This window comes from Rhizobium sp. BK049, from assembly GCF_014193135.1.
Classification (GTDB): domain Bacteria; phylum Pseudomonadota; class Alphaproteobacteria; order Rhizobiales; family Rhizobiaceae; genus Rhizobium.
The window spans coordinates 114,582-228,951 of the sequence record NZ_JACHYV010000004.1 but is presented as its reverse complement, the minus strand read 5'-3'; the positions used below and the strand labels follow the sequence as shown (position 1 = coordinate 228,951).

The window sequence follows — 114,370 nt, the reverse complement described above, 5'->3', positions numbered from 1 at the left end:
GACTGCACGCCGGTGCGCACCTGCGTCACCGTTCCCGGCGCGGACTCCGCCAGTTCGCTCCACAGGGTCTGGATTGAATCGATGATGACGAGATCGGGGCGTTTACCCTCGGCAAGCGTTGCCAGAATATCCTCGACATTGGTTTCGGCCGCCAGCATCACGTCGGTATCGGCGGCGGCAAGCCGCTGCGCTCGCAGGCGGACCTGCGCCACCGCCTCCTCGCCGGAGACATAGATGATCTTATGGCCGCGCCGGGCAAGGGCGGCGGCGGCCTGCATCAGCAGCGTCGATTTGCCGATGCCGGGATCGCCGCCGATCAGAACCGCCGAGCCGCGCACGAAACCGCCGCCAAGCGCGCGGTCGAGTTCCGACATGCCGGTATGGATGCGCGGCGCCTCCTCGATCTCACCCGACAGCGCCGTCAGAGCCACCGGCCGGCCCTTCTTCGGCGTCTTGCCGGGACCGGAGCCGATGCCGCCCATCGGGTCTTCCTCGACGATCGTATTCCACTCGCCGCAATTATCGCATTTGCCGGCCCAGCGGTTGTGAACCGCGCCGCAATTCTGGCAGATGAACTGTGTCCTCGCCTTCGCCATCAATCTTTCTTTCAGTCGCGTTCCACAAATGAAGCCGTCGAAAGCTTCACCGAATCATTGTCGTGTCCGAGATAATGGCTATCGCAATGGATCAAAACTAATGATTTCCCCATCAGCCCTAGCGGTGCCTATGCTTTTCGCCTCTGATCATCAGGAACGGTGAAGATGTTCGACTACTCGCTCGCGCACTGGCTTGCATTTCTGTCGGCGGCGATTTTGCTCAACCTCTCGCCAGGCCCGGACATCGCCTTCATCCTCGGCCATACGATGAGAGGCGGGAAACGCGCCGGTTTTTCCGCATTGTTCGGCGTCTGGTCAGGCGCCTGCCTGCACGTTCTGATGGCGGCACTGGGTCTTTCCGCCGTGCTCGCCGCCTCTGCCCTGGCGTTCTCTGCGGTCAAATGGCTCGGTGCTGCCTATCTCGTCTGGCTGGGCATTCAGGCTCTGCGCGGCTGCGACAACGGCCCGATGAACGCGACTGGTGAGGAAATGCCGGGGGCAAGGATCTATCGGCAAGGGATACTGGTGTCGCTGCTCAATCCGAAAGTGGCGATATTCTTCCTGGCATTCCTGCCGCAATTCGTCGTCGAGGGTGCAGGGCCGGCATGGGCGCAGCTGATGCTTCATGGCGGGCTCATCATCGCCGTCGCCGCCTTTATCGAGCCGCCGCTTGTATTTCTCGGAGGGCGCCTTGCCGATGCGCTAAGGCGCAACCAGAAAATCGGGCGATGGCTCGATCGCGGCCTGGGCGCGCTTTTCGTCGGGCTTGGTGTACGCCTAGCCCTGAGCGGCCGGTGATAGCCGGGCCTATTCCTCGGCCACATAGCGCCGTTCGTGGCGCAGCCCCATGCTGGTGAGGATCTCGTAGCCAATCGTGCCCGCCGCCCGCGCCACGTCGTCGAGGGGCATGTTCGTTCCGAACAGCTCGATATAATCGCCGGCGCGCACGGCGTTCTCGGGCAGGTCGGTGATATCGAAGATCGTCAGGTCCATAGTGATCCGGCCGGCAACCGGCACCTTGTGTCCGGCGATGAAGCCTTGCCCGCCCTGCGGCAGAGCCTGGCGCAGCGGCACGCCGGCGCTCGATAGGCTGCGCATGTAACCGTCCGCATAACCGGCAGACGCGATTGCCAGCCGGCTTCTGCGGCAAAGCTGCAGTGCCCTGCCGTAGCTGACGGTCTCGCCGGCCTCGACAGTGCGCACCTGGATGATGCGTGCTTCCGCGGTCGCGACCGGCCGCATCGGGTTCGCCATGCCACTGACCGCCTCGCCGCCATAGAGCGCGATGCCCGGCCGGGTCAGGTCGAAATGATAATCGTCGCCGAGAAAGATGCCGGCCGAGGCGGCAAGACTTGAATCGATGCCTTCATAGACGGCCGTAACCTTACGGAATGATTCGAGTTGCTGTCGGTTCATCGCATGGGTGGGATCGTCGCCGCAGGCGAGATGGCTCATGACCAGCACCGGCGCGAAGCTCGCAGGCCGCGAGACGTCGTCGGCAAGCGCGATAGCGTCGTCGATGTGCAGCCCGAGCCGATTGAAGCCGGTATCGACATGCAGGGCGCAGGGGTAATCGCCGTAATCGGCAAGCACCGCCATCCAGAAGGCGAACTGCTCGTCGGAGGAAATCACCGGTACGAGATCATTGTCGAAGAACCGCCGTTCCGTGCCCGGCCATATGCCCGAGAGCACGAAGATGCGTGCCTCCGGCGCATAGAGGCGAAGGGTGACGCCCTCATCGACGGTCGCGACGAAGAAATCCCGGGCGCCTGCGAGATAGAGCGCTTCGCCGACGTCCTCGATGCCCGTGCCGTAGGCGTCCGCCTTGACGACGGCTGCGGCGCGCGCTGCACCCGAGCGGCGCGCCATGTCGCGCCAGTTTTCCGTGAGCGCACTGAGATCAACGGTCAGCCGCAGGCCTGCGGAAGTGAAAAGATCATCATCATCGGAGGGGATAGGAAAATCTGTCATGAATCGCCGTGAGGAAATGGAAGGAACCGTCCCGCTCAGTCTAGAGAGCATTGTGGCCAAGGAAAAGCGCAGGCGGTCACATATCACCCTTTGCTTCTTGTACGATCACTTTTGTTCAAGACGCATGCAGGCTTTCGCGCTAATTCTATTGGATGCAGAATGTATCGCAGAAAGAGGCGGCGGAAGCCATGCCGCTGGCCAATGTGGAATCGGCCCGCTTCTGGCGGGATAGCCGCTTCCGTGACATGGAATGCCTGAGCGCCACTTTTCTCACCCATGAATATGCGCCGCATGCGCATGATACGTTCAGCATCGGCGCGATAGAAAGCGGCACCCAGATCGCCACCCTCAGCGGCAGGCGGGAGGAAACCGGGCCTGGCGACCTTTATTTGATCGACCCCGGTGTCATCCATGACGGCGCTCCGGGCGGTAACGGCTACCGCTACCGCATGATCTATCCCGACACGAAGCTGTTCGTCGATATTCTGGAGGATGTCACCGGCAAGGCCTTCCATGCGACGCCCTCTTTTTCCGGCGCGCTTCCACGCGATCCCGAGCTCGCCAATGCCTTTCATGCCGCTCACCGAACGCTGGAGAGCGGCGCAGGCGCTCTCGAGTCAGATGAAGGAATGTTCTCGGTGCTGGCGGCGATCTTTGCGCGTCACGGCAGCACGATTGTCGTGCCTGTCGATACCAAGGAGCGAAGCGCCGTCGCCCGCGCTCGCGAATACCTGATCGAGAATTTCGACCTCGATGTTGGCCTCAAGGAACTGGCCGAAGTGGCGGGATTGAGCCGGGCTCATCTCATCCGCGCCTTCCGCAAGGAATATCACATCACACCGCACGCCTTCCTGACGGATCGGCGGGTGCAGGTGGCCCGGCGGCTGCTGCGGCAGGGTCGCATGCCAGCCGACATTGCGCTGGAATGCGGTTTTGCCGATCAGGCGCACTTTACTCGGCACTTCAAGGCACGCACTGGCGTGACGCCCGGCCAGTTCCGCCTGGGCTGATCACTTTCGTTCAATACAGCCGTGGCGGCCTGGGCTAACCCTCCGCGATCTTAATCAGGAGGTTGCCATGATGCAGCACGGCCGGCCATCCGGCGAATTTTGTCTTGGCGAATTTCTCGCCGGAATGCGTGCCATCTTTCCGCTCGTCGTCGCCGTTTTGCCGATCGGTCTTGTCTTCGGCGCGGTCGCGGCCACTAAGGGCCTTTCCCCGTTGGAAACGACGCTGATGAGCGCACTTGTCTTTGCAGGCGGCTCGCAATTCGTGGCGATGGACATCTGGACACATCCGGCAAGCTGGATCGGCATTGGCTTCGCAGCCCTGCTGGTCAACATCCGCCACGTGCTGATGAGCGCGTCGATCGGCACGAAGATGCAGTCCTTCTCGGGCATCAAACGCTATATCGCCATGCTCTTTCTTGCCGATGAGCTCTGGGCCATGGCGGAATTCCGCGCTGGAAGCACGCGGCTGAGGCCCGCCTGGTATGCCGGTATCGTCATGCCCTTTTACCTCACCTGGGTCATTTCCTCGCTGACAGGCGCACTGCTCGGCGCGTTTCTCGGCAATCCGGCCGTCATCGGCCTCGACTTCGCCTTTCCGGCTGTCTTCGTCGTGCTGGTCATGGGCTTCTGGAAGGGGCCGGAAACCGGCGCCGTGCTTGCCGCAAGCGGTGCCGCTTCCGTTGCTGTCCACCATTTCGTGCCAGGGGTCTGGTATATCGCCGCCGGGGCGCTGGCTGGGCTGGCAATGGCCCTCTGGCAGGGCAGGGCGCGGGAGCAGGCGGCATGACGCTGCATTTCGATATCCTCATCGCCATCCTCGCGATGGCAGCCGCAACCGTCTTTACCCGCATCAGCGGTCTCGTCCTGATCCGGCATGTCGAGATCGATGAGCGCCGGAGAACGGCAATCGAAGCCATTCCGCCGGCCGTGCTGATGGCCGTCATCGCCCCGACAGCCTTTGCGACCGGCTGGGCGGAGACGCTGGCATGCGCAGCAACCGCGATCGCCGCGCGCCGCCTACCGATGCTTGCAAGCGTCGTGGTCGGCGTCGCAACGGTCGCACTGCTGCGGGCGGCAGGACTCTGAAGAAATCAACGCGGGGAAACCGCGTCAATGTTCCTCATACTGGATGAAGGAAGGATCTGCGAGATCGGCAAAGCGGGTGAATTCCGCCTGGAAGGCGAGCTTCACCGTGCCTGTCGGCCCGTGGCGCTGCTTGGCGATGATGACGTCGGCCGTACCCTTCACCTTGTCGAACAGCGCTTCCCATTCCGGATATTTCGGGTCGTGAGGATCGCGCGGCTCCTGGTTCTTGACGTAATACTCCTCGCGGAACACGAAGAGCACGACGTCGGCATCCTGTTCGATCGAACCAGATTCGCGAAGGTCGGAGAGCTGCGGACGCTTGTCGTCGCGGCTTTCGACCTGACGCGAGAGCTGCGACAGCGCGATGATCGGAACATTGAGTTCCTTGCCGAGCGCCTTGAGGCCGGTGGTGATCTGGGTGATTTCCTGGACGCGGTTGTCGCTTGATTTGCCCGAGCCGGTCATCAGCTGCACGTAGTCGACCACGAGCACGTCGAGGCCGCGCTGGCGCTTGAGGCGGCGCGCCCGCGCTGAAAGCTGAGCGATGGAGATGCCGCCGGTCTGGTCGATATAGAGCGGCACCTTCTGCATCATCATCGAGCAGGCGACGAGCTTTTCGAAATCAGCATCGTTGATGTCGCCGCGGCGGATCTTTGAGGAGGAGACTTCCGTCTGCTCCGAGATGATACGGGTGGCGAGCTGTTCGGACGACATTTCGAGCGAGTAGAACCCGACGACGCCGCCGTTCTTTGCCTTCATGCTGCCGTCCGGCTGCACCTCGCCCTCATAAGCGGCAGCGATATTATAGGCAATGTTGGTCGCAAGCGAGGTCTTGCCCATGCCCGGGCGTCCGGCGAGAATGATCAAGTCCGAACGCTGCAGGCCGCCCATCTTCGCATCGAGCGAATGGATGCCGGTAGAAATACCGGAAAGGCCGCCGTCGCGTTCCTTGGCGACCGCCGCCATGTCGATGGCGAGCGCGACGGCGTCGTTGAAGGACTGGAAGCCGCCGTCGTAGCGGCCGTTTTCGGCGAGCTCGAACAGCCGGCGCTCGGTATCCTCGATCTGCGACTGCGGCGGCATGTCAAGCGGCGCGTCGTAGGCGATGTTGACGACATCCTCGCCGATTGTGATCAGCGCCCGGCGCAGGGCGAGATCATAGATCGCCCGGCCGTAATCCTCGGCATTGATGACAGTGACGGCATTGCTGACGAGGCTTGCCAGATATTGCGCAACCGTCATGTCGCCGACTTTCTCGTCGGCCTTCAGGAAGGTCTTGATCGTCACCGGATTGGCGATCTTGCCCATGCGGATGATGTCGCCGGCGACTTCGAAGATCTTCCTGTGCAGCGGTTCGTAAAGATGGATCGGCTTCAGAAAGTCCGACACCCGGTAATAGGCGTCGTTGTTCATCAGGATGGCGCCGAGAAGCGCCTGCTCGGCTTCGATATTGTTGGGTGCTTCGCGGTAGTGCTGCTCCGACGGAGCAACGGCTGCAATCTTTCGAGCGGCGTCGTTCATCATCATCCGTTCTGTCTTTTTCCAACTCCGGATTTGCAATTCCGGATGGAGAAAATCAAGGGGCTGCCAAAGGAGCGGGGCTCGTCTCGCCTAAATCCTGAACGCTGTGCCCATTGTTCGACTTCTCCACAGTCCCGGGCGCCACAGATGCGAAATACTGGCAGTGTCACCTGCAGGACACGGTACGGAGCCGACTCAGCTCATCCGTTCCGGAGAAGGATATGTTAGCCCGATGACATCGGGAACGCAGCAAAAACATCCGGGTAATCCCCCGCTAAAAAGGCGACCCGAGGGCTGCGCGGACCCGAAACGTACGAAAAGAAAAAGCCCGGCACGGTGGCCGGGCTCTCCCTATCGAGGAATATCCGTCGAGAATTATGCTTCGTCTTCGTCGAGGCCGTCGGCTTCCGGATCGAAGAAATCTTCCGGACGCAGTGCGTCTTCGTCGACGCCGTAGATTGCGTCGACCGAGGTGAGCTCTTCGCCCTTGGCCTGACGCTCTGCCTCTTCGGCCGAACGGGCAACGTTCAGCTCGATGTTGATTTCGACTTCGGCATGCAGCTGCAGCTCGACCTTGTGCAGGCCGATCGCCTTGATCGGCGTGTTGAGGTGAACCTGGTTGCGGCCGATGTTGAAGCCTTCCGCGGCGAGAACTTCGACAACGTCACGGGCAGCGACCGAGCCGTAGAGCTGGCCGGTTTCGCCGGCGGAGCGTACGACGATGAAGGACTTGCCGTCGAGGACGTCGGCGACCTTCTGGGCTTCCGACTTGCGCTCGAGGTTACGGGCTTCGAGCGTTGCACGCTCGGATTCGAAGCGGGCCTTGTTGGCGGCGTTGGCGCGCAGTGCCTTGCCGAGCGGCAGCAGGTAGTTGCGGGCAAAGCCGTCGCGAACCTTTACGGTTTCGCCCATCTGGCCGAGCTTGGAGATGCGTTCGAGAAGGATGACTTCCATTTTCTTGTTCCTTTCTTGTGTCTCAGATTTTCGTGTCGGGTTGTTTGGAGGTATCAGCATCTTTCGTCGGGGTCAGAGCGATCGCTTTGCGCGTATCGCTAAGACCCACGACCAGAATGAGGAGAGCTGGCAGCAGCATAAGCATCGAAGCCAGGTAGCAGAGGATGAGGGCCGGTATCCGCCAGTCCTTGCCGCGTGTGCGGAAATGCAGCGAGGCGAAGCCGGAGAGCATGAAACCGGCGCCGAAGGTGCCGATCACGGTCGCGCCGACGAGCGCCGGAACGCCGCCGAAGAAGCAGGCGCCAAGCCCGGCCAGGAAGATGAAAATCGAATTGCGGTTCATGCGCAGCGACGAAGGAATATCCTCGCGCGGCCGAAGGCCGCGGCCGGATGCGGCGACGATGCGCACGGCGAAATAATAGGCGGCAAACAGCATGCTGACCCACATGCAGCCCTGGACGGCCGGCAGCATCAGCAGGATCAGCGATTTGGTCTGCGCGGTTGCCGCCGGATCGGGCATGAATTCCGGCTGCTGCTGCTTGACCGAGGTGATCAGCAGATCGACGATCGGGTCGGTGATATCAGGCCCATAGCCGATCATCACGCCGATGACGATAACGGCAAGCGTCACCAGGCCGCACAGATGCAGCAGGATATCGGAGAGCGGATACCAGGCAAGCAGATGGTCTGGGCCGCCGAGTTCGGAGGCGGGACGCGCGAGATTGGCGAGATGGCTAAGCCAGCCGGCCGGCAGCAGCGTCACCAGCGTCATGACGAGCGCGAAAGACGGGGAGATGAGGATAGCACCAAGCGCCGCTCCCGTGACGACGGCTGAAATTGCAGCGGCATTGCCCCAGCCAAGCCCGACGAGCAGGATCGGCAGCGCCGAGGCCGTATATAGAAGCGCGCTGAAAAACGACGGCTGCATGCTCGCGCCCAGCACCAGCAAGGCGGCGGTCAATCCGGCGAGTGCGCCGATCAGCAGCGTTTTAAGATCAGGTCGTTTCAAGGTCGCTGTCCTGCTTCATCAAGCAGTTAGAGGCCGTTGCTGAATCGAATTCAGAAACATCTCAACATGGGTTTTAAGAATTCCGATCCGCGCCCATCGCGGAAGGGAGTAGGAAGGCACGAATGCCTTCCCCTAAATGTCATCACATCGGCCGATTAAGCGACGACGTAAGGCAGCAGGCCGAGGAAACGGGCGCGCTTGATCGCCTGGGCGAGTTCGCGCTGCTTCTTCTGGGAAACGGCCGTGATGCGGGACGGAACGATCTTGCCGCGCTCGGAAATGTAGCGCTGCAACAGACGTACGTCCTTGTAGTCGATCCGCGGAGCGTTTGCGCCGGAGAACGGGCAGGTCTTGCGGCGGCGATGGAACGGACGGCGGACCGGAGCGGAGGAAGCTTCAGACATTCTTATATCTCCTTATGCACGGTCTTCGCGGGGAGCGCGGTCCGGACGAGGGGCGCGCTGGAACTCGCCGTCACGGCGCGGCGGACGGTCGCCGAATTCGCGGCGCGGGCCGCGGTCGCCGCCTTCGCGCGGGCCGCGGTCGTCGCGGTCACGCTTCTGCAGCATCGCAGATGGGCCTTCTTCGTGCTTTTCGACGGCGATGGTCATGTAGCGAAGAACGTCTTCGCTGATGCGCATCTGACGTTCCATTTCCTGGATCGCTGCTGCCGGTGCATCGATGTCCATCAGGGCGTAATGCGCCTTGCGGTTCTTCTTGATGCGATAGGTGAGGGACTTGAGGCCCCAGTTTTCGATGCGCCCGACCTTGCCGCCGTTAGCTTCGATCACACCCTTGTACTGTTCTACGAGGGCATCGACCTGCTGAGCGGAAATATCCTGCCGGGCAAGGAATACATGTTCATAAAGAGCCATGACAGCTTTGCCTTTCTTGCGTTTGGTTCAACCCGATATTCGGCGGCTAAGCCTCAACGACTGCTCCTGATTGGGCGGACCCAGGCAAGAAAAGCGTTTCCGAGACGGTCGAGAGCGGAGACACGGGAGGCTGGAACGCTTCCGTTCCGAACGATTTCCAGACAGGAAACCGGCCCTCCGTTCAGCCACCAGCCAGAAGACCGGGTTAACGAACAGCGCGGCTTATACGGATTTTCGCGCGAAACGCAAGGGGCAGTCAGCATTGTTCTCGCGGCGAGTTCAACAAAGATAGTCCTGCTTTGCGTAAACCGTCGACGAAATGGTCGTAGTGGTTGGCGGCGACATATGGTGTCAGGAACTTCCAGTAGTGTTCGAGGTCCATCGGTGCGTGCGCTAGAATTTCCGGTATTAGTCGCCGTGCTTCATCGTGGCGATCGAGCTGTCCTAGACTCGCGAGGAGCACGAGTCGGTTGAAATAAGCGCGACGGAGCGACAGTCCGCGTTCGGAATAGTGAACGGCCTCATCGTAATTGCCGAGATGGTAGTGAGACAAAGCCAGTCGGTCGAAAAAGAGAAAGGTAAAGGGGTCATGCGGACTGAGCCGCAGGGCCATGTGGAGCGGGTCGCGGGCTTCGGCGAAATGGCCGGTGAAAATGCGAGCCCATCCGAGCGCCATATGCGCTAGTGCAAAATTGGGGTTGAGATCGATCGCCTGCTGGGACGCCTCGACCGCGGCTGGAGCGTTATGGGCCGCAAAATGGCTGAGGCACATAACGTAATGAGAGTAGGGATCGCGCGGGTCGAGCGCGACAGCACGTTCTGCCTCGACGCGAAGTTCAGTACTGTCCCTGTCGACGTCGTCGCTGAAGCCACGAAGACAGCGGGCGTAGAGCGAGCGGGCCAACATCATGTGGGCGCGCGCAAAGCTGGGATCGAGTTCGATGGCTCGCCGATGCCAGTTGATGGCCTCGATGAAATGTTCGGCCGTATCCTGTGCGTTGTGCAGCCAGGTTCCGCGCATGTGGCTCTCGTAGGCGTCGAGGTTGTCAGTGGTTCGCAGCAGCGCACGGCGGCTCTCGCCGATAAGGATTTCAGGCTCTATGGCACCGACGACGTTTTGGGTGAGTTCGTCCTGAATGGCGAAGATATCGGCGATCTCACGGTCGTAGCGTTGTGCCCAGAGGTGCACGCCGCTTTCCGCCTCGATCAGCTGGCCTGTGACGCGAACCCGCATCCCGGCCCTGCGCACGCTGCCTTCTACGATGTAGCGCACGCCGAGATCGCGCCCGATTTGCTTCACATCAACCGCGCGCCCCTTAAACACAAAGGAAGAGTTCTGAGCGATGACGAAAAACCAGCGATAAAGCGAGAGCGCCGTTATAATGTCTTCGGTCAAGCCATCGGCGAAGTACTCCTGCTCCGGGTCATCGGACATGTTGACGAAGGGTAATACGGCGATCGAGGGTTTGTCAGGCAGTCTGAGTGGCCCGCCGAGCACCCCCGCCTCGATAGGGTCCTCGCGGCTCCAGTCAACCCGATGCACGGGCACCGGACGGGGAATGTTTTTCAGTGTGCGATCGCCCATCGACACGAGCGGAAAGTCCAGCTTGCCCTCGATCTGCTCCCGCAAAGCGCCGGAAATGCAGATACCTGAAGGCAGCGCCACTTCTTGAAGACGGGCGGCGACGTTCACGCCGTCGCCAAGCAAGTTGTCTCCGGAGACGACGACATCGCCAAGGTTGAGCCCAAGGCGGAACTCCATGCGTCGATCCACAGGCAGGTCAGCATTTCGGCGATGGAGGGCGCGCTGGATCGCGACGGCTGCACGGACGCCCTGTACTGCGCTGTGGAATTCGGCGATCATGCTATCTCCGGCGCTGCCGAAAATCCGCCCACCATGCTCGCGCACCAGATCACCGATGGTGGCGCCATAGACACTGAGTGTCGCAAGGGCGTCTTCCTCGTTGGCTGCAACAAGGCGACTGTAACCGGCAACGTCGCCGGCAAGTATCACTGCGAGCTTCCGTTCCACGGGGGTGAGCGCTCCTGCGGCGCTGCCAGAGCTATACAAATCTAGCTGAAATGCCGAGAACGGAGAAGCGAAATTGCCTCCGGAGCGTAAACTCGTCGTTGCAGTTCGTGGTGCGAGGCCAGGCGATGTACGCTCGACCGCGATTGAATCCGACTGCGAATGGCCTCATCGATTGCGGGCTGTCCGTTTGCCTCACATCGGCATCGGGTACTGGCGGTGAACCTTTTCGATTTCAGCCAAAACCTCGATCGACAGATTGAGATTGACGGAACTCAGGTCAGTATCGAGCTGCTCCATCGACGTCGCGCCGATGATGACCGACGTCATGAAGGGCCTCGATCGGCAGAAGGCGAGCGCCATGACTGCCGGATTGAGGCCGTACCGAGCCGCGAGCGCGAGATAGGCCTTGGTCGCCGGCTCCTGCAGCGGCTGCAGCCGGCCACCGATATCGGGATTGATCGACGCGCGCGAACCCTTCGGCCTCAGACCATCGACATATTTGCCGGTCAGGATGCCGCCGGCGAGCGGCGAATAGGCAAGCAGCCCGACATCCTCGTGATGCGAGAGTTCGGCAAGGTCAAGGTCGAAATGGCGGTAGAGCAGATTGTACTCGTTCTGGACGCTGGCAACGCGCGGCAGGCCCTTCTGTTCTGAGAGCGTCAGATATTTCTGGATGCCCCAGGTAGTCTCGTTGGAAAGGCCGATCGCCCGGATCTTGCCTTCCTTCACCAGCGCGCCCAGTGTTTCCAGGATTTCGAGCATATTGGCGACGGCCTGGTCTCGATCCTGGGTGAAGGGATTGTAGCTCCAGTTCTGGCGGAAGTGGAAATGGCCGCGGTTCGGCCAGTGGACCTGATAGAGGTCGATGTAATCGGTCCTCAGCCGCTTCAGGCTGGCCTCGAGCGCCAGGCGGATGTTCTTTGCGTCCGCGCCTTCGCCGCCGCGCAGATAATCGCGGCCGCGGCCGGCGACCTTGGTCGCAAGCACGATATTTCGGCGCTTGCCGGACTTGCTGAACCAGCTACCGATATAGTTTTCAGTCCAGCCCTGTGTTTCGGGCGAAACCGGCGTGGTCGGGTAGAGTTCGGCGGTATCGAAGAAATTGACGCCCTTCTCGACGGCGTAGTCCATCTGCGCATGAGCGTCGGCTTCGCTGTTCTGCGAGCCCCAGGTCATGGTGCCAAGGCAGATTTCTGAAACGGAAATGTCAGTTCGGCCTAGGGAATTGTACTTCATGGAAAAACCTTGGGAGAGAGGGAAGCCTTGGAAGGGTCTGGGTGAATCTAGGCTGGATTTGACGGAGCGCAAGAGCAAAATCCGGGCTTTTGCGGGGGCGCGAAAGGCTTTGCGGAGAATGGAGCGCCACTTGACTCTGCCGGAAAGAATGTCAATTGGAGGCAAAACAGCCTTGAGGGGCATAGTCAGGGACATGAACATGACCATCGCTTTCACTTTTCCCGGCCAGGGCAGCCAGACCGTCGGCATGGGCAAGGATCTCGCCGAGAATTTCGCCGAAGCCCGCGCCGTTTTCGAAGAGGTTGATGAGGCACTTGGTGAAAAGCTTTCCGACGTCATGTTCAACGGTCCCGAGGACACGTTGACCTTGACGGCGAACGCCCAACCGGCGCTGATGGCGGTATCGATAGCCGTCGTCCGTGTTCTTCAGGCCAAGGGGGTGGATCTTAAGTCCAAGGTCGCCTATGTCGCCGGCCACTCGCTTGGCGAATATTCGGCACTCTGCGCCGCCGGCACCTTTTCGCTCCCGGATACGGCGCGGCTGCTGCGCATTCGCGGCAATGCCATGCAGGCGGCCGTCCCCGTCGGCGTCGGCGCCATGGCCGCGATCATCGGCCTCGAACATGCCGACGTCGTTGCCGTCTGCGAGGAGGCCGCCGCTACCGGCGCCTGCCAGATCGCCAACGACAATGGCGGCGGCCAGATCGTCATCTCGGGCGAGAAGGCAGCCGTCGAAAAGGCCGCCGGCCTTGCGACCGACAAGGGCGCCAAGCGCGCCATCCTGCTGCCGGTCTCCGCTCCTTTCCATTCCAAGCTGATGGCGCCTGCGGCCGAGGCCATGCGCGCGGCGCTGGCAACGGTTGCCAAGTCCGATCCCGCCGTGCCCCTGATCGCAAATGTCCGCGCGGCGCCAGTGACCGGCGCCGACGAGATCGCCAGCCTCCTGGTCGAGCAGGTGACAGGTCAGGTCCGTTGGCGCGAGACTGTGGAATGGTTTGCGGCAAACGGCGTCACGACGCTTTACGAGCTCGGTTCCGGCAAAGTGCTGACCGGCCTTGCCCGCCGCATCGACAAGACAATCAACGGCGTCTCGGTCAATGGTCCTTCGGATATCGACGCGACCGTCGCCGCCCTCATGGCCTGATTGATATCTCCAGATATAAGGAACCTTTCCATGCTCGATCTTTCCGGCCGCAAGGCTCTCGTCACCGGCGCATCGGGTGGTATCGGCGAGGAAATCGCCCGCCTTCTTCATAAGCAGGGCGCCATCGTCGGTCTGCACGGCACCCGTGTCGAGAAGCTGGAAACGCTGGCGGCCGAGCTCGGCGAGCGCGTCAAGATCTTTCCGGCCAACTTGTCGGACCGTGACGAGGTCAAGGCGCTCGGCCAGAAGGCCGAGGCCGATCTCGAGGGTGTCGATATTCTCGTCAACAATGCCGGCATCACCAAGGACGGCCTGTTCGTGCGCATGAGCGACGAGGACTGGGATGCGGTCCTCGAAGTCAATCTGACGGCGACCTTCTGCCTGACGCGCGAGTTGACGCATCCGATGATGCGCCGCCGCTATGGCCGTATCATCAACATCACCTCCGTCGTCGGCGTCACCGGCAATCCGGGGCAGGCCAATTACTGCGCCTCCAAGGCCGGCATGATCGGCTTCACCAAGTCCTTGGCGCAGGAAATTGCCACCCGTAACGTGACGGTCAACTGCGTCGCGCCCGGCTTCATCGAAAGCGCCATGACCGGCAAGCTGAACGACAAGCAGAAGGAAGCGATCATGGGGGCGATCCCGATGAAGCGCATGGGCACGGGCGGCGAGGTCGCTTCGGCTGTTGCTTACCTTGCATCCTCCGAAGCCGCCTACATGACCGGCCAGACGCTGCACGTAAACGGCGGCATGGCGATGATCTGAAACGACAAACTGTCGGCACGCAGATATTTCCCGCAATAGCATGTTGAGCAATCACGAAGCGTTGATTTTCTGGCTTTGCGGCAGACTTAAACCATGTTAAGCGGGCCAATGACTGTGAACAGTCGTCCCGAGAAAGCAGACGGACCGGCGGGCTTTTCGCAAGCCTGGGACATCTCTGAAGCCGGGTAAACGAGTTTGCCGAGGATGTCTGAAAACATCGCAGGCTGAAACAGGGTAAGGGTGCCGCAACGGCACTCCGATCAGGACATAAGGTCGAGGAAACCGACATGAGCGATATCGCAGAACGCGTAAAGAAAATTGTTATTGATCATCTTGGCGTCGATGCCGACAAGGTCGTCGAGAGCGCCAGCTTTATCGACGATCTGGGCGCTGACTCGCTCGACACGGTCGAACTTGTCATGGCTTTCGAAGAAGAATTCGGCGTTGAAATCCCCGATGACGCTGCCGACTCGATCCTGACGGTCGGCGATGCGGTGAAATTTATTGAGAAGGCTCAGGCCTGATCCTATATATTTGAGAAAGGGCGGGCCTGGAGTCCGCCCTTTTCTTTTCGGCATATTTCTCCATAGAACATAAGAGACGGGGGAAAGCACGCGATGAGACGTGTCGTCATCACCGGTACCGGCATGGTATCACCCTTGGGATGCGGAACTGAGGTGACGTGGTCGCGGCTGCTTGCCGGCCAGAACGGCGCCCGCCTGGTCACCGAATTCGAAGTCGACGACCTTCCCGCCAAGATCGCCTGCCGTATCCCGATCGGTGACGGTACCGACGGCACCTTCAATGCCGATCAGTGGATGGAGCCGAAAGAACAGCGCAAGGTCGATCCCTTCATCATCTTCGGCATGGCCGCCGCCGATATGGCGCTTGCCGATGCCGCCTGGCATCCCGAGACGGATGAGGATCAGATTGCCACCGGCGTGTTGATCGGCTCCGGCATCGGCGGCATCGAAGGCATCGTCGAGGCAGGTTACACCCTGCGCGACAAGGGCCCGCGCCGCATCTCCCCCTTCTTCATTCCCGGCCGCCTGATCAATCTCGTCTCCGGCCAGGTTTCGATCCGCCACAAGCTGCGCGGACCCAATCATTCGGTCGTCACCGCCTGCTCGACAGGTGCGCATGCGATCGGCGATGCCGCGCGGCTGATCGCGCTTGGTGACGCCGATGTCATGGTCGCCGGCGGCACGGAATCTCCCGTCAGCCGTATTTCGCTGGCAGGATTTGCCGCCTGCAAGGCGCTGTCGACCCAGCACAATGACGATCCGCAGAAGGCTTCGCGTCCCTATGACCGTGATCGTGACGGATTCGTCATGGGCGAGGGTGCCGGCATTGTCGTGCTCGAAGAGCTGGAGCATGCCAAGGCGCGCGGCGCCAAGATCTACGCCGAGATCGTCGGCTATGGCCTGTCGGGCGACGCCTACCATATTACCGCGCCCTCTGAAGACGGCGAGGGTGCCGGCCGCTGCATGGCGATGGCGCTGAAGCGCGCCGGATTGACGCCGGCCGATATCGATTACATCAACGCCCACGGGACTTCGACTATGGCCGACACGATCGAGCTCGGGGCGGTCGAGCGCCTGGTCGGCAACGCGGCGTCGAAGATCTCCATGTCCTCGACCAAGTCGGCGACGGGACACCTCCTCGGTGCTGCCGGCGCGATCGAGGCGATCTTCGCGACACTTGCAATCCGTGACAATATCGCGCCGCCGACGCTCAATCTCGACAATCCCGAACGCGAGACAGCGATCGATCTTGTTCCGCACAAGGCTCGTGAGCGAGAAATCGATGTGGCGCTGTCCAACTCGTTCGGATTCGGCGGTACGAACGCATCGCTCGTGCTGCGCCGCTACGCACAGTAAGGGTCCCGTCGTAGCAGGCCGTGTGAAAGCACAGGGACCGGCAGCGGCTTCGTTGAACGGTGGCAGAACCTGCTTTTTGCCGCATTGCTTCGCGAAATAGCGAAATGACGGCCGAGTTATAGAGGATTGCCGGTGAGCGATACGACGAACCAGAGCAACGATACCCAGGCGCAGAAGGGACCGATCATCCCGAAGTCGCCGAGCGAAGCCCTGCGTCCGGAACGGGTTCCCGAGCCGCCGAAACGCTCCAAGAACGCTCGCAGCCAGATCGTCCTTTTCCTGAACTTCATCATGACGATGACTGTGCTGGTCTGCGTCCTCGCCGTCATCGGCTTCTACTACGCGACCTCGACCTATCAGAGCCCGGGCCCGCTGCAGACCAACACCAATTTCATCGTCCGCAACGGTGCGGGTCTCGCCGAAATCGCCTCGAACCTCGAGCGCAACGCGATCATCTCCGATGCCCGCATCTTTCGATATCTGACGGCGACTCATCTTTCCGCCGGCGAGAGCTTGAAGGCCGGCGAATATGAGATTAAGGCGAGAGCTTCCATGAGCGATATCATGGAGCTGCTGAAATCGGGCAAGTCCATTCTCTATTCGGTGTCCTTTCCTGAAGGCCTGACGGTCCGCCAAATGTTCGACCGCATGCTGCAGGATCCAGTGCTGGAAGGCGATCTGCCGGCCGCATTGCCGGCCGAAGGCAGCCTGCGTCCGGACACCTACAAATTCTCGCGCGGCACCAAGCGCTCGGAAATCATCGAACAGATGGCGGCTGCACAGCAGAAGCTGGTCGATCAGATCTGGGATAAGCGCGACGCTTCGTTGCCGCTCCGATCCAAAGAAGAATTTGTGACGCTCGCTTCAATCGTCGAAAAGGAGACCGGCATTCCCGACGAACGTGCCCATGTCGCTTCCGTGTTCCTGAACCGGCTCGGCAAGGGCATGCGCCTGCAGTCCGATCCGACGATCATCTACGGGCTGTTCGGTGGCGAGGGAAAACCGGCGGACCGGCCGATCTACCAATCGGATCTGAAACGGGACACGCCTTACAATACCTATGTCATCAAGGGCCTGCCGCCGACGCCGATCGCCAATCCCGGCAAGGATGCGCTGGAAGCCGTCGCCAACCCTTGGAAAACCCAGGATCTCTATTTCGTCGCCGACGGCACCGGCGGCCACGTCTTTGCCGCTACGCTCGAGGAGCACAATGCCAACGTCAAGCGTTGGCGCAAGCTCGAGGCCGACAAGGGTTCGGACCCGAACATCGCAGTCGACGGCCAGCCGGAAGAGCAGCCGGGCGAAAACGGCGCGACCGTCGTGCCGCCGAAGAAAAAGAAGATCAACTGACAGTTTCGGGAGGCTCGCATGGCTTTGCAGTCCATGACCGGTTTTGCGCGGCGCGAGGGAACGAGCGGCCGCTGGCGGTGGGCGTGGGAACTGCGCTCGGTCAACGGCAAGGGTTTCGACCTGCGCCTGCGCCTGCCGCCCGGTCTCGAACGCATGGAGACAGAGGTCCGCCGCCTTGCCGGCGAAACCTTCAGCCGCGGCAACCTGCAGGCATCGCTCTCGGTCACCGCCGACGAGAACCGTTTCGAGGCAGTTCTGAACAAAGAGGCGCTCGCTGCCGTGCTCGCCATGCGCGAGCAACTGGTTGACGTGATTGATCCGGCGCCTTTGAAGCTCGATACGCTGCTTCTCGTGCGCGGCATCGTGGAGTTCCGTGAAGGCGAGGATGGCGAGGAGGCGCTTGCCGCCCGTGATGCAGATATCGTCGCCGGCCTGCTCACCGCGCTTGCCGATCTCAAGGCAATGCGCGCACAGGAAGGGGCGGTGCTTTCCCGCATCCTTCTCGATCATGTCGCGACGATTGAGAGCCTGACGCGGACGATCGAGATGGATCCCTCACGTTCGCCGGCGGAGATCGCGGCCCGGCTTGCGGCACAGGTTGCCTTGCTGATGGACGGCATGGCCGCCCTCGACCGTGACAGGCTGCACGCGGAGGCCGCTTTGTTGGCGACCAAGGCGGATCTGCGCGAAGAAATCGATCGTCTGAAGGCGCATATCGCCGCCGCGCGCGATCTCCTGGCGAAAGGCGGGCCTGCCGGGCGCCGGCTGGACTTCCTTGCACAGGAATTTAACCGCGAATCGAATACCATCTGCTCGAAGTCGAATGCCTCGGCGGTCACCGCCGCCGGCATCGAGCTGAAAGTCGTGATCGACCAGTTCCGCGAGCAGGTCCAGAATTTGGAGTAGGACATGAAACCGGCGAAATCCTCGCCCGTGCAGATCGCCCGCCGCGGTCTGATGCTTGTCATTTCGTCGCCGTCGGGCGCCGGCAAGTCCACCATTGCGCGCACGCTTCTGGAGACCGACAAGCATATCGGCCTCTCCGTCAGCGTCACCACGCGCCAGCGCCGCCCGAGCGAAGTCGAAGGCGTGCATTACCACTTCAAGAGTGTGCGCGAGTTCGAGCGGTTGCGCGATAGCGACGCGCTGCTCGAATGGGCCGAAGTGCATGGCAATTTCTACGGCACGCCGCGCGAGCCGGTCGAGCACGCCATGGCCGAAGGCCGCGACATGCTCTTCGATATCGATTGGCAGGGCGCCCAGCAGTTGCAGGAGAAGATGTCGGCTGACGTCGTCTCGATCTTTGTGCTGCCGCCGACCATGACGGAGCTCCAGTCGCGGCTGCATCGCCGTGCCGAGGATTCCGAGGAGGTGATTCAGACGCGTCTGGCCAACAGCCGCGCCGAGATCGCCCACTGGCGCGAATATGATTATGTCATCGTCAATGACGATCTCAACACCGCCTTCGACGCCGTCCAGTCGATCGTCAAGGCCGAACGCCTGCGCCGCGACCGCCGCCATGGCATGTTCGATTTCGTCCGAGAGCTGCTGGAAGAGACACCGTCGCTCTGAGGCGCGTCCTCTGTGCCTCCATAAGGAAATGTGGCGCTAAAGGCTATTTGCGAGAAGGCAGAATTCTTCGACTGAGAGGGTCTCCGCCCGCCGCGCCGGATCGATTCCCGCCTTGATGAGCAGGCTTTCGCCGCCGAGTGGCTTCAGGCTCTGGCGCAGCATCTTGCGGCGCTGGCCGAAGGCGGCCTGCGTTACTTTTTCCAGATTGGCGATGGCGCAGGGGATGGGATTTGCCCTCGGGACAAGATGCACTACCGTCGAAGTCACCTTCGGCGGCGGCGTGAAGGCTTGCGGCGACACGTCGAAGGCCATGCGTGCCTCAGTCCGCCAGCCACAGAGCACGCCGAGACGGCCGTAATGGTCGTCGTCCTCGCCGGCAACGATCCGGGCGCCGACTTCCTTCTGGAACATCAGCGTGAGCGATTGCCAGAATGGCGGCCAGGCCCTTGGCAGCAGCCAGTTGACCAGCAGCTGCGTACCGACATTGTAGGGCAGGTTGGCGATGATCTTGACCGGTCCTTCCGGCGCCAGTGCTTCGAAATCCGTCTTCAGCGCATCGCCTTCGATCACCTCCAGTCGGCCGGGATAGTGGTCGGCGATCTCGGCAAGCGCCGGCAGGCAGCGCGCGTCCCGCTCGATGGCGATGACCTTCTTGGCGCCGAGCGCCAGAATCGCCCGGGTCAGCCCGCCGGGGCCGGGGCCGACCTCGAAAACGGTGGTCTCTTCGAGCGCGCCTGCGGTGCGGGCGACCTTCTGGGTGAGGTTGAGGTCGAGCAGGAAGTTCTGCCCGAGCGCCTTGCGCGCATCGAGGCCGTGACGCTGAATGACGTCGCGAAGCGGCGGCAGGCCATCGAGTGCTGCCATCAGCGGCGGCCTTCGGCGGTGCGGCCGAGCTGGGCGGCAAGCTTCAGTGCCGCAACCAGGCTCTGCTCGCGCGCCAGTCCCTTGCCGGCAATGCCGAAAGCGGTGCCGTGGTCCGGCGAGGTTCGCACGAAGGGAAGTCCGAGGGTCACGTTGACGCTGTCGTCGAAACCGAGTGCCTTGGCGGGGATCAGCGCTTGGTCGTGGTACATGCAGATGGCGACATCATATCGCGCCCGCGCCTCGTCATGGAACATCGTATCGGCGGGCAGGGGGCCGATCGCGTCGATACCCTCGTCACGCAGTTGCTCGATCGATGGGCGGATGATGTCCTCATCCTCCGCGCCGATCGCTCCGCCTTCACCAGCATGCGGGTTGAGGCCGGCGACGGCAAGGCGCGGCGCGTCGATACCGAAGCGCTGCCTGAGATCCGCATCGGCGATCCGGCAGGTTTCGATGATCAGTTCGCCGGTCAGTGCTTGCGGCACATCGCGGACAGGAATGTGGATGGTAACTGGAATGGCCCGGAGTTTCGGTCCCGACAACATCATGACCGGCGTCACCGGCCTGCCGGTCGCCCTGGCGGCAAGGTCGGCGAGAAATTCGGTATGGCCGGGAAACCGGAAACCCGCCTCGTAGAGCACGCCCTTGGCGATCGGATTGGTGACGACTGCGAGTGCCTCGCCGCCGATGACAAGCGAGACTGCTTTCTCGATCGCCGCGATCGTGCCCTTCGCCGTTACCGCATGCGGCTCGCCGGCCACCACCTCAATGCCGGCCGGCACGCTCATGACGGGCAGAGCATCGGCAAATATGCCGGTGGCCTCGCCGGCCCTGTCGATCTCACGTATGGAAACCGCCAGATTGAGCTGGCGGGCCCGTAGAGCCAAAACATCCGGATCGCCGATCAGGAAAAAAGGCGGAAGCCCGAGTTCACGCCGCTGGAGCCAGGCCGTCAGGGTGATATCCGGTCCGATGCCGGCGGGATCGCCCTGGCTCAACGCAAGCGGTCGTGAGAAGGGTATCGCCATCGTCGGTCAGCGATAGGCGATCTGCGCCTTCTTGCGCAGTTCGTCCAGGAATTTCTTGCTGTTTTCGTTTTCCGGTGGGCCGCTCTTGCCGGCCTTGGACTTGTCGAGATCCTCCTGGCGGAAGACCATTTCGGCGGCCTGGTCGTCGGAGACCTGGCGCTGGCTGCAGATCGCCAGATATTCGACGCCCTTCTCGGTAACGCGGGTGCCTGTCGTGTTGCCCTTGGCCTGCTCGACCAGAGGTTTCCAATCCGGCGGGATCTCGGGAGCAAGCATGCGGCCGAGATCGCGCACGGAAACATCGCGCATCGTTGCGGCAAAGGTCTTTGCCTGATCGCAGCCGGGGAATTTCGAGCGCGATGCCTCGGCCTCGCCCTTGCGCTTACCGGTGATGGCGCCGCGCTTGGCCTCAGGAATGACGAAGATGATCTGCTGCAGCATATATTCCGTCGTCACCGGCTTTTGCTTGTTGTTCTGCATCATGCGCGAGACGAGATCATAATTCGACAGCCGCGAGGTCGAGCCGTAGCGCGCATTGACGACGCGCGGCCAGCTCATCTGCACGGCGATGAAGCCTTTGAAATGGTCGACGCCGACGCCGGCGCGATCGAGGATCTGCGACATCTGTTCGACGGAAAGTTTGTTGCCGGCCGAAAAGCGTGCGAAAGACGCATCGACGTCCTGCTGCGAAACCGACATATGGACGCGGGCGACCTCCTGGCGCTTGAGCGTCTCGTCGATCAATTGCTCCGTGGCGGTCTTGGCGTCGGCCTTGGTATGCTGCAGGCGCAGGAAGGCCTGACGCTTGGCGACGTCGCCGCTGGTGATGGCTGTGCCGTTCACCACGGCCTGGACTCCGCTTGCCGCAAGCGCCGGGCCGGCAAGGCCCGTCAGCAAAGCGATCGCTGCGCCGGCGAGAAAGGCGGTTATGGCTTTTTTCGCGTCAATCATCTGTTGACCTCCCAATAGCGCCGCGAGACTTTGATCGCGGCGTCCTTACCACAGTGCGAGACACGCGGAAATCGCTTCCATCGCGGCGCGAAACTCCTATGCCTCGGATATCGACTGGCGGCAATGTCCTGCACAGGCTTACGGCGAAAGAATGACTTGAGGCCATGTTTGCGCCGTCCGCCCGTTAATTGGAGAGGGTGTCTGTGCCGATCTTGATGTCGCCGAGCGTACGGAACGTCAGCCGCGCGCCGATCGTCCAGTCGCTTGCCGACTCGTCGTCGGAATCCCTGCTATCCGTATAGGCGATCGTGAAGATCGTGCATTCGTCCTCATAGGAAAGCCCGAGGGTCCGGCGGCTGATCACATCATTGTTGAGATCCCATGCGATGCCGCCGAAGATCGACCAGTAGTCCTTGAATTTGACCCTGCTGCTGGTCTGGATCTCGTCATTGTCCTCGGCGAAGCCATAGGCCGGCTGGGCGCTGAGATGCGTGTAAGTCACCTGCGTCTGGAAGGTGTCGTTCTGGTAGGCTGTCGTCAGGTCGCCACGGCGAAACTCGAAATCCTTCTCGTCGAGCCGGTAGGAGGCCGCAACGGAAACACCGTACGGCGTTTCGACGCCGCCGAGGCCGACATAATCGGAGCGGTCGGTTTCGAGGCCAGAATCCGCGCCGACATTGACGAGGTCATCCGTCGCGAACGAGTTCTGGCCGGCGATCTGATAAGACTGGCCGAAAATGCCGTGCAGCTTGTAACCGCTGTCGAACGTCCCGGTATACTGGAAGCCGACATTGGCGCGGGTGCCGCCTTCGACGCGGTCGTAACCAGAGAATTTATCGCGGTCGAAGAGCGAGGTGGCATCGAAAACGAAACTCTGTGCATCCTCGTTCGGCAGCCGGCCGGCGAGCTGCTCGTCGGGGCGCGCATAGATCTGGACGATCGGCTCCAGAATATGCGTGCTGTTATCAGTCGTCATCAGGATCGGATATCGCATCTCCAGCCCGGCGGTGAACATCGAGCGAGTGGCGGATTCGTCGTCAAGATAATTGCCGGCGTAACCGGTCGGGTCGTTCATGTTCAACGCGAAAGCGTCGCCGCGCGCGGCCAGAAGCGGCGTGATCACCAGACCGGTCGGCGTGACATAGGTGCGTTTCCATTGAAGTTCGGCCGTCAGACGCGAAGTCTGGCCCTTCAGGCCACGGAACCGGTCGAATCCGTCGACGGTATAGAAGTCGTCGTGTGTGCGTGAAATATTCGTCAGGTTGACGTCCGCAGAAAGTTCACCGCCTGCAAGCGGCTGAGGCGCGACATAGTGATAATCAAGCGCGGGATAGACGATGGCCTGCTGCTTTTCGGCCGTGTTCGTCCGATCGGCATCCTGGACGTCGAAATAAAACGCCCGCATGTCGAAATAATTCCGTTTCCCGAGCCCCGTCAGGTAGATCTGGTTCGTGCGATCGGTGCTGCTCAAGCCGCGCAGCTTGTAGGTTTTCGAGAAATTGTTGTCGCTCTGCACCATGACGTCCCAGCCGAACGTCCAGCGCGGATTGATGCGGAACTCCGCCTTTGACGCCACCATGCCGCGCTGCTCGGCTTCGGCATCGCTGGTGCCCGAGCTGAAATTGTCCGGCTTTGCCTGGTCGATGCCGGCGACGCGCAGGATATGCGTGCCGTTTTCGAATCGCTGACGAAATTCGCCTTCGACCAGGAAGCCCTGGGCCGTGTAGCCGGTCGCCGTGACCGTCGCATCCATGCTCGGCGAGATCACGTAATAATAAGGAATGGAAAGGCCGAAGCCGAGGTTCTGCGACAGGCTCATCGTCGGGAACAGGAAGCCGGACTTGCGCTTCACCGTATTGTCGGGAACCTCGATGAACGGCACGAAGGCAATCGGGTAACCAAGCAGCTCGAAGCGCGCCCGCTCCAGGCGGATCGTATGGGTTTCGCCATTCTGGATCACGCGCTTGGCCTTGACCTGCCAGAACGGTGCGCGCTTCGGATCTTCGGCGCAGGGAAGGCAGGCGGTATAGACGCCCTTGTTGAGAATCATCTTCGTGCCGCCGACCCGCTCGCCGCTTTCGGCGACGATACGCGTATTGTCGGAAGTTTCGATGCGCAGCGAGTTCAGGAACCCGTCGGCGAAATTGTCGGTCACGTCTAGGTTGTCGGCATAGATGCGGTTGCCGTCCGGACTGACGAGCTCGACATTGCCGAGCGCCATCATCCGGCCCGTCTTCTGGTTGTACTCGACCTTCTGCGCGACCATTTTGTAGCCGCCATAGTTGATCTGCACGCCGCCGATCGCCGACACGAGTTCGGCGTCACGGTTATAGACGAGTTCATTGGCCGAAAGCAGAAGCTTGGCCCCTTCGGGAATCTTATTCTCGATATTTTGTTCAGGCGTGTTGGCCTGGCCATAGGAGGCCGGGGCGCTGCCGAAATAGGAACATAGAGCCGCACCGACAAGCAGGGCAACCAACTGTTTACTAAAATACTTGCGGTCGCCTACCGCCACTAGCCGTCCTCCTGATGAAGCAAAATAGTCGCGCCCAAGGCCAACGCGACGACAACCGGTATCCAGGTCGCCACGAAGGGAGGCACGACTCCACTGCTTCCGAATGCTTTAACAAGCACGGTGACGACATAAAGCATGAAGCCTGACAGGATTCCACCCAGAATCACGGAGCGGGATTGGTTGAACCGGCTAAATTTTAGGGACACTGTTGCAGCAATGAGAGTCATGGCCACCAGCAGCAAAGGCTGAGACAACAGGGAGTTGAATTGCGTCTCCAAGGCCTTGGTCGAGATGCCGAAGGATTTGGCCGCCGCAATGCGATTGGAAAGGTCAAAGAAACCAATTGTTTCCGGCGCTGTCAGCCGCTCCTGAACGAAATCCTGTTTCAGATTGGTGCGAAGTTGGACCGAAGCTTTGCGCAGTGGGATTTCGCCAGGCTTGCGCTCGACGACGCCGTTAAGCTGCCAGTAACCATCTTCCAACTTTGCCGTGGCGGCATCCTGTCTCAGAATGACTCGGCCGCTTGAATCGAAATGGATCAATACGGCGTCGATCAGCTTGGTTCCGTTCTCCTGGACCGTCTGGGCGCCTATGATGACATCGTCGCGGCCGCTGATCTGGCGCAGCCACGGAATCTGCGGCGCCTTGCGCAGAACCGCGTTTTCGCCACGCCAGTCGGACTCGACCAGCAGCGCCTGGCGCTGTCCCCAGGCGGCAAGCGGGTTGAGCGCCGTCATCGTCAGCACGCCGAGTGCAATTGAGCCGGCGATGAACGGAAACATGAATTGCCAGACCGAGATGCCGGCCGCGCGCGTGACCACGAGCTCATATTTCCGATTGAGCCCGATCAGCACCGTCATGCCGACGAAGAGGGCGACGAAGGGGATTGTCTGCTGCAGGATGAGCGGCAGGCGCACGGCGGTCATCACGATGCCGCCGCCGATCGTGTAGCCGGGCAGGCCGGACATGCGCCCAGCCGTCTCGCTGAAATCAAGCAGGAAGGCGATCGCCGATACGCCGATCAGAAACCAGCAGGTCGTCGCCAGATAACGGCGAAAGAAATAACGCGACAATGTCCCGAACATCATTGGGCCGCGCCCCCGCCGGACCTGCTGGTCGCGGTAAGCAGTCTTTCCTGCATGCGTCTCCAGGAAACCGATATCCGGTCCCAGACGAACGAAGGCATGACCAGTCGCTTGTGCAGGCCGAGGAAGATGATCGAGATGATGCTGCTGACGATCGGGATGGCGTAGAGAACCGCGATATATTCCGGATCGGTGTCGATTTGGTTTGCCGCGTAGAAAGCAGCCCATCGTAGCGCGAAAGCATAGCCGAGCGCGCTCACCATCGGATGCAGCCGAGCCTCCCGGTGCGAGCGCGCGTCGCCGGCGATCGCCAGTGAGAACAATGCAAAGACGACGGGCAGGATCCAGTCCGTCAGCCGTCGATGCAATTCGGCGCGGTAGCTCTGGGGGCGGATCGTATAGTCCTTGTCGTTCGGATCCGGATTGAACAGGAACCACAGGTCACGGTCGCTGGCTTTCAGCGTCGCCTGACCGCGGCTCTCCGTCATGTCGGAGAGGTCGAAGGAATAGGAATCGAAATTGATGACCGAGACGTTGCCGTCGGGCGTTTTGCGATGCACCTCGCCGTCGTGCATGATCAGCGTCGTGCCGGTATCGTCGACGGCGCCCTCCTTGGCGTAATAGATGAGCTCGTAGGCCGGGTCCCGCTCGTCGGCGACGAATAGGCCCTTCAGCATCCGCCCCGCCAGGCGTTGTGAAATCTGCACATAGAGACCTTCGTCGAGCTTGCGGAAGGTCTTTTCTTCGATAACCGAGGAGAGGAGATCGGCGTAGGTTTCGGCGATCATCTGACGCGCCACCGTCTTTGCCCGTGGCTCGACGATGTTGTCGACGAAAAAGGAAAAGACGCTGATGACGGCGGCAAGCAGCAAGATCGGCCGGACCAGAATGGTTCGCCGTGCCCCGGCCGCGTCGATGACGGTCAGCTCGGAATCGTTGTTCATCGTCGTCAGCGTCTGGGTGATGGCGATGACGAGAGCGAAGGGCAGCACCACGGGAATGATCGATGGCAGGATCATCGTCGCCAGCTTGGCGAACGAGCCGATCGACTGGCCGCTGTCGGTGACGAGATTGATGCGCTGCAGGACCTGTGTCGTCCAGATGATCGCCAACACGGGCAGGAGCGCCACGAGAAACATCTGGCCGACGCGCCGCAATATGTATGTCTCGAGTAGTTTCATGCCGGCCCTTGAAAGCACCTGCACGCCCAAACGGCTTGCAGGAGAATCCCTCTACGCTCTTTGTCGCGCTTTTGCGACAAGCAGGTGTCAAAAATTCATTCAATTTTCAGAATTTTTTTGGCCCTGTTGCGACTCAGTTAACGCCAGCAGTGCCGCGAAGACGACAAGCGAGGACAGCCATCCGAGCGTCACGTCGGAGAGATAATGCGCGCCGAAGGACAGCCGCATGGCCGGCGTCAGGATTGAGATCGCGGCGACCGGCGGCACCAGAGCATAACGCAGCGATTTCGGGACGAAGAGCAGAAGGCAGAACAGCCATCCAGCGCTCGCCGCCTCGCCGGAGACAAAGGAGCAGTTCGAGACGCATTTGCCGGCCAGCGAGCCGGCCTCGACGAAATGCAGGCTCCCACCGAAAATATCCGTCTGCACCGGCCGCGGCCGGCCCCAATGTTCCTTCAGGATAACATTGACTAGCAGCACCGGCCCGATCAGCAGCGTTCCGAGCGCGACCTTGAGCTTACGCGCCCGCTCGGCGTTGAAGGTCGCGCCGTGCTGCTGGTAGCATTCGATCAGCTTCCACGCCATGACGATCGCCACGACGTAGGGCAGGCGGAAGAAGATGGTTCGCAGCAGGTCGAAAATCCCCGAGTCGCGATAGGGAAAGCCGCCGCAGATGCTCCCGGCAGCGGCAGTCGCGTCACAATCTGCGCCCACAAAAAAAAGCTGGGAAAAATAAACGTCTATTCCAGGGAAGGCGCGAAAGAGCGCAAGCAGCGCCCACCACGCCCAGAACAGAAACAGGAATGCACCGAAAGTCGTTTTCGGCAGGCGGATCACAGGGCCCTGCCATCGATTTTTCGAAAAAACTGTCAACGCGAATATCTACGAAACTGACGAAAACACCAGGGCCTGGACGGCCGCGGGCGACCATAACAATAGTCGCGAGCCATTGACAGACCCGCCAAACGCGAAATTATCCGCCAGGGACGGATTTCAAGAATCCCAGCGGAGAAGACATGTCAGCAAAGTTCGAAATTTCATTCTCGAAGTCGGCAAAGCTCAATGGCGGGCTCGCGATCCTGCTGAAAACTGCGGAGGCCGACAGCGCCGCAGGCACCGAAACGGCTGATCCGGCAGGCGTGATCGCCAAGGCTGCCAAGATCGCTCGATTCTCCGCTAAATCAATGGCCGCGCTTGATATTGTCGCCCCGGAAGGAGCCCCCGTCGAGCGTATCGTTGTCGTCGGGCTTGGCAAGGCCAGCGAACTCACCGCTCACGACTGGCTGAAAGCCGGCGGCGCCGCGGCGTCGAAAATCAAGAATACCGACAAGGCCGCCATCTTCATCGACGTGCCCGGCCTTGAGACGAACGCGCGCGCCGCCGCTGATTTCGCGCTCGGCATGCTGCTGCGCGCCTACAGCTTCGATGCCTATAAGACAAAGAAGAATGATGACGAGGAAAAGCCGGCAAAATCCGTTAAGGTGACGATCGTCACCGCCGATGCGACCGGCGCCAGGAAGGCGTTTTCCGATTCCGAAGCGATCGCAGGCGGTGTCAATCTCGCCCGTGACCTTGTCAACGAACCGCCGAACGCGCTTGGACCTGTCGAGTTCGCCGCCAAGGCGAAGGAACTGGAAAAGCTGGGCGTCGAGGTGGAGATCCTAACAGAGAAGGAAATGCGCCGTCTCGGCATGGGTGCATTGCTCGGCGTTGCGCAGGGCTCCGTGCGTCCGCCGCGTCTGGCGGTCATGCAGTGGAAGGGCGGCAAGAGCAAGGACCGTCCGGTCGCCTTCATCGGCAAGGGCGTCGTTTTCGATACCGGCGGCATTTCGATCAAGCCGGCCGCCGGCATGGAGGATATGAAGGGGGATATGGGCGGTGCCGCCGCCGTGACCGGCCTGATGCACGTGCTCGCCGCCCGCAAAGCCGCCGTCAACGCGGTCGGCATTATCGGCCTGGTCGAGAACATGCCCGATGGCAACGCCCAGCGCCCGGGCGACATCGTCACCTCCATGTCCGGCCAGACGATCGAGGTGATCAACACCGATGCCGAAGGCCGCCTCGTGCTCTGCGATGCGCTCTGGTATTGCAATGATCGCTTCAAGCCACAGTTCATGATCAATCTGGCCACCCTGACCGGTGCAATCGTGGTGGCGCTTGGCAACGTGCACGCCGGCCTGTTCTCCAATGACGACGAGCTTTCGGCACAGCTGACGGCGGCCGGCCTTTCCACAAACGAGAAACTCTGGCGCCTGCCGCTCGGCAAGGATTATGACAAGCTGATCGACAGCAAATTCGCCGACATGAAGAACACCGGCGGCCGCCAGGCCGGCTCGATCACCGCGGCGCATTTCCTCAAACGCTTCGTCCAGGAGACGCCTTGGGCGCATCTCGATATCGCCGGCACGGCGATGGGATCGCCGCAGGATGAGATCAACCAGTCCTGGGGTTCCGGTTTCGGCGTGCGCCTGCTCGACGAGCTCGTTCGCGCGCATCATGAATCCCGATGACCGACGTTCTCTTCTATCATCTGACCGAAACCAGGCTGGAAGACGCGCTTCCACCGCTCCTCGACAAAAGTGTCGAGCGCGGCTGGCGCGTCGTCGTCCAGACGCGCGAGGCGGCGCGGCGCGATGCACTCGATGCGCATCTTTGGACGTTCCGGGAGGAGAGTTTCCTGCCGCATGGGACCGACGACGGCGATTTTGCCGAAAGCCAGCCGGTGCTTTTGACGGTGACACCGGACAATGCCAATGCGGCGACGGTTCGTTTCATTGTCGACGGTGCCGAGCCGCCGCCGGCCGATGCCTATGAGCGCGTCGTCTTCATGTTCGACGGTCACGATCAGGAGCAGTTGGAAACTGCCCGCGCGCAATGGAAGAAGCTGAAAGGCGAGGGGCATAACCTCACCTATTGGCAGCAGACACCGGAAGGGCGGTGGGAGAAGAAGGCTTGAGCGGGTCCTTGCCGTCGGAGCCGACAGGCAAGGACCTCAAATGGCTCAGTCGTGGAACGCCTCGACGAATTTCCGCTTGCCGAGCATGAAAGCATCGGCGACGTGGCGCAGGGGTGCCAGATCGACATCCGATTTGCCCGCCTTGATGATCTCAGCGAAGCGGCGATAGAGCGAAGGATATTCCTGTTCCGGTTCGGCGAATGTCAGCGTGCCGTCGATGGAAAGCTTGGCGCCGCCCTCGGAGAGGACCATCTGGCCGGCTGCCGTTTCCGCAATGATGTCCCAGCTCTGCTTGCCGGTCTGGCGCCAGTCGAATTCGGCATGAACCGGCAGGCCGTCTGCATCGCGGAAGTGAATGTCGGCGGCGATCGGCGCATCACGATTTTCTGGGAATTCCAGCACAGCCCCGGTGATGAAGACCTGCCGCGGCAGGATATGGGTGACGATCGACAGCGCATTGATGCCGGGATCGAAAACGCCGAGGCCGCCGGCCTGCCAGATCCAGTCCTGGTTCGGATGCCAGTGGCGGACATCCTCTTTCCAGATCACATGCACGCTTTTGATCGTCGTCGAAGCAAGAAAGGCCTTGGTGGCTTCGACGGCCGGCGCATAACGCGAATGCCAGCTGGCAAACAGCGACGCACCCTGCTTGTTCGCCAGCGCCTCGAGGTCGGCCACTTCGCTCAGCGTTGCACCCGGCGGCTTTTCCAGGAAGACATGCTTGCCGGCAACGAGCGCCTTGTAGGCGGCTTCATAGCGGTATTGCGGCGGCATGCAGAGCGAGACGGCATCGATCGAAGGCTCGGCGTCGAGCATCGCGTCGATCGTGGTGTAGCTGTTGATGCCTTCGACTGTGCCGTGACGGCTTGCCGTGGCGACGAGCTTGAAGTCCGGGTTCTTGGCGATGGAAGGGAGGTGCTGGTCGCGGACGATCTTGCCGACGCCGACGATGGCGAGGTTGATAGGGGACATGTGTTTCGCTCGTGCCTGTATGAAAAGTATGATTAATTGAGCGTGTTGTAGCAGAAAGAAGAGCGCCGACAAGCTCTGCTCCTGCATTCCTTTCTATCCTATCGCATGATGGTCTCGCGAAGGAAGCTGTAACCCATCGCCGCGCGGGCGGCGCGCTCCTCGGAACTGCCGTCGCCGCCATGCCCGCCTAAGCCGAATTCGTGGAAGAGCAGTTGATGTCCTGCTTCCTCAAGCCGCGCAGCAAAACGGCGTGCGTGCGAGGGATGCACGCGATCGTCATTGCTGGAGCTTTCAATATAGATCGGCGGATAAGTGACCTCGCTAGCCGGCCGGATATTGTGAAGCGGCGAATAGCCGAGCATGAATTCCCTGTCCGCCGGCGTATCCGGATCGCCATATTCATCCATCCACGCCTGGCCGGCGCTGAACAGGTGGAAGCGTGTCATGTCGAGCACCGGCACCTGGCACCAGACCGCGCCGAAGTCATGCGGGTAGCGCGTCAGCATCACGCCCGTCAGCAGGCCGCCATTGCTGCCGCCCTGGCAGGCAATCCGGGATGGTACGGTGTAACCGCGAGCGACGAGATCGCGGGCGATGGCGACGAAATCGGCAAAGGCCCGGTCTCGCCCCTGCCGTTTGGCGCTGCGATACCAGTCAGGCCCGAATTCACCGCCGCCGCGGATATAGGCCTGCACATAGGCGCCACCTTGCTCTAGCCAGCGGCCGGTTACGCCGGAGTAATTCGGCGACAGCGAGACGTCGAACCCGCCATAGCCGTAGATCAGCACCGGCAGTGCGCCATTGGTCCACTGCCGCGGCAGCACCAGCCGGTAGGCGACCCTGGTTCCGTCCTCGGACACAGCCTCCAGCAGTTCCGACGACATATCAGTCGCATCGAAATAGCTCGGCGCCGTCGCTGTGAAGATCGGCTCGGGCTCTCTGCTGCGATCGGAGAGTTCGAGACGGTAACAGGTCGGCGGCTGCAGGAAACCCTGGCCGACGATGTGGAGTGTGTCGTCGCCATGATGTAGATCCGCATAGAGGGGCCTGACATAAGCCGTCTGCATCTCCGCCGGCAGTACGATTTCCCGCTGTTCGGCATTTACCTTTGTCAGGTCGAGCACCATAAGACGTGGGCGCAGCCGGTCGGAAACGATGAACACGCACCATTCGCGCATCAGCATCATCTGCGCGACGGACTGACCTTCGTCGGGCTGAAACAGGATTCGCTCCGGCCCCAGCAGCATCGTCTCCGAACTGGGGTCGAAGCGTTGGAGCACCAGGCTGCCGGTCGCAACGCGCTCCTCCGTCTTAGCCCGCCAGAGGCAATGATTATGATTGAACTGAAAATCGGCTTCCTCGGGCAGATCGATGCGCCGTTGCGCGCCATCATCGGCAATGAGGAAAGCGCTGGCCACGCCGATTTCATGGCTGGCGACGAAAATGTCGATCAGCCCGGTATCTGTCGAACCGCCCGATAGGGCAGGGTCGATGACGAGATTGAAGCCATAGACATCCTCATCAGCGGCTTCGAACATGATAGCGGCTTCTTCCGGCCGCTGCCCGCGCTTCAACCGCCGCCCGACGCGCGGCCATCCCGAGCGGGTCGCCGAAAATCGGTCGATCGAACCGAAGTAACAGATCTCGTCGCGGCTGAGCCACGTGGCATGCGACCGCGCGGCGGGCGTGTCGAAACCGCCCGTCACGAACTGTTTGCGTTCGGCGTCGAATTCGAGCAGGCGGATGAGGTCGGAACCGCCGTCTGAAAGCATGAGCAGGACGCGGGTCGGTTCCCACGGGCAGGTGACGGCGCCGCGCCAGTTCCAGCGCTTGCCTTCGCCGGCGCAGAAGGCGTCGAGATCGAAGACCGGCTCCCAGGCTGCATCGGGCAGGGGAGCCTGGTCCGCCGGCAGGCGGAGCCAGACGCCGAGCGGATTGTCCTTGCTCTGCCGGAAATCGAAGAGCCAGCCCCCGCGGCGCATCGGCACGATCAGCCTGTCCTGCCGCTCGATAAGCGCTTTGATCGCGTCGCGATCTTCGCCAAATTGCTGCGTTCTCAATGCCGCGCCGGAGAGCGCATTGTGTTCAGCGATGAACTGGCGGGTCCGCGGATCTTCGTCCGTTTCGAGATGAAGGTTCATATCTGAGCTGCCGCTTGCATTGACGTCGCCCAGATCTAGGCAGCCGGCTCCGCCTTGGCAAGGCGCGTTAACGGGTCATCACCACATCGGCCGAGGCGACGAGGTCGTTCGGTACTTGCGGCTTCTTGAACTTCAGCGTCACGACTTTGTATCCTTCGGCTTCGAGTTTCGAAAGCAGGGTCGGCAACATCCTCGCGGTGCGCTTGTGGATGTCGTGCATCAGAACGATGCCGCGGCCGCGCTTGTGCAGCAGGTTCATCGTCCGTTGCGTCACGGACAGGGGTGTGCTGGTGAAATAGTCCTTGCTGTCGATGTCGACATCCATGACGACCATGTCGCGCATGGCGATAGCGGCGCGCAGCCTCTGGCTCTCGGCGAGATAGGGGAAGCGGAAGAAGGAGACGTCTGTTCCCGTCGCCTTGGTCACCGCCAGCTCGCCCTTGAGCACCTCGTCCATTGCCGCATCGAAGCTCAGCGAGGTCAAGTTGGCATGGTCGTAGGTGTGACTGCCGACCGCATTGCCCTCCATTGCCACCTTGCGCGCCAGCGCCGGATGCATCTCGGCCATCTCGCCGACCATCATGAAGGCGCCCTTGACGCCGAACTGGTCGAGAATCGCCAGCACTTTGTCCGTCCGGCCGGGGATCGGGCCATCGTCGAAGCTCAGGATCACTTCCCTGTCGTTGAGCTTGAAATCGGCAAGCGAAGAGACCTCCAGCGTCCTCCCGGAAAGGTGATGCGGGCCGACAAAGAGCGGCGTTGCATCATCATCCTTGGCCGGATTGCCGGAAGGCGTCCGCCCCTCGGGCGCAACTACGGAGGCGGTTTTGATCGAGGTGTCGGGAGCTTGTCTGGTCGTGCTGCAGGCGGAGAGGGCGGCCGCAAGGGCGACCCAGGAAAGAACGAAAAATCGATGCATGGAAAGGGCTCAACAAATCAGTAATGAATGTTGAGACAACCTTTCGAATTATGGTTAACGATCGGTTGAGATCGGCAGGAGTTCTCGTTAACGCGTGGCAGTCCGCGGCGTTTCCTAAAAGACTGTGGCTATCCTGCCATTGCCTCTTCATATTCGGACGACAGCATCAGCCACTCTTCCTCGGCAGCAGTGAGTTTTGCCGCGGCCTCGCCGCGCTGTTTTGCCTTTTCGGCGGCTTTGGCGGGCGTCTTCTCATAAAGAGTCGGATCCGCAAGCTCCGCATCAAGAGCCTGAATCTGTTTCTCCAGCTTCGCCGTCAAGGATTCGATTTCGCTGATCTTTTTTTTCAGCGGCGTCAGCGAGGCGCGCTTTTCCGCGTTGAGCTTGCGCTGGTCGGCCTTCGAAGTCGTATCGTCGCTGGTCTGCGGCCTGTCTTCCTTCCTTTTACCGGAACTGACAATGAGGTCGCGATACTCGTCCATATCGCCTTCGAAGGTGGTGACAGTGCCGCCGTTGACCAGCCACAGCCGGTCGACGGTCGCCTCGATGAGGTGGCGGTCGTGCGAGATCAGGATCACGGCGCCGTTGTAATCGTTCAGCGCCTCGATCAGAGCACGGCGGCTGTCGATGTCGAGATGGTTGGTCGGCTCGTCGAGGATCAGCAGGTTCGGCGCATGGAAGGCGGCGAGCCCCATCAGCAGGCGTGCCTTCTCGCCGCCGGAAAGATCCTTGGCGGCGGTAGCCATCTTTTCGGTCGCAAGCCCCATCTGCGCAACGCGGGCGCGCACCTTGGCCTCCGGTTCGGCTGGCATCAGCCGGCGCACATGTTCCACCGCCGACTGCTCGGGGATCAGATCGTCGAGCTGATGCTGGGCGAAAAAGCCGATCTTCAGGCTCGGCGCGAGCTTCACTTCGCCACTCTCCGGCGACAGTCGCCCTGAGATGAATTTGGCGAAGGTCGACTTGCCGTTGCCGTTCGAACCGAGCAGGGCGATGCGATCGTCATTGTCAATGCGCAGGTTGAGGTTCTTCAGGATGGGCTTGCCGGGCTCGTAGCCGACGGCGCCGCCCTGGATTGCGACGATCGGCGAGGCCGGCTGCTTCTCCGGCTCGGGGAAGGTGATCGGCTGCACATGATCCTCGATGACGGCTGCGACCGTCCCCATCCGCTCGAGCGCCTTGACGCGCGATTGCGCCTGCCGGGCCTTGGAAGCCTTGGCCTTGAAGCGATCGATGAAGCTCTGCAGATGTTTGCGCGCTGCCTCGTTCTTCGCCTTGGCCTTCGTCTGCAGCTCGTCGGCTTCCGCCTTCTGCCGCTCGAACTGGTCATAATTGCCGCGGTAGAAGGTGAGCTTCTTCTGGTCGAGATGGACAATGGAATTGACCGCATTGTTCAGGAGATCGCGGTCGTGGCTGATAATGATGACCGTGTGCGGATAGCGGCGGATATAGTCCTCCAGCCACATCGTGCCTTCGAGGTCGAGGTAGTTGGTCGGCTCGTCGAGCAGAAGCAGGTCCGGCTCGGCAAACAGCACGGCGGCGAGCGCTACGCGCATGCGCCAGCCGCCGGAGAAGGAGGAGGCGGGGCGGGCTTGCGCCGCCTGGTCGAAGCCGAGGCCGGCGAGGATGCTCGCAGCCCGCGCCTCGGCCGAATGGGCATCGATATCGATGAGGCGCATCTGGATTTCGGCGATGCGGTGCGGGTCGCTTGCCGTTTCTGCTTCGGCAAGCAGGGCCGCGCGTTCCTTGTCAGCGGCAAGCACGATCTCGATCAGGGAATCCTCGGTTCCCGGCGCTTCCTGGGCCACCTGACCGATACGCGCCGCCTTCGGAATCGACACCGAGCCGGTCTCCGAGCCGAGCTCGCCAGTGATGACGCGAAACAGCGTGGATTTGCCGGCGCCATTGCGCCCGACCAGCCCCGCTTTCGTGCCTGAAGGCAGCGAAACGCTGGCATTATCGAGAAGCAGGCGTCCGGCGATGCGGGCGGAAATGTCGGTAATTGTGATCATGGCCGGCTTTTTGGCCGAAACCGCCCGGCAAGGCAAGACCGCTTATCCCCCGGCGAGCTCGCTCGTTCGGCGGCGAGCTTGCTCGTCCGGCCGCGAACTTGCTCGCCGCACCGACAGCGGTCATACGCCTCAGCGGCCGAAAGCTTGCACCGGCAGGCGGCGGTTCGATTTCGCGGCAAGCAGCGCGACCCGGGCGTTGGCCTGGAGATGTCCCGGTGTCGCCGCATCGGCGCTGAGCGCCACGCCGACCGAGATGGTCAGCCTGCCGCTGTCATCCTTGTCTGAGGTGGCGAAGACGAGATTTTCTTCGACCGAGGCGCGCAGGCGCTCGGCGATAGCAATCGCATCCTGCATGCCGACATTGGCAAACAGCAAGGCGAATTCGTCGGCCTCTGTGCGCGCGACGAAGTCGTTCTTCTTCACCGATTTCCGAAACAGGGCGGCAAGCTTCTTCAAGAGCTTGTTGCCTGCCTGAGTGCCGTATCTGTCGTTGATCTCGGTGAAATCGTCGATATCGACCATGATCAGCGCGCTGCCGGCGGCCCCCTCTTCACGTTCGTAGAGTTCGGTAATCTGCCGGTTCAGCGCGATGCGGTTCGCAAGGCCGGTGATCTTGTCGGCGACGGTGGCCGATTGCATCGCCGAAATGCCGCGCTCCAGCGTGTCCAGCTTGTTGATGTCGTCCTGCAGTCTGGCGCTGATTTCCATCTCCGCCAACATTACAGTTGCAAGCGAGGCGGAGAGGTAATCGACCTCGCCGATGAAGGCGGCAAGGCTCTGGTCCTCATGAGCGTCGACAGATCTCAGGATCATGCCGCAGGCGCGGGCAAAGGCGTCTCTGTGCCGCAATCCTTCGGCAAGCCTTTCCGCCACCGCGCGCAGCGTTAGGCTGGCCTCGTTGCGCGACGTCTCGCCCGCCAGTCCGCAATGGCCGACAAGCCGGTATTTCAGTCCGAGTTCGTCGAGCATCGCCTGTTGCGGCTGCGGTCCGAGCGCGGCGATATCCTGCGCAAGACCAGGATTGTGGCCGATGATGGCCTCATGAAAGAGTTCGTAGTTGCGCGGCAGCGCGGCAACGTTGAGCCGCGCCATGTGATGCGCGATCTTTTGGATATCCGTCATTGGCCCTGGGCGTACAGCCTCGCGCGCCACCAGTGCGTTTGTGCTTGCATTCTGCATGACGATCCCTCGCGCCCCGGCCTCATTTGTCACTTCCGCTATGCTCTCAAGCTTTTAAAAGAAGCTGAACTTGCGAAGGGAAGCGCCGGATTGGCGATGGGAACCGGCGAAGGCGGTTAATTCAGTCTTGATGAAGCCGTTGCCTCACAGCCACTCGCGGCCTTCGCTGCGCAGAAAATAAATAAGGTCCAGCCCGAGGCTAGGTTTGCCCAGTGCCGTCAGCGTCATGTGGCACTGGCCGCGGTGATGCGTCTGGTGATTGAAGAGATGCGCGAGCGCGCTCGACAGCGGCTGAGTGATCTGGATCGGCTGCGTCACCGGGACATACGTGAAGTCGCCGGCGAGGCTCGCCTCATCGAGACTACCCGTCCAGGCAATGATGCGCTCGTCCTCCGCCTTGCGCGCGGCTGCAAGCGCGTCCAGCTCTTCGAAAAGCACGGCATCGAGGGTCACCGGCGCTTCGCCGATGCCGGTGAAGCGCTTCATCCATATGCGGTCGGCGACGAGCAGGTGATTGAGCGTGCCATGCAGCGAGCCGAAAAACGCGCCGCTGTCGCTGCGGAACTCCGCCTCGCTCAGTTCGGCCGCAGCCATATAGACTTGGGCATTGGCCCAGCGGTTATAGGCCGCGAGCATCCTGAAATGTCTAAGCATATGGTCCCCTGGCGTTGTTGGCGCAGTCTAGCCGCTTTCCCGAGAAATCCGAGTGATGGCGCCATGAAATTTCCTGATTTGATCGCGTTCGCTTTCTGTCGTCGAATGCAGGCAGATCAGACCTCGAAAGGATTGTCATGACTAGAGCCCTCTATTCCCTCTGCGGCGCCGACGAACGGCGCTTCTTTTCGCCCCATTGCTGGAAGGCGGTGATGGCGCTCGCGCATAAGGGGCTCGATTTCAAGGAGATCCCGACGACCTACGCCCGCATCCGCGACATCGGCGGCGGCGTATCATCGACCCTGCCCGTGCTCGACGATGATGGCCGGCTGATCTCGGACAGTTTTGCTATCGCCCTCTATCTCGAAGAGGCATATCCGGAGCGGCCGTCGCTGTTCAATGGCGAGGGCGGCAAGGCGCTGTCGCGCATGGTTGAGGGCTATTCGCAGATGATCATCCACCCGGCGATCATGCGGATCGCCCTTCTCGATATCCACGCGATCCTCGACGAAGGCGACAAGGCCTACTTTCGTCAGAGCCGCGAGGTCAGGCTCGGCAAGCCGCTGGAAGTCTTTGCCGCCGACAGCGAGCCGGAGAAGGCTGCCTTCGGCGCCAAGCTGGAGCCGCTCCGTCACATGCTGAAGTTTCAGCCCTTCATCGGCGGGCAATCGCCGCTCTTTGCCGATTATATCGTCTTCGGCGCGCTGCAATGGCTGCGGGTGTCCGCAGGACTGACCATGCTTGCCGCCGACGATCCCGTCATGGCCTGGTTCGAACGCTGCCTCGATCTCCACGAAAGCCGCGGCAGGACTGTGACAGCGGCGTGAAATTGCCGCCAGCCTCTTGTTTTCGGCCGTTGGGGCGGGTAAAGACCGCCCACTTTTCCCGAGAAAACAGAGGATTTGACTATGGCGATTGAACGCACCTTCTCGATGATCAAGCCTGACGCAACCAAGCGCAACCTGACGGGCGCCATCACCAAGATGCTCGAAGATGCCGGCCTGCGCGTCGTCGCCTCCAAGCGCGTCTGGATGAGCCGCCGCGAAGCTGAAGGCTTCTACGCCGTTCACAAGGACCGTCCCTTCTTCGGCGAACTCGTCGAAGGCATGACCTCCGGCCCGACCGTCGTTCAGGTCCTGGAAGGCGAGGGCGCGATCCTCAAGAACCGCGAAATCATGGGCGCGACCAACCCGGCAAACGCTGCCGAAGGCACGATCCGCAAGGTTCACGCCCTGTCGATCGGCGAAAATTCCGTTCATGGCTCCGACGCTCCGGAAACGGCTGCCCAGGAAATCAAGTACTGGTTCTCCGACACCGAAATCGTCGGCTGAGGCCGCGCTTCGGCATTGCTGCGCAATGCGTTGAATTGACTCTCGAAAGCCGGGCCTCGCCCCGGCTTTTTCTATGTTGGGCACTTGTCGGTGTTCGAGAAATCGACGCTGCCGTCAGGCTTGAAGACCTCCGGGTTCTTGTCGTAAAGCGCGCCGACGACGAGCGGCTTGCTCGGCAGCACCGTCTGGTCGAGGTCGGAGCGGAACTCCGTCTTCAATTGCTGCAGCACCTTGCCGTCCTTGTCGACCAGCCGGACATTCACCCAATAGGGGCGGTCCTTGCGCACGCAGTGCAGGTTTTCGCTCTGCAGCGCGATCTTGTCGTCGATCGGGTAGATTTTCTGGTTCAGCACCAGCGAGTCGCCGCCTTGCGGGTTCTCGAATTCGGCGATGATGACCGAACCGTCGGGGATAGGACCTGTCTTCTTCAGCGTCAGCAGATAGGTGGCGCTCGCGACGCGATAATTGAAGACAAAAAGATGGCCGGTGATTTCGACGAGATTTTCGGCCTGCCGCTGGCAGGCGGACAGCAGAAGGCTTGTTGCCGCCGCTGTTACGATCAGATGTTTTCTCATGGCGTCTCCTCCTTCTTACGGCGATAGTGACGGTTCGCCTTGGCGCGGTTGCCGCAGATCGCCATGTCGCACCAGGCGCGGCTCTTGTTCTTGCTGCGGTCGATGAACAGCCAGCCGCAATTGCCGCAGATCTTCATGCGCTCGGGATCCGGCATGGCAATCAGCCTGAGCACCGAATGGGCGGTCGCCGCCGCCAAGCTTGCCGGGCTTGCCTGGCGCAAGATCTTCGCTAGCGCCTCCAGCAATTCGGCCAGCAATTGGTCGTCGCCGCCATCCAGTATACGCTTGCGGAAGTAGCGGTCGATTGCCTCGCGCAGCGCGATAAAGTCGACTTCGTCTTGCGGCGCCACCGGTGCGATCTCACCGAACAAGGCCCGTTCGGCGCAGAATTCGGCGGCGGCGCGCGGGAAGTTGCGCATCTGCTCGCGGCTCGCGAAGCGGTCGACCCGCCGCTTTGGGTCGTCGCGCAGAACGACGCTGTTGGCGACATCGAGCGCCAGTGCACCGCCGGCAAAACGGTGAGGGGTCCAGGAAAAGCTCATGAGGAAATTATAACTGGTGAAATAGGTTTTACCAGTTATAATTTGCCGACGCGGAGTCTTCGGAATGGCCTATCTTCTGCAACAACTGGCGAATGCGGTGCCGCTTGCCGCCCTCTATGCCGCGCTCGCCTTCGGTTATGCGGTTGCCTTCGGCGTGACCAAGCGGGCCGATATCACCTATGGGGCGATCTTCGCCTTCTCAGGCCAGATCCTGCTGCTTTTTACCGAACTCGCCTATATCAGGTTCTGGCTGGTGCTGCCGGCTGCCATTGCGATCGGCGCGTGCGCTGCGCTTGTCTATTCACTGGCCGCGGGCATCTGGATCGGCCGCTCCATCATGCTGCCGCTGGCCAGCAAATCGCCGAACACCGTCATCGTTGCCGCGCTCGGCATCATGATCGTGCTGATGGAAACCGCCCGCCTTGCCGCCGATACAAGAGCGATCTGGCTGCCGCCGTTCCTGAACCAGGTTGTTGTCTTCTGGAGTGATGGTCCATTCAAAGTGACTCTCACCTATATCCAGCTGATCGACACGGTGCTGATGTCAGCCATCGTCGCGTTCGGTGCGCTGATCCTCAAGCGCACGGCCTGGGGTCGCCTCTGGCGAGCCGTCACCGATGATCCGCTGGCCGCCGAGCTCTGCGGTACCAGCGCCAGCCGTGTCTTCCTTGTCGCCTATGCGGCAGCTGCTCTCGTCGCCACCCTCTGCGGCATTCTCGCCACCTTCTATTACGGTTCGATGGATTTCGGCGCGGGACTGATGTTCGGGCTCAAGGTGCTGCTGATCGCAGCCGTCGGCGGCTATTCCGATCCGCTGCGTTCGGCTGGCGGCGCTGCCGGGCTTGCCGTTGTCGAAACCTTGTGGGGCGCCTATGGCGCATTCGTCTGGCGAGATCTGGTGGTCTTCTCGCTGCTCGTCCTGCTTCTGGTTATGAGCCGCAGGGAGCGTGTGGTGCTTTAGAAATGGCGCATGATGTTATCCGAAAACCGCGCACACTTTTCGACATCATGCTCTGATCATTTCCACTTGTCGCGCGCCGCGTCGTCGGCGTCTTTCGCCGCGACCCAGTCGCCCCTGGCGCCGTCCTTGCCGTGCTCCTTCTTCCAGAAGGGCGCTGCGGTCTTGAGGAAATCCATGACGAGATTGGCGCCGTCGAAGGCGGCCTGCCGGTGCGGGGCGGCTGCAACAACGAGCACGATGTTCTCGCCAGGAGCGATCTTGCCGTAGCGGTGGATGGCGGTCAGCCCGAGCAGCCCGAAACGGGTGATGGCGAGTTCGCCGATGCGAGTCATCTCGGCTTCGGCCATGCCGGGATAATGCTCGAGTTCAAGCGCCGCCAGCCTCCCGCCTTCATCGCGGCAGAGGCCGGAGAAGGTAACGACGGCGCCGATGTCGGCTTTGCCTTTCGAGAGGAGATCGACTTCGGCCTGCAGGTCGAAGTCTTCGCGCTGGACGCGGATGGTGGGGGTGATGGTCACAGCGAAATCCTCCGCTGCTTTGAAGCCGCTATGAAGAATGCGGAAAGGCTGTGCCGTGTGGGGAGATCACAAGTGGCACGCTCTTCTTGACCATTTACCGCTTCGCCGGGCTGAAACGCCAATTGTTTGAGGAAGCCCGTGCGCCCAGCCAATCTCCCACCGTGTGGGGGAGATGCCCGGCAGGGCAGAGGGGGGTAGCGACACGGCACCGCCGTCACCGTCTCATCCCCCCGTCATCGGCGGAAAAATCCCGATCTCACGGGGCGCACCAATCGGCTCGTCATGCTCGACATGCTCCATGTCGAGCGCCACGCGGATCACCTCGGAATATTGAAGTGCGGCTTCATATTCCTCGCCCAGCGTCTTCAAATGATTCAGAAGATCGGCGACGGTGACGACGGAGGAGGGGAGGTCGATCTCCTCCTCGCCCTTGCCGATGCGCTCACGCACCCAGGCGAAATAGACAAGCCGCGTCATTCCTCGTCATCCACGATATGTTTCAGCCCGGCACGAAAATAGTCGTAGCCGGTATAGATGGTCAGCAGTGCTGCGATCCACAAGAGCGCAATGCCCGTCTGCGTCGTATAGGGGAAAATCTCGTCGCCGGCAGGTCCCGCGAGCAGGAAGGCGATGGCGACGAGCTGCAGCGTCGTCTTCCACTTGGCGATCCGTGTCACCGGCACGCTGACCTTCAGCGCCGCTAGATATTCACGCAGGCCGGAAACCAGGATCTCACGGCAGAGAATGATGATTGCCGCCCAGATCGACCAGCCGGCGATGGTCTGGTCGGCCGCGACCAGGAGAAGGATCGAGGCGACCAGCAGCTTGTCGGCGATCGGATCGAGCATCCGACCGATATTCGACGTCTGGTTCCAGATGCGTGCGAGATAGCCGTCGAGAAAATCGGTGATCGAGGCGATGATGAAGATCCACAGCGCCACCCAGCGCGCCGTATTGCTGATCGACAGCCTGCCCTCGACGAAGAAGCAAAGAACGATCAGTGGCACGGCGAGGATGCGGCCGTAAGTCAAAAGGTTGGGAAGGCTGTACGCACGCGATGCCATGGATCGTTTCTCTGAATTGATGCGCCGCTGCAGCGCCGCGTCTTTACGAAAACCGATTTCGATTTTCGGGTCGATGTAGATGACGGCTTTGGCCAGGAACCGTCAACATTCTTTCTGTCTTTTCACCGCCATTGCGTGGAATTTGCGACGGCCGACGCTTATTTCGCGGCGTCGTCGTGGAAATGGTTATAGACCTGCTTTGCCACGGCTTCCGAAATACCTTCCACCGCCATCAGGTCGGAAAGGGCGGCGCGGGAAACCGCCTTCGCCGTGCCGAAATGCTGGAGCAGCGCGCGCTTGCGCGACGGGCCGATACCGCCGATCTCGTCGAGTGGGTTCTTGACCATCTCCTTCTTGCGCCGCACCCGGTGCGAGCCGATCGCAAACCGGTGCGCCTCGTCGCGCATGCGCTGGATGAAATAGAGCACAGGATCGCGCGGCGGCAATGTGAAACTCTCGCGTCCCGGCGCAAAGAAGCGCTCGCGTCCGGCGTCGCGGTCGACACCCTTGGCGACGCCGATCGCCGTCACGCTGTCGGTGATGCCGAGCTCGGCCAGGATGGCCCGCACCGCCGTCATCTGCCCCTGGCCGCCGTCGATGAGGATCACGTCGGGCCAGGCAGGGAAGGGCATGTCGGCAGCGTCGGCAGCTGCTGTCTGCGCCGTCCGGTCGGGAATACCTTCCTCCTTGATCAGCCGCGAGAACCGCCGGGTCATCACCTCCTTCATCATTCCGAAGTCGTCGCCGGGGGTGATGTCGGTCGATTTGATGTTGAACTTGCGGTATTGGTTCTTCACGAAGCCTTCCGACCCCGCCACCACCATGCCGCCGACGGCGTTAGTGCCCATGATATGCGAGTTGTCGTAGATCTCGATGCGCTGCGGCGCATAGGCGAGCCCGAAGGTTTCCTTGAATCCTTCGAGCAGCCGTGACTGCGACGCCGTCTCAGCAAGCTTTCGCCCATGCGCTTCCCGCGCATTGCCGACCACATGCTCGACGAGATCGCGCTTCTCGCCGCGCTGCGGCACGAGGATGGAGACCTTGTGGCCGGCCTTTTCGCTGAGCGCTGCGGCGAGCAGCTCCAATTCCTCGACCGTCTCCGACAGCATGATCTGTTTCGGCACCGGCTTGTCGTCGTAGAATTGCGCGAGAAAGGCATTCAGAACTTCGGCGCTGGATAGTTGCGGGTCGGCCTTCGGAAAATAGGCGCGGTTGCCCCAGTTCTGCCCGGTGCGGAAGAAGAACACCTGGATGCAGGAGACGCCGCCTTCGTGGTGGATTGCGAAAACGTCAGCCTCCTCGACACCGGCAGGGTTGATGCCCTGGTGGCTTTGGACATGGGAAAGTGCCGCAAGGCGGTCGCGATAAATCGCCGCCCGTTCGAAATCGAGGTCCTGGGCCGCCTGGTTCATGGCTTCCGCCATATGCGACTTCACCTTCTGGCTCTTGCCGGACAGGAAATCTTTCGCCTCCTGCACCAGCTCGGCATACCCCTCGTCGCTGACCTCGTGCGTGCAGGGCCCGGAACAGCGCTTGATCTGGTAAAGCAGGCAGGGTCGCGTGCGCGTTTCGAAGACACTGTCGGTGCAGGTGCGGATCAGGAAGGCGCGCTGCAGCGAATTGATCGTGCGCCCGACCGCGCCGGCCGAAGCGAAAGGCCCGAAATAATCGCCTTTCCGCGCCCTGGCGCCGCGATGCTTGAAAATCGCCGGCGCCCGGTGATCCCCGGTGATGAGGATATAGGGAAACGACTTGTCGTCGCGCAGCAGCACGTTAAAGCGCGGCCGCAAGCGCTTGATCAGATTCGCTTCCAGGAGTAGCGCTTCGGTTTCCGTGCGCGTCGTCACGAATTCCATGTTCGCCGTCTGGCGCACCATCTGGGCGATGCGGTTGGAATGCACACGGCCGACGGCGTAATTGCCGACGCGCTTCTTCAGGCTGCGCGCCTTGCCGACATAGAGCACGTCGCCCTCGGCATTGAACATGCGGTAGACGCCGGGGCTGTTCGGCAGGCGCTTGACGAATTCGCCGATCAGTTCGGCGCCGATGAGCCCGGTTTCGTTGAGGCTGCCGGCGTTCCAGTCGACAGCTGCCGCAAGAGGCGAGGCGGAAACGTCGCCTTCCACCTCGATTTCGTCTTCGCTCTCATCCGTATCATCGTAGAGAACGCCGCCATCCGGCAGCTTTCGTCCGTTCATTCCTTAATCTCCGCCACATCGGGCGTCTGCCAGGCAAGGTGCTGGCCGCCGTCGAGGGCAATCATCTGGCCGGTGATCGAGGGGGTGTCGTAGAGGAAACGAATCGTTTGTCCGAATTCCTCCAGTGCCGGCCCTCGCTGCAGGATAAGGGCTGAGACCTGCGCTTGGAAGTCCTCCAACGACTGCCGCTCGCTCGGCATTGATGGCCCGGGGCCGATCGCATTAACGCGGATGCGGGGCGCCAAAGCCTGGGCAAGCGTCTGCGTCGCCGTCCACAGCGCGGACTTGGAGAGCGTGTAGGAATAGAAGCTCGGTCTCAGTGCCCAGACGCGCTGGTCGATAATGTTGACAATGAGTCCCGCCGCCTCGACAGACAGCTGCTGCGCAAAGGTCGCCGCGAGGATCGAGGGCGCACGCACGTGCAGATCGAAGTGCAGCGCCCATGTGGCGGCGTTAAAACTGCGCGCGGAATCATGCTGGAAAACTGACGCATTGTTGACGAGCAGATCGAGCGGCCCGAGCGCTTCCGACGCCTTCGCGACCAGTTCAGCCGTTTTGCCGATATCAGTAAGATCGGCCTGCAACGCGACCGCCCTTTGTCCCTTTCGCCGCAATTCCGCCGCCAGCTCTTCGGCTTCGCCGAGGGAGCTGTTGGCGTGGATCGCGACGGAAAAGCCATTTGCAGCAAGGTCTTCGGCGATTGCCCTGCCTATTCTCTTGGCCGCCCCTGTTATCAGGGCTGAGCGAAGTCTTCTGTGGTTCAAAATCTTGCCTTCTGATCCCGCGAGTCTGTGTGCAACCTATATAAGGGCGGGCGGAGATTATATAAATAGGCGGCCACAGTTGCATCCATGGCTGGGATATTCTATGTATTATTTAATAATGTTGTTTCTTAAAATAAGTATTTTAAGTTTAACCATTCGGTAGGGTTAATGAATCCTATGTTGCTCTCAAGCAACATCGAATTTCCGCCATGCGGCAGCCACAATGATATCACAATTTGGCTCTTTCAAATCCGCATTTCAGTTCCAATTTCAGTCTCGATCCGGAAGGGACATCTGGCAATTTCCCCGCCAATGCTTCGCTGATAGACAGATGAAAGCGGCGCGGGACTGAAAGGAGAAAAGTATGCGTGTACTCATTGCTGGCCTCATGGCCTCTGCTTTTGCAATCGCGGGCGTTTCGGCAGCTCAGGCGGCTGATGCCGTCGACCAGGTTCCGGAAGCACCGGTTGCCCAGGACGCCCCGGTCAAGCCGGCCGGCAACTGGGAAGGCTTCTATCTCGGCGGCGCCGGCACCTACAACATGGGTGATTTCGGTTCCGACCGCCACACCTATGGTTTCGGCGGCCAGGTCTTCACCGGTTACAACTGGCAAGCAGGCCAGATCGTTTACGGCGTTGAATCGGATCTCGGCTACAGCGGCGATGACGTCTCCTCGGGCGGCGTCAAGAACAAGTATGGTTGGAACGGCTCCGTCCGCGGCCGCGTCGGCTACGACATGAATCCCTTCCTGCTCTACGGTACGGCTGGTCTTGCCCTCGGCAACGTCAAGGTTTCCGACGGCACCTCGGACGAAAGCAAGACGAACTACGGTTACACGGTCGGCGCCGGTGTCGAAGCCTTCGTGACAAACAACATCACGACGCGCTTGGAATATCGCTACACCGACTACCAGAGCAAGGACTACGACCTCGATTCCGGCAGCTTCTCGCGCGGTTACGACGAGAACAGCGTCAAGCTCGGTATCGGCGTGAAGTTCTAAGCCGATTGAACATCCCAATATGCAGAAGCCGGGCTCATCCCCGGCTTTTTGCTGTCTGCTGTCCGGTGCTCCGTTTCAGCTCCGGATCAGGCGCTGGCTTTGAGCTCGCGATGAGCAGGGAATTTCTTTTCGAACTGCGCCAGCCAGTCGACCAGCGTCGCGTGATCGGCTTCCCACTGGTCCTTGAAGCGTAGGTCGAGATAGTCGAGCGTGGCGGCCAGGGCGAAATGTCCGCCATTGAGCTTCTTGCCGAGTTTCGGCGGCCTGGCGCTGAGATGAGCAAGCCCGGCCGTCACCTTCTTCCATTGCCGGTCGATCCAGGGCTGGTGAACCTTCTCCTCGTCACGGAAGCGGCGCTCGTAGACGATGGTAAGCAGGCAGTCGCAGATACCGTCGCAGAGCGCCTCAAGCACTTCCGCATCCGTGCGTTTGCCGTCTTTGGACGGGTAGAGGCCACCATTCGTTAGCCGGTCGAAATAATGCATGATCGCCACGCTGTCGAAGATCGAAGCGCCTTCCTCCGTCAGAAGCGTCGGAATTTTCCCGAGTGGATTGTTGTCCACCAGGATCGCCGGCCCGGTATTGGTATCGACCCGGATGGCGTTCAACTCGATTCCCAGAAAATGTGCGGCCATCCGCACCTTGCTGGAATAGGGCGAGGCCGGTGAGCAGAGGAGCTTCATGGAACACCTGGTGAGACTATGGGGCAGTGGGACGGACTATTCCCGAAGCAGCTTGCCCGGTCAATCGCTCTTGATCGTCTTGTTTTCGCCGCGCAGCCAGAAGGCGCGGTGGGAGGCGAAGCGGTCCTGGGCAAGATGATCCTTCAACGCCGGAAGCATCTGGTGCAACTCATCCTTTAGTGTGAATGGCGGATTGACGATGACGAGGCCGGAGCCGGTCAGTCCGGTCATGCCGCGGTCGCTGCGCACGGTGAGTTCGGCGCAAAGCATCTTCGGGATGTCGAGTGCCTGCAGAGCCTCGTGGAATTCCTTGATCGGCGCGCCCTTCTTTAACGGGTACCAAAGGCAGTAGGTACCGCCGGGAAAGCGGCGATAGGCCTTTTCGAGTCCCTTGGCCAGGCGTTCATACTCGTCCTCTTCCTCGAAGGGCGGGTCGACGAGCACGATGCCGCGCTTTTCCTTCGGCGGCAGATGCGCGCCGAGCGCCAGCCAGCCGTCGAGTTCGGTGATGCGGACATGGTGATCGCCCTCGAACAGCCGGTGCAGGCGGGCGTAATCCTCGGGATGCAGCTCCATCGCCGACAGCCGGTCCTGCGGTCGGAACAGCATGCGCGCAAGTTTCGGCGATCCGGGATAGAAACGGATGCCGCCGTCGGGATTGAGTTCGCCGATCGCCGAGAGGTAGGGCTCCAGCAACTCGGAGACCTGAGGCCCGAGTTCGGCCTCCATCAGTTTGCCGATGCCGGCCTGCCACTCGCCGGTTTTCTGCGCTTCCTCGGAAGAGAGGTCGTAGAGGCCGATGCCGGCATGCGTGTCGAGCACGCGGAAGGCGCCCTCCTTCTTCTGCATGTAGCGGATCAGCCGCGCCAGCACAGCATGTTTCAGCACATCGGCAAAATTGCCCGCGTGGTAGATGTGGCGGTAGTTCATTTTCGCTGATGTCCGTATGAATTCACGTCATGGGGAGTTTTTCTGGCTTTTGGCCATGCAGGCCTTGGCATATACAAATGCCATGAACATTGCGACCCCCATTGACGCCAAATCCCCGAAGCTGGACAGCAAGATCGGCCACACGGCCTGTCCGCACGACTGTCCCTCCACCTGCGCGCTGGAGGTTGAGATATCGGAGGACGGCCGCATCGGACGCGTGCGCGGCGCCGGCGACCATTCCTACACCTCGGGCGTCATCTGCGCCAAAGTCGCCCGTTATGCCGAACGGCTCTATCATCCCGACCGGCTGCTGCATCCCCTGCGCCGCGCCGGCGCCAAGGGGGCAGGGCAGTGGCAGCAGATTTCCTGGGACGACGCGCTGGATGAGATTGCTGAGGCCTTTGTGAGGGCTGAAGCAAGGGACGGCAGTGAAGCCGTTTGGCCATATTTTTACGCAGGCACCATGGGCTGGGTGCAGCGCGATTCGATCGATCGGCTGCGCCACGCCAAGCGCTATTCCGGCTTCTTCTCGTCGATCTGCACCAATCCGGCCTGGACCGGCTTCACCATGGCAACCGGCACGCTCCGTGGGCCTGATCCGCGCGAGATGGGCCGCACCGATTGCGTCGTCATCTGGGGCACCAATGCGGTCTCGACACAGGTCAACGTCATGACCCACGCCGTCAAATCACGCAAAGAGCGTGGCGCCAAGATTGTCGTCATCGACATTTATGACAATCCGACGATGAAGCAGGCCGACATGGCGTTGATCGTCAAGCCTGGCACCGATGCTGCGCTCGCCTGCGCCACCATGCACATCGCCTTCCGGGATGGCTATGCCGATCGTGACTACATGGCGAGATATGCCGACGATCCCCAGGGTCTCGAAGCGCATCTGAGGACGAAGACGCCGCAATGGGCCGCTGCGATCACCGGTCTGTCGGTCGAGGAGATCGAAGCCTTTGCCCGCATCGTCGGCACGACGAAGAAGACCTTCTTCCGCTTGGGCTACGGTTTCACCCGCCAGCGCAACGGCGCGGTCGCCATGCATGCGGCCGCGTCGGTCGCCACCGTTCTCGGCTCCTGGCAATATGAGGGCGGCGGCGCCTTCCATTCGAACAGCGATATCTTCCGCATGAATAATGCGGAACTGACAGGCCGGTCGATGAAGGACGGCGATATCCGCATGCTCGACCAGTCGCAGATCGGCCGGGTGCTGACCGGAGATCCGGTGGCGCTGCGCCATCGTGGTCCGGTGACGGCGATGCTGATCCAGAACACCAATCCCGCCAACATCGCTCCCGAGCAGCGTCTCGTGAGGCGCGGCTTTGCCCGCGACGATCTCTTCGTCGCCGTCCACGAGCAGTTCATGACCGAAACGGCCCACATCGCCGATATCGTCATTCCTGCGACCATGTTCGTTGAGCACGACGATATCTACCGCGCCGGCGGCCAGAACCACATCCTGCTGGGACCGAAGCTGGTCGAGCCGCCGCCGACCGTGCGCACCAATCTCTTCGTCATCGAGGAACTGGCAAAACGCCTCGGCGTCGCCGATCGTCCCGGCTTCGGCTTTACCGCCCGCGAGATGATCGACCGCATCCTCCGATCGAGCGACCTGCCGGATTACGATCATTTCCTCGAACACAAATGGTTCGATCGCCAGCCGGCTTTCGAGGACGCCCATTTCCTGAACGGCTTTGCTCATGCCGACAGCAAGTTCCATTTCCGCCCCGACTGGATCAACCAGCCCGCACCGAACAAGCCGCCGGCCGCCATCGGCGCGCTCGGGCCGCATGCCGAGCTTCCGGCCTTCCCCGATCAGGTCGATATCATCGAAGTTGCCGATCCAGAGCATCCCTTCCGTCTCGCCACGTCGCCGGCGCGCAACTTCCTGAATTCGAGCTTTTCGGAGACCAAGACGTCTCGTCAGAAAGAGGGCCGTCCCGAGGTGATGATCAATCCTGTCGATGCCAAAGCCAACGGTGTCGCCCACGGCGATCTCGTCCGCATCGGCAACAGCCGCGGCGATCTCCGCATCCACGCCCGTATCACCACGGAGGTGAAACCGGGCGTTCTGATTGCCGAGGGCCTCTGGCCGAACAAGGCGCATGTCGACGGCGAGGGCATCAACGTCCTGACGGGCGCCGATCCGGTCGCGCCTTATGGCGGAGCGGCGGTACACGACAACAAGGTCTGGCTTCGCAAGGACGCAGCATGATGCAGCCGAAATCACGGGTGAAGATCGTCGGCGAGGAAATACTGTCGAATGGGTGGACGCGGTTGAGCAGCTATCTGCTCGACTATATCGACCGTAACGGCGCGACCCAGCGGTTGAAGCGGGAGGTCTACCACCGCACGCCGGCCGCCTGCATTCTGCTTTATGATCCGAAACGCGATCTGGTCGTCCTTGTGCGCCAGTTCCGTCTTGCCGTGCATCTGAAGGGCGATCCCGCCTGGGTTATCGAAGTGCCGGCCGGCCTTCTCGATAACGATCATCCCGAGACGGCGATACGCCGCGAGGCGATGGAGGAGACCGGCTATCGCCTGCGCGAGGCGCGCTTCCTCTTTAAATGCTACATGTCGCCGGGCGCCATTAGCGAAGTCGTCCACTTCTTCGCAGCCCTGATCGACACCGCCGATCGCGTCGCCGAAGGCGGCGGTCTGGACGAGGAGCATGAGGATATCGAGGTTCTGGAAATCCCGCTCGACGAAGCTGCAGGGATGATCGAGACCGGCGAGATTTTCGACGCCAAGACGATCATGCTTTTGCAATGGGCCGCGTTGAACCGGGATAGGATCAGATAGAGTCGGGATGTCTTGGTGGGATCGTTCGATCACCCAAGTCGGCTCCGGCATTAAGTTGCCGGCGCGCGTAAATTCATACGTTTGTCACGAAGCGGTTCTATCCGCTGCGGTTTGTCGATCATCGGATGCGGTCAGGAGAAAGCCCATGTGGCTCAGCAATTTCACCCTCGTTCTCCCGGGCGAGGTGGTGAGCAAAGGTTCCGTGCGTGTTGAGGACGGCGCCATCGCCGAGATCCGGCCGGAGCCGGTTGCCGGCGCTGCGATCAACGGCGGCGGGCGGCTGCTGATGCCGGGCTTCGTTGACCTGCACGGCGACATGATTGAGCGCGAGATCGCGCCGCGGCCGAACGCGACCATGCCGATCGACTTTGGCATCCACGAACTCGACAAGAAGCTTGCCGCTGCCGGTGTGACCACAGCCTTTGCCGCGGTCTCTTTCGCCACGGAAAGCGTTTATGGCCACGTCCGCTCGCTTGAGACGACGTCGGCGGTGATCGAGGGCATCAACCGGCTGCGTGATGACCTCCTGATCGACCACCGCGTTCATGCCCGCTATGAAATCACCAATGTCGGCGCCGCTCCCGCACTCGAGCGGCTGCTGAATGCCGATCAGATCGACATGGTGTCGCTGACCGACCACACGCCCGGCCAGGGCCAGTACAACAACCTGCAGAGCTACATCCTCAGCATTTCCGAGCGCCGCGCCATCTCCGAGGAAATGGCCGCCGAGATCGTCGCCAAGCGTATCGCCATGCGCAACAATCCCGAGACCGAAGCGAAGCTGAAGGAGATTGTCGCGCTGTCGCTGAAGCACGAGCTGTCGCTCGCCTCCCACGATGACGACAGCGTCGAGAAAGTTGCCGAAATGCACCATCTCGGCGTCACCATCAGCGAGTTTCCGGTCACCGCTCCTGCAGCCGAAGAGGCGCGACGCCGCGGCCTCTGGACGCTGATGGGCGCGCCGAACGCCCTGCGCGGCCAGTCGATGTCAGGCAATCTCAGCGCCCTCGACGCTGCAAGGACCGGGCTGCTCAGCATCATCGCCGCAGACTATCATCCGGCCGCCTTCGTCCCCGGCATATTCAAGCTTGCCGATACGGTGGAAGGGGGTCTGCCAGCAGCCGTCGCCATGGCGACCGGCAACGCCGCCCGCTCCGCCGGTCTCCTGGACCGCGGTGAGATCGCCATCGGCCAGCGCGCCGATTTGGTGGCGGTCGAACCGGGCGATATCAACCGCATCCGCGCCACCTTCCGCGCCGGCCGCTTCGTCTACAGCGACGGCACGCTGCATCCGCTGCGGGCGCTGGCGGCTTAATGCATTTTCCCAAAACTGCGGTTCGTGCCGATGGTTGCCCCTCACCCTAACCCTCTCCCCGTAAACGGGGCGAGGGGACGTGCCCTGCGAGAGCAAGTGGGACCGGAGAGGGTGCTGCATATCCCTTCGCCCCGCGAGCGGGGAGAAGGTGGCGGCAGCCGGATGAGGGGCAGCTTCCGAAATGGCAGGACTAAGACAAGTCCGAGCATAGCGACGTGCCGGGCTGAGCCGCGTGGCATGAAAATGCCTTTTATGCGCGGTCGCCGATCAGAGAAATCAGTTGCCCCTTCGGCACGGCAAGCGAAACCTCAGCGCCCACCGCCTTGCCGCCGTCCATCGCCACGCGGCCTTCGGCAAAGAGCCGCAGCGCCTGCGGATAGATCTGGTGTTCGACGGTGAGCACCCGCGCGGCCAGGCTTTCGGCCGTATCGCCGGAAAGGATCGGCACCGCCGCCTGGCCGATCGTCGGCCCTTCGTCCATGCCTTCGGTGACGAAATGCACGGTGCAGCCGGCGATGCGCATGCCGGCGTCGATGGCGCGCTGATGGGTATGCAGGCCCGGAAACAGCGGCAGCAGGGAAGGGTGGATGTTGAGCATCCGGCCTTCATACCGCTGGATGAAGGTCGCCGTCAGCAGCCGCATGTATCCGGCGAGACACAGGATGTCGGGCGAAAGCGTGTCGAGCGCAGAAAAGATCGCCGCCTCGTGCGCCTCCTTGCTGGCATAGTCCTTGCGAGGAAAGGCGAAGGTGGCAATGCCCTCGGCCGCTGCCTTCGCGAGCCCGCCGGCGTCCGGCTTATCGGATATCACGCCGACGATTTCGGCCGGATAGTCGGCCGCTTTCGCCGCCGCGACCAGCGCCATCATGTTGGAGCCGCCGCCGGAGATGAGGACGACGACGCGTTTGCGCGGCGCGCTCATATGGCAAGCGTACCCTTGTAGACCGTGCCGGCAGCGCCTTCGGCGCGGGCAATCATGCGGCCGAGCATGATGACGCTCTCGCCTTCGGCTTCGAGCGCCTGCGATACCGCGGCGGCATTCTCTTCGGCGACGACGACGATCATACCGACGCCGCAATTGAAGGTGCGCAGCATTTCTTTCGCCTCGACGCCGCCAGACTTGGCGAGCCATGAGAAGACCGGCGGGACCTTGACGGCGTCAAGATCGAGCTCGGCGGCCAGCTGCTTCGGCAGCACGCGCGGAATGTTTTCGGGGAAACCGCCGCCGGTGATATGCGCCAGCGCCTTCAGCGCGCCCGTCTCGCGGATCGCCTTCAGGAGCGGTTTCACATAGATGCGGGTCGGTTCGAGCAGCGCTTCGCCGAGCTTCTTGCCTTCTGCGAACGGCGCCGGCGTATCCCAGCCGAGGCCGGAGAGTTCGACGATCTTGCGCACCAGCGAGAAGCCGTTGGAATGGACGCCGGAGGAGGCAAGGCCGAGGATCACGTCGCCCTCGGCAATGTCGCCGGAGGGGAGCAGCCTGCCGCGTTCGGCCGCACCGACGGCAAAACCCGCAAGGTCGTAATCGCCGGAGGAATACATGCCGGGCATCTCGGCCGTCTCACCGCCGATCAGCGCGCAGCCCGCCTCGCGGCAGCCCGCCGCAATGCCGCCGACGATTGCAGCACCCTGGTCGGGGTCGAGCTTGCCGGTCGCGAAGTAATCAAGAAAGAACAGCGGCTCGGCGCCCTGGACCACGAGATCGTTGACGCACATGGCGACGAGGTCAATGCCGACGGTGTCGTGGTAATCGGCGTCGATCGCGATCTTCAGCTTGGTTCCGACGCCGTCATTGGCAGCGACGAGAACCGGGTCGGTGAAGCCCGCCGCCTTGAGATCGAAGAGCCCGCCGAAGCCGCCGATCTCGCCGTCGGCGCCCGGGCGGCGCGTCGAGCGCACCGCCGGCTTGATCTTTTCGACGAGGAGGTTGCCGGCATCGATGTCGACGCCCGCATCGCTATAGGTCAGGCCGTTTTTTCCAGACTGGCTCATGCTGGTCTCCGATGGCTATTTCCGGGCGGCGGACGCGCCGCGTCATCTGCCGGTCGCAATTGCATGACAGGGGCCTTTATGCAAGCGTCGCATGGCAAAAGCCCCCAATTTCCCACGTCTCCCCCGAGGCTTTCCGGGATTTGATGTGACAGGGTTGACCATCTTTGCGCCTGCATCCTATGTGCTTGATGGCCGCGCCGGATCGGGCGCGGCGTTTGGGCGGCGGCGAGCGATCAGCGGGGAAGCGATGCCACAGCATGTCAGCGGCAATAGTCTGAAGCGCCAGATATTCTTCTGGCTGGCCGTGCTCGTCTTCTTCATCGCCTTCCTCTATGTCTTCAGCTCGATCCTGCTGCCCTTCGTCGCCGGCATGGCGATTGCCTATTTCCTGGATCCGGTGGCGGACAGGCTGCAGCGGCTCGGCCTGAGCCGTATGATGGCGACCATCGTCATCCTCATTGCCTTTGTTGTCGTCTTCGCTTTGGCGTTGATGATCCTCATTCCCGTGCTCATCAGCCAGTTCAATGATTTCGCCGAGCGGTTGCCGGGTTATATCAGCCAATTGCAGCAGTTCGTCACCCAGACGCAGAATTCGCTGCTGCCGGACTGGGTCAAGAGCCAGGCCGGCACGATCAAGGACAATCTCTCCGGCATCCTCTCCGAAGGCATGGGCTTCCTTACGGGGCTTTTCGCGCAGCTCTGGAATTCCGGCAAAGCGATCGTCGACGTCATATCGCTGCTCGTCGTCACCCCCGTCGTCGCCTTCTATATCCTGCTCGATTGGGACCGCATGGTTGCCAAGGTCGACCAGTGGATCCCGCGCGATTATGTCGGCGATGTCCGCCAGATTGCCAAGGAAGTCGATCAGGCGATCGCCGGCTTCATTCGCGGCCAGGGTTCGCTCTGCCTCATCCTTGGCGTCTATTATGCCGCCGGCCTCTCCCTGGTCGGGCTGAATTTCGGCCTGCTGATCGGCCTCTTCGCCGGCATGATCAGCTTCATTCCCTATGTCGGCTCGCTAGTTGGCCTCATTCTCGCTGTGGGCGTGGCACTCGTGCAGTTCTGGCCGGATTATCCTTGGATCGGGCTGGTGCTCGCCGTCTTCTTCAGCGGCCAGTTCCTCGAAGGCAACATCCTGCAGCCGAAGCTCGTCGGCTCCAGCGTCGGCCTGCATCCGGTCTGGTTGATGTTTGCGCTGTTTGCCTTCGGCGCGCTCTTCGGATTCGTCGGGCTTCTGGTCGCCGTGCCGGCCGCCGCGGCCGTCGGCGTTCTTGTCCGCTTCGCGCTTTCGCGCTACCTTCAGAGCGATCTTTATTTTGGCGGGTCATCAGGCGGCCGCGCCCGGAAGACGAAATCAGTACCCAATGAATGACGTGAAGAACGCTGATCCGAAGCGCAAGGCCGGAGAGCAGCTTCCCTTGGCCTTTTCACATGATGTTGCAACCGGCCGCGACGATCTCTTGATCTCGGAGCGTCTCGCCGCCGCCGTTTCGATCGTCGATGCATGGCCGAATTGGCCGTCGCCGGTCGTTATCCTCGCCGGTCCGGTAGGATCCGGAAAATCGCACCTGGCCGGGATCTGGAAAGAACACAGCGGAGCGGAGATCATTCACCCCAAGGCCGGCTCCAATGCCGCGGTCACGGCGGCGAACGGCCCTGTCTTGTTCGAGGATGCCGATCGTCTCGGCTTCGACGACAACACGCTCTTCCACGTCATCAACAGCGTGCGCGAAAACGGCACCAGCCTGCTGATGACAAGCCGTCTCTGGCCGATGTCGTGGCCGGTCCTGCTGCCGGATCTGCGCTCCCGCCTCAAGGCCGCCACCGTCGTCGAGATCGGTGAGCCGGATGAAGCCCTGTTGTCGCAGGTGATCGTCAAGCTCTTCGCCGACCGGCAGCTTTATATAGATGACAAACTCGTGCTCTATATCGTCAACCGGATGGAGCGGTCGCTGAACGCGGCCCAGATGATCGTCGAAAGGCTCGACCGGCTGGCCCTGTCGCGGGGCACGAAAATCACCCGGTCTCTTGCTGCCGAAGTATTGAATGAATTGGGAAATTCGGAACTGGCCGATTGACTGTCACAGATCCGTCGTGAAACTGATATAATTGCCGTCGCGATTGAAAACGGGGTAAGCGGACCATGGACAGCGCAGTCGCAGAACATCAGGAACTCACTCCGGAAACCAACGACAATGTCCCCCCGCTGGAAGAACTGTTGGCGAGCCCCGAGCGCTTCATCAATCGCGAATTCTCGTGGCTGCAGTTCAACCGGCGCGTCCTGGAAGAGACGCTGAATACCGAGCATCCGCTGCTCGAGCGCGTTCGCTTCCTGTCGATTTCGGCAGCCAACCTCGACGAGTTCTTCATGGTGCGCGTCGCCGGCCTCGAGGGCCAGGTGCGCCAGAACATCGCCATCCGCAGCCCCGACGGCAAGACACCGGCCGAACAGCTCGATTCGATCCTCCAGGAGATCGACCATCTGCAAATGGAGCAGCAGGCTTCGCTCGCCGTGCTGCAGCAGTATCTCGCCAAGGAAGACATTCTGATCGTGCGCCCGGGCGCCCTGAGTGATGCAGACCGGCAGTGGCTTGCCGCCGAATTCGAACAGGCGATCTTCCCGGTGCTGACGCCGCTGTCCATCGATCCGGCTCATCCGTTCCCCTTCATTCCCAATCTCGGTTTTTCGATCGGGCTGCAGCTCGTCAGCAAGAATGGCCGCGAGCCGATGACGGCGCTGCTGCGCCTGCCGGTGGCGCTCGACCGCTTCGTCCGGCTGCCCGATGATGGGAACACGATCCGCTACATCACGCTGGAAGATGTCGCCAACGTCTTCATCCACAGGCTCTACCCCGGTTACGAGGTGCAGGGTTCCGGTACGTTCCGCGTCATCCGCGATAGTGATATCGAAGTCGAGGAAGAGGCCGAGGATCTCGTGCGCTTTTTCGAAACCGCACTGAAGCGACGCCGTCGCGGCAAGGTCATCCGCATCGAGACCGATTCGGAAATGCCGGCCTCGCTGCGCCAGTTCGTTGTGCAGGCGCTCAGCATCCCTGACAATCGCGTCGCCGTTCTGCCGGGGCTCCTGGCGCTGAACACTCTGTCGGAGATCACCAAGGCGCCGCGCGACGATCTCAGGTTTCAGCCCTACAATGCGCGATTTCCGGAGCGCGTCCGCGAACATGCCGGCGACTGCTTCGCCGCCATCCGCGAGAAGGACATGGTCGTCCATCACCCCTATGAATCCTTCGATGTGGTGGTCCAGTTCCTTCTCCAGGCTGCGCGCGATCCTGACGTTCTGGCGATAAAGCAGACGCTTTACCGCACCTCGAACGACAGCCCGATCGTCCGCGCTCTGGTCGATGCCGCTGAAGCCGGCAAGTCGGTGACAGCGCTGGTGGAGCTCAAGGCCCGCTTCGACGAAGAGGCGAATATCCGCTGGGCACGCGATCTCGAACGCGCCGGCGTGCAGGTCGTTTTCGGTTTCATCGAGCTCAAGACCCACGCCAAGATGTCTATGATCGTCCGCCGCGAGGAAGGCAAGCTCAGAACCTACTGTCACTTGGGAACCGGTAACTACCACCCGATCACCGCCAAGATCTATACGGATCTCTCCTATTTCACCTGCAATTCCGTCATCGCCCACGACATGGCGAACATCTTCAACTTCATCACCGGCTACGGCGAACCTGAAGAAGGAATGCAGATCGCCGTCTCTCCCAATGCCTTGCGCCCGCGCATCCTGCGTCACATCGATGAAGAGATTCAACACGCCAGGAAAGGCAGGCCGGCGGCGATCTGGATGAAGATGAACGCGCTCGTCGACCCCGACATCATCGATGCGCTCTATCGCGCCAGCCACGCGGGCGTCGAGATCGATCTCGTCGTGCGCGGCATCTGCTGCCTGCGTCCCCAAGTGCCCGGTCTCTCGGAGAAGATCCGCGTCAAGTCGATCGTCGGCCGCTTCCTCGAGCATAGCCGTATCTTCTGCTTCGGCAACGGCTATGGCCTGCCTTCCGACAAGGCGCTGGTCTACATCGGCTCGGCCGACATGATGCCGCGAAATCTCGACCGCCGCGTCGAGACCATGGTTCCGTTGACGAATCCGACTGTTCATGAGCAGGTCTTGTCACAGATTATGCTCGGCAACGTGATTGACAATCAACAAAGCTACGAGATATTGCCCGACGGTACGTCGCGGCGCATGGAAGTGCGCAGGGGCGAGGAGCCGTTCAATGCGCAGCAGTATTTCATGACCAATCCGAGCCTGTCAGGCCGTGGTGAAGCTCTGAAATCAAGCGCGCCGAAACTGATCGCCGGCCTGCTCGAAGGCCGCAACAACAAGTAAAACTGGACCATATGGTTGAATCTGAAGCCCAGGGGCGCCTTCCAGGGATCGCCCCGGTCTCCGTCGTCGACATCGGATCGAATTCCATTCGTCTTGTCGTCTACGAAGGCCTGTCCCGTTCGCCTACCATCCTCTTCAACGAAAAGGTCCTCTGCGGCCTCGGCAAAGGCATAGCCGTCACCGGCAAGATGGATGAAGAGGGCGTCGCTCGGGCTCTGGCGGCGCTCCACCGTTTCAAGGCCCTATCCGATCAGGCGCGGGCCGCCACCATGTATGTGCTGGCGACGGCCGCCGCCCGTGAGGCGAGCAACGGCCCCGATTTCATCCATCAGGCCGAGACGATCCTGCAGCGCCACGTCCGGGTGCTCTCGGGCGAGGAGGAGGCTCGTTTCGCCTCGCTCGGCATCATCAGCGGTTTCTTCAATCCTGACGGCATTGCCGGCGACCTCGGCGGCGGCTCTCTTGAATTGATCGACATCAAGGGCAAGGAGGTCGGCAAGGGCATTACGCTGCCGCTCGGCGGTTTGCGCCTGTCGGAATATGCCGGCGGTTCTCTTTCCAAAGCGCGTGACTTCGCCCGCAAGCAGCTGAAGACGGCAAAGCTTTTGACGAACGGCGAGGGGCGCACCTTCTACGCCGTCGGCGGCACCTGGCGAAACATCGCCAAGCTGCACATGGAGATCACCAATTATCCGCTGCATATGATGCAGGGCTATGAGGTATCGCTTGAAGCGATGATGCTGTTCCTCGAACAGGTGATGACCGCGCGCGATTCGCGCGAGCCGGCGCTGCAGGCCGTTTCCAAGCACCGCCGCTCGCTGCTGCCCTTCGGCGCCGTCGCCATGAAGGAGGTGCTGAGCGTGATGAAGCCGTCGGTGATTTCCTTCTCGGCGCAGGGCGTGCGCGAGGGATATCTTTATTCGCTGCTGTCTGAGGCCGAGCGCCGCGCCGATCCGCTGTTGGCCGCTGCAGGCGAACTGGCGATCCTGCGTGCCCGTTCGCCGGAGCACGCCCGCGAACTGGCGGAATGGACCGGCCGTATGATGCCTTTCTTCGACGTTCAGGAAACGGAAGAGGAAAGCCGCTATCGCCGGGCCGCCTGTCTGCTCGCCGATATCAGCTGGCGAGCCCATCCTGATTACCGTGGCCTGCAGGCGCTGAACGTCATTGCCCACTCGTCCTTCGTCGGCATCAGCCATCCCGGTCGCGCCTTCATCGCGCTCACCAATTATTACCGTTTCGAGGGGCTGCATGACGACGGCGCCACCGGCCCGCTGGCGCAGATCGCCACCCCGCAGTTCATCGAGCGCGCCAAGCTGCTCGGCGGCATGTTGCGCGTCGTCTACCTCTTCTCGGCCTCCATGCCCGGCGTCGTCAAGAACCTGACCTTCCGCAAATCGTCGAACCCGGACTTCGACCTCGAATTCGTGGTGCCGCCGGAATACCGCGATTTCGCCGGCGAACGCCTGGACGGTCGCCTGCAGCAGCTGTCGAGGCTGACGAACAAGAGGCTGGCGTTCCGGTTCGAGTAGGTTGATTTGCGGCGGTTGTGCCGCACGGCTCCCTCTGCCCTGCCGGGCACGGCAGGGCAGAGGGGGGTGCCGCACGGCACGCCCTCAACAACAAAGGCGGCACTGATGCGCCGCCCTCTCAAACTCAGATTAGAGCCCAAATTACTTCGCGTTCAAAAACTCACCAACCTCAAGCAGGCTGAACTCATTATTGTCGGCCTTGTCGACGGCGCGGCCGGCTGAGAAGGGCAGATTGTTGTCGTTACCGATGATGATGTGCGTGGCGTCGACGCGGTCGACGTTTTCGATCGTGACGAACGGCATGTCATAGACGCCGTCCTTGTTGCCGGCCTTCTTCTTGTTGTCGGGGTCCTGGATGTTCGAGGTCGATATAGCCGATCTTGCGGACGGCCTTGCCGACATTGGCGTCGTTGAACTCGATCTTGTAGACGCGCTTCAGCACCGCCGGAGCTTCGAAGCAATCCGGCTTCGGCTGCTTCGGGTCGGCGCAGGCCTTATCGCTGGTGCCGGCGCCGCTGTCGCGCTCGATGACGAGAGCGGTGGAGTCGTCGAGCATGTTGAAATCACCGATCGATACACCATTGTCTTCGAACGGATAAAGCCAGCTGCGGCCTGTCCACTTCTTGGAGGCAGCGTCGAATTCGATGACGCGGATGGCCGTATGGCCGTCAGCCGTTTCCATTGTGCCGTCATCCTTGTAGATGGCGCCTTCGAGCACGCCATAGAGCTTGGATCCGTCCTTCGACATGGCAAGGCCTTCGAAGCCGCCCGAGCGCTTCAGGTTGAAGACCGGCATCTTGGCGGCCGGATTGCCCGGCAGCTGGATCAGCGGGTTGTCGGGCGAAAGCACCGCCTTGCCGTCGAGCGTCGTCGGGATCACGTCCGTCAGGCGACCTTCGGTATCGACCTTGAGGATATAGGGACCGAACTCGTCGCCCAGCCAGAAGCCGTCGGCAACCGGCTGGATCGATTCGATGTCGAAGTCGGCACCGGTGAGGTAACGCTTTTCTGTGCCTTCGAGCACGATCGGGAACGGCGCGATCTTGTTTGGATCGGAGAGGAAGAGGTTCTTGACGACCTCAGCTTTGTTGGCAGTCCAGTCGAACTTCATCTGATGCAGGAACAGCATGGAGTCGGAAGAGTTGGCTTTGGAACCGAAGCCGTTGTCCGAGAGCGTCCAGAAGGTCCCGTCGGCCATCGTCTTGATGCCCGAGAAACCCTGGATCGGCTGGCCGCCGAACGGAAGCTTGAGGTCCGTCACGCGCGCGCCGTCCTTGCCGGGAACGCTGCCGAGTGCTTCGGTGCGCTTGCGGTCCGGCGTCGTGAACTTGCCGGAATGCTTGAGGAATTCGGGGGCGTCGGCCGGAGCAGGAACCATGGTATTGGCTGGCAGGATCGCCTGGCCGGCGAGATTGACCGGGAACTGCTGCTGGTCGGCCGAAACGGGGCCGGCAATCAGGATGAAAAGCGATACGGAAACAAAAAGGACGTTCTTCATAATATCCCCATGGAACGGATGCGAATGGCTTCCGCTTAACAGGGCTTCCGTGTCAGCGAATTGACGGTTGGGTGAAGCTTTGGTGACGGGTGATAAATGGACTTGCTCAGCCGTGCAGAACGACTGCGGGCGTGTTCAGGACGGTCACCGCACGCGAGGACAGCGCCATGACGCCGAGTGCCTGGCCGCGTCCCTTGACGGCATGGATCCCGAGATCTTCGCAGGAAATGTCGTCAGGAAAAGTCATGCGCCGGGCCAACTCCGCGGAGATCAGCACCTGCCGGTTCAGACTGCGGCAGAGCGTCTCCAGCCGGGCGGTCGTATTCACCGTATCGCCGAAATAGCTGATTTTGTGGTGGTCGACGCCGACTTCCGCCGTGATGATCTCGCCGCCATGAAGGGCTACGCGAAGCTTCGGCACCTGGCCGTAATTTTTCCGCCAGCCGGCGGCATTGGCTTCGATATTGGCGAGGATATCGAAGATGCAGCGAACGCAGCGCGCATCCTTGACGCCGCGGGCAAGCGGCCAGGTAATGATCGCCGCATCACCGACATAGTCGTTGATCATGCCCTTGTGGCGCCGGACCGGCTCCGCGAAGGTCGCAAACAGCGAGCTCAGCAGCTGCTGTGCCCTGAGATCGCCGTGCTTTTCCGCAAAAGCTGTCGAATCGACGAGATCGATGAAGAGGAAGACACGCTCTTCCTTGACGGGATTGCGATAGCGGCTGATGAGCATGCTGACGAATACTTCGCGGCCGAGCAATTCCCGCACGCGCAGGATGAAGATCAGTGCCGAGCAGACGGCAAGCGCATAGAGGAAGACTTCGAACGGCATGACGACGAGATCGATGAACGACGACGGCTTCAGCATGCCGAGCGACCAGAGCAGGAGGCCGGCGCAGGCGAAGCCGATGCTCATCAGGATCTCGTAGATCACCAGCTCCGTGATGATGAACACGAAGGTCGGCAGCCTCTGGATCCGTCGGTAGAGGGTGCGAAACAGCACCTTGCGCTCGAAGGCGAGAATCGGCATGCCGATAAAGAGCGCGAAGATCGCCCCGATGACCGGCGTCTGATTGGAGTAGAACATCAGATCGTAGATGACGCCGCTCGCAGCCAGCACGATCGCGATCAAGATCCAGTTCTGCGTTGGAGATATTTCCCGCATGCCGCCTCTTCGCCTGAGGTTTCCTCCAGCCATTGTTTCAGCTGGGAAAAAAGCGTCAAGCGAATTCCATTTGGTTTCAGAGGCTGACGGTTTCAACCTTCCTTCCGGCGAAACGCAATCCGATCTGCCCCTGGATCAGCTGCAGTGCGGGCTCGCCGAAAAGATCGCGCCGCCAGCCATGCAGGGCAGCGACATCGGCGTTCTCGCCATCGGCGGCAATCTTGTCGAGATCCTCGCTGTTGGCGATCACCTTTGGCGCCACGCCATGTTTTTCGGAGATCAGCTTCAGCAGCACCTTCAAGAGTTCGACGGCGGCAGCTGCGCCCTCCGGCGCCTGCGCCTGACGAGGCACATGCGGCATCTCGGCTTTCGGTAGGGCAAGTGCAGCGTTGACCGCTTCGACGACCGCCGTCCCGGCGGCCGAGCGCTCCCAGCCCTTCGGAATCGTGCGCAAGCGGCCGAGCGCTTCGGCATCCTTAGGCTGCTGCTGGGCGACCTCATAGATCGCATCGTCCTTCAAGACGCGCGAACGCGGTACATTGCGGGCCCGCGCCTCGCGCTCACGCCAAGCGGCGACGTATTTCAGGACCGCCAACTCCTGCGGCTTGCGCAGGCGCATCTTCAGACGCTGCCAGGCGTCGTCGGGATGCATGTCGTAGGTTTCGCGCGCTTCGAGAATGTCCATTTCCTCGCGCAGCCACGACGTGCGGCCTTCGCGGTCGAGTTCTGCGCTCAGCGACAGGTAGACGTCGCGCAAATGGGTGACGTCGGCCAGCGCATATTCCAGCTGCTTTTCGGAGAGCGGCCGGCGGCTCCAGTCGGTGAAACGCGACGACTTGTCGATATGGACGTTCTTGATGCGGCTGACCAGCTGGTCGTAGGAGACGCTGTCGCCGAAACCGCAGACCATGGCCGCGACCTGCGTGTCGAAGATCGGATGCGGAATGAGATTGCCGCGGTTGAAGATGATTTCGATGTCCTGGCGCGCCGCGTGAAAGACCTTCAACACTTTCGTGTCCGCCATCAGGTCAAAGAAGGGAGCGAGATCGATGCCCTTCGCCAGCGGATCGACGAGAACTTCCACTGTCGGGCTGGCCATCTGGATCAGGCAGAGCTCCGGCCAAAAGGTCGTCTCACGCAGGAATTCGGTATCGATGGTGATGAAGTCGGACTTGGCCAGCTCTTTGCAGGCGGCCGCCAATTCGGCGGTGGTTTCGATCATATCATTTCATTCGCAAGGAAAAGGTCGGTTGAACCTTCCTTCTCCTTTCGCTTCGATATGTCAATACAACAGCATAAGCTTCGAGCATTGCTGAGGAAGAATCACGTCCAAACTGAGGCAAGGCGAATGCTTCAGCTCACTCTGATATAGCTGGTCATTCCTGTCTTCTGATGTTCGATGATATGGCAATGCAGCACCCAGTCGCCGGGATTGTCGGCGACGAGGGCCAATTGCACCTTCTCATCCGGCTGGACGAGGTAGGTGTCGGACACCAGTGGCATCACCTCCCGCGTCGAGGAGGAGATCACCGTGAAACTCATTCCGTGCAGGTGGATCGGATGCGCGTGCGGCGTGGTGTTCTCAAGGTTGAAGACATAGCTCCTGCCGAGCTTCAGTTCCGCCAGCGGCGCCGTCGGATCGGGCGTGTCCCCGGGCCAGGGCACCTTGTTGATCGCCCAGAAGCTGTAGCCGAGCGTGCCGCAGATGCTCTCCACGGCGGCATTTTCCGCAGTTGCGCTCAACACCAGCGGGATCTGTTCGGCAGCGGAAAGATCGGCCTTCGGAACAGGATTTCGGACAAGAGGCCCGAGATCGCCGATGTCGCGCTTCAGCGATGCTCCGACGGCACGCAGGCTGGCGATCATCTTCGGTGCCGTGCCGCGAATATCTTCCAGTGTCACGACGGCGCCTTCGCCATCCGGCATGCGGACGGCGAGATCGAGCCGCTGGCCCGGCCCGATCTGCAGGAGGTCGAGGGGGAAGCGTTTCGGCACCGGATTGCCGTCGATTGCGATGACGGTCGCATTTGCGCCCGCCATCTTCAGCGAGAAGATGCGCGTCACGTCGGTGATGGCAATGCGCAGCCGCACCAACCCGCCGGCCGGCGCATCATATTGCGGCTCCTGGCGCCAGTTGGCCGTGCGCACTGTGCCGTAGGTGCCGCTCTTGGCAGCGTCGCGCGGCCGGAAGGGCGCGATGAACTGCCCGTCGCCTCCGAGACGCCAGTCGCGCAGATTGAGCAGCACTTCCGCATCGAACTCCGGATCGGCCGGATCCTCGACGACGAGCATGCCGGTCATGCCGTGTCCCATCTGCGTCAGCGTGTTGCAATGCGGATGATACCAGAAGGTACCGGCATCCGGCGGCGTGAAGGCATAATCGAAGCTGTCGCCGGTATAGATATAGGGCTGCGTCACGAAGGGCACGCCATCCATGCGGTTGTCGATGCGAAGCCCGTGCCAATGGATCGTCGTCGGCTCGTCGAGCCGGTTTTTCAGCCTTGCCGCGTAGGGCCGCCCCTTGGTCATCCGCAGAGCCGGCGGCATGCCGTCATGGCCCCAGCTCATGATGTCTCTGGTCGGACCCGCCTCGGTCAGCATGGCCTCGGTTTTCACAGCCATCAGCAGCTGCGGTTCCGGCGCCGCCTCGGCAAGCCCGAATTTGCCCGCAACGGCAACGCCGGCGCCATAGGCGCCCGCGACGGCGGATGCCTTCAGAAGGTTGCGGCGGGTCAGCAGAGGCATGCGGCGGCTCCAGGATGGGAATGCCGATCCTTTTAAAGTTGAGCTGCATCTTCATCAATACGGGAAACGCGGCCAAACTGCCGCAGCCTGTGGGTCGCAGCCTCGCCATAAACGCATGCCAAACCCAGGGGCGGGGCGCGCCAAGCCTTGACAAATCGGAGCGTCCATGCGCTTTTCCGCCCGATTTTCTTGTCGGCGCGGGAGGGTCTTCGAACCCCTGCTGCCGTCTTCAGCCACATGCCAGGATTTGAGATTATGCATCGCTACCGCAGCCACACATGTGCCGCCCTCCGCAAGACGGATGTCGGCTCGACCGTCCGCATCGCCGGCTGGGTCCATCGCGTTCGCGACCATGGCGGCGTTCTCTTCATCGACCTTCGCGACCATTACGGCATCACCCAAGTGGTCGCCGACCCGGATAGCCCGGCCTTCAAGACAGCGGAAACGGTGCGTGGCGAATGGGTCATCCGCATCGACGGCCTCGTCAAGGCTCGTACCGAAGACACCGTCAACAAGAACATGGCGACCGGCGAGATCGAGCTCTACGCCCAGGAGATCGAAGTGCTCTCCGCCGCCAAGGAGTTGCCGCTACCAGTCTTCGGCGAACCTGATTATCCGGAAGACGTTCGCCTCAAGTATCGCTTCCTCGATCTTCGCCGCGAAACCCTGCACAAGAACATCGTCAAGCGCACCCAGGTGATTTCGGCGATGCGCCGTGAAATGGGCAGCGCTGGCTTCACCGAATATACCACGCCGATCCTGACTGCCTCCTCGCCGGAAGGTGCGCGCGACTTCCTCGTGCCGAGCCGTATTCATCCCGGCACCTTCTACGCTCTGCCGCAGGCGCCGCAGCAGTACAAGCAGCTGCTGATGGTCGCAGGCTTCGACCGCTACTTCCAAATCGCGCCGTGCTTCCGCGACGAAGATCCGCGCGCCGATCGCCTGCCGGGCGAATTCTACCAGCTCGACCTCGAAATGAGCTTCGTCACCCAGGAAGACGTCTGGAACACGATGGGTCCGCTGATGACCAAGGTGTTCGAGGAGTTTGCCGAAGGCAAGCCGGTCACCAAGGAATGGCCGCGCATCCCCTATGACGAGGCGATCCGCAAATACGGTTCCGACAAGCCTGATCTGCGCAACCCGATCGTCATGGAAGCGGTGACCGAGCATTTCGCCGGCTCCGGCTTCAAGGTCTTCGCCAGCATGATCGCCTCCAACCCGAAGGTCCAGATCTGGGCGATCCCTGCCAAAACAGGCGGCTCGCGTGCTTTCTGCGACCGCATGAACGCCTGGGCGCAGAGCCAGGGCCAGCCGGGCCTTGGCTACATCTTCTGGCGCAAGGAAGGCGATAAGCTCGAAGGCGCCGGACCGCTTGCCAAGAACATCGGCGAGGAGCGCACCGATGCGATCCGCACGCAGCTTGGCCTCGATGACGGCGACGCCTGTTTCTTCGTCGCCGGAGAGCCGGAAAAATTCTATAAATTTGCGGGCGAGGCCCGCACCAAGGCGGGCGAAGAACTCAACCTCGTCGACCGCGACCGGTTCGAGCTCTGCTGGATCGTCGACTTCCCCTTCTTCGAATGGAGCGAGGAAGAAAAGAAGGTCGATTTCGCTCATAACCCGTTCTCGATGCCGCAGGGTGGCCTCGACGCGCTGCAGAACCAGGATCCTTTGACGATCAAGGCCTTCCAATATGACGCCGTCTGCAACGGCTTCGAGATCGCCTCGGGTTCGATCCGCAACCAGTCGCCGGAAACCATGGTCGCCGCCTTCGAGAAGGTCGGCCTCAGCCAGCAGGACGTCGAGGACCGTTTCGGCGGCCTCTACCGCGCCTTCCAGTATGGCGCACCTCCGCATGGCGGCGCCGCCTTCGGCATCGACCGCATCATCATGCTGCTCGTCGGCGCGAAGAACCTGCGCGAAATCTCGCTCTTCCCGATGAATCAGCAGGCTCAGGACCTGCTTATGGGCGCTCCGAGCCCGGCGACGCCGACGCAGCTGCGAGAACTCGCGATCCGGCCGATCCCGCCGGTCAAGAAGGACTGAGTTCGGCTTATTGTCGAATGGAAAAGCCCGGCGGCCGCAGTCGCCGGGCCTTTTGTTTGCGCGGATCGTCTGATTTGAAACAAGAAAGGGCCTGGCAGCGGAACTGCCGGGCCCTTTCTTGAGATTTGAGCGATCAGTCGTTGGCCGAAACCTTGACGCCGAGCACCTGCGGCAGCGTGTTCGGAGCGCCCATGGCAGCACCGACGATCGTCGGGAACGGCACCGGCTTTTCGGGAGCGGCCTTGACGGTCAGGCTCTTGGGGTCGTCGAGGAAGGTGTTGACGGCGGCCGAAACGGCGTTCTGCAGTTCTGGGATATTGAGCTGCGCCAGCATGATCGGCGTCATCGCCTTCAGCGAATCCGCCATCTGCTTGCCGGACATGTTCTGCTGCGAACCGGCATAATCGAGCGCGCGCTTGGTGATCGAGGCATCTTCGAAGCGCACCTTTGCACCCTCGAAGGACAATTGCTGCATCAGGCCAAGCATGGCGAGGCCGAGCGCCTGCTGCGACTGTTCCTTGTTCGGATTGGCTTCGGATTGCTTCATCGCATCCTGCATCGACTTCATGAAGGCCATCGTATAGCCCGAGATCTTGAAGCCAAGATTCAGTTTGCCGATGTTGGTGAAGTCGAAGGCGAATTCCGAAATGTCGATCGTGCCGGGCGCGAGTTCCCAGGCGCCCTTCATGGTGATGTCGCCTTGGACGTGCTGCAGGGCGAGCTTCTCGATCGCGTCCTTGCTCTGCGCATCCTCGGCCTTGCTGAGATCGGCCTTCATGCTCTTAAAGGCGCCGTCGAAATCGAAGCCGGATTCGTCTTCGCGCAATGTCAGGTTCATGTTGCTTTCGAGCACGGAGAAGACTTCCGCGCCGTCCTTGACCACCTTCAGCGGGCCGGTATGGGCTGTTTCGTAGAGCATCATCGTATCGAGCGAGTCGCCGCCGGGCGTTGACGGGATCGAAATGCCGCCAAGCGTCAGCTGCTGCGCCGTCACAGTGACGCCATCTTCGGTCTTGTTGATGTCGGGGAAGGTCGCTTCTTCGATATAGTAACCGCCGTCCTCGTCTTCCTCGACACCGGAAAGAGTGACTTCGCCGATAGGCAGGCTTTCGCCGCCGGTCGGTTTGAGGCTGACGTTCTTCAAGGTCACCGTCGTGCCGTCGATATCGATGCCGTCGGCCGAAATCGTTCCGCCCTGCGCGGCATAGGCGGCATTGAGCTTCTTCAGCAGATCGGCGCCGTCGAGAGCGAAAGCCGAGCCTGCGAGCGAGAAAAAGGCTGCGCCCGACAGCATCAGCCGCGTTGTCCGGTAAAAGTTCATAGGGTGATTCCTCTGGTGGCGTGTGACGGTTGGAAATCTGCAGTTACGCTACTACGGATTGGGCCTGCTTTATATTGCGGCCCACTAATTTTTTGTTGAAGGGAAGGGCAAACGAAATCCAAATTGCCGCGATGAGCTTGTCTCATCCTTTGATATCAGCCGGAAGACTTCATCCACAGCTGCAATGACCTGGATTCCTTGCCCGCCAGCCTCTTCTGGGCTAGTCAGGACCTATGGGACAAGAGATTTTGCCGCCTTCCGGCGGAGACGACGACAACATCCAACCGGTCGACCTGAAGGCGGCGCTTGAGCAGCGCTATCTCGCCTATGCGTTATCGACCATCATGCACCGGGCCCTGCCTGACGTGCGCGACGGGCTGAAGCCTGTCCATCGCCGCATCGTCTACGCGATGAACGAGATGGGGCTGAGGCCGACTTCAGCCTTCAGAAAATGCGCCAAGATCGTCGGCGAGGTGATGGGTAACTACCATCCGCACGGCGACCAGTCGATCTACGACGCGCTGGCTCGTCTCGCGCAGGATTTCTCGCAGCGTTATACGCTGGTGAACGGCCAGGGCAATTTCGGCAATATCGACGGCGACAGCCCCGCCGCCATGCGTTACACCGAATCGAAGATGACGGCGGTCTCCGAACTGCTGCTCGAAGGGATCGATCAGGATGCGGTCGATTTTCGCGACACCTACGACGAATCGAATTCCGAGCCGGTCGTGCTACCCGGCGCCTTCCCGAACCTGCTCGCCAACGGCTCCTCCGGCATCGCCGTCGGCATGGCGACCTCGATCCCGTCTCACAATGCCCATGAGCTATGCGATGCCGCCCTGCATCTGATCAAGCATCCCGATGCGACGGTCGAAAAGCTCGTCGAGTTCATTCCCGGCCCGGATTTCCCCACCGGCGGCATCATCATCGACAGCCGCGACAGCATCATCGAGAGCTACCGCACCGGCCGCGGCGGTTTCCGCGTGCGGGCGAAATGGCAGACGGAGGATCTGGGCCGCGGCGGCTATCAGATCGTCATCACCGAAATTCCCTTCCAGGTGCAGAAATCGCGGCTGATCGAGAAGATCGCCGAGTTGCTGATTGCCCGCAAGCTGCCGCTGCTCGAAGACATCCGCGATGAATCGGCCGAGGATATCCGCATCGTCCTGGTGCCGAAGTCCCGGAGCGTCGATCCGACGATCCTGATGGAATCGATGTTCAAGCTGACGGAGCTCGAAAGCCGCTTCCCGCTCAATATGAACGTCTTGTCCATGGGGCGCATTCCCAAGGTCATGGCGCTGAACGAAGTGCTGAAGGAGTGGCTGGACCACCGTCGCGAGGTGCTGCAGCGCCGGTCGCGCTTCCGTCTGGCCGCGATCGACAAGCGTCTCGAAATCCTCGGCGGCCTTCTGATCGCCTACCTCAATATCGACGAGGTGATCCGGATCATCCGCGAGGAAGACGAGCCGAAGCCGGTCATGATGGCGCGATGGGACCTGACGGACAATCAGGTCGAAGCAATCCTCAACATGCGGTTGCGCGCCCTGCGCAAGCTGGAAGAATTCGAGATCCGCAAGGAGTTCGACGAACTCACTAAGGAAAAGAGCGAGATTGAGGCGTTGCTTGCCTCCGACGACAAGCAGTGGCAGACGGTCGCCTGGGAAATCGGCGAAGTGAAGAAGAAATTCGCCAAGGCGACCGAGGTCGGCCGTCGACGCACCCAGTTCGCCGATGCGCCCGAAGCCGACGAGGAAGCGATCCAGCAGGCGATGATCGAGAAGGAACCGATCACCGTCGTCATTTCCGAAAAGGGCTGGATCCGCGCCCTGAAGGGCCACATCGCCGACACGGCGACGCTGACCTTCAAGGAGGGCGACGGCTTGAAAGTGGCCTTCCCGGCGCAGACGACGGACAAGATCCTGATCGTTACGACAGGCGGCAAGGCCTTCACGCTCGGTGGCGACAAGCTGCCGGGCGGTCGCGGCCACGGCGAACCTTTGCGTATCATGGTCGACATGGATAACGACCAGGCTGTGCTGACCGCCTTCGTCCACGATCCCTCGCGCAAGCAGCTGATCGTCTCGACGGCTGGGAACGGCTTCGTCGTGCCAGAGGCGGAGCTGGTCGCCAATACGCGCAAAGGCAAGCAGATCATGAATGTCGCGCTGCCGGAGGAAACGCAGCTGCTGGTGCCCGTCAGCGGCGATCACGTCGCCGTCGTCGGCGAGAACCGCAAGCTGCTGGTCTTCCCGCTCGCGCAGGTGCCGGAAATGTCGCGTGGCAAGGGCGTGCGCCTGCAGCGCTACAAGGACGGCGGCATTTCCGACGTCCGATGCTTCGCGATATCAGACGGCCTTGTCTGGGAGGACAGCGCCGGCCGCACCTTCACGAAGAACAAGGACGAACTCGCCGAATGGCTGGGCGATCGCGCCAGCGCCGGACGGACCGTGCCGAAGGGCTTCCCGCGCAGTGGCAAATTCGCTGGCTGAGGCTTTACAGCGCCGCGCGCTGTTCAGGCGCGCAAAGGACGCCGTAAGGCCTTGATTTTTTGTCGAACTAAATTCCGCTCTCGGCTCTTGGCGGGCGCGGGAACTTCTCTATCTCATTGCTGTTATCAAAGTGAAGAGAAGGCCGGTTGCGTGGGCGGACGGAGCGGCTGCGGTTCGTTGCGCCTCGGGAAGGCGCGCGTGCCCTACCGGAGGAAAATCGATGCCCGCCAGCACCATCAAATTGCATGTCAGCCACACATACAAGGCGCCGCCGGCGGCCGTCTACGACGCTTGGCTCAATCCGGAAATTGCCCGCCGCTTCCTGTTTGCGACTGATGAGGGTCACGTCATCCGTGCCGACATCGATCCGCGCGTCGGCGGACGTTTCTTCGTTGTCGACCGCCGCCCGACCGGCGACGCCTTTCATCAGGGCGTCTTCCTGGAATTGAAGCGCCCGCAACGCATGGTCTTCAGCTTTTCCGTCGAAGAGCACGACCACAATTGCGATCGCGTCGAAATCGACATCGAGCCTCTCGGCGGCGGCAGCCGCCTGACATTAACCCACGAAATGTGCGCCGAATGGGCCGCACACGAGGAGAAAACACGGCAAGGCTGGGCGCATGTCGTCGAAGCGCTCGGCAGGGAACTGGAACAGCAACAGTTGAAGGCTACCGGTTGAGCGGCACGCTGAAGTCCCGAAGGAAGCGTGTCGCGCCTTCCTCGTCAATCTCGCCGGCGGCGATGGCAAGGACGAAAGCGTAGAGATTGGCGTCGGTGGTCTCGATCTCGCCATTTTCGAGAAGGAATACACCGGCGCACGATCGCGATGCGTTTGTTGCCGTCGACGAATGCATAGTTGCGGGCAAGGCCGAAAAAATACGCTGCGGCGAGTTCGATGACATCGTCGCAACCGTAGTTGGCCTTATGCATCGGTCGGCCGAGGGCGGATTCCAAAGCGCCTTCGTCACGCAACCCGGCAAGCCCGCCGAAGCGCTCGATCTGCATTGTCTGCAGAGTCTCCACCAATGGCCTTGTCAGGAATTTGAAGGCCATTATTCGGCCAGTTTCTTCAAAGCAACCTTATACTTGTTCATGAAATGTCATGCCACCTCGAGCTGACGAGACAAATCTTCCTCAGCCGGCCTCAAATTGATGCCGCCATTTTCCATTTGGAGTTCCAGCGAGTCGCCTGTTTTTAAACCGAGGCGATCGAGGATCTCTTTGGGAATGATGACACCCTCGGAATTTCCGATCTTACGGATCGTGACGTTCATCGCTCTGTCCTCTGTTTTAACGCCGTTATACACGGTGCCGAGCGCGCGACAACGTCACATCACGAGACTTGCCTGACGCTCTTCCGCCGCGCCATCCAGAGGGAATGCGCGGCGATTGTCGCCGTCAGGACGCCGCCGCCGACGAGCGTCGTCGTTACGGGCGTTTCGGCAAAGATCAGCCAGACCCAGATCGGGGCAAGCACCGTTTCCAGTAGATAGAACATGCCGACTTCAGGTGCGGAGAGGTAGCGCGGCCCGGTTGCAAGACACCAGAAGGCGACCGGCATCATGACGGCGCCGTTGAGGAGGATCCAGCCGGGATGGGCGATTGCAAACGCTGAGGGCAGAGCTTGCGCGAGGCCGAGCGCGGCCGGCAGGATGGCGGCAAGCAGCGGCACGAAGCCCATTTGCCGGCGCGAGGCACGCCCGAGTGTAATGGCTGCGGCAAGAATGAGCGCGCTGAGAAGCGCCATAGCGTCGCCAAAGATATGGCCGCTGGCAAGTCCTTCGCTTACAATCAGTCCGACGCCTGATATCATGAACAGCATGGCGATCAGCGTCGCGGCCGGGGGCTTCTCCTTGAGGAAAATCCAGGAAAGCAGCGCCCCGAACATCGGATTGAAGGCGACGATGAAGACGACATTGGCCGTGGCCGTATTGAAGACGGCCAGCACGAAAGTTAGGGAAGAGAGACCGTAGAGCAGACCGGCGATAAGACCAGGTCGCCCCGGAACGAGGACCGGCCACTTGCCCGAAACAAGGCGCATTGCTCCTAATATCACGAGCGTGGCGACAACCGTTGCTGCGCTCCGCATTCCGAGAACCCACCAGATGTCACCGTCGCCAAGGCGGACGAGCGGGATATCCATGGAAAGTGCCAGCCCGCCGATCGCCGTCAGCAGCAGGCCTTTCCGATGATCGGAAAGAGCGGTGGGGAACATTCAGTCGCGCGTGCTTTCGGGCATGGAGGAGGGGTCGAAACGTTCCCAGCCGCGCGGGGTCAGATGCTCCTGCGGCTGGAAACGGGTCTTATAGTCCATTTTCCGTGACCCCTGAACCCAATAGCCGAGGTAGACATGCGGCAGACCGAGCGCTTTCGTGCGCCTGACATGGTCGAGAATCATGAACGTGCCGAGCGAACGCCGCTCGAGCGCCGGATTGAAATAGGAATAGACCATCGACAGCCCGTCGCTCATCGTGTCGGTCAGTGCGGCGGCAAGCAGTTCGCCCTTCGGCCGCTCCTCCAGCCCGGAGCCTTCCTCGCGCCGGCGGTATTCGATGATTCGCGTGTTCACATGCGTGTCCTCCACCATGATCGCATAATCGAGCACGGTCATATCGGACATGCCGCCTTGCTGGTGGCGGAAATCGAGATAGCGCCGGAAGAGTGAATATTGCTCGCTGGAAGGCTGGGCTGCGAATTCGGTGGCGATGACATCGGAATTGGCGGCAAGCACCCGTTTCATCGATTTCGTCGGTTCGAATTCCTGGGCGAGAATCCGCACGGAAACGCAGGCGCGACAGGATTCGCAGGCCGGTCGGTAAGCGATGTTCTGCGAGCGGCGGAACCCGCCCTGGGTGAGGATGTCGTTCATCTCGGCGGCCCGCGGGCCGACCAGATGGGTGAAGACCTTGCGCTCCATCTCATGCGGCAGATACGGACACGCAGCCGGAGCCGTCAGATAAAACTGCGGGGATGGCGTCGTCTGCGTATTCATTTGTCGCGGAAGTTTCCTTGTCGAGACAGTGCCGTTTTCTGACAGCATGACTTAAGAATAGAAAACGTCAACAGCGCGGCGGTCTCCGCCCTTCATTTCAGTCTTCTAAACTTTGGATATGGAGCGTCGTGATGCCGGGTACAGGCAAGGCGGAGAGTTTTTTCGTCTCCGCCGCCAGGTCTTAGACGGCAGGTCTCAGGCAGTGCGCACCGTCACCGTGCCGACCAGGAGGTCGTGGATGAGACGGCTGCGCTCGATAAACAGGCCGGCAAGCAGGATGAGCGGCGTCAGCACCGAGTTGAGGATCCAGAACAGCGCCAGATGCACGATCGCCGTCAGAAAATCCATCGGCCGGCCGTCGACGCGCACGATCGCAATTCCCATTGCCCGCATGCCGAGCGAAGCTTGGCTCGGCCCGCCGACGGTCAGGCCGAAGTAAAGGCCGGCGACGATGACGAAGAGGGCAGGGTAGAGGAAGAAGCCGAGGCCGAGCGTGACGATCGAAAGGAAAAACAAAACGATCGCCGCGGGAATGCACAGCAGCGCCACGATGAGGTAATCGAGGATGAAGGCAAAGACACGGCGGCTCAACACGCCGCTATAGGCGCGCCAGTCCTCCGGTGCGGCGTAAAGCGGATTGGGGTTGTAGCTCATCTCAATCTCCTCTCGCAAAAGCGACGCCGCTGATATGGTGTCGGCGGGGCGAAATACAATCATTCGCCCCGAAATCACCGTTTGCTGAGAATTTTCGCCACCTCGACTGCGAAATAGGTGAGGATGCCGTCGCATCCCGCCCGCTTGAACGACAGCAGCGTTTCGAGCATCGCCCGCTCGCCGTCGATCCAGCCGTTCATCGCTGCGGCCTTGATCTGCGTATATTCACCGGAAACCTGGTAGGCGAAGGTCGGCAGGCCGAAGGCCTCCTTCATCCGCCAGCAGATGTCGAGATAGGGCAGGCCGGGCTTGACCATCAGCATGTCGGCGCCTTCCTCGACGTCAAGGGCGGCATCGCGGATCGCCTCGGTACCGTTGGCCGGGTCAATATAATAGGTCTTCTTGTCGCCCTTCAGCAGCCCGCCGGTCGAGATCGCTTCGCGATAGGGGCCATAAAAGGCGGAGGCGAATTTCGTCGCATAGCTCATGATGCCGACGCTCTGGTGGCCGGCGGCATCGAGCGCCCTGCGGATCGCGCCGACGCGCCCGTCCATCATCTCCGATGGGGCGATGATGTCGGCGCCGGCATTGGCCTGCATCACCGCGGCACGCGCCACCTGATCGACCGTCTCGTCGTTGACGATCTCGCCGTCTCTGAGAATGCCGTCATGGCCGTGGCTGGTGAAGGGGTCGAGCGCGACGTCGGTGATGACGCCGATATTGGGCACCGCCTTCTTGATCGCCGCCGTGGCCTGATTGATCAGATTGTTGGCCTCGAGGCTGTTCGAACCTGTCTCGTCGCGCAGCTCCATCTCGATGTTGGGAAAGGTCGCCAGCGCCGGAATGCCGAGGCCGGCCGCTTCGCGCGCGGCCTCGACTGCTTTGTCGATGCTCATACGGTTGACGCCGGGCATGGCCGGGATCGGATCGATGATACCGGAGCCCGGCACGACGAAGATCGGCCAGATCAGGTCGTCTACCGTCAGCCGGTTCTCCTGCACCAGCCGGCGAGTCCAGTCTGCCTTGCGATTGCGCCGCATGCGGCGATGGCCGGTGATGTCGTCGACGAGATGCGTCTTATCCTGCATGATATCTGTCCCTGGCCCATTCCATTTATCGGAGCGCTCATTATCATGGCGCCCGGAAAATCCAAACCGGACGATTGGCCGCGGCGGAAAAACCGCTTGTAACGATCCGATCCCGAACCGATGTTTGCGCTATGGAAACCGATTCCCCGACAATACCGAAACGCACGCTGGCGGATCTTCTCTTCATCCTGTTCCTGAGGCTGGTGGCCGTATCCTGCTTCTGGTTCGGGCTGCAATATTGGGCGATGCTCGTCGGTTATTCGCTGGTCGGGGCCGGCCGATTCGATCTTTTGAGCCTGCCGTGGAAGGTGGCCAGCACCAGCCTTGCCGTGCTTTTCCCCGTCGCCTCCCTCGGCCTCTGGCTCACCGTCTCCTGGGGGCCGGTTATCTGGGTGCTGGCAGCGGGCGGGCAGATTCTCATGTATGGTCTGCTGCCTGACATTTTCGGGCCCAATAAGCTGATCATCCTGCTGCATCTCATGGTCGCCGCGGTCTACTGCATTTTCCGCCTGTTGCTCTGGCTGGAAAAGCGCCGGCACCGCCGCCAGGTAAGTGTTGATTTACCCTGAGACAACGTGGGGTTTCCGGTAAGGCTCCATTAAGCCTGCGGTTTAAGTCGAATTTTATATGTATTCGATAGGGTCTCACTCAAGGCGGGAAGAAAACGACACCGCCAAACAAAACAGTGAGGCAGTCGATATGAACACGAAAATCAAGCCGCAGGCGGTATCCAACTTCCGTGACCAGCAGGATCAGGGCATCCGTGATCTTTACATGGAATCCCTTCATCTTGTCGAACGTCTTCATCGCCGTCTTCTCGACGTCATCAAGGACGAGTTCGACCGTCAGGGTCGCAGTGACGTCAACGCCATCCAGGCGCTGCTCCTTTTCAACATCGGCAATTCCGAGCTGACCGCCGGCGAGCTGCGCTCGCGAGGTTACTATCTCGGCTCCAACGTATCCTACAACGTCAAGAAGCTGGTCGACCTCGGTTTCATCAACCACCAGCGCTCCCGCATCGACCGCCGCTCGGTCCGCATTAGCCTGACCGAAACCGGCCAGGACATCGCCGAAACGGTCGCCAAGCTCTACGAACGCCACATCGCCTCGATCGATAAGGTCGGCGGCATCGGCACCGACGAGTTCACCCAGATGAACAAGCTGCTCCAGCGCCTGGATCGCTTCTGGAACGACTCGATCATGTATCGCCTCTAAGACCCTCGACCTCCTTTCAGGGTTGAAGAAAACCGGATGCGTTCCCTGCGCGTCCGGTTTTGTTGTTTGCACCCGTGGCATCTTTGCAACGCATGGCAGGCAAGCGTAAGAGCCGGTATTCAAGCCGTTTTTTAGCCGTTATTAACCGGCACGATTTACCTCGTCACATGGTTCGTTGCGTGATGACTCGGCCATCGACAGCTATCTGCGGTCCAGGCAACACGAATTGGCCATATTGGTGTGGCAGCGGAAGGTTAACAACCGGCGCTTTCAATGGACCAGGAACATTCAGCCTTCCGCATCGCAATCTTGTGATGCGGTGGGCAGGATTTTCCGATGTGCCGGGAGAACGAATGGATAGGGATCTGCGTTACGGCGCAGTGATATCGCAAAGCGCCGCGCTTCCTTTGCGGCATTCAGTGGTTGGGACTATGTCGAAGAAAAACGGAAATGAAGCTCTCTCGCGCCGCGCTTTCCTTGCGTCCGCGGCAACGATAGGCGCCAGCGCGATGGCCGCGCCGGCATTGGCGCAGTCGGCGCTCGATACGCTGATCAACGCACCGCGCCGCGGCAACTGGGATGACCAGTTCGATGCCAAGGCGGCTTCGCGCACGGCGACGGCCGTCGTTTCCAACACGCCGATCCTCGGTCCCCAATCGGTCGCGAGTGCCCAGCAGGCGATCATGCAGTATCAGCAGATTGCGGCAGCCGGCGGCTGGCCCGAAGTCAATCCCGGTGATCAGCGCCTGCAGCTCGGCGTTTCCTCTCCCGCCGTCCAGGCGCTGCGCCAGCGCCTTGCGATCACCGGCGACCTGCCGCGCGAGGCAGGCATGTCGAACTCCTTCGATTCCTATGTCGACGGCGCCGTCAAACGCTTCCAAGCGCGTCACGGCCTGCCGTCCGACGGCGTTCTCGGCGAGTTCACGCTGAAGGCGATGAATATTCCGGCCGATGTCCGCCTGCAGCAGTTGAACACCAACCTGGTCCGCCTGCAGACCTTCCCGGAAGATCTCGGCCGGCGCCATCTGATGGTCAATATTCCGGCCGCCTATGTCGAGGCCGTCGAAGACGGCAGCGTCGCGACGCGCCACACCGCGGTCGTCGGCCGTCTGAGCCGCCCGACGCATCTCGTCAATTCGAAGATCTACGAAGTCATCCTCAACCCTTACTGGACCGCGCCGCGCTCGATCGTCGAAAAGGACATCATGCCGCTCATGCGCAAGGATCCGACCTATCTCGAAAAGAACGCGATCCGTCTCATCGACGGCAAGGGCAATGAGGTTTCTCCGGAGACTGTCGATTGGAACGGCGAGGCGCCGAACCTGATGTTCCGCCAGGACCCGGGTAAGATCAACGCCATGGCATCGACGAAGATCAACTTCTACAACAAGAACGGCGAGTACATGCACGACACGCCGCAGCAGGGCCTGTTCAACAAGCTCATGCGTTTTGAATCGTCAGGCTGCGTCCGCGTTCAGAACGTGCGCGACCTGTCGACCTGGCTGTTGCGCGAGACGCCGGGCTGGAGCCGCCAGCAGATGGAGCAGGTGATCGCAAGCGGCGTCAACACGCCGATCAAGCTCGCCACCGAAGTTCCGGTTTATTTCGTCTACATCTCCGCCTGGGGCATGCCCGACGGCATCGTCCAGTTCCGCGACGACATCTATCAGATGGACGGCAATGCCGAGCTCGCGCTCGACACCACGGCCGGCATGGAGCAGCCGGTTCAATAAGCGGCGCCCTCTGCGTCGTGATTTTGAGAACCGCGCTTCGGGCGCGGTTTTTTATGCCGGGGAGGGCGCTGTTTGACGCGTCCTGCCGAGGGGTGCTCACAAAAGAGCTGCAGCGCGCGCTTTGCCCAGCAAATGTCGTTCTTCGTATTGCCCTTGCCCCGGCGGAAGGCTAATACCTCAGCGCATTCCAGTTGAGGAGCCCGCCCATGACCAATGCTTCCACCGAATCCTTCTTCAATCGCTCGCTTGCGGACGTCGATCCGGAAATCTTCGGCGCGATCGGAAAGGAACTCGGTCGCCAACGGCACGAGATCGAACTGATCGCTTCCGAGAACATCGTCTCCCGCGCCGTGCTGGAAGCCCAGGGCTCCATCATGACCAACAAATATGCCGAGGGTTACCCCGGCAAGCGCTATTACGGCGGCTGCCAGTTCGTCGACATCGCCGAGGAGTTGGCGATCGAGCGCGCCAAGAAGCTGTTCGGCGTCAATTTCGCCAACGTCCAGCCGAATTCCGGCTCGCAGATGAACCAGGCCGTGTTCCTGGCGCTGCTGCAGCCCGGCGACACCTTCATGGGTCTCGACCTGAATTCGGGCGGCCACCTGACGCATGGTTCGCCGGTCAACATGTCCGGAAAGTGGTTCAACGTCGTGTCCTACGGCGTGCGCGAAGGCGACAACCTGCTCGACATGGATGAAGTCGCCCGCAAGGCCGAAGAGCACAAGCCGAAGCTCATTATCGCCGGCGGCACCGCCTATTCCCGCATCTGGGACTGGAAGCGCTTCCGCGAGATCGCCGACAGCGTCGGCGCCTATCTGATGGTCGACATGGCCCATATCGCCGGCCTCGTTGCCGGCGGCCAGCATCCGTCGCCGTTCCCGCATTGCCATGTCGCGACGACGACAACGCACAAGTCGCTGCGCGGCCCGCGCGGCGGCGTCATCCTCACGAATGAAGAGGATCTCGCCAAGAAGTTCAATTCGGCCGTCTTCCCGGGCCTGCAGGGCGGTCCGCTGATGCACATCATCGCTGCCAAGGCGGTCGCCTTCGGCGAGGCGCTGCAGCCGGAATTCAAGGAATACGCCGCTCAGATCGTCAAGAACGCCCGGGCGCTGGCCGAAACGCTGATTGCAGGCGGCCTCGACGTCGTCTCCGGCGGCACCGACAACCACCTGATGCTGGTCGATCTACGCAAGAAGAACGCCACCGGCAAGCGCGCCGAGGCAGCGCTTGGCCGCGCCTATATCACCTGCAACAAGAACGGCATCCCCTTCGACCCGGAAAAGCCCTTCGTCACATCAGGCGTGCGTTTGGGCGCACCGGCCGGCACGACGCGTGGCTTCAAGGAAGCCGAATTCCGCGAGATCGGCAATCTGATCGTCGAGGTTCTCGACGGCCTGAAGGTCGCCAATTCCGATGACGGCAACGCCGCCGTCGAAGCCGCCGTGCGCGGCAAGGTGGTCAACCTCACAGACCGCTTCCCCATGTATGGCTACATGGGGTAAGGAGTAGCGATGCGCTGCCCTTATTGCGGTTCGGAAGATACCCAGGTCAAGGATTCGCGTCCGGCGGAGGACAATACGTCCATCCGCCGGCGGCGTATCTGTCCGGATTGCGGGGGGCGTTTCACCACCTTCGAGCGTGTGCAGCTGCGCGAACTGATGGTCATCAAGAAGACCGGCCGCAAGGTACCGTTCGATCGTGACAAGCTGGTGCGCTCCTTCGAAGTCGCGTTGCGCAAGCGCCCTGTCGAGCGGGATCGCATTGAGCGTGCCGTCTCCGGCATCGTCCGCCGGCTCGAAAGTTCCGGCGAGACGGAAATCTCCTCCGAGCAGATCGGCCTGCAGGTGCTGGAAGCCATGAAGAGCCTCGATGATGTCGGCTTCGTGCGCTACGCCTCGGTCTATCGGGATTTCTCGCTTGCCGAGGATTTCGAGAAGGTCATTTCCGAAATCAACGCCAAGATCGCCCGCGACCCGCTGGACAGATGAGCCATGAGCGTCACGGCGGATGACGAAGGTTTCATGGCATCGGCGATCCACCTGTCGCGCCGGCATCTCGGCCGCACCGCCACCAACCCTTCCGTCGGCTGCCTCATCGTTCGTGACGGCGTCGTCGTCGGCAGTGCGGTCACGGCGCTCGGCGGCCGTCCGCATGCCGAGCCGCAGGCGCTCGCCGAAGCCGGCGAACGCGCCCGCGGCGCCACCGCTTATGTGACGCTCGAACCCTGCTCGCATCACGGCAAGACACCGCCCTGCGCCGAGGCGCTGATCGCCTATGGCGTGGCTCGCGTCGTCATCAGCGTCACCGATCCCGATCCGCGCGTCTCCGGCCGAGGCATCGCCATGCTGCGCCAAGCCGGCATCGAGGTGGATGCCGGCGTACTGGAGACGGAGGGCCGGCGTTCGCTGGCCGGCTATCTCACCCGCCAGACGAAGAACCGCCCCTATGTGACTCTCAAACTTGCCGTTTCCGCAGATGGCATGATCGGCCGGGAGGGGGAGGGCCAAGTGGCGATCACAGGTCCGGAGGCCCGCGCCGAGGTTCAGGCGCTGCGCGCCGAAACCGACGCGATCCTCGTCGGCATCGGCACCGCGATAGCGGATGACCCGCTTCTGACGGTGCGCACGCCAGGCCTCGAAGCCCAGTCGCCGATCCGCATCGTCCTTGATCCGTCTCTTGCGTTGCCGCTGACGAGTAAGCTGGTTCAGACGGCGCGGGAGGTGCCGGTCATCGTGGTGGCGAGCGAGAAAGTTTCGCCGTTGGCGGCGGATGCTGAAGGATTACCCCCCTCTGTCCTGCCGGACATCTCCCCCACTGACTCCGCCGACATAGACTCCCGCCGCACCGCGCTCGAAACCGCCGGCGTCGAAGTCGTCTACTGCAATCCCTATCACCCCGAGGTCCTGCTGCTGGCGCTTGCGACGCGGGGCATTTCCTCGCTTCTGGTCGAGGGAGGCGCAAAGACAGCGCGGCTTTTCCTCGAGGCCGGCCTCGTCGATCGAATCCAGATTTACCAGGCGCCCGGCGTCATCGGTGAGGGCGGTATTGAATCCCCGTTGCAGGCAACCGACATACCATCCGGTTTCATGCATATGAGCACGCGAATGTTTGGCGACGATCGCCTGGACGAATACGAAAGAGGGCTTTGATGTTCACCGGAATAGTCACCGATGTCGGCATAGTCGAATCCGTTTCCCCCCTGAAGGAGGGCATCAAGCTGCGCGTCGCAACAAGTTACGATCCTGCGACCATCGATATGGGCGCGTCCATCTCCCATTCCGGCATCTGCCTCACCGTGACCGGCCTGCCTGATGAAGGCAGCAATGGCCGCTGGTTCGAAGTGGAAGCTTGGGAAGAGGCGCTGCGGCTGACGACGATCGGCACCTGGCAGCAGGGCAGCCGCATCAATCTCGAACGGTCGCTGAAGATCGGAGATGAACTCGGCGGCCACATCGTTTCCGGCCATGTCGACGGCAGGGCGGAAATCCTCTCGGTGACATCGGAGGGCGATGCCACCCGCTTTCGACTGCGTGCACCCGAGCATCTGGCGAGATTCGTCGCCCCCAAGGGGTCGATTGCACTCGATGGCACTTCGCTGACCGTCAATGCGGTCGACGGCACCGATTTCGACGTCCTGCTCATCCGCCACACGCTCGACGTCACCACGTGGGGTGAGCGCAAAGCCGGCGATTTCGTCAATTTCGAAGTCGATACAATGGCGCGTTACGCTGCCAGGCTGGCGGAATTCCCGAGCGCCTGAATTACAAACCTGTACTGCTTTCCGGTGTCGCGCCACGACTGGCATGCCGGGCGCGAGGAACATCATCTGCGCGCCTGAGACGTCCAACTACCGTCTATGAGGCGGCGCCAGCCAGATGGTTCACCAATCCGGGGATAGCTTCCTCAGATACTGGCCGTAGGCACTCTTGCCGAGCTTCTCCGCGAGCTTGGCGAGTTCGGCCGGCGAGATGTAACCCATGCGCCAGGCGACTTCCTCGGGACAAGCGATCTTGAAACCCTGGCGTTTCTCCAGCGTGCTGACGAAACCCGCGGCATCGTGCAGGCTGTCCGGCGTGCCGGTGTCGAGCCAGGCATAGCCCCGGCCCATCAACTCCACGAAAAGCTGGCCGCGCTCGAGATAGGTACGGTTGACATCGGTGATTTCCAATTCGCCGCGCGGTGACGGCTTCAGGTTGGCGGCGATATCGACCACCTGCTGGTCGTAGAAATAGAGGCCGGTCACCGCCCAGTTCGATTTTGGCTCCTTCGGCTTCTCCTCGATCGACAGCGCATTCATCTTTTCGTCGAAGCCGACGACGCCATAGCGTTCCGGATCGGTGACGTGATAGGCGAAGACCGTCGCGCCTTCACGACGACTCGTGCCGGATTTCATGATTTCCGGTAGGCCGTGCCCGTAGAAGATGTTGTCGCCGAGAACGAGTGCCGAGCTGTCGCCGTGCACGAAGTCGGCGCCGATGATGAACGCCTGGGCGAGGCCGTCCGGGCTCGGCTGTACGGCATAGGTCAGCGAAATTCCCCATTGCGAGCCATCGCCGAGAAGGCGCTTGAAAGCTTCGATATCGTGAGGCGTGGTGATGATCAGCAACTCCCTGATGCCGGCGAGCATAAGCGTCGTCAGCGGATAGTAGATCATCGGCTTGTCGTAGACCGGCATCAACTGTTTCGAGACAGCCTCTGTGATCGGATGCAGACGTGTGCCTGTGCCGCCGGCGAGAATTATTCCCTTCATGCCCATCTCCTTAAAGACCTTTATTCAAAAGGTCTTGCATGACCACCATCATGGACTGCTTCCACTCCGGGAGCCGGATTCCATATGTTCTGGCGAGTTTGTCGCCGTTGAGACGCGAATTGGCGGGACGCCTCGCCGGTGTCGGATAGTCCGCCGTCGGGATGCGTTCGACCTCGACCTTTTTGCCGCCGGATTTAAGAAGCTCCGCGAATATCTCTTCGGCGAAGTCCGCCCAGCTTGCTTGGCCGCTGCCGGTCAGGTGAAAGGTGCCGCGCAGCGATGGCGCAGGATCCGCTACGATGCGGGTTGCGATCACAAGAATCGCGTCGGCGATGTCGAGTGCCGAGGTCGGGCATCCTGTCTGATCGGCGACAACGCGAAGATGATCGCGCGTCTCGGAAAGCCGCAGCATCGTTTTCAGGAAATTGCTGCCAAAGGGCGAATAGACCCAGGCTGTGCGCAAGATGACGTGGTTCGGGTTCACCGCCGCGACGGCCTTCTCGCCCGCAAGCTTCGAACGCCCATAGACCGAGATCGGCGCCGTCGCATCCTCTTCGGAATAGGCGGAGGCCTTGTCGCCGCTGAAGACGTAGTCGGTCGAAATGTGGATGACCGGAGCCCCGATCCGCGCGGCAGCCTCGGCAACCGCCCCGGCGCCCGCCGCGTTGACAGAAAAAGCAAGCTCGGCTTCGCTCTCGGCCTTGTCGACCGCCGTATAGGCGGCCGCCGAGACGATCACATCCGGGCGCAGAGCCGAGAAAGCGGCGGCGATGCTTGCGGGATTTGCGAGGTCCATTTCCGGGCGGCCGACCGCACTGATTTCGACGCCCGTTTCGGCGCCGCGTCTGAGCAGCGACTGAACGATCTGGCCCTGTTTGCCGGTGACGGCAATGCGCATCGCTTATCGTCCCTTGAAAACGCCGAGGCGTTCGCCGGAATAGACGTTTTCGCGTAGCGGCCTCCACCACCATTCGTTTTCCAAGTACCAGTGCACGGTCTTCTCGATACCGGTTTCGAAGGTCTCTTGCGCCTTCCAGCCGAGTTCGCTTTCGAGCTTCGAGGCATCGATCGCATAGCGTGCGTCGTGCCCGGGCCTGTCCGTGACGTTGGTAATCAGACGCGCATGCGGTGCCTTGTCAGTGTAGACGCCGTCGAGGATCGCGCAGATGCGATGAACGACATCGATGTTCCTGCGCTCATTGCGGCCGCCCACATTGTATTTTTCGCCGGGGCGTCCTCTGGATGCGATCGCAAAGAGCGCGCGGGCGTGGTCTTCGACATAGAGCCAGTCGCGAACATTCGTGCCGTTGCCGTAAACCGGAAGAGGCTTGCCCTCTAATGCGTTCAGGATCATCAGCGGAATGAGCTTTTCCGGGAAATGGAACGGGCCGTAATTGTTGGAGCAATTGGAGACGACGACGGGCAGGCCGTAGGTGCGGTGCCAGGCGATCGCCAGATGGTCGCTCGCGGCCTTGGAGGCGGAGTAGGGCGATGATGGATCGTAAGGCGTCGTCTCCTCGAAGAGGCCCTGGTCGCCGAGCGAGCCGTACACCTCGTCCGTCGAGACATGCAGAAAGCGGAAGGCGCTCTTGCTGCGTGCGTCAAGCCCGTCCCAATAGTGCCGTGCGGCGTCCAGCAGGCTGAATGTACCGACGATGTTGGTCTGAATGAAATCGGCCGCGCCCGAGATAGAGCGATCGACATGGCTCTCTGCTGCCAGATGCATGAGGATATCAGGGCGGAAGGATGCGAATGCTTCCTGCATTCTGGCATGGTCGCAGATGTCGGCGCGCAGGAATTGATAGTTCGGCGCCGATTCGACGGATTTCAGCGATGCCAGATTGCCGGCATAGGTCAGCGCGTCGACATTCAGCACCTCCGCGCCGATCTCGCTGACAAGATGGCGCACCAATGCCGATCCGATGAAGCCCGCTCCTCCCGTGACCAGTATGCGCATCGAGGATCAATCCTTGGGTTGTTGTGCTGAATAGGAAAAATGGCTTGGCAGATCGGCGAGCCGCGGCAGCGTCTTGTCCTTGTCGGACGACACCATCTCTCTCTCATCGAACGGCCAGCGAATGCCGATCATCGGATCGTTCCACGCGATGCCCCGATCATGCTGCGGGCTGTAGGGTGCGGTTACCTTGTAGCTGACGACGCTGTTCGGCTCGATCGTAACGAATCCGTGTGCGAAACCGGCCGGTATCCAGAGCTGCTTGCCGGTTTCCGGCGAGAGCTCCTGAGAGAGCCATCTGCCGAAGCTCGGCGATCCCTCGCGGATATCGACGACGACATCCATGATCCGACCGGCAAGGCAGCGCACCAGCTTGCCCTGTGCAAAGGGCGGGATCTGGAAATGCAGCCCCCGGACGGTTCCAGCCTGCGCCGAAAGCGACTCATTGTCCTGGATGAACGTGACGTCGGCCACATTTTCCCGGAACCAGGCATCTTTGAATACCTCGGAGAAGTAGCCGCGGTGATCGCCGAAGCGTGGCGGCGTGATTGCAACAATGCCCTCGATGGCCGCGGTCTCAATGCGCATGACTTACCTTTTCTGCGGCCTTCATGACGTTCATCAGCATCTCCGCCTGCGAGCGGCTCCGCATGGCCGCAAAGCCCGTCGCGGCAATGACATCGCGCTCGTCTGCATCTGCGATCAGCTTGTAGCAGCGCTCGATCATGTCGTCATAGCGCTCAATTGCCAACCCGCCGATGAAGGGCTGGAGGTCTGGATCGCGGATGTCGCCTTCCGTCAGCACGCAAACGCGATTGGCGAGCAGATAGGAAATGCGCACGATCTCGAAAACGCCGCTCGCATAATGATGGATGTTTATGACGATCTTGGCGCGGGCAATCGCCGCATCGCGTTCCGCACCATAGATGTTGAAGAGGTGCGCGACCTTGAGCCCGCTGTCGTTCAACGTCTTCAGGATATGGTGGCGGCGTTCGTTCATCGAGCCATAGAAGAGGACGTCGATATCCTTGACGGGGTTGTGCTGGATCTGGCTCAGGCAACCGCTGTAACCGATTTCGAGCACACCGGCATGATCGATGCCCTTGGCGGCAAGGTTTTCGCGGTTGCGCGGGCTGTAGTCGAGCACCGGCATCGCCCTCAGGATCGACGTATAGCGCGAATTGATCCAGCTGCTTTCCTCGGACACCTGCTCGAGGTTGATGATGACGCTGTCCTTCGGCAGATGGCCGACGATTTCGGCGGGGAGAAGATTGCCGCCGTAGATGATCGGCGCACGGCCGGCGAATGCATTCATGTCGCGGACGATCGGTGCCGAGCCGCCGAGTTCCTCGAAGGCGCCTTGGATGCCGAGTGCGACTTCGTCGAAGGCGTGGCTGTGATTGTAGTTTTCGGGCGTCACGATCCAGATGCAATGACGATCCTTGTGTGCCTGCCATCCGCCGGCGAAAGGCTGCAGCGGGTTGCGGAGCGGCTGCTCGATTTTCGGCGCAGCTGGTATAGCGGGCATTTCCGTCCGCACCGGCTGCTGCGGCATCGGGGAGGCGCCTGCGGCCTGCGGAGCATAGGCGCGCATCAATTCGCGGCCGCCGATGAACTGGCCGCGCGGCATCCAGCCCGGCGGATCGTCAGCCATCCAGATCAAATGCGGCTGCTTGATGAGCGGCTGGCGGCCTTCCTGCCACGAGGTCAGCAGAGCCTCGTCACGGGTCTTCAGAAAGGCTTCCTTGGCGGCAAAGAGGCCATGCAGCATCCGGCCGAGGCGGGTACCGAACTTCCATTCGAAATCGGCAAGAGCCGGTACGAAGGCGGCGATTTTCAATCCGGAGGCGGCAGCCTGCTGGACATAGAGCCCGAGCAGGCGCTCGATCACGAAGGGGCGCATCTTCGCGTTGGCATCGCGCGAATAGTTGGCTGTACCGGCATAGGCGGTGCCTGCCGGCGTGCCGACGCGCGCCTGGTGTTCCAGCGATTCGAGAATGCGTTCGCAAAAGGCGAAATACTCGGACCAGAATTTCCGGTTTCCGCAGAAATAATTGCAGAACGCGAAGGAAGTCTTGTCCTGCGGCGGCGCAATCGGATAGCCGAGGTCCTGGATGTGCAGGAAAATCGGGTCCATACCGGGATGACCGCCAAGCAGCGAATGTTCCCAAACGTTGCTGTAGATCGCCGCGTGGCCGATCAGGGGATTGTAAAGATAGGCGTCCGCGCCTTCTGCCCTGGCCTTTTCCGCCTCCGTGACAAAGGACGGGAAGCTCGTCACCGACTTCATCTCGAATTTGCTGGAGAGCAGCCCCCAGAATACGTCCTCGCCGAGGCCGATCGCCTCATGATGCTGATGCAGGGTGCGGAAGAGTTCATATTCGCGGGTCGTGGCCTGCGTATTGAACGAGATGTCGAGCGGCATGGCCGCCGCGTCGATTTGGCTGCGCTGCGAAGGGTCGAGATAAGGCTGATAGATGATGACGGATCCCGTCCCGGCAGCTTTCTCCGTGAGAAGCGCCAGATCAGGAAGACCGGCCGGCAAGGAAGAAATGGGCTGATTGATCGTCAAGGCGTTGTCCTTCGCGAATGGCTGCCGTCTTCGTGATTCACGATGCGGCATTCGTATGGGTGCCGACTATTGGACGTGAAGCTTGCGCCACACTGTTGGCAGGAATTTCGCTGGTCAGCTTCGCAACAGGTTAAGCCGTGATGTTCGTACAAGGCCCAATTCCGTGATAGGGCCCAACCCTGGACGGCGTCATGAAAAACGAAAAGATCTATGTAACAAAGCCCAGCCTGCCGCCGCTTGAAGAATTCATTCCTTCGCTGGAAGCGATCTGGAACAATCGCATCCTGACCAATGGCGGGCCATTCCACGGGCAACTGGAGCAGGAGCTCTGCAACCATCTCGGCGTGAAGCACATCAGCCTCTTTTCAAACGCCACCATTGCGCTGCTGACGGCGCTTCAGGCACTCCGCGTCACGGGCGAAGTCATCACCACGCCTTATTCCTTCGTGGCCACTTCGCACTCGCTTCTCTGGAACGGCTTAAAACCCGTCTTCGTCGACATCGACCCGGTGACGCTCAATCTCGATCCAGCGAAGATCGAGGCGGCGATCACGCAGCAGACGACGGCGATCATGCCGGTGCATTGCTACGGCCACCCTTGCGACGTCGATGCGATCCAGAAGATCGCCGATCTCTACAATCTCAAGGTCATCTATGATGCCGCCCATGCCTTCGGCGTGGAGGACGAACGGGGAAGTGTTCTCAATCACGGCGACCTTTCCATCCTGAGCTTCCATGCGACGAAAGTTTTCAACACATTCGAAGGCGGCGCCATCATCTGCCCGGACATCAAGACGAAGACTCGCATCGACCAGCTGAAGAACTTCGGTTACGTGGATGAGGTGACCGTGGTGGCGCCAGGCACGAACGGCAAGATGAGCGAGTTCAACGCTGCGCTCGGCCTGTTGCAGCTGAAATACATTAAGTTTGCACTCGAAAGGCGTGAGCTCATCGACGGTGCATACCGCGAGCGGCTCCGCGGCGTTTCGGGCATTGAATGCTTGGACCGTTCCGGCGAGACCGTCTCCAACTTCTCTTATTTCCCGATCCTCGTCCGTCCCGGCTATCCCATTTCACGCGATGGGCTCTATGAGTTATTGAAGGAAAACGGCATTCATACGCGCCGCTATTTCTATCCGCTGATTTCGAGCTTCTCGATGTATCGCAGCCTGCCTTCCGCCCAGCCGTCGAATCTGCCGGTCGCAAGCGAAGCAGCACTACAGGTGCTCTGCCTTCCCATCTATCCGGACATGGAGATGGAGATCGTCGACAAGGTTTGTGGGCTGATCGAGTCAGTTTAAAAACGCGATATTCCGGATGTCGTATCGCACCGCAGATAGAAACGATCTGCGGTGCGATATAGCGCGCCAATAGGCCAGGCGGCCCGCCTTGTCAGCAGATTGGGAACGCGGGCCCTGCCTGCCAAAACAAGTAATTGCGAACCGCGCATGCAGCCGGCTGCTCATACGAAAGCGGCGTGACCATCGATCACGCCGCTTTCTTATCTTGTAGAGGATAGATTAGAGTGCCAGTTGCGGAGCTTGGATTTCGAGCCGGTCTATCGCCGGGCGTCGTACGCCTCGCGGCTCAATCTCGACCCAGCGCTTTTCAAGCCGCGAGCATTCGATAGCTTCCAGCAGCAGCAGTCCTTCTTCCGCCTCATTGAACCCGAGCACATAGGGGTGAGGCAAGCGAGTGGTACCGGTCTTGTGTTGCAGCAGGGCGTCCGCCAGGTCGGCATAATAATTTGCGAAAGCTTCGATGAAGCCCGAAGGATGACCCGCCTTGAACCGCTCATAGCGGCTAGCGTTGGCGATCATAATTTCCGGGCTGGCGCGATCGAGGACCTGCCTGCGGCCGCTGCGGTCGTAGAAATAGGCAATCTCGGGGTTTTCCTGAAGCCATTCGATTGATGCCTTGGAGCCATAGAGCCGAACACGCAGCCCGTTGCGTTGCCCGAGCGCTGTCTTGCCGTACCACATGCTGCAATGCAGACCGCCGGCGCAGCGCACAAGCGCCTGTACATTGTCGAGTACCTGCGGAAAGTTGCCGAAACTCTGGCTGGTCGCGCAGACTTCTTCCGGCTCCCGCTGGGTAAGAAAATGAAGCAACGAGTGCACATGAACGCCGAGATCGAGCGAAACGGTCGGCACGGGACCGTCACGCAAGCGCCAATCCTGTGGCGTCATCGGCGTCCCGTCGCGGCGGAAACGGAGGAAGCTCTCCTGCGGCATCTCAATATGGATCTGCTGCAATTCACCGAAAACACCATGCTCGACCATGCCGCGGATTTCGCGGAGCATGGGGTACCCCGTGTAATTGTAGGTTACGGCCAAAAAGGTCCCGTTACTGCGCGCATTGTCGATCATGCGCGTCTCGGCGCTCGAGCCGGCAAGGGCCTTTTCCGAGATCACCGGAATACCCGCCTCGAGTGCGCCGACAACCTGCTTCGTATGTTGCTGCGTCGGCGTAAGCACGACGAGAGCATCGATGTTGCCGGCTTCTTTCGATAGCAACTTATCGAAGTCGGCATGGCAGCGCTCCGGCAAAATGCGGTACTGTTCCGCTGTCTCGCGATTGATCTCGCCGTGGCGGCTGAAGCAGCCGGCGACGAGATCGAATTTCTGATCAAGTTCGATTGCATCGCGATGAGCGCGACCTACAGCAGAATTGACGGCGCCGCCCAGAAAGGCGAGGCGCAGCTTTCCCGCTACTCCCTGGCTTGAGCGGCTCATGCGAGGTCTCCTTGCATCGTTTGGAGCGAAATGAACGTTTTGAAATCCGGCGCCACCTTCAGCATCTCGTCTTGCGTCTCGAAACGGGCGTAGAGGATGGCGAGCTTGTCGAGCGGTGCCGAATTCATCGGTTTGCCCGTGGTCTTGAGTTGTGCGATGCGGACATCGGATGATGGAATGGAATGTGAGAAGGAAAACGGCGTCGAGGGCCTGTCGGAGGTGATGGTGTGGCGCCCAAAAAAAAGCGGCGGTTTGAAGCGCGGATTGACCGAAAATTCCTCGCCCAGCAGCAGCGTTATGACGAGGTCGGCATAATCGATGCCGAGAGACTGGTCGACAAGTGAGCCGTAAAGATCACCCGGGCACCGTCGCATGCATTCGACTATCCAGACATCGTCGCCATTTGACAGGAACTGCGTATGGATGAGGCCGTCCTGCAGTCCGAGCAGCTTGACGACACGCGCCATAATGGCACGCGTCTTCGAACGGACAGTTTCGGAGAGTCGCGACGGATGATTCGATGAATCGACCTGGTATGGGTAGACTGTGCAATATTCGTCGACGAAGACGTCGAAGACGATTTCCTGGTCCTTGATGAAGGCGGAATGGCTGTGCAGGCTGCCTTCGACGAATTCCTCTATAACGATCTCCGCCGCGCGCGAGTTGCGCCGGGCGTCGGCGACGGCGTCCGCAAGTTCTATCTTGTCGAAAACCTTCGTGACGCCACGACCGCTGAAACTGTCGCTTGGCTTTACAAGCAGCGGGTAGCGCAGTGCGCCGGTCTCGACCGGCGAGTCGCCATGCAGACGCACTGAACGTGGGGCAGGGATATCGTACTGCTCGGTGAAGCTGCGGAACGCCTGCTTGGTGTGAATGATGGTCGCAGTTTCCAGCGAATCGAAGCGCGGGAATCCGAGCTTTTCGGCGACGAAGGTGGTCGACATATAGGCAACGTCATTGCCGGTCGGCACGATGAAATCGAAATCGCCGCTCTCGACGAGGGAGAGCAGCACGGTCGGATCGCTGTAGTCGATGAAATGCGATTGATCTGCATGCGCGTGGCAGGGCTCATCCGGCCGGTTTCCGCACACGGAAATATGCAGGCCGCGCCTTTTCAGCGCGAATAGAAGGGGAACTGCGCTGAAGTTGCTGCCGACCAGCAATGCTCTCTTGGTCATTCTCAAATCCCTCCCACATCCCCTGACGAGTTAGGGGCGTTCCGCATCAAACCGCTGGAGCAGCAGATTGACAGCTCTCTTCCATCCGCTTCCGGTGTTCAAAGACTCGGAAATGGATGCGGTGATCAAAATCGTAGGCCGCGGGCGTTTCCCGAGGCTTGCTGATCGAGGCGGTGGACTTCCCATCGCTCCGATCTGCGTTCAGCGCTACAGGATGACTTTCTGCAGAATGCGTTGGGGGCTTATGCCGAGATCCTCAATCTGATCGTAGATTTCCGGCGCGCTTTGCACGGCGCCGATCATAATCGGCAGGTCATCCGACAGGGCCGAATGAGGAGAGCGCACTTCAATGCCGCCGAGCCTCTGGTCGATCATTTCGGGACGCGGATCAATGAAATAAGCGATTTTGCTCGTTTTAAAGAACTGCGACTTGCGGCGAATGATCTGAGCCTGTCCGCCGATCCCCCAAACCACAACGCCCTCAGGATAGGCCGGCTCGAATGCCGTCTCCAGCACCGAAGGTTGCAGCTTGGATTTCAGCAATTCCAGGGTATCCGGCGTAACCGTCAAAATCCGCTGCCAAACGAGATCGTCAAGGAAAATGAGGCGCGCGCCGCGAACTCTCAGCAGATGGTGAAGTTCTACGATCGACACTAACTGGTCATCGGTCACGCGATCCGTTTTGAAATCGCAGCTGATTTGGAAGTTGCAATCGGTAAGGCCATTCTCGACGATCAGGTCGGCATATTGCCGAAGTTCGTCTGAGGAGCTGTTTTCCGGCAAAAGAATATATTTTATGACGACATTGCGCGAAGAGCAGGCAGCATAGCGGCGCAGGTTTTCGAATACCCGCTCGAAATGTTTATACTTGCGGATCTCACTGAAATTCTTGCTGTTTCCGGCGTCGATGCTGGTAACGATATGGGCTTGGTCCTTCCGGAGAAGGTCGGCAAGGGTCTCCGAATACATCGTCGCGTTAGTGATGACGCGTTGCTTTACATCGGAAATGCCCTCGGCCAGCTTGCTGAGAAGCTCGTCGAAGCGCGGCTCGACCGTCGGTTCGCCGCCGCCCCAGACGATATATTCCATGTTCTCGAGCGCCTTCGCATCCTTCAACGTGTCGATAAAGGCGCCGGCGTCATAGGCGGGCTTCTTGCCGCCAAAATACGTTTCGCTGCAATAGGTGCAGCGCATATTGCAAAGCGAGTGATGCTCGAAGGAAAGATACTTGACGCCTTGATCGAGCGGCCGGCCCCAATCCTCGAATTTCAAGAAGGGACAACCGCGGCATTCATCCGAGTTGTCTCGGTTGATCTCGAGGAACAGGGCATCTTTTGCCTGCTTGATATCGCTGTAGGTGAACTGGAAATCCTTGCCGTTGCCGCCAAAAAGAACCACATCGCCTTTCAGTTCGCCTTCATAGGTGAAGCGCTTGCAGCAGGTACGCACCTCGCCAGGCCCGAGCAGAATGGAATGATGAAGGTCGTAGCAGCTCCAGAGCTTCGGGGCGATCTCCGCGAAGACTCTCAGCATATCTTCGGTCGTATCGCCTTTTTCCATGCCGTTCATAAAGGCATCGAAGGTGATCCGATATTTGGTGCGGAAGCCGGATGGCGGAACCGGCAGGGGATAGGCAATCTCGGCAAGCTTCATTGAGCGCATGACACGGCCGTGAAGCGTGGAGAGAATTTTGCCGGCATCCTCGAGCTTGACCACCTTGCCGGGCAGCAGCCTGAGCAGGCGAGACGCGGTCACGTTAATGATGCCGGTCAGGAAAGGATTTTTCAGGTCAGGCCACATCGGCGTGTCCGCCACGAGCGCATGCATGGCATCGAGCGCATCGAAGAAGCCGTCGACATGACGGGTGCTGAGCGAATTTACGATTGAGCCCTGAGTATCGAGCTTGCGGTAGATCTGCCTGTCAAGACTCTTGACAGAACGCGCGCGCATCAGCGCGTGAAACATATAATCGACGTCCTCGTGAAGGCCGCCGCGGAACATGATGTTATTGTCTAGGAGGAAACGGCGGCGGAACAGATGGAAGATGACTGATCGATCAACGCGATCCTGAAGATAATCCGCCAGCCTTTCGGCGCCCTCGACTCGGGCGAGATCCTCGCGGATGCTGGCTTTCAGGCTATTGCCGGTTTCTGCGTCATAAAGGCTGGAGTTGAACGCGAGAATATCCGTGAAGTCTTCGACGGATGCCTGAAGCATCTCCAGAAAGTTGTTCTCCACGACGTCGTCGGCATCCACGAAGCAAATCCATTCGCCTTTTGCTCTGAGTACCCCTGCATTCCTGGCAATGCCGGGTCCGCCGTTGCTGTCGAGGCGCAGGACGCTAAAGTTATTGTGCCCACGACCTATCTCTTCGGCTTTAGCGATCGTGTCGTCCGCCGAGCAATCGTCGACGACAATAATTTCAAATGCCGTCTGCCCCTGCTGACTTAATAGGCTCTGCAGGCATCGCCCGATGACGTTTGATGCGTTGTAGGCGGGAACGACGACGGAAAAAGACGCCTGCACGATCTGCTCGCGTCCGCCGAAACCCGCCATTGTATCATCCATCAACTGCATCATTTGAAACCCTCTGTCTGCATGATCGCGCCATGTCGACCATCAATTAAATCGTGAGAATTGCGCGAAACGTGCGGGTACAGTGAATCTCGCCGGGATCGAGCGGCCCAACCGCTACGCGCTCCATCGCCCGACATCATCAAGCAGCGCGCTCAGGCGAGCGATCCTCGCATCGAGTTCCGGAAAGGCGGCGCGCCAATACTGGTAAACATTGATCAGATTGCGATAGGAGACCGGCAAATCCTGCGGGCTGAGGAATCCGTTGGCGTGCGCATAGTTCAGAATGTCTTCGTAAAAGACGATGGCGTAGATGAAGATCGGGTTCGTGGTGTGGTTTGATTTGGAATTGGAATGCTGCCGGAAATAGGAAAGCGGGTGCGGATGGGCGACGAACGCGCCTTCCTTGGCGAGTTCTGTCCAGCCTGAAAGATCAAGAAGGCCACGGAAGACGCCGTTTTCGGGCCTGAAAAGGCGGAACTCGCCATTTCCGTCAAAGCAGTCCGCCTTACGCATCATCACGGTCGAATATTCGCCGATAAGGTTGAGGTGATGCATCGCGGTCAAGCGGATGAAATCCCGGCCTTCGATGATCTTCAAACCCCGATCGACTTGGAAATGGTTGATCAGGTTGATGAAGTTGTTCCTCTCGTCGATCACGTGCCGCGGTGAAAAGGCAAGTTTCGTCCCTCTGCCGCGCGTCGCCTCCAGCGCTTCGAGAAGAAACTGCACGCAGAAAGGGCTAAGCACGTCGTCATCGAATAGAAATTTGATGTATTCGCCCTCAGCGAGACCGGCCAGCCTCATGATATTGGTGTATTCGCCGGGATGGGGATTGCGGCTATAAGCAATGAGGCTGGAATACCGTGAACAGATTGCCTCGATGGCGTCCGTCGGGCAATCGTCCGAGACAATGATCTCGACATCCGCATAGCTTTGCGCGATTGCGCTCTTTAGGGCGAGTTCAAAGAAATCAGGCTTGTAGGCCGGTATACAGATCGACACGCGCGGCAAATGTTTCTCCCTTGAAACGCTTCTCTCCAGCCTCAGCCGGCGAGAGCGGTGATCGCTTCGCCGAAGGACCAAGCAGACCGCTTGCCATGACCATAGAATTCGGGCATTACGCGAGGCTTGCGCAGAAGGGCAGGCAAAATCGGCAAAAGACGCCTCGGATCTCGCTCGATAGCTGAATGATTGCTGGGAGAAGGTGGCACGCTCTCGGGCATTCGCAATTCTGCGTTCCACGAGCATCGGCCTGTGTGGTGGACGCTCTGCGCTGCGTCACCCGCTTGGCGGAATTCCCTAACGCGAAAACTGAATGATCTCGCCTTTGTATTGCTTGCGGATGGTCTCGCGGAAACCGAGTTTGGCTGCGACCCGCAGCGAGGCGTGGTTCTCGGGACTGATGATGCAGCTCATCGGCTTTCCCGGAAAATGCGCCTCCGCCCAGCCGATCAGAGCCGTCAGCGCCTCTGTGGCATAACCGTGGCCGTGAGCCGCGGGCATCAGCGCCCAGCCGATCTCCATCGTTCCCTCGATCGACGGTTCCATATCGCGCCGGGCTTCGAGGAAACCAGCTTCGCCGATGAACCTACCGCTTTCCCTTTCCACGATCGCCAGAAAGCCGAAACCCATATGGTGCCACATGCCGGCGATGCGCAGCATGCGGCTCCAGCTCTGCTCGCGCGTCGACGGCGCACCGGTAATGAAGCGAACGACCTTTTCGTCCGCCCATAGCGCCGCATGCGCCTCGAAATCGTCGAGGCGGTGAGGGCGAAGCGTCAGCCGCTCTGTTTCCAAGGTGGGTATGTCGATCACGAGGAATCCTTGTGGAAGTCGCGTTCAGGCGCCGGGCTCACCGTCCCAATAGTCGAGGTCGCCTTCGGTCCTTCCGATATGGCGGAATCGCCCGGTTTCTGTCGCGTCCCTGTTGGTCTTGGCAAGGAACTTTCCGGAATCGGGATATTCGACGATTTCGGTCTTCGCCATCGTCGAGATGCCGAGATAGACGAGGGTGGTTGTGCCGGTATTGATAAGCTGATGCGCCGTTTCCGGCCCGCCCGCCGGTGCGCCGAGCACGTCGCCTGCCTTGATCGGATGGCGCTCGTCGCCGAAACGGTATTCGCCGGTGCCTGCGATCACGTAGAACAGCTCGTCTTCGACATGGTGATTGTGGAAGGGGCAGCTCGATTTGCCGGATGGCACCTCATTGTAGCTGATGCCGAGGCCCGCCAGGCCGAGCAGCGCTCCGAAGGAGACGTCGGCGCCTTCGTAGAGCTCGCCCTGTTTCCAGTGGTCGACCTTGAGATCAGCGATATTGATCACCGTTTTCGATTCCGCCGCCATGATGTTCTCCTGTTGCAGGATGAGAAACTATCATCTTGCCGGAAAATTCAATGGCAATCGCGCGCTGACCCGGGAAAATCCTCGGCATGGGCGGAGAGGAGAACGCCGCCCATGCTTCGAGCGCCGCACTTCGGATGGATGCGCCAGACGCTCTGTTGCTGTCGTGACCTCAGCGGACGTAGAAGGTCACGCTTCCGTCCGCCGCCTGTTCGGCATTGACGATGTTGCGGACATCGACCCCCTCGTTGTTCAGACGGTGTGCAAGCGATCTGTTGGCATCGATCGAGGCCTGGATGCCGCGTATGGCCTGCCCGGAGCGTTCCGGGGCCGAGCGCGGACCTGTCGTCTCGTCGTCGAGATTGTGCCAGTTGCGGACCTGCTCGACATTGAAGTTATTACCCCGGAAGGTCCTGAGCGTCTGCTCGATGCCTTGGGCGGAGTTCATTCCGAAGCTCGCGGCTTGGCTGACGCCGGCAAATGCGAGAGAGGAGAGGGCTGCGGCGATGGTGATTGTGACAACGCGGTTCATGATTTAATCCTTTCATCTGCTTTGACGGTCGGCTGTCGTGCAGGGGATCGTCTGCGTCACAATAAGGAGCTGGCGTTGCCGTTTTCGCCATTCAATAGGTTAAGCCACTGAAAACGCATTAAAAATTCTTCATGAAAACGGCCTTCGAATTGCCGTTTTCCGCGCTTCCGGAAAAGCGGATTTCGGAGGCTTGGCCGGCTCGGCAGGGATGGTGCGGCTATCCCCTTGTCGATATTTCCTCTTTCGCAGTTGCGGCACCGGCCGAAAGTGCTTGCCATTCCGATGAAGGCATGTTTTGACCGCGGGCTGTCGAGTGGAAAAAGTACCGCCAACCGAAGGTAAACAATGTCGAGAGAGACCGCTCCCCATATTTTGATCGTCGAGGCCCGCTTCTATGACGACATGGCCGATGCGCTGCTCGAAGGCGCGACCTTTGCGCTCGAGCAGGCCGGCGCCACCTATGAGGTCGTCACCGTTCCCGGCGCGTTGGAAATTCCAGCGGCGATTGCCATGGCGCTCGATGGGGACGACAATGGCGGCACGCATTATGACGGCTATGTCGCTCTCGGCATGGTCATTCGCGGCGAGACCTACCATTTCGATATCGTATCGAACGAATCCTCGCGCGCTCTGATGGACCTCGCGGTTAGTGAATCCCTTGCCATCGGCAACGGCATTCTGACCGTGGAAAATGACGAACAGGCTTGGGCGCGCGCCCGCCGTTCGGACAAGGACAAGGGCGGGTTTGCCGCTCGTGCGGCTCTGACGATGATCGCGCTGAAGCAGAAACTGGGTGCATAACGAATGAACGACGACAAGACGGAACGGCCGGTCAAGACTGCGAACCAGCGGGGCGCTGCCCGCCTGGCGGCCGTTCAGGCGCTTTATCAGATGGATGTCGGTGGCACCGGCGTTCTGGAAATCGTCGCTGAATACGAGGCGCACCGCCTCGGCCAGGAACTCGACGGCGCGACCTATCTGAAGGCCGATGCCGCCTGGTTCCGCTCCATCGTCTCCGGCGTCGTGCGTGATCAGGTCCGTCTAGATCCGCTGATTGCTGCAGCGCTGCAGGATGATTGGGCGCTGTCGCGCCTCGACAGCACGGTTCGCGCCATCCTGCGCGCCGGCGTCTTCGAGCTCCTGGATCGCAAGGACGTCCCGGTGGCGGTCATCGTCACTGAATATGTCGAGATCGCTCGAGCCTTTTTTGATGACGACGAGCCGAAGCTCGTCAACGCCGTACTCGACCGCATCGCCAAGCAGGTCCGCGGCGAAGCGAAGAAGTAACTCTTTAGCGCCGAACAATCTCACCTACGTCTTTCTTCGTACCGCAATGGTTTTCGGCCTTTGCGGACTTGACGCCACGTAATCGACCACGCAATCTCCCCACCGCTTAGCTGTGCATTTCTGTGGAGAGGAAGGCGAGTCGGCGGCGTATCTGCCGGAAAAGGAGTGAGTTCCGGCCTATGGAGGAAAGAGCGAAATGACCATTCTTTTATGCGTAATCGCATGCGGTCTGCTCTCGGTGGTCTATGCCGCCTGGGCAACCCGGTCGGTGCTTGCCGCCGATCAGGGCAACAGCCGGATGCAGGAGATCGCGGGCTACATCCGCGAGGGCGCCCAAGCCTACCTGACGCGTCAGTATAGAACCATCGCGCTTGTCGGCGTCGTTGTTTTCATCGCAGCCTGGCTGCTTCTCTCCGCCACCGCCGCCATCGGTTTCCTGATCGGCGCCGTACTATCAGGTGCTGCCGGTTTCATCGGCATGCACGTCTCCGTCCGCGCCAACGTGCGCACCGCCCAGGCAGCGTCCGCCAGCCTTTCCGCCGGCCTCGACATCGCCTTCAAGTCTGGCGCGATCACTGGCATGCTGGTGGCGGGCCTCGCGCTGCTCGGCGTCTCCATCTACTATACGATATTGACCGTCGGGCTCGGACATGAGAGCGGCTCGCGCGAAGTCATCGACGCGCTGGTGGCGCTCGGTTTCGGCGCCTCGCTGATCTCGATTTTCGCCCGTCTCGGGGGCGGCATTTTCACCAAGGGCGCCGATGTCGGCGGCGACCTCGTCGGCAAGGTGGAGGCCGGTATCCCCGAAGACGATCCGCGCAATCCGGCAACGATCGCCGATAACGTCGGCGACAATGTCGGCGACTGCGCCGGCATGGCCGCCGACCTTTTCGAGACCTATGCGGTCTCCGTCGTCGCCACCATGGTCCTCGCAGCGATCTTCTTTGCCGGCGCGCCGATTCTCCAGTCTGCGATGATCTATCCGCTGGCGATCTGCGGTGCCTGCATCATCACCTCGATCATCGGCACCTTCTTCGTCAAGCTCGGCTCGAACGGCTCGATCATGGGCGCGCTGTACAAGGGTCTCATCGTCACCGGCCTGCTGTCGATTGTCGGTCTCGGCGCCGCCACCTCGCTGACCGTCGGCTGGGGCTCGCTCGGCACGGTCGCCGGCGCCGACGTCACGGGTACGAACCTCTTTGTCTGCGGTCTCGTCGGCCTCGTCGTCACCGCCTTGATCGTGGTTATCACCGAATATTATACCGGCACCGGCAAACGCCCCGTCGTTTCGATCGCCCAGTCTTCGGTGACCGGTCACGGCACCAACGTCATCCAGGGCCTTGCGGTCTCGCTAGAATCGACCGCCCTGCCGGCGATCGTCATTGTCGGCGGCATTCTCGCCACTTACCAGCTCGGCGGCCTCTTCGGCACCGGCATCGCCGTCACCGCCATGCTCGGCCTTGCCGGCATGATCGTTGCGCTGGATGCTTTCGGCCCAGTTACCGACAATGCCGGCGGCATCGCCGAAATGTCGCATCTGCCGCCGGAAGTGCGCAAGTCGACCGACGCGCTCGACGCCGTCGGCAACACCACCAAAGCGGTCACCAAGGGTTACGCGATCGGTTCTGCCGGTCTCGGCGCGCTGGTGCTCTTTGCCGCCTACGCCAACGACCTGCAGTATTTTGCGGCCCACGGCGACCAGTATCCCTACTTCGCCAATATCGGCACGATCTCCTTCGAACTGTCGAACCCTTACGTCGTCGCCGGCCTGCTTTTCGGCGGCTTGATTCCCTATCTGTTCGGCGGCATCGCCATGACAGCCGTCGGCCGCGCCGCCGGTTCGATCGTCGAGGAGGTTCGCCGGCAGTTCAAGATGAAGCCCGGTATCATGCAGGGAACGGAAAAACCGGATTACGGCAAGGCCGTCGACCTGCTGACCAAGGCCGCCATCCGCGAGATGATCGTGCCTTCGCTGCTGCCGGTGCTCGCTCCCGTCGTCGTCTATTTCGGCGTGCTTCTGATTTCCGGCTCCAAGGCCTCGGCCTTTGCCGCCCTCGGCGCATCGCTGCTCGGCGTCATCATCAACGGCCTCTTCGTCGCCATCTCGATGACCTCGGGCGGCGGCGCCTGGGACAATGCCAAGAAGAGCTTCGAGGACGGGTTTGTCGACAAGGATGGCGTGCGCCACATGAAGGGCTCGGATGCGCACAAGGCCTCCGTTACCGGCGATACCGTCGGTGATCCCTACAAGGATACCGCCGGCCCCGCCGTCAACCCGGCGATCAAGATCACCAACATTGTTGCGCTGCTGTTGCTTGCCGTTCTCGCGGGCTGATGCAGATTGCAAAAGGGCAGCAGGCCGCCGTGGCGCTGAAAATACACCCATTGAAAAACCCGCCGGATCGCTCCGGCGGGTTTTTCATTGAAAGCGTGTCGATCAGCGCAGGCTGCTCGGATTTTGTGGCGTGCCACCGGCGCCGCCGCCGAACAGGCTGCGGGCAGCACTTGCTGCGCTGCCGCCGGAGAGCATCTGCTGCAGGAAGGTGAGTTCCTTGCCGCCGGTCGGCGTGACGCGCGAGATCGTATCGAAGACCTTGCCGTCCTGCAGTGTGTAATTGGCACGGCGGGTGACGACGCCGTTCTTGTCGAAATAAATGGCCAGAACGGTCTGGTCGACGACCTTCAGCTTCTGGAAGGCGACGGCGCGCGTGCGCCGCTGCGAAATATAATAGAAGACCTCACCGTCAAAGGTCGCCGTCGTCGATGGCGTGCCGAGCGAAAGCAGGACCTGTTCGCGGCTGGAACCTTCCGGAACGAGATTGAGCGACTGTTGATCGACGACATAGCCGCCGTTGAGCACTGTGCCGGTCTGGCAGCCTGAAAGAACTGATGTGGAGGCGATTATGAAGGCAATGGCCGCGCTGCTGAAGAGTTTCATGTCAGACTTGAAATACCGTTTCTTCAACGACATCTACTCCCTTGGGTGTCGATAGCAGCCATTTTGGGCCTTGCACGCTTTCCTCCTGCAAAACCATTGTGGCCATTCCGGGTCGAGTTTCCCGAATTCGCTTCGCTGGCGCCTCGAAGGCGTCGTCCTGAAGCTGGCCACGAACGGCATTGCAATTCGCGCCTGCTTCGGTAAACCAGCTTTCGAAATCATGCAACAAGGCCGGACGCCAGCCGGCGTGAAGAATGAGGCATTTCCGGAAAAAACAATGATCCTCGGGCTCTTCCGCAAGAAAAACAACAATCAGATGATCGTCGACAGGCAATATGCAGCGCTGACCGCAGCCGCGCGCGTGCCCGATCTCTACGAGCGGCTCAATGTACCGGATACCGTCATGGGCCGCTTCGAAATGCTGTCGATCGTAATGATTCTGTTTTTTCGCCGCACGCGCGCCTCTGCCGTCAGCGGCCAGGAGATTGCCCAGGAGATCGTCGATGCCTTCTTTCAGGACATCGACTATTCGATCCGCGAGCTCGGCATCGGCGACAACAGCGTGCCGAAACGCATGAAGAAGCTCGCCGGCATGTTCTACGGCCGGCTCGAAACCTATTCGAAGGCGATGGATGCCGGCGATGCCGAGGCGCTGGCGCTTGCATTAACGCGCAATATCTATCCGGAAACCGAGACGCCGGCCGATATGTCCGGCCTGGTCAGCTGGATGATCGCCGCAGAATCTCATCTGTCCGCCGTTCCGGAAGAGCTGATCGCCAGCGGTTCGGCAACGCTGCCGCCGGTCGCCTGAAGGAGGAAACGATGAAGAACGATCGGGACGATGTTCCCTTCTCCTATCACGTCAAGGTCGGCCACATCTCGGCCAATCCCGTCGAGGTTCATATCGAGGCCGATGCCAGCGAGTTGAAGGCGCTTGCCGGGGCCTGGAGCGTCGTCTCCGTCGACGATCTCAGCGCCGATCTGCAGATCGCCCGCTGGAAACGCGACGGCGTCCGCATCAAGGGCCGCGTCCAGGCGAAGATCGTCCAGTCCTGCGTCGTGACGCTGGAACCGGTCGAAGCCGTGATCGACGAAAGTTTCGAGCAGATTTTCGTGCCTGAGGGTTCCAAGCTTGCACGCCAGCCCGGTAACGACGCCGGCGAGATGCTGCTCGATCCCGATGGTCCCGATCTGCCCGAGACCTTTGTCGGCGACACGATCGATGCCGGCGAGGTGGTTGCCGAATTCGCCGCTCTCGCGATCGATCCCTATCCCCGCAAGCAGGGTGTCGAGTTCAAGGGCCATATCGAGGATAGCGGCGAAAACGACAAAAAACCCTCCGCTTTCGCGGTCCTCAAGGACTGGAAAAAGGACTGAAGCACCTCTGGCATTTGACATAATTCAGTTGTATGCGACGCCAAAACCGGTATTTTGGCCCAAATTTCGCGCCTCGGCGAAAAGAAGGATCAGGGACGCGTGATCAGAATATCTCTCGACCTCATGGGTGGCGACTTTGGTCCCCAGGTTGTCATCCCCGGCGCCGCCAAGGCACTGGACCGGCATCCGGATATTTCCTTCGTTTTCTACGGTCTTAAAGAACAGTGCGATCCCTTTCTCGCCAAGTTCCCGAAACTCAAGGAAAAATCGGTCTTTCACGACTGTGAGCTTGCTGTCAGCATGGAAGAGAAGCCGAGCCAGGCGCTGCGCCGCGGCCGCTATATCTCGACCATGTGGCGCTCGATCGAGGCGGTGAAGACGGGCGATGCCGATGTCGCTGTCTCTGCCGGCAACACCGGCGCACTGATGGCGATGGCGAAATTCTGTCTTCGCACGATGGCCAATATCGAGCGCCCGGCGATCGCAGCGATCTGGCCGACGCTGAAGGGGGAGAGCATCGTGCTCGATGTCGGTGCGACGATCGGCGCAGATGCGCAGCAACTGATGGATTTTGCGCTGATGGGCGGCGCCATGGCGCGCGCGCTTTTCGAGATCGAACGCCCGACGATCGGCCTTCTGAACGTCGGTGTCGAGGAGGTGAAAGGCCAGGAAGAGGTCAAGGAGGCCGGCCGCCTGTTGCGCGAGGCGAATATCGATTCGCTCGAATATTCCGGCTTCGTCGAGGGCAACGATCTCGGAAAGGGCACGGTCGACGTTGTCGTCACCGAAGGCTTCTCCGGCAACATCGCGCTCAAGACCGCCGAAGGCACCGCCAAGCAGATCGCCGAATATCTGCGTGCCGCCATGTCCCGCACGTTGCTCGCCCGTATCGGCTATCTCTTCGCCAAGAGCGCCTTCGATATGCTGCGCGAGAAGCTCGATCCGAGCAAGGTCAATGGCGGAGTGTTTCTCGGGCTGAACGGCATCGTCATCAAGAGCCATGGCGGCGCCAACGCCGAAGGCATCGCTGCTGCCATCGAGGTCGGTTACGACATGGCTAAGAACGGCCTCAATCAGAAAATAGAAAACGATCTTAAGAAATATCATGCCAAGCGGCTGCCTCCCATAGGCCCGGAAGCGGCATGAGCTATGGGGTTCAATCGAATATGATCCGTTCAGTGGTTCGCGGATTCGGAGCCGCACTTCCGAAGCGCGTGATGACCAATCGTGATATGGAGGCCATCGTCGATACGTCGGACGAATGGATCGTCCAGCGCACCGGCATCCGCCAGCGTTACGTAGCCGGCGACGACGAGACGACGGCCTCGCTTGGCGAAGCCGCCGCGCGTGCGGCCCTTGCCAATGGCGGCCTGACGCCCGCCGATATCGATCTTATCATCTGTGCCACCTCGACGCCGGACAACACCTTTCCGGCAACCTCGGTCAACATCCAGAACCGTCTCGGCATGAGCCACGGTTTTGCCTTCGACGTCCAGGCCGTCTGCACCGGCTTCGTCTATGCGGTCACGACCGCGGACGCCTATATCCGCGGCGGCCTTGCAAAGCGCGTTCTCGTCATCGGTGCCGAGACTTTTTCGCGCATTCTAGACTGGAACGATCGCACCACCTGCGTGCTTTTCGGCGATGGCGCCGGCGCGATCGTGCTCGAGGCGGCAGAAGGCGAGGGCACGTCTGCCGATCGCGGTGTGCTGACCGCGCATCTGCGCTCCGACGGTTCGCACAAAGACAAGCTTTATGTCGATGGCGGACCGTCGACGACGGGCAGCGTCGGCAAGCTGCGCATGGAAGGCCGCGAGGTCTTCAAATATGCAGTCGGCATGATCACCGATGTCATTCAGGCCGCTTTCGATTCGACAGGGACAACTGCCGAAGACCTCAACTGGCTGGTGCCGCACCAGGCCAATCGACGCATCATCGACGGTTCGGCGAAGAAGCTGAACATCGATGCGGACAAGGTCGTCGTCACCGTCGACCTGCACGGCAATACCTCAGCCGCCTCGATCCCGCTCGCGCTTGCGACCGCTGCCGGCGACGGCCGCATCAAAAAGGGCGACCTCGTGATGCTCGAAGCGATGGGCGGCGGCTTCACCTGGGGCGCTGTTCTGCTCCGCTGGTAAGCACGAATCCTAAAAAACTGGCGGCGAACAAGAGCTTGACCGTGAGGCGCAAGACAAATACTCTTCGTTCGCTTTCAAAAAATATTTTGTAATGGGCGGGGAAACCATGACCGGAAAAACAGTGACGCGAGCAGACCTGGCGGAATCCGTTTTCCGCAAGGTTGGTCTTTCCCGGACCGAATCCGCTGAACTTGTGGAAACCGTCATCGACGAAATCTGCAACGCCATTGTCCGTGGCGAAACCGTCAAGCTTTCCTCCTTCGCGACCTTTCAGGTTCGCGATAAGAACGAGCGGATCGGCCGCAATCCGAAGACCGGCGAGGAGGTTCCGATCTCTCCCCGCCGGGTGATGACCTTCAAGGCTTCGAATGTCCTGAAGACACGTATCCTCAAGGCGCATGTCTCCCGCAAGGTCAAGCTGAAGCCGCAGAATCCGGCTCTCTGAGATCGGACTTCCTCTTGTTGGTGCGTGTTTTTTTCACGCTGGTCGATCCCCTGTGCGCAACGTCGAGACATGACTTGAATTGTTGACGCCAAACCTTTGAAATATGGTGAGTCGCCGTTGGATTGAGCCTGCGAGGTTGCGTAGCATATGACGTTGGACAAGAGCCCCGATGCCTTTCGCACCATCAGCGAAGTCGCAGACGATCTTGATCTGCCGCAGCATGTGCTGCGCTTCTGGGAGACACGGTTTCCCCAGATAAAGCCGATGAAGCGCGGCGGCGGCCGTCGCTACTACCGGCCGGAGGACGTCGACCTCCTCAAGGGCATCCGGCATTTGCTCTATGATCACGGCTATACGATCAAGGGCGTGCAGAAGCTTCTGAAGACCAACGGCAACAAGTTCGTCATCTCGGTCGGCCACGGCGATCTCGCCAGTGTCGAGGCGCTTGCCTCGGGTGCGCAGGAGGCGGGCGCCGGGGAACCGCGTGTCGGAATGGCGGAGGAGGATCAGATTGTCGGCCGCGCCAAGCCGCCGATCACCCGCCGGTTCTTCAATTTCGTCGCCGGCGACGACGAGCAGCCGGAAGTGTCGATCGGCAAATCGAGCGTCGGCAAGGAAGACAGGGCGCTGCTTCAAGAGGCGCTCTACGACCTCCTGGAATGCAAGCGTCTGCTCGATCAGGTGCGCTGATTAGGTTCCGCAAAGCTGCTTCATCGCCTGTTCGAGCTCACTGAGCTGGAACGGCTTTCGCAGCACCGGGAGCGCGCTGGGGCTGCTGCCTTCCGGGGCGCTGCCATATCCCGTTGCGTAGAGATAGGGCTTGCCGCGTTCGTCGAGCAGCTTTGCGACCGGCAGCGAGCTACGGCCGGCGAGGGAGACGTCGAGGATTGCAGCGTCGAACTCCGCGTCCCTGGCGGTTGCGAGCGCCCGTTCCAGATCCGGCGCGCTCGCACGAACCCGATAGCCGAGATCGCTCAGCATGTCCTCAAGCAACATGGCGATCAGCGCATCGTCCTCGACAATGAATATGTCTTTCATGATCCCGTCCCCCCATTCCCCTGCCGGGGCACGAAGATTTATGTGGACCGCTCGCGAAGCGCGTCAAGACGCCACGCGCAGTGGTGGAAAACTTGTCGCACAAAACAGTGCAGCCGTTTTGAGACGCCGATATGTGTAAACATAAAAATCCAAGGTGCGGCAAGCGAATCTGAAAGATCGCGCCGCGCTTTGGGAACAGCATATTGCCCGGCGAAATTCGATGTGCAAAAGCTGGGATGCCGTTTCCGCGACGGCCGAGAAGGGGTGTGGAATGGATTTGTTGAGTGCCACGGATTGGCTGCGTCACAGGCCGGGCTATACCTATCCGCTGGCCGTCGCCTTCGTCGGTCTGACCTTTCTTCTAAGACTTGCCGCCAGTGATTACCTCTCCGGATTTCCTTTTCTGAGCTTCCTTCCGGCGATCCTGCTCGCAAGTTTCATAGGCGGCGCCGGGCCTGGCTTCGTGGCGGCCATGCTCGCCGGTTTCCTCGTCCAGCAGTTTTTCGTCGAACCGCACGATGCCTTCTGGCCGGTGAGCGCCGGCCAATGGATCGGTCTTGCGACCTTTCTCATCAATGCGGTGATCATCATCGGTCTGATGGAAACGATTATTGTCTCCTATGGCAGGCAGAGTCGCCTCCGCAGCGAGCTCAACAGTTTCAATGCGCGCCTTGAGGAAACGGTGGTGCAGCGCACTGCCGAACTCAGGCATGAGATGGAAGAGAATGCCGCCGCCCAGGCGCAGGTGCGCCAGTTGCAGAAGATGGAGACGATCGGTCAGCTCACGGGCGGCGTCGCCCATGATTTCAACAATATGCTGGCAATCATCATCGGTAATCTCGATCTCGCTCAGCGGCGGATGACCGGACACGAGGATCCGCGCCTGCTGAACTCCCTTCAGAACGCCAGAGACGGCGCCCAGCGAGCGGCGGTATTGACCGCACGTCTTCTGGCCTTCTCTCGTCAGCAGCCACTGGCCCCGGAGATGATCGACGTCAATAAGCTGGTCGGCGGCATGTCGGAGTTGCTCCGGCGCACGCTCGGCGAACATATCCGAATCGAGACTGTGCTTGCCGGCGGCCTCTGGCCGACTTTCGCCGATCTCAGCCAACTTGAAAACGCCATGCTGAACCTTGCCGTTAATGCGCGCGACGCCATGCCCGGCGGCGGTCATCTGACGATCGAGACCGCCAACACCGAACTTGACGAGCGATATTCGCGCATGCATTCGGAAGTCGAGGCGGGCCAGTATGTGATGATCAGTATCACCGACACCGGCATCGGCATGTCGGCCGATGTAATCGACCGCGCCTTCGAACCGTTCTACACCACCAAAGGACCCGGCAAGGGAACCGGTCTCGGGCTGAGCCAAGTCTACGGCTACATCAAACAGAGCGGCGGCCACATCAAGATCTATTCGGAGATCGACCGGGGAACGACGGTAAAGATCTATCTGCCGCGTCATGTCGGCAAGGCGGATGCCCGCCTGGCCGCCGTCGGCGCCCAGCCGATTCCTCAGGGAAGCGTTAACGATACTATCCTGGTGGTGGAGGACGATGAACATGTCCGCACCATGACCGCCGAAAGCCTCCACGAACTCGGTTACAGCGTGTTGCAGGCGGCAAGCGGCGTGGAGGCGCTTCTCCTTTTGGAGGAGAACCCCGACGTCGATCTGATCTTCACCGATATCGTTATGCCGCAGATGAGCGGACGTCAGCTCGCGGATGCCGTTCAGGTAAAATGGCCGGGAATCAGGATTCTTTACACCACTGGTTACACGCGTAATGCCATCGTCCACAATGGCGTGCTTGATCATGGCGTTTCGCTGCTCGCCAAGCCATTCAGCCTGGAGCAACTCGCCCATAAGATCCGCGAACTCTTGAACGTCCCGGTGACCGCGGAAGATGAGGGAACGTGAAGGCGTGCAGGCTGCGCGCCCCCAGCCCCAATTCCTTATTCGAGAACCTGGATCACCCGATGCGTCTTCGGCTCGACGATCACGCGACGCTCGTTCACCACGGTGTAGGCATAGCCGTCGGCATTGGGCACGGTATGGACCTCAATCGTATCCGGCAGCGTCGCGCCAACCGTGATTTCGCCGTCATAGACGACGGATGGCGTGTTTTGCTCCATGACATAGGTACGCACCTCGCCTGGCAGGACGACGGAGCCGGTTGGTGCTGGATCAGTGACAACCACTGTACTCTGTGCGAAGGCCGCCGAGCAGATGGTCAGCATCGCGGCCGTAGTCAGCATGATCTTGCGCATGGGGTGTTCTCCTTGTGGATTCTAGACATCAACGCAACGCCGGCCATACGGCATAGTTCCGCCGCCTTGATGTCGTGACAGAGGCCAGCGCGCCGATTGTTTGTTGCTAAACCCCTTTATGCACCATACGGTTGAGCCGTCCGAATCATGTTCAATGCGAGTCGTCTGGTGGCATCACAGCCGGGCTCTTTACCCTTCGTTAACCATGTCGGCGATTTATGTCACGTGAACGGCCGGATGGCCGTTGATTCGACGATCCGGCGCGTTTCGGTCTGCGAATGGGTTTCTGGAAAGAGGATTACGGCGGCTCGAGACATGCGGTTGGGGAAGACGATATCGCTGTTGGCCGTGGCGGGTCTGATGGCCGGCTGCACGTCGACAGGCGGTGTGCGACAGCCTTCCGGACCGGAGACGGTGGCCCCTGAAAAGGCGCTGGTCCTGCCGCCGCCGGGCGGGCCGTCGATTGTCAGCGTCGTGGAGCGCAAGCGCGGCAATGGTGTCGAGCAGACGGTCTCGCTGTTCACCTCATCTTCCGTACCCGGGCAGAATTTTCTGAAAGCCGAGTTCTTCGGCGCTTCCGGGGCCAATCCCGGGATGGGCAATGCCAGCTTCAGCATGATCAACGAGAGCGGCATTGCTCGCGAGGTGGCCCGTTCGGCTCCCGGCGTGCCGATGACGACATCGGCGACCTTCCTGCAGAACGCATATGGCCCCTTCGGCTATGCTTCCGGCCGCAGTCGCGCCGGCGATACCTGCATCTATGCCTGGCAGCAGATCCGCTCGAGCGCGGCCGCCAATACCCAGGCCCGCAATTTCGGCATGATCCAGCTGCGCCTGCGCCTGTGCGATGCTCGCGCAACCGAGCGCCAACTGCTCGGCATCGTCTACGGCTATACCATCACCGGCACCTTCGATGGCCCGACCTGGAACCCGTACGGTAACCCGCCCCCAGCCAGCGCGGCGCTCGGTCGTACCGGCGAACCGATCTATCCCGATGAGGGCGGATATCGCGCCAGCCCGATGCCGCTCGGCTATGAGTCGGCCCCTGCGGTAGTGCGCCTGCCGCGGACCGCTCCGGTTCGTAGCGCCCCAAGCCAGCAACCGGTGCAGGACGCCGCGCCCTTGCCGACGCCGATCGGTCCGCGCGTGCCGCTGCCGAGCGAGGCGCCACAGACGAGTGCCGCGCCGGATCCGGCCGCCGCGCCACTGGAACAATCGGCAAGAGCGATCGGCGTCACGGTGCCCTCGCCGGATTGCATAGGCGACGCGGGCATGACGGCCGTCTGCCGGAGATAGAGTATGCCCCCGGGTAACAGACGGTGCCCCGGCGCAATTTCGAAGGAACGTCGATGCGCAAAGCCCGCAGTGTGTTCATATGGGCCGTTGTTTCGCTCTGCATGATCGTGCTGATCACTCTGCCGGTTAATCTGCAGACCCAGCTCATCACCAGCATTACGGTCGTCTCGGTGATGGCGCTCATTAAGATACTGAAGGGCGAGGGGACATGGCGCCTGGTGGCGCTTGCCTTCGGAACGTCGATCGTGCTGCGCTACGTCTATTGGCGCACCGCCAACACCCTGCCGCCGCTGAACCAGCCTGAGAATTTCATTCCCGGCTTGCTTCTCTACCTTGCCGAAATGTACAGCGTCGCGATGCTGGCGCTCAGCCTTTTCATCGTCGCCACACCGCTCCCGCCGCGCCCATCGCGAGCCGCCAATCCCGGGCGCTTGCCCCATGTCGATGTGTTCGTGCCTTCTTATAACGAGGATGCCGGCCTTCTCGGAAACACGCTGGCTGCCGCCAAGGCGATGGACTATCCGGCCGACAAGCTGCATGTCTGGCTGCTCGACGACGGCGGCACCATGCAGAAGCGCAATTCCGGCAAGTTGCTCGAGGCCCAGGCGGCGGCGGCCCGCCATGGCGAGCTGAAGCAGCTCTGCCAGGATCTTGACGTCACTTATCTCACGCGCGACCGCAACGAGCATGCCAAGGCCGGCAATCTCAACAACGGCATGAAACATTCGACCGGGGAACTCATCGCCGTTTTCGACGCGGACCACGCGCCGGCTCGCGATTTCCTGCTCGAGACGGTCGGCTACTTCGAAGACGACCCGAAGCTCTTTCTCGTCCAAACTCCGCATTTCTTCATCAATCCCGACCCGCTCGAACGCAATCTGCGCACTTTCGAAAAAATGCCGAGCGAGAATGAGATGTTCTACGGCATCATCCAGCGCGGCCTCGACAAATGGAATGCCGCCTTTTTCTGCGGCTCGGCTGCAGTCTTGAGCCGCAAGGCGCTCGAATCCCAGAACGGGTTTCGGGCATCAGCATTACCGAGGATTGCGAGACGGCGCTGGCTCTCCATGGCAGCGGCTGGAACAGCATCTATGTCGACAAGCCGCTGATCGCCGGGCTGCAACCGGCCACCTTCGCGAGCTTCATCGGCCAGCGCAGCCGCTGGGCGCAGGGTATGATGCAGATCCTGCGCTTCCGCTTCCCGCTTCTGAAGCGCGGCCTGTCGATCCCGCAGCGCCTGTGCTACATGTCATCCACGCTTTTCTGGCTCTTCCCGTTCCCGCGCACGATCTTCCTGTTTGCGCCGCTTTTCTACCTGTTCTTCGACCTGGAAATTTTCACGGCCTCCGGCGGCGAATTCCTTGCCTATACGCTTGCCTATATGCTCGTGAACCTGATGATGCAGAATTACCTCTACGGATCCTTCCGCTGGCCCTGGATTTCCGAGCTTTACGAATATGTCCAGACGGTGCATCTGCTGCCAGCTGTCGTCTCGGTCATGCTCAATCCGCGGAAGCCGACCTTCAAGGTTACCGCCAAGGATGAATCGATCGCCGTCAGCCGCCTGTCGGAGATCAGCCGCCCCTTCTTCGTGATCTTTGCGGTGCAGATCATCGCGCTCGTCATTACCTTCTACAGGATCTATGCCGAGCCCTATAAGGCCGACGTCACACTTGTCGTCGGCGGGTGGAACATGATCAATCTGATCATGGCCGGCTGCGCACTCGGCGTCGTATCGGAACGTGGCGAGCGCGCGTTGTCCCGGCGCGTCCGCGTCAACCGGCGCTGCGAGTTCTATGCCAATGGCAAGTGGTATGCGGCCTCGATCGAGGACGTCTCCGTCCATGGCGCAAGGCTGCATATCTTTAACAAGCATCTCGATGAACTGCTCGTCGGCGCCCCCGGCGAGATGCGCTTCCGGCCCTATAGCGGTGCAGATCTGGAAACCCTGCCGCTGATCGTCCGCAACATCGAGCCATCAGGCGATATCATAGCAATGTCGGCTGCCAATACGTGCCGAAAAGCGCGCTTGATCATCGCCTGATCGCCGATCTGATGTTTGCCAATTCCGATCAGTGGACCCAGTTCCAGGAATCTCGGCGCCGCAATCCGGGTCTCATTCGCGGCACCATCTGGTTTCTCGGCCTGTCCCTCTATCAGACCAGCCGCGGCCTGGTTTACCTCTTCCGCAGCATGCGGCCGGAGCGGGAGGCGCAGCAGCGGGCGGCAAAGGTCAATGCCGGATGAGAAAGATCGTCGCCGCCGCGCTCCTCCTGTTGCATGCCCCCGCTGTCACCCAGGCGCAGACGGCGCCCTTCGACATGTCCGGCGAGCGTCCGCCCGGCGCGTCTACTGCCCCGAGATTGACGCCGCCTGCTCCGCCCGCAGCGACGGCGCCGGTACCTGTCACGCCACCCATTTCCGTTGCGCCCGCACCCGCTCCTGCGCCGATCACTGTCGTGCCGCAGCCGGCAGCGCCGGCGCTTCAGCCCGGCGCGGCGAATGCCGCTTCGCAGCCGCGCCACCGCGATATCAGGCGTTACTTAGTGCCCTTTTCGAAATTCAGCCTCAATGGCGAATATGACCGCCGGTCATGGTCTGTCTATCTGACGCCCGAGCAGGCGGCCGCCAAGGCAAGTTTCACCTTCGCCTATCAGAATTCGATCGTCGTCGCGCCGGAAGCATCCGCGCTGACCGTCTATCTCAACAATCGTCCGATCGGTCAGCAGCGGGTCAGCTCGGCGGACGGCTCTTCCGCCGTCACTTTCGAAGTTCCCCCCGGCCTGTTGCAGCCGGGCGCCAATCTCGTGACCTTCCAGGCAGAGCAGCGCCACCGCACCGACTGCAGCATCCAGTCCACCTATGAATTATGGTCGAATATCGATCCGGCCGGAACCTATCTGAGCTTTGCCGGCGGGAATGCCGCGGAGCTTTCGAGCGCCGACGCGATCCGCGCCATCGGCATCGATGGCGCGGGCAGGACGGAGTTCGATATCGTCATCCCGGCGCTGGAGCAGCCGGGGACGATCAAGCCGTTGTTGCGGCTGGCACAGGGCCTGTCGGTGCTGAGCAGCATGCCGAACCAGATATTTGCCTTCAGCACCGCCTCCCTTCCGGCCGCCGGTCCTGGCAAGCTCGGTGTGCTCGTCGGGACCGCCGCGGAACTGCGGCCGTTGTTTCTCGGTCTGCCCCCCGGGCCGAAAGCGCGCCGCTCGCCGCTTTCGTGACCGATCCGCGCAGCGGCTCGCCGGTGCTTCTGATCAGCGGCCCCTCATGGCAAGCAGTCTCCTCCGCGATCGATACCATCGTTTCGCCGACTGACAGGTCCGCGGACGTCCGCCGCGATGCACTGACCACCGAGCGCTGGAGCGCGCCGAATGCGCCGCTGGTCTTTTCCGACACCAGCATCGCCCTCTCGCAACTCGGCGTGAAGACCACGGAATTTTCCGGCCGGCGGTTCCGCACCAGCTTCAATGTCGCCGTGCCGGCCGACTTCTATGCCAATGCCTATGGCGAGGCCAAGGTGCTGCTCGACGCCGCCTATACTGACAATGTGCTTCCCGGCAGCCATATCGATATCTACGTCAACGACAACATCGCCTCCACCGTGCCGCTTACTTCGACCACCGGCGGCATTCTCCGTCATCTGCCGATCCGCGTGACGATGCGCCACTTCAAACCCGGCCTCAATACGATTGCGATCGAGACGATCCTGATGACGAAGGACGATGCCGCTTGTGCTCCGGGTGCTACCGCCGGTGCCAATCCCCGTTTTGCCCTGTTCGATACCTCCGAAGTGCACATTCCGGATTTTGCCCGCGTCGGGCAGCGTCCGAATCTGGCCGCAATGTCCGGCACAGCTTATCCCTATGGCCGGGCGACGGAACCGACGCCGCTCTTCATCGATCGCGTCGATGCCGATACGCTTTCGGCCGCCGCTACGCTGCTCGGTCAGATGGCGGTGATGGCCG

General features: G+C 61.0%; 103 protein-coding genes and 4 pseudogenes (2 of these 107 only partly in view). 48 read left to right on the top strand and 59 right to left on the bottom strand.

The annotated features are described in order from the left end of the window. Positions 1-596, bottom strand: partial view of a DNA repair protein RadA gene (gene radA, locus FHT70_RS06300; RefSeq protein ID WP_097598486.1) — the beginning only. 805 nt of this gene lie to the left of the window's left edge; only the first 596 of its 1,401 coding nucleotides appear in the window; the start codon lies at positions 594-596; its stop codon lies beyond the left edge, outside the window. 165 nt (positions 597-761) lie between these two features. Between radA and FHT70_RS06295 the strand changes: the two genes are divergently transcribed. Beyond that, entirely contained in the window at positions 762-1,394 is a 633-nt protein-coding gene (locus tag FHT70_RS06295; RefSeq protein ID WP_183699609.1) for a LysE family translocator, read from the top strand. A gap of 9 nt (positions 1,395-1,403) precedes the next feature. Here FHT70_RS06295 and alr read toward each other — a convergent pair whose 3' ends face one another. Beyond that, complete coding sequence (gene alr / locus FHT70_RS06290; protein ID WP_183699607.1) at positions 1,404-2,567, bottom strand: alanine racemase; 1,164 nt, start codon at positions 2,565-2,567, stop codon at positions 1,404-1,406. A gap of 188 nt (positions 2,568-2,755) precedes the next feature. Between alr and FHT70_RS06285 the strand changes: the two genes are divergently transcribed. From FHT70_RS06285 to FHT70_RS06275, 3 genes are all read left to right on the top strand, one after another. Next, on the top strand, positions 2,756-3,577 hold the full coding sequence (locus tag FHT70_RS06285; protein ID WP_097598541.1) for an AraC family transcriptional regulator: 822 nt from the start codon (positions 2,756-2,758) through the stop codon (positions 3,575-3,577). Positions 3,578-3,644: 67 nt separating this feature from the next. Continuing rightward, positions 3,645-4,364, top strand: coding sequence for an AzlC family ABC transporter permease (locus FHT70_RS06280; protein WP_183699605.1), 720 nt, complete (start codon positions 3,645-3,647; stop codon positions 4,362-4,364). Further along, positions 4,361-4,663 (top strand): AzlD domain-containing protein, encoded by a 303-nt coding sequence (locus FHT70_RS06275; protein WP_097598482.1) that lies wholly within the window; start codon positions 4,361-4,363, stop codon positions 4,661-4,663. Before FHT70_RS06280 ends, FHT70_RS06275 begins: the two co-directional genes overlap by 4 nt. Positions 4,664-4,687: 24 nt before the next feature. On the opposite strand, the gene FHT70_RS06270 is transcribed toward FHT70_RS06275, so the two are convergent. From FHT70_RS06270 to FHT70_RS06240, 7 genes are all read right to left on the bottom strand, one after another. Further along, positions 4,688-6,184 carry a replicative DNA helicase gene (locus FHT70_RS06270; RefSeq protein ID WP_097598540.1) on the bottom strand — a complete coding sequence of 499 codons (1,497 nt, stop codon included), beginning with the start codon at positions 6,182-6,184 and terminating at the stop codon, positions 4,688-4,690. Between the two features lie 375 nt (positions 6,185-6,559). After that, positions 6,560-7,138 (bottom strand): 50S ribosomal protein L9, encoded by a 579-nt coding sequence (rplI, locus tag FHT70_RS06265; RefSeq protein WP_085777634.1) that lies wholly within the window; start codon positions 7,136-7,138, stop codon positions 6,560-6,562. Between the two features lie 22 nt (positions 7,139-7,160). Next, positions 7,161-8,147, bottom strand: coding sequence for a DUF2232 domain-containing protein (locus FHT70_RS06260; RefSeq protein ID WP_183699603.1), 987 nt, complete (start codon positions 8,145-8,147; stop codon positions 7,161-7,163). Positions 8,148-8,302: 155 nt separating this feature from the next. Then, the gene (rpsR, locus tag FHT70_RS06255; protein WP_004680498.1) at positions 8,303-8,551 is read right to left on the bottom strand and encodes a 30S ribosomal protein S18; all 249 of its coding nucleotides are present in this window, start codon (positions 8,549-8,551) and stop codon (positions 8,303-8,305) included. A gap of 12 nt (positions 8,552-8,563) precedes the next feature. Continuing rightward, positions 8,564-9,022 (bottom strand): 30S ribosomal protein S6, encoded by a 459-nt coding sequence (gene rpsF, locus FHT70_RS06250; RefSeq protein WP_085777636.1) that lies wholly within the window; start codon positions 9,020-9,022, stop codon positions 8,564-8,566. 256 nt (positions 9,023-9,278) lie between these two features. After that, the gene (locus FHT70_RS06245; protein WP_183699601.1) at positions 9,279-11,054 is read right to left on the bottom strand and encodes an adenylate/guanylate cyclase domain-containing protein; all 1,776 of its coding nucleotides are present in this window, start codon (positions 11,052-11,054) and stop codon (positions 9,279-9,281) included. 192 nt (positions 11,055-11,246) lie between these two features. After that, on the bottom strand, positions 11,247-12,290 hold the full coding sequence (locus FHT70_RS06240) for an aldo/keto reductase (RefSeq protein WP_183699599.1): 1,044 nt from the start codon (positions 12,288-12,290) through the stop codon (positions 11,247-11,249). A gap of 199 nt (positions 12,291-12,489) precedes the next feature. Here FHT70_RS06240 and fabD point away from each other — a divergent pair, with 199 nt between their 5' ends. From fabD to gmk, 7 genes are all read left to right on the top strand, one after another. Beyond that, the gene (gene fabD / locus FHT70_RS06235; RefSeq protein WP_183699597.1) at positions 12,490-13,434 is read left to right on the top strand and encodes an ACP S-malonyltransferase; all 945 of its coding nucleotides are present in this window, start codon (positions 12,490-12,492) and stop codon (positions 13,432-13,434) included. Positions 13,435-13,464: 30 nt separating this feature from the next. Then, a complete protein-coding gene (gene fabG / locus FHT70_RS06230) occupies positions 13,465-14,202 on the top strand; it encodes a 3-oxoacyl-[acyl-carrier-protein] reductase (protein ID WP_183699595.1) in 738 nt (245 codons plus the stop codon). 287 nt (positions 14,203-14,489) lie between these two features. Further along, positions 14,490-14,726, top strand: a complete 237-nt coding sequence (locus tag FHT70_RS06225; protein ID WP_003547058.1) for an acyl carrier protein — start codon at positions 14,490-14,492, stop codon at positions 14,724-14,726. A 93-nt stretch (positions 14,727-14,819) separates the two neighbouring features. Then, complete coding sequence (gene fabF, locus FHT70_RS06220) at positions 14,820-16,082, top strand: beta-ketoacyl-ACP synthase II (protein ID WP_183699593.1); 1,263 nt, start codon at positions 14,820-14,822, stop codon at positions 16,080-16,082. Between the two features lie 132 nt (positions 16,083-16,214). Next, the gene (mltG, locus tag FHT70_RS06215; protein ID WP_085780029.1) at positions 16,215-17,432 is read left to right on the top strand and encodes an endolytic transglycosylase MltG; all 1,218 of its coding nucleotides are present in this window, start codon (positions 16,215-16,217) and stop codon (positions 17,430-17,432) included. 18 nt (positions 17,433-17,450) lie between these two features. Further along, the gene (locus tag FHT70_RS06210) at positions 17,451-18,338 is read left to right on the top strand and encodes a YicC/YloC family endoribonuclease (RefSeq protein ID WP_183699591.1); all 888 of its coding nucleotides are present in this window, start codon (positions 17,451-17,453) and stop codon (positions 18,336-18,338) included. 3 nt (positions 18,339-18,341) lie between these two features. Next, positions 18,342-19,004: a guanylate kinase gene (gmk, locus tag FHT70_RS06205; protein ID WP_183699589.1), complete on the top strand. Its 663-nt coding sequence runs from the start codon at positions 18,342-18,344 to the stop codon at positions 19,002-19,004. Positions 19,005-19,040: 36 nt separating this feature from the next. Here gmk and rsmA read toward each other — a convergent pair whose 3' ends face one another. The 7 genes from rsmA to lpxF all read right to left on the bottom strand — a co-directional run bounded on the left by rsmA (position 19,041) and on the right by lpxF (position 27,501). Continuing rightward, complete coding sequence (rsmA, locus tag FHT70_RS06200; RefSeq protein ID WP_183699587.1) at positions 19,041-19,868, bottom strand: 16S rRNA (adenine(1518)-N(6)/adenine(1519)-N(6))-dimethyltransferase RsmA; 828 nt, start codon at positions 19,866-19,868, stop codon at positions 19,041-19,043. Further along, positions 19,868-20,896: a 4-hydroxythreonine-4-phosphate dehydrogenase PdxA gene (gene pdxA, locus FHT70_RS06195; RefSeq protein WP_183699585.1), complete on the bottom strand. Its 1,029-nt coding sequence runs from the start codon at positions 20,894-20,896 to the stop codon at positions 19,868-19,870. Before pdxA ends, rsmA begins: the two co-directional genes overlap by 1 nt. Positions 20,897-20,902: 6 nt before the next feature. Then, complete coding sequence (locus tag FHT70_RS06190; protein WP_183699583.1) at positions 20,903-21,847, bottom strand: peptidylprolyl isomerase; 945 nt, start codon at positions 21,845-21,847, stop codon at positions 20,903-20,905. A 184-nt stretch (positions 21,848-22,031) separates the two neighbouring features. Next, a complete protein-coding gene (locus FHT70_RS06185) occupies positions 22,032-24,362 on the bottom strand; it encodes an LPS-assembly protein LptD (protein WP_183699581.1) in 2,331 nt (776 codons plus the stop codon). Next, positions 24,362-25,450 (bottom strand): LPS export ABC transporter permease LptG, encoded by a 1,089-nt coding sequence (lptG, locus tag FHT70_RS06180; protein WP_085777661.1) that lies wholly within the window; start codon positions 25,448-25,450, stop codon positions 24,362-24,364. Before lptG ends, FHT70_RS06185 begins: the two co-directional genes overlap by 1 nt. After that, positions 25,447-26,628, bottom strand: a complete 1,182-nt coding sequence (gene lptF / locus FHT70_RS06175) for an LPS export ABC transporter permease LptF (protein ID WP_085777662.1) — start codon at positions 26,626-26,628, stop codon at positions 25,447-25,449. The genes lptG and lptF overlap by 4 nt, the downstream gene beginning before the upstream one ends. A 99-nt stretch (positions 26,629-26,727) precedes the next feature. Beyond that, positions 26,728-27,501: a lipid A 4'-phosphatase gene (gene lpxF, locus FHT70_RS06170; protein ID WP_183699579.1), complete on the bottom strand. Its 774-nt coding sequence runs from the start codon at positions 27,499-27,501 to the stop codon at positions 26,728-26,730. Positions 27,502-27,644: 143 nt separating this feature from the next. Between lpxF and FHT70_RS06165 the strand changes: the two genes are divergently transcribed. Beyond that, on the top strand, positions 27,645-29,138 hold the full coding sequence (locus FHT70_RS06165; RefSeq protein ID WP_097598469.1) for a leucyl aminopeptidase: 1,494 nt from the start codon (positions 27,645-27,647) through the stop codon (positions 29,136-29,138). Next, a complete protein-coding gene (locus tag FHT70_RS06160) occupies positions 29,135-29,584 on the top strand; it encodes a DNA polymerase III subunit chi (RefSeq protein ID WP_097598468.1) in 450 nt (149 codons plus the stop codon). The genes FHT70_RS06165 and FHT70_RS06160 overlap by 4 nt, the downstream gene beginning before the upstream one ends. A 45-nt stretch (positions 29,585-29,629) precedes the next feature. On the opposite strand, the gene FHT70_RS06155 is transcribed toward FHT70_RS06160, so the two are convergent. From FHT70_RS06155 to FHT70_RS06130, 6 genes are all read right to left on the bottom strand, one after another. Continuing rightward, on the bottom strand, positions 29,630-30,556 hold the full coding sequence (locus FHT70_RS06155) for a Gfo/Idh/MocA family oxidoreductase (RefSeq protein WP_183699577.1): 927 nt from the start codon (positions 30,554-30,556) through the stop codon (positions 29,630-29,632). A gap of 98 nt (positions 30,557-30,654) precedes the next feature. Then, positions 30,655-32,697 (bottom strand): prolyl oligopeptidase family serine peptidase, encoded by a 2,043-nt coding sequence (locus tag FHT70_RS06150; protein ID WP_183699575.1) that lies wholly within the window; start codon positions 32,695-32,697, stop codon positions 30,655-30,657. 67 nt (positions 32,698-32,764) lie between these two features. Next, positions 32,765-33,616 carry a polysaccharide deacetylase family protein gene (locus FHT70_RS06145; protein WP_183699573.1) on the bottom strand — a complete coding sequence of 284 codons (852 nt, stop codon included), beginning with the start codon at positions 33,614-33,616 and terminating at the stop codon, positions 32,765-32,767. Between the two features lie 128 nt (positions 33,617-33,744). Then, on the bottom strand, positions 33,745-35,628 hold the full coding sequence (locus FHT70_RS06140) for an ABC-F family ATP-binding cassette domain-containing protein (protein ID WP_183699571.1): 1,884 nt from the start codon (positions 35,626-35,628) through the stop codon (positions 33,745-33,747). Positions 35,629-35,757: 129 nt separating this feature from the next. Beyond that, entirely contained in the window at positions 35,758-36,807 is a 1,050-nt protein-coding gene (locus tag FHT70_RS06135) for a GGDEF domain-containing protein (RefSeq protein WP_183699569.1), read from the bottom strand. Positions 36,808-36,951: 144 nt separating this feature from the next. Then, a complete protein-coding gene (locus FHT70_RS06130; RefSeq protein WP_183699567.1) occupies positions 36,952-37,461 on the bottom strand; it encodes a DinB family protein in 510 nt (169 codons plus the stop codon). Between the two features lie 137 nt (positions 37,462-37,598). Between FHT70_RS06130 and FHT70_RS06125 the strand changes: the two genes are divergently transcribed. Together FHT70_RS06125 and ndk are read left to right on the top strand one after the other, a co-directional pair. Next, positions 37,599-38,288, top strand: coding sequence for a glutathione S-transferase family protein (locus FHT70_RS06125; protein WP_183699565.1), 690 nt, complete (start codon positions 37,599-37,601; stop codon positions 38,286-38,288). Positions 38,289-38,369: 81 nt separating this feature from the next. Beyond that, a complete protein-coding gene (gene ndk / locus FHT70_RS06120; protein WP_011424805.1) occupies positions 38,370-38,792 on the top strand; it encodes a nucleoside-diphosphate kinase in 423 nt (140 codons plus the stop codon). A 71-nt stretch (positions 38,793-38,863) separates the two neighbouring features. On the opposite strand, the gene FHT70_RS06115 is transcribed toward ndk, so the two are convergent. Next, a complete protein-coding gene (locus FHT70_RS06115; protein WP_183699563.1) occupies positions 38,864-39,367 on the bottom strand; it encodes a hypothetical protein in 504 nt (167 codons plus the stop codon). Further along, a complete protein-coding gene (locus FHT70_RS06110) occupies positions 39,364-39,909 on the bottom strand; it encodes a CGNR zinc finger domain-containing protein (protein ID WP_183699561.1) in 546 nt (181 codons plus the stop codon). The genes FHT70_RS06115 and FHT70_RS06110 overlap by 4 nt, the downstream gene beginning before the upstream one ends. Positions 39,910-39,973: 64 nt before the next feature. Here FHT70_RS06110 and FHT70_RS06105 point away from each other — a divergent pair, with 64 nt between their 5' ends. Then, positions 39,974-40,870 carry a branched-chain amino acid ABC transporter permease gene (locus FHT70_RS06105; protein WP_183699559.1) on the top strand — a complete coding sequence of 299 codons (897 nt, stop codon included), beginning with the start codon at positions 39,974-39,976 and terminating at the stop codon, positions 40,868-40,870. Between the two features lie 56 nt (positions 40,871-40,926). Here the strand turns inward: FHT70_RS06105 and FHT70_RS06100 are convergent, their stop codons facing one another. The 5 genes from FHT70_RS06100 to FHT70_RS06080 form a co-directional block, all read right to left on the bottom strand. After that, on the bottom strand, positions 40,927-41,388 hold the full coding sequence (locus tag FHT70_RS06100; RefSeq protein ID WP_085777676.1) for a molybdenum cofactor biosynthesis protein MoaE: 462 nt from the start codon (positions 41,386-41,388) through the stop codon (positions 40,927-40,929). Positions 41,389-41,610: 222 nt separating this feature from the next. Then, positions 41,611-41,865 carry a molybdopterin converting factor subunit 1 gene (gene moaD, locus FHT70_RS06095; RefSeq protein ID WP_183699557.1) on the bottom strand — a complete coding sequence of 85 codons (255 nt, stop codon included), beginning with the start codon at positions 41,863-41,865 and terminating at the stop codon, positions 41,611-41,613. Next, positions 41,862-42,452, bottom strand: coding sequence for a CDP-diacylglycerol--glycerol-3-phosphate 3-phosphatidyltransferase (pgsA, locus tag FHT70_RS06090; protein ID WP_011424811.1), 591 nt, complete (start codon positions 42,450-42,452; stop codon positions 41,862-41,864). The genes moaD and pgsA overlap by 4 nt, the downstream gene beginning before the upstream one ends. A gap of 158 nt (positions 42,453-42,610) precedes the next feature. Next, positions 42,611-44,650 carry an excinuclease ABC subunit UvrC gene (gene uvrC, locus FHT70_RS06085; protein WP_183699555.1) on the bottom strand — a complete coding sequence of 680 codons (2,040 nt, stop codon included), beginning with the start codon at positions 44,648-44,650 and terminating at the stop codon, positions 42,611-42,613. Further along, positions 44,647-45,414, bottom strand: coding sequence for an SDR family oxidoreductase (locus FHT70_RS06080; protein ID WP_183699553.1), 768 nt, complete (start codon positions 45,412-45,414; stop codon positions 44,647-44,649). Before FHT70_RS06080 ends, uvrC begins: the two co-directional genes overlap by 4 nt. Positions 45,415-45,778: 364 nt before the next feature. Between FHT70_RS06080 and FHT70_RS06075 the strand changes: the two genes are divergently transcribed. Beyond that, positions 45,779-46,414, top strand: a complete 636-nt coding sequence (locus tag FHT70_RS06075; RefSeq protein WP_011424814.1) for an outer membrane protein — start codon at positions 45,779-45,781, stop codon at positions 46,412-46,414. A gap of 86 nt (positions 46,415-46,500) precedes the next feature. Here the strand turns inward: FHT70_RS06075 and FHT70_RS06070 are convergent, their stop codons facing one another. After that, positions 46,501-47,097 carry a glutathione S-transferase gene (locus FHT70_RS06070; RefSeq protein WP_097598454.1) on the bottom strand — a complete coding sequence of 199 codons (597 nt, stop codon included), beginning with the start codon at positions 47,095-47,097 and terminating at the stop codon, positions 46,501-46,503. Positions 47,098-47,157: 60 nt separating this feature from the next. Continuing rightward, the gene (locus tag FHT70_RS06065) at positions 47,158-48,027 is read right to left on the bottom strand and encodes a 23S rRNA (adenine(2030)-N(6))-methyltransferase RlmJ (RefSeq protein WP_183699551.1); all 870 of its coding nucleotides are present in this window, start codon (positions 48,025-48,027) and stop codon (positions 47,158-47,160) included. 16 nt (positions 48,028-48,043) lie between these two features. Between FHT70_RS06065 and FHT70_RS06060 the strand changes: the two genes are divergently transcribed. The 3 genes from FHT70_RS06060 to FHT70_RS06050 all read left to right on the top strand — a co-directional run bounded on the left by FHT70_RS06060 (position 48,044) and on the right by FHT70_RS06050 (position 52,150). Further along, positions 48,044-50,248 (top strand): molybdopterin oxidoreductase family protein, encoded by a 2,205-nt coding sequence (locus FHT70_RS06060; protein WP_183699549.1) that lies wholly within the window; start codon positions 48,044-48,046, stop codon positions 50,246-50,248. After that, entirely contained in the window at positions 50,245-50,835 is a 591-nt protein-coding gene (locus FHT70_RS06055) for an NUDIX domain-containing protein (protein ID WP_183699547.1), read from the top strand. The genes FHT70_RS06060 and FHT70_RS06055 overlap by 4 nt, the downstream gene beginning before the upstream one ends. Before the next feature lie 145 nt (positions 50,836-50,980). Beyond that, entirely contained in the window at positions 50,981-52,150 is a 1,170-nt protein-coding gene (locus FHT70_RS06050; RefSeq protein WP_183699545.1) for an alpha-D-ribose 1-methylphosphonate 5-triphosphate diphosphatase, read from the top strand. Between the two features lie 250 nt (positions 52,151-52,400). Here FHT70_RS06050 and purN read toward each other — a convergent pair whose 3' ends face one another. Together purN and purM are read right to left on the bottom strand one after the other, a co-directional pair. After that, positions 52,401-53,072: a phosphoribosylglycinamide formyltransferase gene (gene purN, locus FHT70_RS06045; RefSeq protein ID WP_097598449.1), complete on the bottom strand. Its 672-nt coding sequence runs from the start codon at positions 53,070-53,072 to the stop codon at positions 52,401-52,403. Then, the gene (gene purM, locus FHT70_RS06040; RefSeq protein ID WP_183699543.1) at positions 53,069-54,142 is read right to left on the bottom strand and encodes a phosphoribosylformylglycinamidine cyclo-ligase; all 1,074 of its coding nucleotides are present in this window, start codon (positions 54,140-54,142) and stop codon (positions 53,069-53,071) included. Before purM ends, purN begins: the two co-directional genes overlap by 4 nt. 247 nt (positions 54,143-54,389) lie before the next feature. On the opposite strand from purM, the gene FHT70_RS06035 reads away from it, so the two are divergent. The 4 genes from FHT70_RS06035 (at position 54,390) to ppx (ending at position 60,022) form a co-directional block, all read left to right on the top strand. After that, the gene (locus FHT70_RS06035; RefSeq protein ID WP_085780030.1) at positions 54,390-55,514 is read left to right on the top strand and encodes an AI-2E family transporter; all 1,125 of its coding nucleotides are present in this window, start codon (positions 54,390-54,392) and stop codon (positions 55,512-55,514) included. Beyond that, positions 55,507-56,220 (top strand): DnaA regulatory inactivator HdaA, encoded by a 714-nt coding sequence (gene hdaA, locus FHT70_RS06030; protein WP_097598447.1) that lies wholly within the window; start codon positions 55,507-55,509, stop codon positions 56,218-56,220. The genes FHT70_RS06035 and hdaA overlap by 8 nt, the downstream gene beginning before the upstream one ends. A gap of 65 nt (positions 56,221-56,285) precedes the next feature. After that, a complete protein-coding gene (locus FHT70_RS06025) occupies positions 56,286-58,490 on the top strand; it encodes an RNA degradosome polyphosphate kinase (RefSeq protein WP_183699541.1) in 2,205 nt (734 codons plus the stop codon). An 11-nt stretch (positions 58,491-58,501) separates the two neighbouring features. Further along, a complete protein-coding gene (gene ppx, locus FHT70_RS06020; RefSeq protein ID WP_183699539.1) occupies positions 58,502-60,022 on the top strand; it encodes an exopolyphosphatase in 1,521 nt (506 codons plus the stop codon). Between the two features lie 141 nt (positions 60,023-60,163). On the opposite strand, the pseudogene FHT70_RS06015 reads toward ppx, so the two are convergent. The 4 genes and pseudogenes from FHT70_RS06015 to FHT70_RS06000 form a co-directional block, all read right to left on the bottom strand. Beyond that, positions 60,164-61,520: pseudogene (locus tag FHT70_RS06015) on the bottom strand (esterase-like activity of phytase family protein). 106 nt (positions 61,521-61,626) lie between these two features. Next, entirely contained in the window at positions 61,627-62,688 is a 1,062-nt protein-coding gene (locus FHT70_RS06010; protein WP_183699537.1) for an adenylate/guanylate cyclase domain-containing protein, read from the bottom strand. 76 nt (positions 62,689-62,764) lie between these two features. After that, entirely contained in the window at positions 62,765-63,910 is a 1,146-nt protein-coding gene (gene rnd, locus FHT70_RS06005) for a ribonuclease D (RefSeq protein ID WP_183699535.1), read from the bottom strand. A gap of 131 nt (positions 63,911-64,041) precedes the next feature. Continuing rightward, a complete protein-coding gene (locus FHT70_RS06000) occupies positions 64,042-65,433 on the bottom strand; it encodes a multicopper oxidase family protein (RefSeq protein WP_183699533.1) in 1,392 nt (463 codons plus the stop codon). A gap of 255 nt (positions 65,434-65,688) precedes the next feature. Here FHT70_RS06000 and aspS point away from each other — a divergent pair, with 255 nt between their 5' ends. Continuing rightward, positions 65,689-67,479 (top strand): aspartate--tRNA ligase, encoded by a 1,791-nt coding sequence (aspS, locus tag FHT70_RS05995; protein WP_183699531.1) that lies wholly within the window; start codon positions 65,689-65,691, stop codon positions 67,477-67,479. A gap of 133 nt (positions 67,480-67,612) precedes the next feature. On the opposite strand, the gene FHT70_RS05990 is transcribed toward aspS, so the two are convergent. Next, positions 67,613-68,800 (bottom strand): hypothetical protein, encoded by a 1,188-nt coding sequence (locus FHT70_RS05990; protein WP_097598442.1) that lies wholly within the window; start codon positions 68,798-68,800, stop codon positions 67,613-67,615. A gap of 233 nt (positions 68,801-69,033) precedes the next feature. Between FHT70_RS05990 and parC the strand changes: the two genes are divergently transcribed. Both parC and FHT70_RS05980 read left to right on the top strand, forming a co-directional pair. Beyond that, positions 69,034-71,289: a DNA topoisomerase IV subunit A gene (parC, locus tag FHT70_RS05985; RefSeq protein WP_097598441.1), complete on the top strand. Its 2,256-nt coding sequence runs from the start codon at positions 69,034-69,036 to the stop codon at positions 71,287-71,289. Between the two features lie 220 nt (positions 71,290-71,509). Then, positions 71,510-71,968, top strand: a complete 459-nt coding sequence (locus tag FHT70_RS05980) for an SRPBCC domain-containing protein (RefSeq protein ID WP_097598440.1) — start codon at positions 71,510-71,512, stop codon at positions 71,966-71,968. Here FHT70_RS05980 and FHT70_RS05975 read toward each other — a convergent pair. From FHT70_RS05975 to hemB, 6 genes and pseudogenes are all read right to left on the bottom strand, one after another. Next, positions 71,958-72,342: pseudogene (locus FHT70_RS05975) on the bottom strand (type II toxin-antitoxin system death-on-curing family toxin). The gene FHT70_RS05980 and the pseudogene FHT70_RS05975 overlap by 11 nt on opposite strands. A gap of 47 nt (positions 72,343-72,389) precedes the next feature. Next, the gene (locus FHT70_RS05970; RefSeq protein WP_183699529.1) at positions 72,390-72,563 is read right to left on the bottom strand and encodes an AbrB/MazE/SpoVT family DNA-binding domain-containing protein; all 174 of its coding nucleotides are present in this window, start codon (positions 72,561-72,563) and stop codon (positions 72,390-72,392) included. A gap of 59 nt (positions 72,564-72,622) precedes the next feature. After that, positions 72,623-73,504: a DMT family transporter gene (locus FHT70_RS05965; RefSeq protein ID WP_097598438.1), complete on the bottom strand. Its 882-nt coding sequence runs from the start codon at positions 73,502-73,504 to the stop codon at positions 72,623-72,625. Next, positions 73,505-74,281, bottom strand: a complete 777-nt coding sequence (locus FHT70_RS05960) for an arginyltransferase (RefSeq protein ID WP_085777700.1) — start codon at positions 74,279-74,281, stop codon at positions 73,505-73,507. It abuts the gene before it with no gap. Positions 74,282-74,476: 195 nt separating this feature from the next. Continuing rightward, positions 74,477-74,935: an RDD family protein gene (locus tag FHT70_RS05955; protein WP_064801688.1), complete on the bottom strand. Its 459-nt coding sequence runs from the start codon at positions 74,933-74,935 to the stop codon at positions 74,477-74,479. A 74-nt stretch (positions 74,936-75,009) separates the two neighbouring features. Beyond that, positions 75,010-76,023 (bottom strand): porphobilinogen synthase, encoded by a 1,014-nt coding sequence (gene hemB / locus FHT70_RS05950; RefSeq protein WP_183699527.1) that lies wholly within the window; start codon positions 76,021-76,023, stop codon positions 75,010-75,012. A 131-nt stretch (positions 76,024-76,154) separates the two neighbouring features. Between hemB and FHT70_RS05945 the strand changes: the two genes are divergently transcribed. The 7 genes from FHT70_RS05945 (at position 76,155) to FHT70_RS05915 (ending at position 82,734) form a co-directional block, all read left to right on the top strand. Beyond that, positions 76,155-76,592 carry a DUF6163 family protein gene (locus FHT70_RS05945; RefSeq protein ID WP_064811669.1) on the top strand — a complete coding sequence of 146 codons (438 nt, stop codon included), beginning with the start codon at positions 76,155-76,157 and terminating at the stop codon, positions 76,590-76,592. 130 nt (positions 76,593-76,722) lie between these two features. After that, positions 76,723-77,238 (top strand): MarR family winged helix-turn-helix transcriptional regulator, encoded by a 516-nt coding sequence (locus tag FHT70_RS05940; RefSeq protein ID WP_004673822.1) that lies wholly within the window; start codon positions 76,723-76,725, stop codon positions 77,236-77,238. A 431-nt stretch (positions 77,239-77,669) separates the two neighbouring features. Then, positions 77,670-78,971, top strand: coding sequence for a L,D-transpeptidase family protein (locus tag FHT70_RS05935; protein ID WP_097598435.1), 1,302 nt, complete (start codon positions 77,670-77,672; stop codon positions 78,969-78,971). Positions 78,972-79,177: 206 nt separating this feature from the next. Then, the gene (gene glyA / locus FHT70_RS05930; RefSeq protein ID WP_085777703.1) at positions 79,178-80,476 is read left to right on the top strand and encodes a serine hydroxymethyltransferase; all 1,299 of its coding nucleotides are present in this window, start codon (positions 79,178-79,180) and stop codon (positions 80,474-80,476) included. A gap of 9 nt (positions 80,477-80,485) precedes the next feature. After that, a complete protein-coding gene (gene nrdR / locus FHT70_RS05925) occupies positions 80,486-80,962 on the top strand; it encodes a transcriptional regulator NrdR (RefSeq protein ID WP_003547190.1) in 477 nt (158 codons plus the stop codon). 3 nt (positions 80,963-80,965) lie between these two features. Then, complete coding sequence (ribD, locus tag FHT70_RS05920; protein ID WP_183699525.1) at positions 80,966-82,123, top strand: bifunctional diaminohydroxyphosphoribosylaminopyrimidine deaminase/5-amino-6-(5-phosphoribosylamino)uracil reductase RibD; 1,158 nt, start codon at positions 80,966-80,968, stop codon at positions 82,121-82,123. After that, positions 82,123-82,734 carry a riboflavin synthase gene (locus FHT70_RS05915; RefSeq protein ID WP_183699523.1) on the top strand — a complete coding sequence of 204 codons (612 nt, stop codon included), beginning with the start codon at positions 82,123-82,125 and terminating at the stop codon, positions 82,732-82,734. Before ribD ends, FHT70_RS05915 begins: the two co-directional genes overlap by 1 nt. Before the next feature lie 120 nt (positions 82,735-82,854). Here the strand turns inward: FHT70_RS05915 and rfbA are convergent, their stop codons facing one another. Genes rfbA through FHT70_RS05890 form a run of 5 tightly spaced genes read right to left on the bottom strand, consistent with a single transcriptional unit; the run spans position 82,855 to position 88,250 of the window. After that, the gene (rfbA, locus tag FHT70_RS05910; RefSeq protein ID WP_097598538.1) at positions 82,855-83,724 is read right to left on the bottom strand and encodes a glucose-1-phosphate thymidylyltransferase RfbA; all 870 of its coding nucleotides are present in this window, start codon (positions 83,722-83,724) and stop codon (positions 82,855-82,857) included. Positions 83,725-83,734: 10 nt separating this feature from the next. After that, positions 83,735-84,622: a dTDP-4-dehydrorhamnose reductase gene (gene rfbD, locus FHT70_RS05905; protein WP_183699521.1), complete on the bottom strand. Its 888-nt coding sequence runs from the start codon at positions 84,620-84,622 to the stop codon at positions 83,735-83,737. A gap of 3 nt (positions 84,623-84,625) precedes the next feature. Further along, the gene (gene rfbB / locus FHT70_RS05900; RefSeq protein WP_097598431.1) at positions 84,626-85,681 is read right to left on the bottom strand and encodes a dTDP-glucose 4,6-dehydratase; all 1,056 of its coding nucleotides are present in this window, start codon (positions 85,679-85,681) and stop codon (positions 84,626-84,628) included. A gap of 6 nt (positions 85,682-85,687) precedes the next feature. Beyond that, on the bottom strand, positions 85,688-86,266 hold the full coding sequence (gene rfbC, locus FHT70_RS05895) for a dTDP-4-dehydrorhamnose 3,5-epimerase (protein ID WP_097598430.1): 579 nt from the start codon (positions 86,264-86,266) through the stop codon (positions 85,688-85,690). After that, a complete protein-coding gene (locus tag FHT70_RS05890) occupies positions 86,256-88,250 on the bottom strand; it encodes a glycosyltransferase family 1 protein (protein ID WP_183699519.1) in 1,995 nt (664 codons plus the stop codon). Before FHT70_RS05890 ends, rfbC begins: the two co-directional genes overlap by 11 nt. A 191-nt stretch (positions 88,251-88,441) precedes the next feature. Here FHT70_RS05890 and FHT70_RS05885 point away from each other — a divergent pair, with 191 nt between their 5' ends. Next, the gene (locus FHT70_RS05885; RefSeq protein WP_097598429.1) at positions 88,442-89,551 is read left to right on the top strand and encodes a DegT/DnrJ/EryC1/StrS family aminotransferase; all 1,110 of its coding nucleotides are present in this window, start codon (positions 88,442-88,444) and stop codon (positions 89,549-89,551) included. A 219-nt stretch (positions 89,552-89,770) separates the two neighbouring features. Here the strand turns inward: FHT70_RS05885 and FHT70_RS05880 are convergent, their stop codons facing one another. The 7 genes from FHT70_RS05880 to FHT70_RS05850 all read right to left on the bottom strand — a co-directional run bounded on the left by FHT70_RS05880 (position 89,771) and on the right by FHT70_RS05850 (position 97,612). Continuing rightward, the gene (locus FHT70_RS05880; RefSeq protein WP_183699517.1) at positions 89,771-90,985 is read right to left on the bottom strand and encodes a Gfo/Idh/MocA family oxidoreductase; all 1,215 of its coding nucleotides are present in this window, start codon (positions 90,983-90,985) and stop codon (positions 89,771-89,773) included. Beyond that, positions 90,982-92,163: an ATP-grasp domain-containing protein gene (locus FHT70_RS05875; protein WP_183699515.1), complete on the bottom strand. Its 1,182-nt coding sequence runs from the start codon at positions 92,161-92,163 to the stop codon at positions 90,982-90,984. The genes FHT70_RS05880 and FHT70_RS05875 overlap by 4 nt, the downstream gene beginning before the upstream one ends. Positions 92,164-92,370: 207 nt before the next feature. Beyond that, positions 92,371-94,731, bottom strand: a complete 2,361-nt coding sequence (locus FHT70_RS05870) for a glycosyltransferase (RefSeq protein WP_246721758.1) — start codon at positions 94,729-94,731, stop codon at positions 92,371-92,373. A 123-nt stretch (positions 94,732-94,854) separates the two neighbouring features. After that, the gene (locus tag FHT70_RS05865; RefSeq protein WP_097598425.1) at positions 94,855-95,751 is read right to left on the bottom strand and encodes a glycosyltransferase; all 897 of its coding nucleotides are present in this window, start codon (positions 95,749-95,751) and stop codon (positions 94,855-94,857) included. A gap of 288 nt (positions 95,752-96,039) precedes the next feature. After that, positions 96,040-96,555, bottom strand: coding sequence for a GNAT family N-acetyltransferase (locus FHT70_RS05860; RefSeq protein WP_183699511.1), 516 nt, complete (start codon positions 96,553-96,555; stop codon positions 96,040-96,042). Between the two features lie 24 nt (positions 96,556-96,579). Next, positions 96,580-97,083 (bottom strand): cupin domain-containing protein, encoded by a 504-nt coding sequence (locus FHT70_RS05855; RefSeq protein WP_183699509.1) that lies wholly within the window; start codon positions 97,081-97,083, stop codon positions 96,580-96,582. A 169-nt stretch (positions 97,084-97,252) separates the two neighbouring features. Continuing rightward, positions 97,253-97,612, bottom strand: coding sequence for a hypothetical protein (locus FHT70_RS05850; protein WP_183699507.1), 360 nt, complete (start codon positions 97,610-97,612; stop codon positions 97,253-97,255). Between the two features lie 345 nt (positions 97,613-97,957). On the opposite strand from FHT70_RS05850, the gene FHT70_RS05845 reads away from it, so the two are divergent. From FHT70_RS05845 to FHT70_RS05835, 3 genes are all read left to right on the top strand, one after another. Then, positions 97,958-98,413, top strand: a complete 456-nt coding sequence (locus FHT70_RS05845) for a 6,7-dimethyl-8-ribityllumazine synthase (RefSeq protein WP_011424856.1) — start codon at positions 97,958-97,960, stop codon at positions 98,411-98,413. Between the two features lie 3 nt (positions 98,414-98,416). Then, on the top strand, positions 98,417-98,899 hold the full coding sequence (nusB, locus tag FHT70_RS05840; RefSeq protein WP_064706868.1) for a transcription antitermination factor NusB: 483 nt from the start codon (positions 98,417-98,419) through the stop codon (positions 98,897-98,899). A 196-nt stretch (positions 98,900-99,095) separates the two neighbouring features. Beyond that, positions 99,096-101,234: a sodium-translocating pyrophosphatase gene (locus tag FHT70_RS05835; protein WP_085777719.1), complete on the top strand. Its 2,139-nt coding sequence runs from the start codon at positions 99,096-99,098 to the stop codon at positions 101,232-101,234. A gap of 102 nt (positions 101,235-101,336) precedes the next feature. Here FHT70_RS05835 and FHT70_RS05830 read toward each other — a convergent pair whose 3' ends face one another. Then, positions 101,337-101,870 carry an outer membrane protein assembly factor BamE gene (locus tag FHT70_RS05830; protein WP_085777720.1) on the bottom strand — a complete coding sequence of 178 codons (534 nt, stop codon included), beginning with the start codon at positions 101,868-101,870 and terminating at the stop codon, positions 101,337-101,339. Between the two features lie 187 nt (positions 101,871-102,057). Between FHT70_RS05830 and FHT70_RS05825 the strand changes: the two genes are divergently transcribed. From FHT70_RS05825 to FHT70_RS05800, 6 genes are all read left to right on the top strand, one after another. Continuing rightward, positions 102,058-102,648, top strand: coding sequence for a ubiquinol-cytochrome C chaperone family protein (locus FHT70_RS05825; protein ID WP_183699505.1), 591 nt, complete (start codon positions 102,058-102,060; stop codon positions 102,646-102,648). An 11-nt stretch (positions 102,649-102,659) separates the two neighbouring features. Then, entirely contained in the window at positions 102,660-103,214 is a 555-nt protein-coding gene (locus FHT70_RS05820; protein WP_085777721.1) for a DUF177 domain-containing protein, read from the top strand. Positions 103,215-103,313: 99 nt separating this feature from the next. Then, on the top strand, positions 103,314-104,360 hold the full coding sequence (gene plsX, locus FHT70_RS05815) for a phosphate acyltransferase PlsX (RefSeq protein WP_097598536.1): 1,047 nt from the start codon (positions 103,314-103,316) through the stop codon (positions 104,358-104,360). A 20-nt stretch (positions 104,361-104,380) separates the two neighbouring features. After that, positions 104,381-105,352, top strand: a complete 972-nt coding sequence (locus FHT70_RS05810) for a beta-ketoacyl-ACP synthase III (protein WP_183699708.1) — start codon at positions 104,381-104,383, stop codon at positions 105,350-105,352. Between the two features lie 106 nt (positions 105,353-105,458). Next, on the top strand, positions 105,459-105,797 hold the full coding sequence (locus FHT70_RS05805; RefSeq protein ID WP_009987526.1) for an integration host factor subunit alpha: 339 nt from the start codon (positions 105,459-105,461) through the stop codon (positions 105,795-105,797). A gap of 147 nt (positions 105,798-105,944) precedes the next feature. Beyond that, positions 105,945-106,487 (top strand): MerR family transcriptional regulator, encoded by a 543-nt coding sequence (locus FHT70_RS05800; RefSeq protein WP_011424865.1) that lies wholly within the window; start codon positions 105,945-105,947, stop codon positions 106,485-106,487. On the opposite strand, the gene FHT70_RS05795 is transcribed toward FHT70_RS05800, so the two are convergent. Further along, positions 106,488-106,835 carry a response regulator gene (locus FHT70_RS05795; RefSeq protein ID WP_097598419.1) on the bottom strand — a complete coding sequence of 116 codons (348 nt, stop codon included), beginning with the start codon at positions 106,833-106,835 and terminating at the stop codon, positions 106,488-106,490. Between the two features lie 271 nt (positions 106,836-107,106). Here FHT70_RS05795 and FHT70_RS05790 point away from each other — a divergent pair, with 271 nt between their 5' ends. Continuing rightward, complete coding sequence (locus FHT70_RS05790; RefSeq protein WP_183699503.1) at positions 107,107-108,753, top strand: ATP-binding protein; 1,647 nt, start codon at positions 107,107-107,109, stop codon at positions 108,751-108,753. 35 nt (positions 108,754-108,788) lie between these two features. Here FHT70_RS05790 and FHT70_RS05785 read toward each other — a convergent pair whose 3' ends face one another. Next, a complete protein-coding gene (locus FHT70_RS05785) occupies positions 108,789-109,103 on the bottom strand; it encodes a DUF1236 domain-containing protein (protein WP_097598418.1) in 315 nt (104 codons plus the stop codon). Positions 109,104-109,418: 315 nt separating this feature from the next. On the opposite strand from FHT70_RS05785, the gene bcsN reads away from it, so the two are divergent. The 3 genes and pseudogenes from bcsN to FHT70_RS05770 all read left to right on the top strand — a co-directional run. Further along, positions 109,419-110,399: a cellulose biosynthesis protein BcsN gene (gene bcsN / locus FHT70_RS05780; protein ID WP_183699501.1), complete on the top strand. Its 981-nt coding sequence runs from the start codon at positions 109,419-109,421 to the stop codon at positions 110,397-110,399. Positions 110,400-110,452: 53 nt separating this feature from the next. After that, positions 110,453-112,646, top strand: a pseudogene (gene bcsA / locus FHT70_RS05775) (UDP-forming cellulose synthase catalytic subunit). Continuing rightward, a pseudogene (locus tag FHT70_RS05770) lies at positions 112,643-114,370 on the top strand (cellulose biosynthesis cyclic di-GMP-binding regulatory protein BcsB); it runs 701 nt beyond the window's last position. The pseudogenes bcsA and FHT70_RS05770 overlap by 4 nt, the downstream one beginning before the upstream one ends.

Excerpts from the sequence above, each read along its gene's own strand:
- FHT70_RS06295 (WP_183699609.1), top strand. The coding sequence starts at position 762 with ATGTTCGACTACTCGCTCGCGCACTGGCTTGCATTTCTGTCGGCGGCG.
- alr (WP_183699607.1), bottom strand. The coding sequence starts at position 2,567 with ATGACAGATTTTCCTATCCCCTCCGATGATGATGATCTTTTCACTTCC.
- FHT70_RS06285 (WP_097598541.1), top strand. The coding sequence starts at position 2,756 with ATGCCGCTGGCCAATGTGGAATCGGCCCGCTTCTGGCGGGATAGCCGC.
- FHT70_RS06280 (WP_183699605.1), top strand. The coding sequence starts at position 3,645 with ATGATGCAGCACGGCCGGCCATCCGGCGAATTTTGTCTTGGCGAATTT.
- FHT70_RS06275 (WP_097598482.1), top strand. The coding sequence starts at position 4,361 with ATGACGCTGCATTTCGATATCCTCATCGCCATCCTCGCGATGGCAGCC.
- FHT70_RS06270 (WP_097598540.1), bottom strand. The coding sequence starts at position 6,184 with ATGAACGACGCCGCTCGAAAGATTGCAGCCGTTGCTCCGTCGGAGCAG.
- rplI (WP_085777634.1), bottom strand. The coding sequence starts at position 7,138 with ATGGAAGTCATCCTTCTCGAACGCATCTCCAAGCTCGGCCAGATGGGC.
- rpsR (WP_004680498.1), bottom strand. The coding sequence starts at position 8,551 with ATGTCTGAAGCTTCCTCCGCTCCGGTCCGCCGTCCGTTCCATCGCCGC.
- rpsF (WP_085777636.1), bottom strand. The coding sequence starts at position 9,022 with ATGGCTCTTTATGAACATGTATTCCTTGCCCGGCAGGATATTTCCGCT.
- FHT70_RS06240 (WP_183699599.1), bottom strand. The coding sequence starts at position 12,290 with ATGAAGTACAATTCCCTAGGCCGAACTGACATTTCCGTTTCAGAAATC.
- fabD (WP_183699597.1), top strand. The coding sequence starts at position 12,490 with ATGACCATCGCTTTCACTTTTCCCGGCCAGGGCAGCCAGACCGTCGGC.
- fabG (WP_183699595.1), top strand. The coding sequence starts at position 13,465 with ATGCTCGATCTTTCCGGCCGCAAGGCTCTCGTCACCGGCGCATCGGGT.
- FHT70_RS06225 (WP_003547058.1), top strand. The coding sequence starts at position 14,490 with ATGAGCGATATCGCAGAACGCGTAAAGAAAATTGTTATTGATCATCTT.
- fabF (WP_183699593.1), top strand. The coding sequence starts at position 14,820 with ATGAGACGTGTCGTCATCACCGGTACCGGCATGGTATCACCCTTGGGA.
- FHT70_RS06210 (WP_183699591.1), top strand. The coding sequence starts at position 17,451 with ATGGCTTTGCAGTCCATGACCGGTTTTGCGCGGCGCGAGGGAACGAGC.
- gmk (WP_183699589.1), top strand. The coding sequence starts at position 18,342 with ATGAAACCGGCGAAATCCTCGCCCGTGCAGATCGCCCGCCGCGGTCTG.
- rsmA (WP_183699587.1), bottom strand. The coding sequence starts at position 19,868 with ATGGCAGCACTCGATGGCCTGCCGCCGCTTCGCGACGTCATTCAGCGT.
- pdxA (WP_183699585.1), bottom strand. The coding sequence starts at position 20,896 with ATGGCGATACCCTTCTCACGACCGCTTGCGTTGAGCCAGGGCGATCCC.
- FHT70_RS06190 (WP_183699583.1), bottom strand. The coding sequence starts at position 21,847 with ATGATTGACGCGAAAAAAGCCATAACCGCCTTTCTCGCCGGCGCAGCG.
- lptG (WP_085777661.1), bottom strand. The coding sequence starts at position 25,450 with ATGATGTTCGGGACATTGTCGCGTTATTTCTTTCGCCGTTATCTGGCG.
- lptF (WP_085777662.1), bottom strand. The coding sequence starts at position 26,628 with ATGAAACTACTCGAGACATACATATTGCGGCGCGTCGGCCAGATGTTT.
- FHT70_RS06165 (WP_097598469.1), top strand. The coding sequence starts at position 27,645 with ATGTCAGCAAAGTTCGAAATTTCATTCTCGAAGTCGGCAAAGCTCAAT.
- FHT70_RS06160 (WP_097598468.1), top strand. The coding sequence starts at position 29,135 with ATGACCGACGTTCTCTTCTATCATCTGACCGAAACCAGGCTGGAAGAC.
- FHT70_RS06155 (WP_183699577.1), bottom strand. The coding sequence starts at position 30,556 with ATGTCCCCTATCAACCTCGCCATCGTCGGCGTCGGCAAGATCGTCCGC.
- FHT70_RS06150 (WP_183699575.1), bottom strand. The coding sequence starts at position 32,697 with ATGAACCTTCATCTCGAAACGGACGAAGATCCGCGGACCCGCCAGTTC.
- FHT70_RS06145 (WP_183699573.1), bottom strand. The coding sequence starts at position 33,616 with ATGCATCGATTTTTCGTTCTTTCCTGGGTCGCCCTTGCGGCCGCCCTC.
- FHT70_RS06140 (WP_183699571.1), bottom strand. The coding sequence starts at position 35,628 with ATGATCACAATTACCGACATTTCCGCCCGCATCGCCGGACGCCTGCTT.
- FHT70_RS06135 (WP_183699569.1), bottom strand. The coding sequence starts at position 36,807 with ATGCAGAATGCAAGCACAAACGCACTGGTGGCGCGCGAGGCTGTACGC.
- FHT70_RS06130 (WP_183699567.1), bottom strand. The coding sequence starts at position 37,461 with ATGCTTAGACATTTCAGGATGCTCGCGGCCTATAACCGCTGGGCCAAT.
- FHT70_RS06125 (WP_183699565.1), top strand. The coding sequence starts at position 37,599 with ATGACTAGAGCCCTCTATTCCCTCTGCGGCGCCGACGAACGGCGCTTC.
- ndk (WP_011424805.1), top strand. The coding sequence starts at position 38,370 with ATGGCGATTGAACGCACCTTCTCGATGATCAAGCCTGACGCAACCAAG.
- FHT70_RS06115 (WP_183699563.1), bottom strand. The coding sequence starts at position 39,367 with ATGAGAAAACATCTGATCGTAACAGCGGCGGCAACAAGCCTTCTGCTG.
- FHT70_RS06110 (WP_183699561.1), bottom strand. The coding sequence starts at position 39,909 with ATGAGCTTTTCCTGGACCCCTCACCGTTTTGCCGGCGGTGCACTGGCG.
- FHT70_RS06105 (WP_183699559.1), top strand. The coding sequence starts at position 39,974 with ATGGCCTATCTTCTGCAACAACTGGCGAATGCGGTGCCGCTTGCCGCC.
- moaD (WP_183699557.1), bottom strand. The coding sequence starts at position 41,865 with ATGACGCGGCTTGTCTATTTCGCCTGGGTGCGTGAGCGCATCGGCAAG.
- pgsA (WP_011424811.1), bottom strand. The coding sequence starts at position 42,452 with ATGGCATCGCGTGCGTACAGCCTTCCCAACCTTTTGACTTACGGCCGC.
- uvrC (WP_183699555.1), bottom strand. The coding sequence starts at position 44,650 with ATGAACGGACGAAAGCTGCCGGATGGCGGCGTTCTCTACGATGATACG.
- FHT70_RS06075 (WP_011424814.1), top strand. The coding sequence starts at position 45,779 with ATGCGTGTACTCATTGCTGGCCTCATGGCCTCTGCTTTTGCAATCGCG.
- FHT70_RS06070 (WP_097598454.1), bottom strand. The coding sequence starts at position 47,097 with ATGAAGCTCCTCTGCTCACCGGCCTCGCCCTATTCCAGCAAGGTGCGG.
- FHT70_RS06065 (WP_183699551.1), bottom strand. The coding sequence starts at position 48,027 with ATGAACTACCGCCACATCTACCACGCGGGCAATTTTGCCGATGTGCTG.
- FHT70_RS06060 (WP_183699549.1), top strand. The coding sequence starts at position 48,044 with ATGAATTCACGTCATGGGGAGTTTTTCTGGCTTTTGGCCATGCAGGCC.
- FHT70_RS06055 (WP_183699547.1), top strand. The coding sequence starts at position 50,245 with ATGATGCAGCCGAAATCACGGGTGAAGATCGTCGGCGAGGAAATACTG.
- FHT70_RS06050 (WP_183699545.1), top strand. The coding sequence starts at position 50,981 with ATGTGGCTCAGCAATTTCACCCTCGTTCTCCCGGGCGAGGTGGTGAGC.
- purN (WP_097598449.1), bottom strand. The coding sequence starts at position 53,072 with ATGAGCGCGCCGCGCAAACGCGTCGTCGTCCTCATCTCCGGCGGCGGC.
- purM (WP_183699543.1), bottom strand. The coding sequence starts at position 54,142 with ATGAGCCAGTCTGGAAAAAACGGCCTGACCTATAGCGATGCGGGCGTC.
- FHT70_RS06035 (WP_085780030.1), top strand. The coding sequence starts at position 54,390 with ATGCCACAGCATGTCAGCGGCAATAGTCTGAAGCGCCAGATATTCTTC.
- hdaA (WP_097598447.1), top strand. The coding sequence starts at position 55,507 with ATGAATGACGTGAAGAACGCTGATCCGAAGCGCAAGGCCGGAGAGCAG.
- FHT70_RS06025 (WP_183699541.1), top strand. The coding sequence starts at position 56,286 with ATGGACAGCGCAGTCGCAGAACATCAGGAACTCACTCCGGAAACCAAC.
- ppx (WP_183699539.1), top strand. The coding sequence starts at position 58,502 with ATGGTTGAATCTGAAGCCCAGGGGCGCCTTCCAGGGATCGCCCCGGTC.
- FHT70_RS06010 (WP_183699537.1), bottom strand. The coding sequence starts at position 62,688 with ATGCGGGAAATATCTCCAACGCAGAACTGGATCTTGATCGCGATCGTG.
- rnd (WP_183699535.1), bottom strand. The coding sequence starts at position 63,910 with ATGATCGAAACCACCGCCGAATTGGCGGCCGCCTGCAAAGAGCTGGCC.
- FHT70_RS06000 (WP_183699533.1), bottom strand. The coding sequence starts at position 65,433 with ATGCCTCTGCTGACCCGCCGCAACCTTCTGAAGGCATCCGCCGTCGCG.
- aspS (WP_183699531.1), top strand. The coding sequence starts at position 65,689 with ATGCATCGCTACCGCAGCCACACATGTGCCGCCCTCCGCAAGACGGAT.
- FHT70_RS05990 (WP_097598442.1), bottom strand. The coding sequence starts at position 68,800 with ATGAACTTTTACCGGACAACGCGGCTGATGCTGTCGGGCGCAGCCTTT.
- parC (WP_097598441.1), top strand. The coding sequence starts at position 69,034 with ATGGGACAAGAGATTTTGCCGCCTTCCGGCGGAGACGACGACAACATC.
- FHT70_RS05980 (WP_097598440.1), top strand. The coding sequence starts at position 71,510 with ATGCCCGCCAGCACCATCAAATTGCATGTCAGCCACACATACAAGGCG.
- FHT70_RS05970 (WP_183699529.1), bottom strand. The coding sequence starts at position 72,563 with ATGAACGTCACGATCCGTAAGATCGGAAATTCCGAGGGTGTCATCATT.
- FHT70_RS05965 (WP_097598438.1), bottom strand. The coding sequence starts at position 73,504 with ATGTTCCCCACCGCTCTTTCCGATCATCGGAAAGGCCTGCTGCTGACG.
- FHT70_RS05960 (WP_085777700.1), bottom strand. The coding sequence starts at position 74,281 with ATGAATACGCAGACGACGCCATCCCCGCAGTTTTATCTGACGGCTCCG.
- FHT70_RS05955 (WP_064801688.1), bottom strand. The coding sequence starts at position 74,935 with ATGAGCTACAACCCCAATCCGCTTTACGCCGCACCGGAGGACTGGCGC.
- hemB (WP_183699527.1), bottom strand. The coding sequence starts at position 76,023 with ATGCAGGATAAGACGCATCTCGTCGACGACATCACCGGCCATCGCCGC.
- FHT70_RS05945 (WP_064811669.1), top strand. The coding sequence starts at position 76,155 with ATGGAAACCGATTCCCCGACAATACCGAAACGCACGCTGGCGGATCTT.
- FHT70_RS05940 (WP_004673822.1), top strand. The coding sequence starts at position 76,723 with ATGAACACGAAAATCAAGCCGCAGGCGGTATCCAACTTCCGTGACCAG.
- FHT70_RS05935 (WP_097598435.1), top strand. The coding sequence starts at position 77,670 with ATGTCGAAGAAAAACGGAAATGAAGCTCTCTCGCGCCGCGCTTTCCTT.
- glyA (WP_085777703.1), top strand. The coding sequence starts at position 79,178 with ATGACCAATGCTTCCACCGAATCCTTCTTCAATCGCTCGCTTGCGGAC.
- nrdR (WP_003547190.1), top strand. The coding sequence starts at position 80,486 with ATGCGCTGCCCTTATTGCGGTTCGGAAGATACCCAGGTCAAGGATTCG.
- ribD (WP_183699525.1), top strand. The coding sequence starts at position 80,966 with ATGAGCGTCACGGCGGATGACGAAGGTTTCATGGCATCGGCGATCCAC.
- FHT70_RS05915 (WP_183699523.1), top strand. The coding sequence starts at position 82,123 with ATGTTCACCGGAATAGTCACCGATGTCGGCATAGTCGAATCCGTTTCC.
- rfbA (WP_097598538.1), bottom strand. The coding sequence starts at position 83,724 with ATGAAGGGAATAATTCTCGCCGGCGGCACAGGCACACGTCTGCATCCG.
- rfbD (WP_183699521.1), bottom strand. The coding sequence starts at position 84,622 with ATGCGCATTGCCGTCACCGGCAAACAGGGCCAGATCGTTCAGTCGCTG.
- rfbB (WP_097598431.1), bottom strand. The coding sequence starts at position 85,681 with ATGCGCATACTGGTCACGGGAGGAGCGGGCTTCATCGGATCGGCATTG.
- rfbC (WP_097598430.1), bottom strand. The coding sequence starts at position 86,266 with ATGCGCATTGAGACCGCGGCCATCGAGGGCATTGTTGCAATCACGCCG.
- FHT70_RS05885 (WP_097598429.1), top strand. The coding sequence starts at position 88,442 with ATGAAAAACGAAAAGATCTATGTAACAAAGCCCAGCCTGCCGCCGCTT.
- FHT70_RS05880 (WP_183699517.1), bottom strand. The coding sequence starts at position 90,985 with ATGAGCCGCTCAAGCCAGGGAGTAGCGGGAAAGCTGCGCCTCGCCTTT.
- FHT70_RS05875 (WP_183699515.1), bottom strand. The coding sequence starts at position 92,163 with ATGACCAAGAGAGCATTGCTGGTCGGCAGCAACTTCAGCGCAGTTCCC.
- FHT70_RS05870 (WP_246721758.1), bottom strand. The coding sequence starts at position 94,731 with ATGGATGATACAATGGCGGGTTTCGGCGGACGCGAGCAGATCGTGCAG.
- FHT70_RS05855 (WP_183699509.1), bottom strand. The coding sequence starts at position 97,083 with ATGGCGGCGGAATCGAAAACGGTGATCAATATCGCTGATCTCAAGGTC.
- FHT70_RS05850 (WP_183699507.1), bottom strand. The coding sequence starts at position 97,612 with ATGAACCGCGTTGTCACAATCACCATCGCCGCAGCCCTCTCCTCTCTC.
- FHT70_RS05845 (WP_011424856.1), top strand. The coding sequence starts at position 97,958 with ATGTCGAGAGAGACCGCTCCCCATATTTTGATCGTCGAGGCCCGCTTC.
- nusB (WP_064706868.1), top strand. The coding sequence starts at position 98,417 with ATGAACGACGACAAGACGGAACGGCCGGTCAAGACTGCGAACCAGCGG.
- FHT70_RS05835 (WP_085777719.1), top strand. The coding sequence starts at position 99,096 with ATGACCATTCTTTTATGCGTAATCGCATGCGGTCTGCTCTCGGTGGTC.
- FHT70_RS05830 (WP_085777720.1), bottom strand. The coding sequence starts at position 101,870 with ATGTCGTTGAAGAAACGGTATTTCAAGTCTGACATGAAACTCTTCAGC.
- FHT70_RS05825 (WP_183699505.1), top strand. The coding sequence starts at position 102,058 with ATGCAACAAGGCCGGACGCCAGCCGGCGTGAAGAATGAGGCATTTCCG.
- FHT70_RS05820 (WP_085777721.1), top strand. The coding sequence starts at position 102,660 with ATGAAGAACGATCGGGACGATGTTCCCTTCTCCTATCACGTCAAGGTC.
- FHT70_RS05810 (WP_183699708.1), top strand. The coding sequence starts at position 104,381 with ATGATCCGTTCAGTGGTTCGCGGATTCGGAGCCGCACTTCCGAAGCGC.
- FHT70_RS05805 (WP_009987526.1), top strand. The coding sequence starts at position 105,459 with ATGACCGGAAAAACAGTGACGCGAGCAGACCTGGCGGAATCCGTTTTC.
- FHT70_RS05800 (WP_011424865.1), top strand. The coding sequence starts at position 105,945 with ATGACGTTGGACAAGAGCCCCGATGCCTTTCGCACCATCAGCGAAGTC.
- FHT70_RS05795 (WP_097598419.1), bottom strand. The coding sequence starts at position 106,835 with ATGAAAGACATATTCATTGTCGAGGACGATGCGCTGATCGCCATGTTG.
- FHT70_RS05790 (WP_183699503.1), top strand. The coding sequence starts at position 107,107 with ATGGATTTGTTGAGTGCCACGGATTGGCTGCGTCACAGGCCGGGCTAT.
- FHT70_RS05785 (WP_097598418.1), bottom strand. The coding sequence starts at position 109,103 with ATGCGCAAGATCATGCTGACTACGGCCGCGATGCTGACCATCTGCTCG.
- bcsN (WP_183699501.1), top strand. The coding sequence starts at position 109,419 with ATGCGGTTGGGGAAGACGATATCGCTGTTGGCCGTGGCGGGTCTGATG.